Annotated in this window: 102 protein-coding genes, 2 tRNA genes and 2 pseudogenes (2 of these 106 cut by a window edge); 20 read left to right on the top strand and 86 right to left on the bottom strand. The window is 49.2% G+C overall.

The annotated features are described in order from the left end of the window. Positions 1–1,325: the 5' portion of a potassium/proton antiporter gene (locus ACS5WU_RS03920; protein ID WP_046444007.1), read on the bottom strand. It extends 91 nt beyond the left edge of the window; 1,325 of the gene's 1,416 nt are visible here — the first part of the coding sequence; it begins with the start codon at positions 1,323–1,325; the stop codon falls past the left edge of the window. A 241-nt stretch (positions 1,326–1,566) separates the two neighbouring features. Here ACS5WU_RS03920 and ACS5WU_RS03915 point away from each other — a divergent pair, with 241 nt between their 5' ends. After that, positions 1,567–2,547, top strand: a complete 981-nt coding sequence (locus ACS5WU_RS03915) for a Gfo/Idh/MocA family protein (RefSeq protein ID WP_302760354.1) — start codon at positions 1,567–1,569, stop codon at positions 2,545–2,547. Positions 2,548–2,592: 45 nt separating this feature from the next. Further along, the gene (locus tag ACS5WU_RS03910) at positions 2,593–3,165 is read left to right on the top strand and encodes a GNAT family N-acetyltransferase (protein WP_302760355.1); all 573 of its coding nucleotides are present in this window, start codon (positions 2,593–2,595) and stop codon (positions 3,163–3,165) included. A 129-nt stretch (positions 3,166–3,294) separates the two neighbouring features. Here the strand turns inward: ACS5WU_RS03910 and ACS5WU_RS03905 are convergent, their stop codons facing one another. From ACS5WU_RS03905 to ACS5WU_RS03860, 10 genes are all read right to left on the bottom strand, one after another. Further along, positions 3,295–4,116 (bottom strand): aldo/keto reductase, encoded by an 822-nt coding sequence (locus tag ACS5WU_RS03905; protein WP_046444005.1) that lies wholly within the window; start codon positions 4,114–4,116, stop codon positions 3,295–3,297. Between the two features lie 192 nt (positions 4,117–4,308). After that, positions 4,309–4,920: an SIS domain-containing protein gene (locus ACS5WU_RS03900; protein ID WP_046444004.1), complete on the bottom strand. Its 612-nt coding sequence runs from the start codon at positions 4,918–4,920 to the stop codon at positions 4,309–4,311. A gap of 102 nt (positions 4,921–5,022) precedes the next feature. Next, on the bottom strand, positions 5,023–5,631 hold the full coding sequence (locus tag ACS5WU_RS03895; protein WP_046444003.1) for a KpsF/GutQ family sugar-phosphate isomerase: 609 nt from the start codon (positions 5,629–5,631) through the stop codon (positions 5,023–5,025). Positions 5,632–5,654: 23 nt separating this feature from the next. Next, on the bottom strand, positions 5,655–6,347 hold the full coding sequence (gene araD / locus ACS5WU_RS03890) for an L-ribulose-5-phosphate 4-epimerase AraD (protein WP_046444002.1): 693 nt from the start codon (positions 6,345–6,347) through the stop codon (positions 5,655–5,657). Between the two features lie 12 nt (positions 6,348–6,359). Continuing rightward, a complete protein-coding gene (gene araB / locus ACS5WU_RS03885) occupies positions 6,360–8,042 on the bottom strand; it encodes a ribulokinase (RefSeq protein WP_046444001.1) in 1,683 nt (560 codons plus the stop codon). Between the two features lie 35 nt (positions 8,043–8,077). Further along, positions 8,078–8,923: a sugar phosphate isomerase/epimerase family protein gene (locus tag ACS5WU_RS03880; protein WP_059109427.1), complete on the bottom strand. Its 846-nt coding sequence runs from the start codon at positions 8,921–8,923 to the stop codon at positions 8,078–8,080. Between the two features lie 29 nt (positions 8,924–8,952). Continuing rightward, on the bottom strand, positions 8,953–9,954 hold the full coding sequence (locus ACS5WU_RS03875; RefSeq protein WP_302760357.1) for an ABC transporter permease: 1,002 nt from the start codon (positions 9,952–9,954) through the stop codon (positions 8,953–8,955). Between the two features lie 17 nt (positions 9,955–9,971). Then, positions 9,972–10,934: an ABC transporter permease gene (locus ACS5WU_RS03870; RefSeq protein ID WP_320606940.1), complete on the bottom strand. Its 963-nt coding sequence runs from the start codon at positions 10,932–10,934 to the stop codon at positions 9,972–9,974. A gap of 21 nt (positions 10,935–10,955) precedes the next feature. After that, complete coding sequence (locus ACS5WU_RS03865; protein WP_059109425.1) at positions 10,956–12,464, bottom strand: sugar ABC transporter ATP-binding protein; 1,509 nt, start codon at positions 12,462–12,464, stop codon at positions 10,956–10,958. Positions 12,465–12,564: 100 nt separating this feature from the next. Then, complete coding sequence (locus ACS5WU_RS03860) at positions 12,565–13,653, bottom strand: ABC transporter substrate-binding protein (protein ID WP_059109424.1); 1,089 nt, start codon at positions 13,651–13,653, stop codon at positions 12,565–12,567. A gap of 688 nt (positions 13,654–14,341) precedes the next feature. Between ACS5WU_RS03860 and ACS5WU_RS03855 the strand changes: the two genes are divergently transcribed. Both ACS5WU_RS03855 and ACS5WU_RS03850 read left to right on the top strand, forming a co-directional pair. Continuing rightward, a complete protein-coding gene (locus ACS5WU_RS03855) occupies positions 14,342–15,352 on the top strand; it encodes a LacI family DNA-binding transcriptional regulator (protein ID WP_059109423.1) in 1,011 nt (336 codons plus the stop codon). 197 nt (positions 15,353–15,549) lie between these two features. Then, positions 15,550–16,548: a LacI family DNA-binding transcriptional regulator gene (locus ACS5WU_RS03850; RefSeq protein WP_302762137.1), complete on the top strand. Its 999-nt coding sequence runs from the start codon at positions 15,550–15,552 to the stop codon at positions 16,546–16,548. A 108-nt stretch (positions 16,549–16,656) separates the two neighbouring features. Here the strand turns inward: ACS5WU_RS03850 and ACS5WU_RS03845 are convergent, their stop codons facing one another. The 6 genes from ACS5WU_RS03845 to ACS5WU_RS03820 all read right to left on the bottom strand — a co-directional run bounded on the left by ACS5WU_RS03845 (position 16,657) and on the right by ACS5WU_RS03820 (position 28,017). Beyond that, positions 16,657–21,348, bottom strand: a complete 4,692-nt coding sequence (locus tag ACS5WU_RS03845) for a PAS domain-containing protein (RefSeq protein ID WP_465088956.1) — start codon at positions 21,346–21,348, stop codon at positions 16,657–16,659. A gap of 725 nt (positions 21,349–22,073) precedes the next feature. Next, complete coding sequence (locus tag ACS5WU_RS03840; RefSeq protein ID WP_046443994.1) at positions 22,074–22,895, bottom strand: ABC transporter permease; 822 nt, start codon at positions 22,893–22,895, stop codon at positions 22,074–22,076. Beyond that, complete coding sequence (locus ACS5WU_RS03835) at positions 22,892–23,791, bottom strand: ABC transporter permease (RefSeq protein ID WP_052740523.1); 900 nt, start codon at positions 23,789–23,791, stop codon at positions 22,892–22,894. Before ACS5WU_RS03835 ends, ACS5WU_RS03840 begins: the two co-directional genes overlap by 4 nt. Beyond that, a complete protein-coding gene (locus tag ACS5WU_RS03830) occupies positions 23,769–24,914 on the bottom strand; it encodes an ABC transporter ATP-binding protein (protein WP_046443993.1) in 1,146 nt (381 codons plus the stop codon). The genes ACS5WU_RS03835 and ACS5WU_RS03830 overlap by 23 nt, the downstream gene beginning before the upstream one ends. 76 nt (positions 24,915–24,990) lie before the next feature. Continuing rightward, positions 24,991–26,109, bottom strand: coding sequence for an ABC transporter substrate-binding protein (locus ACS5WU_RS03825; RefSeq protein ID WP_307757004.1), 1,119 nt, complete (start codon positions 26,107–26,109; stop codon positions 24,991–24,993). Positions 26,110–26,223: 114 nt separating this feature from the next. Beyond that, positions 26,224–28,017, bottom strand: a complete 1,794-nt coding sequence (locus ACS5WU_RS03820; RefSeq protein ID WP_465088955.1) for a hypothetical protein — start codon at positions 28,015–28,017, stop codon at positions 26,224–26,226. A 448-nt stretch (positions 28,018–28,465) separates the two neighbouring features. On the opposite strand from ACS5WU_RS03820, the gene ACS5WU_RS03815 reads away from it, so the two are divergent. Further along, positions 28,466–29,488 (top strand): LacI family DNA-binding transcriptional regulator, encoded by a 1,023-nt coding sequence (locus tag ACS5WU_RS03815; protein ID WP_302761177.1) that lies wholly within the window; start codon positions 28,466–28,468, stop codon positions 29,486–29,488. Positions 29,489–29,615: 127 nt separating this feature from the next. Here ACS5WU_RS03815 and ACS5WU_RS03810 read toward each other — a convergent pair whose 3' ends face one another. The 25 genes and pseudogenes from ACS5WU_RS03810 to ACS5WU_RS03690 all read right to left on the bottom strand — a co-directional run bounded on the left by ACS5WU_RS03810 (position 29,616) and on the right by ACS5WU_RS03690 (position 58,235). Beyond that, on the bottom strand, positions 29,616–30,458 hold the full coding sequence (locus tag ACS5WU_RS03810; RefSeq protein ID WP_046443989.1) for a 3-hydroxyacyl-CoA dehydrogenase family protein: 843 nt from the start codon (positions 30,456–30,458) through the stop codon (positions 29,616–29,618). Positions 30,459–30,461: 3 nt separating this feature from the next. Then, a complete protein-coding gene (locus tag ACS5WU_RS03805) occupies positions 30,462–31,226 on the bottom strand; it encodes an enoyl-CoA hydratase/isomerase family protein (RefSeq protein ID WP_302761175.1) in 765 nt (254 codons plus the stop codon). A gap of 5 nt (positions 31,227–31,231) precedes the next feature. Then, positions 31,232–32,419, bottom strand: coding sequence for an acetyl-CoA C-acetyltransferase (locus ACS5WU_RS03800; RefSeq protein ID WP_302761173.1), 1,188 nt, complete (start codon positions 32,417–32,419; stop codon positions 31,232–31,234). A 157-nt stretch (positions 32,420–32,576) separates the two neighbouring features. Then, positions 32,577–33,584 (bottom strand): branched-chain amino acid ABC transporter permease, encoded by a 1,008-nt coding sequence (locus ACS5WU_RS03795; RefSeq protein WP_052740522.1) that lies wholly within the window; start codon positions 33,582–33,584, stop codon positions 32,577–32,579. 545 nt (positions 33,585–34,129) lie between these two features. After that, positions 34,130–35,509, bottom strand: coding sequence for an ABC transporter substrate-binding protein (locus tag ACS5WU_RS03790; protein ID WP_302761170.1), 1,380 nt, complete (start codon positions 35,507–35,509; stop codon positions 34,130–34,132). 97 nt (positions 35,510–35,606) lie between these two features. Next, a complete protein-coding gene (locus ACS5WU_RS03785) occupies positions 35,607–36,485 on the bottom strand; it encodes a branched-chain amino acid ABC transporter permease (protein WP_046443984.1) in 879 nt (292 codons plus the stop codon). Positions 36,486–36,533: 48 nt separating this feature from the next. After that, a complete protein-coding gene (locus ACS5WU_RS03780) occupies positions 36,534–37,238 on the bottom strand; it encodes an ABC transporter ATP-binding protein (protein ID WP_046443983.1) in 705 nt (234 codons plus the stop codon). Next, a complete protein-coding gene (locus ACS5WU_RS03775) occupies positions 37,231–37,998 on the bottom strand; it encodes an ABC transporter ATP-binding protein (RefSeq protein ID WP_046443982.1) in 768 nt (255 codons plus the stop codon). The genes ACS5WU_RS03780 and ACS5WU_RS03775 overlap by 8 nt, the downstream gene beginning before the upstream one ends. Before the next feature lie 62 nt (positions 37,999–38,060). Next, positions 38,061–39,500 (bottom strand): FAD-dependent oxidoreductase, encoded by a 1,440-nt coding sequence (locus ACS5WU_RS03770; RefSeq protein ID WP_302761166.1) that lies wholly within the window; start codon positions 39,498–39,500, stop codon positions 38,061–38,063. Between the two features lie 33 nt (positions 39,501–39,533). Further along, positions 39,534–40,973 carry an FAD-dependent oxidoreductase gene (locus tag ACS5WU_RS03765; protein WP_465088954.1) on the bottom strand — a complete coding sequence of 480 codons (1,440 nt, stop codon included), beginning with the start codon at positions 40,971–40,973 and terminating at the stop codon, positions 39,534–39,536. Positions 40,974–41,133: 160 nt separating this feature from the next. Next, positions 41,134–42,756, bottom strand: a pseudogene (gene dhaK / locus ACS5WU_RS03760) (dihydroxyacetone kinase subunit DhaK). Beyond that, positions 42,753–43,838 carry a glycerol dehydrogenase gene (locus tag ACS5WU_RS03755; protein ID WP_131924642.1) on the bottom strand — a complete coding sequence of 362 codons (1,086 nt, stop codon included), beginning with the start codon at positions 43,836–43,838 and terminating at the stop codon, positions 42,753–42,755. Before ACS5WU_RS03755 ends, dhaK begins: the two are co-directional and overlap by 4 nt. A 334-nt stretch (positions 43,839–44,172) precedes the next feature. Further along, a complete protein-coding gene (locus ACS5WU_RS03750) occupies positions 44,173–45,195 on the bottom strand; it encodes a PocR ligand-binding domain-containing protein (RefSeq protein ID WP_465088953.1) in 1,023 nt (340 codons plus the stop codon). A 588-nt stretch (positions 45,196–45,783) separates the two neighbouring features. After that, positions 45,784–45,924 carry a hypothetical protein gene (locus ACS5WU_RS03745; RefSeq protein ID WP_302760529.1) on the bottom strand — a complete coding sequence of 47 codons (141 nt, stop codon included), beginning with the start codon at positions 45,922–45,924 and terminating at the stop codon, positions 45,784–45,786. Between the two features lie 168 nt (positions 45,925–46,092). Then, positions 46,093–47,325, bottom strand: a complete 1,233-nt coding sequence (locus tag ACS5WU_RS03740; protein ID WP_302760528.1) for an anhydro-N-acetylmuramic acid kinase — start codon at positions 47,323–47,325, stop codon at positions 46,093–46,095. 44 nt (positions 47,326–47,369) lie between these two features. Next, the gene (locus ACS5WU_RS03735; protein WP_302760527.1) at positions 47,370–48,398 is read right to left on the bottom strand and encodes a zinc-dependent alcohol dehydrogenase family protein; all 1,029 of its coding nucleotides are present in this window, start codon (positions 48,396–48,398) and stop codon (positions 47,370–47,372) included. Between the two features lie 15 nt (positions 48,399–48,413). Next, positions 48,414–49,403: an ABC transporter permease gene (locus tag ACS5WU_RS03730; protein ID WP_302760526.1), complete on the bottom strand. Its 990-nt coding sequence runs from the start codon at positions 49,401–49,403 to the stop codon at positions 48,414–48,416. After that, entirely contained in the window at positions 49,387–50,880 is a 1,494-nt protein-coding gene (locus ACS5WU_RS03725) for a sugar ABC transporter ATP-binding protein (RefSeq protein WP_302760525.1), read from the bottom strand. The genes ACS5WU_RS03730 and ACS5WU_RS03725 overlap by 17 nt, the downstream gene beginning before the upstream one ends. 73 nt (positions 50,881–50,953) lie before the next feature. Continuing rightward, positions 50,954–52,162: a substrate-binding domain-containing protein gene (locus ACS5WU_RS03720; protein ID WP_302760524.1), complete on the bottom strand. Its 1,209-nt coding sequence runs from the start codon at positions 52,160–52,162 to the stop codon at positions 50,954–50,956. Positions 52,163–52,203: 41 nt separating this feature from the next. Beyond that, complete coding sequence (locus ACS5WU_RS03715; protein ID WP_302760523.1) at positions 52,204–53,373, bottom strand: Gfo/Idh/MocA family protein; 1,170 nt, start codon at positions 53,371–53,373, stop codon at positions 52,204–52,206. A 228-nt stretch (positions 53,374–53,601) separates the two neighbouring features. Beyond that, complete coding sequence (locus tag ACS5WU_RS03710; protein ID WP_302760533.1) at positions 53,602–54,663, bottom strand: LacI family DNA-binding transcriptional regulator; 1,062 nt, start codon at positions 54,661–54,663, stop codon at positions 53,602–53,604. A 257-nt stretch (positions 54,664–54,920) separates the two neighbouring features. Next, positions 54,921–56,501, bottom strand: coding sequence for a recombinase family protein (locus ACS5WU_RS03705; RefSeq protein WP_302760522.1), 1,581 nt, complete (start codon positions 56,499–56,501; stop codon positions 54,921–54,923). Continuing rightward, positions 56,498–57,325, bottom strand: a complete 828-nt coding sequence (locus tag ACS5WU_RS03700) for a KilA-N domain-containing protein (RefSeq protein ID WP_302760521.1) — start codon at positions 57,323–57,325, stop codon at positions 56,498–56,500. The genes ACS5WU_RS03705 and ACS5WU_RS03700 overlap by 4 nt, the downstream gene beginning before the upstream one ends. Continuing rightward, positions 57,322–57,690 carry a helix-turn-helix domain-containing protein gene (locus ACS5WU_RS03695; RefSeq protein WP_302760520.1) on the bottom strand — a complete coding sequence of 123 codons (369 nt, stop codon included), beginning with the start codon at positions 57,688–57,690 and terminating at the stop codon, positions 57,322–57,324. The genes ACS5WU_RS03700 and ACS5WU_RS03695 overlap by 4 nt, the downstream gene beginning before the upstream one ends. A gap of 83 nt (positions 57,691–57,773) precedes the next feature. After that, positions 57,774–58,235 (bottom strand): hypothetical protein, encoded by a 462-nt coding sequence (locus ACS5WU_RS03690; RefSeq protein WP_302760519.1) that lies wholly within the window; start codon positions 58,233–58,235, stop codon positions 57,774–57,776. 93 nt (positions 58,236–58,328) lie between these two features. On the opposite strand from ACS5WU_RS03690, the gene ACS5WU_RS03685 reads away from it, so the two are divergent. Continuing rightward, positions 58,329–58,550 (top strand): helix-turn-helix domain-containing protein, encoded by a 222-nt coding sequence (locus ACS5WU_RS03685; protein ID WP_302760532.1) that lies wholly within the window; start codon positions 58,329–58,331, stop codon positions 58,548–58,550. Here ACS5WU_RS03685 and ACS5WU_RS03680 read toward each other — a convergent pair whose 3' ends face one another. After that, positions 58,551–59,207 carry a helix-turn-helix domain-containing protein gene (locus tag ACS5WU_RS03680; RefSeq protein ID WP_465088952.1) on the bottom strand — a complete coding sequence of 219 codons (657 nt, stop codon included), beginning with the start codon at positions 59,205–59,207 and terminating at the stop codon, positions 58,551–58,553. It lies immediately after the preceding gene. A 451-nt stretch (positions 59,208–59,658) separates the two neighbouring features. Here ACS5WU_RS03680 and ACS5WU_RS03675 point away from each other — a divergent pair. The 3 genes and pseudogenes from ACS5WU_RS03675 to ACS5WU_RS03665 form a co-directional block, all read left to right on the top strand. After that, positions 59,659–59,940, top strand: a pseudogene (locus ACS5WU_RS03675) (plasmid mobilization protein); the annotation flags it as partial. Further along, positions 59,931–61,010 (top strand): relaxase/mobilization nuclease domain-containing protein, encoded by a 1,080-nt coding sequence (locus ACS5WU_RS03670; protein ID WP_302761872.1) that lies wholly within the window; start codon positions 59,931–59,933, stop codon positions 61,008–61,010. The pseudogene ACS5WU_RS03675 and the gene ACS5WU_RS03670, both read left to right, overlap by 10 nt. Before the next feature lie 25 nt (positions 61,011–61,035). After that, a complete protein-coding gene (locus ACS5WU_RS03665) occupies positions 61,036–61,230 on the top strand; it encodes a hypothetical protein (RefSeq protein WP_302761870.1) in 195 nt (64 codons plus the stop codon). Positions 61,231–61,778: 548 nt separating this feature from the next. Here ACS5WU_RS03665 and ACS5WU_RS03660 read toward each other — a convergent pair. The 4 genes from ACS5WU_RS03660 to ACS5WU_RS03645 form a co-directional block, all read right to left on the bottom strand. Continuing rightward, positions 61,779–61,976 carry a zinc ribbon-containing protein gene (locus ACS5WU_RS03660; protein WP_413815498.1) on the bottom strand — a complete coding sequence of 66 codons (198 nt, stop codon included), beginning with the start codon at positions 61,974–61,976 and terminating at the stop codon, positions 61,779–61,781. Then, positions 61,921–62,097: a YjzC family protein gene (locus ACS5WU_RS03655; RefSeq protein ID WP_302761868.1), complete on the bottom strand. Its 177-nt coding sequence runs from the start codon at positions 62,095–62,097 to the stop codon at positions 61,921–61,923. Before ACS5WU_RS03655 ends, ACS5WU_RS03660 begins: the two co-directional genes overlap by 56 nt. Before the next feature lie 219 nt (positions 62,098–62,316). Next, on the bottom strand, positions 62,317–62,673 hold the full coding sequence (locus ACS5WU_RS03650) for a hypothetical protein (protein WP_302761866.1): 357 nt from the start codon (positions 62,671–62,673) through the stop codon (positions 62,317–62,319). Between the two features lie 769 nt (positions 62,674–63,442). Continuing rightward, positions 63,443–63,519 (bottom strand) — tRNA-Arg (locus ACS5WU_RS03645). A gap of 231 nt (positions 63,520–63,750) precedes the next feature. On the opposite strand from ACS5WU_RS03645, the gene ACS5WU_RS03640 reads away from it, so the two are divergent. Next, positions 63,751–64,230: a phosphatase PAP2 family protein gene (locus ACS5WU_RS03640; RefSeq protein ID WP_465088951.1), complete on the top strand. Its 480-nt coding sequence runs from the start codon at positions 63,751–63,753 to the stop codon at positions 64,228–64,230. A 197-nt stretch (positions 64,231–64,427) separates the two neighbouring features. After that, on the top strand, positions 64,428–64,820 hold the full coding sequence (locus ACS5WU_RS03635; protein ID WP_302761862.1) for a Fur family transcriptional regulator: 393 nt from the start codon (positions 64,428–64,430) through the stop codon (positions 64,818–64,820). A gap of 138 nt (positions 64,821–64,958) precedes the next feature. Here the strand turns inward: ACS5WU_RS03635 and srtB are convergent, their stop codons facing one another. From srtB to ACS5WU_RS03600, 7 genes are all read right to left on the bottom strand, one after another. Beyond that, entirely contained in the window at positions 64,959–65,756 is a 798-nt protein-coding gene (gene srtB / locus ACS5WU_RS03630; RefSeq protein WP_059108332.1) for a class B sortase, read from the bottom strand. Positions 65,757–65,792: 36 nt separating this feature from the next. Next, positions 65,793–66,569, bottom strand: coding sequence for a hypothetical protein (locus ACS5WU_RS03625; protein ID WP_465088950.1), 777 nt, complete (start codon positions 66,567–66,569; stop codon positions 65,793–65,795). 12 nt (positions 66,570–66,581) lie between these two features. Continuing rightward, positions 66,582–67,841 (bottom strand): diaminopimelate decarboxylase, encoded by a 1,260-nt coding sequence (locus ACS5WU_RS03620; RefSeq protein WP_059108334.1) that lies wholly within the window; start codon positions 67,839–67,841, stop codon positions 66,582–66,584. A gap of 33 nt (positions 67,842–67,874) precedes the next feature. After that, on the bottom strand, positions 67,875–68,606 hold the full coding sequence (locus ACS5WU_RS03615; protein ID WP_465088949.1) for a metallophosphoesterase: 732 nt from the start codon (positions 68,604–68,606) through the stop codon (positions 67,875–67,877). A 162-nt stretch (positions 68,607–68,768) separates the two neighbouring features. After that, on the bottom strand, positions 68,769–69,947 hold the full coding sequence (locus ACS5WU_RS03610) for a hypothetical protein (protein ID WP_302761536.1): 1,179 nt from the start codon (positions 69,945–69,947) through the stop codon (positions 68,769–68,771). A 25-nt stretch (positions 69,948–69,972) separates the two neighbouring features. Beyond that, positions 69,973–70,773, bottom strand: coding sequence for a dihydropteroate synthase (locus tag ACS5WU_RS03605; RefSeq protein WP_046443971.1), 801 nt, complete (start codon positions 70,771–70,773; stop codon positions 69,973–69,975). Further along, positions 70,770–72,506: a bifunctional homocysteine S-methyltransferase/methylenetetrahydrofolate reductase gene (locus ACS5WU_RS03600; protein ID WP_302761538.1), complete on the bottom strand. Its 1,737-nt coding sequence runs from the start codon at positions 72,504–72,506 to the stop codon at positions 70,770–70,772. Before ACS5WU_RS03600 ends, ACS5WU_RS03605 begins: the two co-directional genes overlap by 4 nt. A 202-nt stretch (positions 72,507–72,708) precedes the next feature. Between ACS5WU_RS03600 and ACS5WU_RS03595 the strand changes: the two genes are divergently transcribed. The 7 genes from ACS5WU_RS03595 (at position 72,709) to ACS5WU_RS03565 (ending at position 79,884) form a co-directional block, all read left to right on the top strand. After that, positions 72,709–74,610 (top strand): fructose-bisphosphatase class III, encoded by a 1,902-nt coding sequence (locus tag ACS5WU_RS03595; RefSeq protein ID WP_046443970.1) that lies wholly within the window; start codon positions 72,709–72,711, stop codon positions 74,608–74,610. Positions 74,611–74,689: 79 nt separating this feature from the next. Further along, the gene (locus ACS5WU_RS03590) at positions 74,690–75,481 is read left to right on the top strand and encodes a YdcF family protein (protein ID WP_052740518.1); all 792 of its coding nucleotides are present in this window, start codon (positions 74,690–74,692) and stop codon (positions 75,479–75,481) included. A 237-nt stretch (positions 75,482–75,718) separates the two neighbouring features. Then, the gene (locus ACS5WU_RS03585) at positions 75,719–76,000 is read left to right on the top strand and encodes a FeoA family protein (protein ID WP_330379245.1); all 282 of its coding nucleotides are present in this window, start codon (positions 75,719–75,721) and stop codon (positions 75,998–76,000) included. After that, positions 75,997–77,991, top strand: coding sequence for a ferrous iron transport protein B (feoB, locus tag ACS5WU_RS03580; RefSeq protein WP_059108337.1), 1,995 nt, complete (start codon positions 75,997–75,999; stop codon positions 77,989–77,991). Before ACS5WU_RS03585 ends, feoB begins: the two co-directional genes overlap by 4 nt. A 25-nt stretch (positions 77,992–78,016) precedes the next feature. Next, the gene (locus ACS5WU_RS03575) at positions 78,017–78,181 is read left to right on the top strand and encodes a FeoB-associated Cys-rich membrane protein (RefSeq protein ID WP_082103508.1); all 165 of its coding nucleotides are present in this window, start codon (positions 78,017–78,019) and stop codon (positions 78,179–78,181) included. A gap of 23 nt (positions 78,182–78,204) precedes the next feature. After that, a complete protein-coding gene (locus tag ACS5WU_RS03570; protein ID WP_059108338.1) occupies positions 78,205–79,125 on the top strand; it encodes a DUF5996 family protein in 921 nt (306 codons plus the stop codon). A gap of 18 nt (positions 79,126–79,143) precedes the next feature. Further along, positions 79,144–79,884 carry an alpha/beta fold hydrolase gene (locus tag ACS5WU_RS03565; protein WP_465088948.1) on the top strand — a complete coding sequence of 247 codons (741 nt, stop codon included), beginning with the start codon at positions 79,144–79,146 and terminating at the stop codon, positions 79,882–79,884. A 150-nt stretch (positions 79,885–80,034) separates the two neighbouring features. On the opposite strand, the gene ACS5WU_RS03560 is transcribed toward ACS5WU_RS03565, so the two are convergent. From ACS5WU_RS03560 to ACS5WU_RS03545, 4 genes are all read right to left on the bottom strand, one after another. Then, entirely contained in the window at positions 80,035–80,487 is a 453-nt protein-coding gene (locus tag ACS5WU_RS03560) for a very short patch repair endonuclease (protein ID WP_302759904.1), read from the bottom strand. Between the two features lie 9 nt (positions 80,488–80,496). Continuing rightward, positions 80,497–81,720 carry a type II restriction endonuclease gene (locus tag ACS5WU_RS03555; RefSeq protein ID WP_302759905.1) on the bottom strand — a complete coding sequence of 408 codons (1,224 nt, stop codon included), beginning with the start codon at positions 81,718–81,720 and terminating at the stop codon, positions 80,497–80,499. A 2-nt stretch (positions 81,721–81,722) separates the two neighbouring features. After that, positions 81,723–82,781 carry a DNA (cytosine-5-)-methyltransferase gene (dcm, locus tag ACS5WU_RS03550; protein WP_465088947.1) on the bottom strand — a complete coding sequence of 353 codons (1,059 nt, stop codon included), beginning with the start codon at positions 82,779–82,781 and terminating at the stop codon, positions 81,723–81,725. Positions 82,782–82,966: 185 nt separating this feature from the next. After that, entirely contained in the window at positions 82,967–83,371 is a 405-nt protein-coding gene (locus tag ACS5WU_RS03545; protein WP_302759907.1) for a helix-turn-helix domain-containing protein, read from the bottom strand. 309 nt (positions 83,372–83,680) lie between these two features. Between ACS5WU_RS03545 and ACS5WU_RS03540 the strand changes: the two genes are divergently transcribed. Beyond that, a complete protein-coding gene (locus ACS5WU_RS03540; RefSeq protein WP_059108340.1) occupies positions 83,681–84,664 on the top strand; it encodes a hypothetical protein in 984 nt (327 codons plus the stop codon). Between the two features lie 99 nt (positions 84,665–84,763). Here ACS5WU_RS03540 and leuD read toward each other — a convergent pair whose 3' ends face one another. The 8 genes from leuD to ilvB all read right to left on the bottom strand — a co-directional run bounded on the left by leuD (position 84,764) and on the right by ilvB (position 95,237). Further along, positions 84,764–85,255 carry a 3-isopropylmalate dehydratase small subunit gene (gene leuD, locus ACS5WU_RS03535; RefSeq protein WP_302759908.1) on the bottom strand — a complete coding sequence of 164 codons (492 nt, stop codon included), beginning with the start codon at positions 85,253–85,255 and terminating at the stop codon, positions 84,764–84,766. Positions 85,256–85,273: 18 nt separating this feature from the next. Beyond that, positions 85,274–86,530, bottom strand: a complete 1,257-nt coding sequence (leuC, locus tag ACS5WU_RS03530; protein WP_046443962.1) for a 3-isopropylmalate dehydratase large subunit — start codon at positions 86,528–86,530, stop codon at positions 85,274–85,276. Positions 86,531–86,643: 113 nt separating this feature from the next. Beyond that, a complete protein-coding gene (gene cimA, locus ACS5WU_RS03525) occupies positions 86,644–88,218 on the bottom strand; it encodes a citramalate synthase (protein ID WP_059108341.1) in 1,575 nt (524 codons plus the stop codon). Between the two features lie 282 nt (positions 88,219–88,500). After that, the gene (locus ACS5WU_RS03520) at positions 88,501–90,033 is read right to left on the bottom strand and encodes a 2-isopropylmalate synthase (protein ID WP_268872434.1); all 1,533 of its coding nucleotides are present in this window, start codon (positions 90,031–90,033) and stop codon (positions 88,501–88,503) included. A gap of 155 nt (positions 90,034–90,188) precedes the next feature. Continuing rightward, on the bottom strand, positions 90,189–91,838 hold the full coding sequence (gene ilvD / locus ACS5WU_RS03515; protein WP_302759909.1) for a dihydroxy-acid dehydratase: 1,650 nt from the start codon (positions 91,836–91,838) through the stop codon (positions 90,189–90,191). A gap of 113 nt (positions 91,839–91,951) precedes the next feature. After that, positions 91,952–92,941, bottom strand: a complete 990-nt coding sequence (gene ilvC / locus ACS5WU_RS03510; RefSeq protein ID WP_059108434.1) for a ketol-acid reductoisomerase — start codon at positions 92,939–92,941, stop codon at positions 91,952–91,954. Positions 92,942–93,003: 62 nt separating this feature from the next. After that, positions 93,004–93,504 carry an acetolactate synthase small subunit gene (gene ilvN, locus ACS5WU_RS03505; protein ID WP_046444279.1) on the bottom strand — a complete coding sequence of 167 codons (501 nt, stop codon included), beginning with the start codon at positions 93,502–93,504 and terminating at the stop codon, positions 93,004–93,006. A 68-nt stretch (positions 93,505–93,572) separates the two neighbouring features. After that, positions 93,573–95,237 (bottom strand): biosynthetic-type acetolactate synthase large subunit, encoded by a 1,665-nt coding sequence (gene ilvB / locus ACS5WU_RS03500; RefSeq protein ID WP_302759910.1) that lies wholly within the window; start codon positions 95,235–95,237, stop codon positions 93,573–93,575. Between the two features lie 428 nt (positions 95,238–95,665). Here ilvB and ACS5WU_RS03495 point away from each other — a divergent pair. Beyond that, positions 95,666–95,742: transfer RNA gene (locus ACS5WU_RS03495), tRNA-Arg, on the top strand. A 354-nt stretch (positions 95,743–96,096) separates the two neighbouring features. Here ACS5WU_RS03495 and ACS5WU_RS03490 read toward each other — a convergent pair. From ACS5WU_RS03490 to ACS5WU_RS03395, 20 genes are all read right to left on the bottom strand, one after another. Next, complete coding sequence (locus tag ACS5WU_RS03490; protein WP_302759911.1) at positions 96,097–96,540, bottom strand: RrF2 family transcriptional regulator; 444 nt, start codon at positions 96,538–96,540, stop codon at positions 96,097–96,099. Positions 96,541–96,627: 87 nt separating this feature from the next. Continuing rightward, entirely contained in the window at positions 96,628–97,065 is a 438-nt protein-coding gene (locus tag ACS5WU_RS03485; RefSeq protein ID WP_302759912.1) for an RrF2 family transcriptional regulator, read from the bottom strand. Positions 97,066–97,096: 31 nt separating this feature from the next. Beyond that, positions 97,097–97,897: a C40 family peptidase gene (locus tag ACS5WU_RS03480; protein WP_302759913.1), complete on the bottom strand. Its 801-nt coding sequence runs from the start codon at positions 97,895–97,897 to the stop codon at positions 97,097–97,099. After that, complete coding sequence (locus tag ACS5WU_RS03475) at positions 97,894–101,829, bottom strand: Ig-like domain repeat protein (protein ID WP_302759914.1); 3,936 nt, start codon at positions 101,827–101,829, stop codon at positions 97,894–97,896. The genes ACS5WU_RS03480 and ACS5WU_RS03475 overlap by 4 nt, the downstream gene beginning before the upstream one ends. Position 101,830: 1 nt before the next feature. Next, the gene (locus ACS5WU_RS03470; RefSeq protein WP_302759915.1) at positions 101,831–102,124 is read right to left on the bottom strand and encodes an HU family DNA-binding protein; all 294 of its coding nucleotides are present in this window, start codon (positions 102,122–102,124) and stop codon (positions 101,831–101,833) included. Next, positions 102,072–102,728 (bottom strand): HD-GYP domain-containing protein, encoded by a 657-nt coding sequence (locus ACS5WU_RS03465; protein ID WP_302759916.1) that lies wholly within the window; start codon positions 102,726–102,728, stop codon positions 102,072–102,074. The genes ACS5WU_RS03470 and ACS5WU_RS03465 overlap by 53 nt, the downstream gene beginning before the upstream one ends. A gap of 49 nt (positions 102,729–102,777) precedes the next feature. Continuing rightward, positions 102,778–103,710 (bottom strand): hypothetical protein, encoded by a 933-nt coding sequence (locus tag ACS5WU_RS03460; protein ID WP_302759917.1) that lies wholly within the window; start codon positions 103,708–103,710, stop codon positions 102,778–102,780. Between the two features lie 18 nt (positions 103,711–103,728). Next, positions 103,729–104,127: a hypothetical protein gene (locus ACS5WU_RS03455; protein ID WP_302759918.1), complete on the bottom strand. Its 399-nt coding sequence runs from the start codon at positions 104,125–104,127 to the stop codon at positions 103,729–103,731. Further along, positions 104,128–104,718 carry a DivIVA domain-containing protein gene (locus tag ACS5WU_RS03450; protein WP_302759919.1) on the bottom strand — a complete coding sequence of 197 codons (591 nt, stop codon included), beginning with the start codon at positions 104,716–104,718 and terminating at the stop codon, positions 104,128–104,130. It lies immediately after the preceding gene. An 82-nt stretch (positions 104,719–104,800) separates the two neighbouring features. Beyond that, complete coding sequence (locus ACS5WU_RS03445) at positions 104,801–105,700, bottom strand: hypothetical protein (RefSeq protein WP_465088946.1); 900 nt, start codon at positions 105,698–105,700, stop codon at positions 104,801–104,803. Between the two features lie 6 nt (positions 105,701–105,706). Beyond that, positions 105,707–107,662: an MSCRAMM family protein gene (locus ACS5WU_RS03440; RefSeq protein ID WP_465088945.1), complete on the bottom strand. Its 1,956-nt coding sequence runs from the start codon at positions 107,660–107,662 to the stop codon at positions 105,707–105,709. A 12-nt stretch (positions 107,663–107,674) separates the two neighbouring features. Next, the gene (locus ACS5WU_RS03435; protein WP_302759923.1) at positions 107,675–108,316 is read right to left on the bottom strand and encodes a hypothetical protein; all 642 of its coding nucleotides are present in this window, start codon (positions 108,314–108,316) and stop codon (positions 107,675–107,677) included. A 39-nt stretch (positions 108,317–108,355) separates the two neighbouring features. Further along, a complete protein-coding gene (locus ACS5WU_RS03430) occupies positions 108,356–109,024 on the bottom strand; it encodes a hypothetical protein (protein WP_465088944.1) in 669 nt (222 codons plus the stop codon). Positions 109,025–109,140: 116 nt separating this feature from the next. Beyond that, positions 109,141–110,151 (bottom strand): hypothetical protein, encoded by a 1,011-nt coding sequence (locus tag ACS5WU_RS03425; RefSeq protein ID WP_302759925.1) that lies wholly within the window; start codon positions 110,149–110,151, stop codon positions 109,141–109,143. Positions 110,152–110,154: 3 nt separating this feature from the next. Beyond that, positions 110,155–110,703 (bottom strand): hypothetical protein, encoded by a 549-nt coding sequence (locus ACS5WU_RS03420; protein WP_302759926.1) that lies wholly within the window; start codon positions 110,701–110,703, stop codon positions 110,155–110,157. 118 nt (positions 110,704–110,821) lie between these two features. Then, a complete protein-coding gene (locus tag ACS5WU_RS03415; protein WP_465088943.1) occupies positions 110,822–111,505 on the bottom strand; it encodes a hypothetical protein in 684 nt (227 codons plus the stop codon). Between the two features lie 177 nt (positions 111,506–111,682). Further along, positions 111,683–112,204: a hypothetical protein gene (locus ACS5WU_RS03410; RefSeq protein ID WP_302759928.1), complete on the bottom strand. Its 522-nt coding sequence runs from the start codon at positions 112,202–112,204 to the stop codon at positions 111,683–111,685. A 26-nt stretch (positions 112,205–112,230) separates the two neighbouring features. Continuing rightward, positions 112,231–112,755 (bottom strand): hypothetical protein, encoded by a 525-nt coding sequence (locus ACS5WU_RS03405; RefSeq protein ID WP_465088942.1) that lies wholly within the window; start codon positions 112,753–112,755, stop codon positions 112,231–112,233. Between the two features lie 22 nt (positions 112,756–112,777). Beyond that, entirely contained in the window at positions 112,778–114,637 is a 1,860-nt protein-coding gene (locus ACS5WU_RS03400) for a hypothetical protein (protein ID WP_302759930.1), read from the bottom strand. Positions 114,638–114,649: 12 nt separating this feature from the next. Next, positions 114,650–115,343, bottom strand: the final stretch of a protein-coding gene (locus tag ACS5WU_RS03395; protein WP_465088998.1) for a DUF6273 domain-containing protein. 7,496 nt of this gene lie beyond the right edge of the window; the window shows 694 of its 8,190 coding nt (coding positions 7,497–8,190); the start codon falls outside the window, past its right edge; it ends in the stop codon at positions 114,650–114,652.

Genomic DNA, 115,343 nt, shown 5'->3' with positions numbered 1-115,343 from the left:
CTGCCGCGCTTCACCATCACCACAAGCACGCCCTCAGGAATATCGATTTCCGTAAGCGTACGGCCATTCCATGGATTTTTAAGGTCTATCGTCACTTCGATAAGGTGCATCTCCGCCTCATCCTGATAGTCCGTAAAGGTTTTGAATACGGAATTGTCCTTCTCCACCAGCCCCAGCTTTTTGGCAAACAGGGGCGTGAGCGTGCCCTGCACGGCAACTGAGAAAAGCGCCACAAAGAATACGATATGGAATACGTCATTTTTGAGCGCCGAGGCCTGCGTGATCGCCATGATCGCAAAAACGATTGCCGCTGCGCCGCGCAGCCCCACCCATGAAACAAACAGCTTTTCCTTAAACGGTATTTTGAAAAAGCTCAGGATGCCGAACACCGCCGCCGGACGGGCCACAAACATCATAAAAAGGGCAATGAGCACCGCAGGGCCGATGATTGCGGGAATATGCGACGGGTAGGCGAGAAGGCCCAGCACAAAGAAAAGCACCATTTGCATAATCCATGAGATTCCGTCAAAAAAGTGTACCAGCGTTCTTTTGTGCTTGAGCTTGGTGTTCCCCAATATAATACCGATCACGTAAACGCACAGGTAACCGTTGCCTCCCACAAGCTGGCTTAAAGCATAGCCCAGCACCACAATCGCAACGACATAAATCGTATACAGCCCCTCGATCTCAAAGTTGATCCGTTTTAAAATAGCCGTCGAAATAAGCGCAAGCGCAAAACCGATACCAAGGCCGAATACAATTTGCATGATAATCATTGCAGCGATGTTGACCTGTCCGCTTACCGACATCATCGAAAGAATCGTGATTGTAAGCATGTAGGCGATTGGATCGTTAGAGCCGCTTTCCACTTCCAGCATGGACGCAAGGCCGCCCTTCAGGTTCAGTTTCCTCGAGCGGAGGATGGAAAATACCGAAGCGGCGTCCGTAGAGGCAATCACCGCGCCCACCAGAAGCCCTTCAAGAAGCGTCGTTTTCAGGATAAAATAGCAAAACCAGCCGGTCAGCAGCGCTGTGATAATCACGCCCGCGGTTGCAAGCCAGATGGATGGAGCGAGCACCGGCTTTGCCGCTTTCCAGCTCGTTCCGAAGCCGCCGTAAAACATGATGAATATCAGTCCAAAGGAACCAATCTGCTCGGCAAGCTCAAAATTGTCAAAATAAATACCGCCAAAGCCGTCCGATCCAAACAGCATTCCCAGAATAAGGAAGATCAGCAGGGCCGGGATTCCAAAGCGGTACAACAGCTTGCTCGAAAACACGCACAAAAGAAGGACGACGGCAATAAATATCAATATTGGTATCACTGCGTTTACCCTCCTTGCTTTTGTTTTAAAAATCTTTTCTTATTTAATAATAACAAATTTTTGGAATGATGAAAAACAAAAAATGAAATTGCCGGATTGTTTTTCATCCACAAACAGCATAGCAAAGCCATTTTTGACATTTGAAAAAAATTCAGCTTGCATATGGGCATTGCCTGTTGTATGTTAAAAGCATATCGAAATCAAAGCCCGAAAGCGGGCGTATTATCAGGAGGAATTCGGCATGAAATATGCAACCGTCGGCACAGCATGGATTACGCAGGCATTTATCGACAGCGCAGACACGGTAGAAGGAATGGACCTTGCGGGCGTTTACTCCCGCAACATTACACACGCGAGGGAATTTGCCGCGCAAAACAACTGTGATTTTGCATTTGACGATTTGAATACAATGGCAAAAAGCGATATTGACGCTGTTTACATCGCAAGTCCCAATTCCCTGCATTATGAACAATGCAGGCTTTTCCTTGAAAACGGCAAACACGTGATCTGCGAAAAGCCCGCCGTGGTCTATCCGCAGCAGGCGCGTGAGCTTTACAGGCTTGCGGAAGAACGGGGACTCGTCTTTTTGGAGGCAATCATTATGTTGCACCAGCCGCCGCTCGCTGCCGTCAAATCGGCTTTCGCTAAAATCGGGCCTGTCCTCAGCGCCCGTCTTGACTATTCGCAGTATTCCGCCCGTTACCAAAAATACCTTGACGGGGAAAACCCCAATATTTTCAATCCAAAATTTGCGGCAGGCTGCATGATGGATCTGGGCGTATATGTGGTGTACGCAGCCCTTGGACTTTTCGGCAGGCCTCAGAAAATCGATACAAAGGCGCAGCTTCTGGAAAATGGTGCGGATATCAGCTTCAGCAGCATTTTCCGCTATCCGGATAAGCTCGTGACGCTCACCGGAAGCAAAGCGGGTGAAAGCTATCTCGGCTCGGAGGTCATGGGTACAAAAGGCACCATTACCTTTGGGCTCGTTTCCAATTTTACGGATATCACAGTCCATTTTAACAACGGCGCAACGCAGACCATTGCGGGCGATATCCCCCGCCTTACGCTCATGGCAAACGAAGCAAAGGATTTCAAACGCTATATCGAGCAGCCGGAGCAATCAAAGCAGGAATACGCATACGCGCGCGAGCTGTGCATCGCCGTATCGGAGGTCATGTCTGAAATGCGCGATCAGGCAGGAATCGTATTCCCGGATTGACTGGCGACGCCATAGGTTGATATGCTGTAAAGCGAGGTGAAAACCATGAACCGTTCCATCCGTTTAGCGACAGCAGCGGATTACAGGGAAATTCTGGATATTTACGCGCCTTATGTCAGGGATACCGCAGTTACCTTTGAAACGCAGGTTCCCACCCCGGATGAATTTTCCGCACGCATCGGATCGATCAGCAAACAATATCCATATCTTGTTTATGAAACGGACGGGAAAATCGTTGGCTATGCTTATGCCTCAAAGCATATGGAAAGGGCCGCCTACCGCTACGATGTGGACGTATCCATTTATGTATCGCCTGAATATCACGGAAGCGGCGCGGCACACAAACTGTATGCCTGCCTGTTTTCAATCTTAAAGGAACTGGGTTATTACAACGCGTATGCCGGATGTACCCTTCCCAATGAAAAGAGCATAGGTTTTCATAAAAAATTTGGGTTCAGCCTCATTGGCGTTTATCATAAAACCGGCTATAAGCTTGGGAGATGGCACGACGTCGCATGGTTTGAAAAAAACGTCATGCCGCACAGCCGCAGGCCTTTTGCAATCAAATCGGTTGGCGAACTAAGCAGGGATTTTCTGGAGTCTGTTTTCAGAGAATAAATTGCGATAGCGCATTGCAAACATAAGCGAACAGAAAAAGGGCTGTGCATTTCATATTGCACAGCCCTTTTCCTTATTGAAAAAATGCAAGATAACTAATTTAGGATACGCCTGTTCTGCGCTTTTAAATCAAACGTAGAAAAATTCGTCCGGGGATTCCCCTGTCCGTACAAACGTATTAAGGCCGCTGATCGCTTTTACCTCATCGTCCGTAAGAGTAAAGTCAAAAATATCCGCGTTCTCGATCATGCGTTCCTTGTGCGTCGTCTTGGGAATCGTACGGATTCCCTTCTGGTAATGCCAGCGCATTGTAACCTGTACGAGCGTCTTGTTGTACTTCTCAGCCGCTTTGATAATCGGCTCTTTATCGAGTTTACCCCGTACAATCGGCCTCCACGCTTCAACCTGTATGCCGTTTTCCTGGCAAAAATTGATCGCATTGTTCGGCTGGAACAGCGGATGAACCTCTACCTGATTGACCATCGGCTTGATCGCGCAATGGTCAATCAGATGTTGTAACAGAGGTTTGGTGAAATTAGAAACCCCAATCACACGAATCAGGCCGTCCTGGTAGAGCTTTTCAAATGCCTTCCATGTTGGTAAATAGCTCTCGTCAAAGCCCGGCCAGTGAATGAGGTATTCGTCAATATAAGTAAGGCCCAGCCGTTTCAGCGAGCCTGAAAAAGCCTCCAGCGTCTTCTCATAGCCATGATCGTCGTTCCACAGCTTGGTTGTGATATAAAGCTGCTCACGCGGGATGCCGCATTCCTTTATGCCCTTCCCGATGCTTTCCTCATTGTGGTAAAACATCGCGGTATCGATGCTCCGGTATCCGGCCTCCACCGCGTCTTTGATACAACGCGCTGTTTGCTCATCGTCTTTCATCAGCCACGTTCCCAACCCAATCGCAGGAACCTCAACGCCATTTTCCAGCTTAAAATTTGGTATCATACTGTTTTCCTCCTCGTTTTCTGTTCTTTGACCTCAAAAGCCACAGAGCTATGCTACTGAGGCTTTTGGGCCGGGCTTACGCCCCTCATATATAAGAATCTTTAGGTAGGAACTATGATGTCGCTCCGGCCCATTTACCATATTATCTTCATTATCTCTGAAATGAAGAGTTATGGCAACCGCCGGTTTGGATCATTTATCTTCAATTTTGCCCTTTAAAAACGCTCCGACCGAACCATGGTTATGATTCAGGTAAAACGCTTCGTCACTAAACTGCGGGCACTTTGTAAGCTCGTCCGCAATCGCATCAAAGATGGCGATAATCGCGATAATGCTTGCCGTAGGCAGCATATGCTTATGATCGGATTCTTCCACCTTGAGGTTCAGCACAACGTCCGCCGCCTGCGCGAGCCGGGACTGCGGATTTTGGGTGACCGTGATGAGTTTTAACTTCTTGCCCTTTATGGACTCGATCAGGTTCACAAGCTCCTCTGTGTTCCCGCCCTTGGAAAGCACGATTACTACGTCGCCCTCCTGCACCGCGCCAAAAGCGCCGTGCGCCGCATCGCCTGCGGATACAAAGAAGGATGGAACATTTGCCACGCACAGCATATGCGCGATCTTGCGCGCCGCCACAGAAGACGTTCCCATGCCAAGCGTAGCGATACGGCCCCTGCAATTCCTGATCAGGTCAAAAATCGCCGCGTATTCTTCCGGATTGATGTCGTTTATCAGCCGGCTTAAAGCGTCCGCGTCGTTTTTCCACACTGCGCACGCGTTTTCAAACAATTCTTTTTTATCCATAACTTTTGTCCTAACTTTCGCCTGTTGCGGCTTCCGGCACGCCTTCGCCTGCGCGAAGACGTATCAGAAGGCACTCTATTTACTCGTTCTTGTTCCCTTTTATCAGTCGTAAAGCTTTTTGTGAAGCAATTTTTCACCGACCGCGCCACCCGGATGGATCACGCCAAACTGCTCCTCCGTAAACCCCGTGCGCTCCATAACAGCCACCGCAATCGCATCAAACACCGCGATCACGCCAAGTGTGCTGGACGTTGCAAGCAGGCCAAACCGGTCCGCCTCACGCTCCACCATAATTTTGAGATACAGGTCGCTTTCGCGTGCAAGCTGGGATTCCTCTTTTTCGCACACGCCGATCACAAAAGCTCCCTTGGTTTTCGCCGGCCCTATGAGGTTGTTAATTTCCGCCGTCGTACCGCCCTTGGAAAACAGAATCAGCACGTCGCCCTTGCTAAGTACGCCCATGCCGCCGTGCACAGCGTCGGATGGAGTCAAAAACAGCGCCGGCCTGTTCACACAGTTTAAGGTATGCGCGATTTTTTTACCTGCCGCGCCCGACGTGCCGCAGCCAGAGGTCGCAACCTTTCCCTTGCAGGAGGCAATCACGTCCACCGCCTGCTCTACCGCCTGCGGATCGATCACCGAAAGCGCGTCCAAAATCGCTTTGCTCTCAATTTCAAGCGTATTTTTGATTGATTCATAAACTTCGCTCATGCCTTACCTCCATAGAATCCCGGTTATTTCTGTCCGTAATACGCGTCCTTGCCGAATTTCCTGTTATAATGCTTATTGAGCAGGTTCGGATTCAATTTCGCCGGATCGCCGCCCGCAAGCACCGCGTTATGCCATGCCATTTTAGCGACCTGCTCCAAAACCATCGCATTGGTGACTGCCGAATCCGCGTTGTCTCCCCATACGAAAGGCGCATGGCCCTTCACCAGCACTCCCCTGATCTCAAGCGGATTGATATCCTTGAACCGTTCCACGATTACATGGCCCGTATTTTCCTCATAAGCGGAATCAATCTCCTCTTTGGTCATCTCACGCGTGCAGGGCACGTCGCCCATAAAGTAATCCGCGTGTGTCGTCCCAAGGATCGGAATGTCCTTTCCGGCCTGCGCCCAAATGGTGGCATAGGTGGAATGCGTATGTACGATTGCTTTTACGCCCTTAAATTCGCGGTACAGGCATATATGCGTCGCGCAGTCCGTAGACGGGCGGTAATCCCCTTCCACGACATTGCCGTCAAGGTCCACGATCACCATATGTTCCGGCTTCATGGAGTCGTAGCTCACGCCGCTTGCCTTAATCGCCACAAGCCCTGTCTTTTCATCGTATTCCGATACATTTCCCCATGTGGAAATTACGAGATGATCCGATTTCAGCCTTTTGTTGGCTTCCATGACTCTCTGTTTCAATTCTTCTAACATCGCAAAACCCTCCTATTTGTTTTCGCGCGTCTCGCTGATCCTCGCCTTCAAATCCTTCAGGCGTTTCATCACGTCGTTTTCGCCGCGTCCAAAATAATCGTGCAGCAATTCATATTCGTGGAACAGCTCGTCGTATATCTTACTGTTTTCAAGGTTTGGATGGTACTGCACATCCTTTACCTTGCTCATTGCCGCGACCGCGTCGTCGAGTTTATCATATCCGCCCGCCGCGCTGCCCGCGACATACGCTCCGTAAATCGCAGCCGACAGCGCAGGCGTTTGCGGAGATCCGGCAATCTTGATGCTCTTTCTCGTGATGTCGGAATATACCTGCATCATAAACGGATTCTTTTCCGCGATGCCACCCGCCACAAAAAGCTCCGTTACAGGCACGCCGCTCTCCTCAAACGTTTTGATAATCATGCGCGTACCGTATGCCGTAGCCTCAATGAGCGCACGGTAAATTTCTTCCGGCCTGGTGTTCAGCGTCATGCCCACCATCATGCCTGAAAGCTTCCCGTCCACCAGCACGCTGCGGTTTCCGTTCCACCAGTCAAGCGCCACAAGGCCGCTCTCCCCAGGCAGGAGCTCCTGCGCTTTTTGCGTCAGGTACTGGTGGATGTTCATATTATTTTCTTTCGCCGCCTGCTCATATTCGCAGGGAACGCAGTTTTCCACAAACCACTGGAAGTGGTCTCCTACGCAGCTCTGTCCCGCCTCATAACCGACATAACCCGGAAGGATGCCATCCTGGACTGCGCCGCACATGCCCGGTACCATTTTTTCCTGGTCTCCAATCAGCATATGGCAGGTGGATGTTCCAACCACTGCAAGCATCTGCCCGGGCGACGTAATTCCCACGCCTACGCATGCAACGTGCGCGTCTAAATTTGCAACAGCCACTGCCGTTCCCTCCTTTAGCCCAGTCAGCTTTGCGGCCTCGGGCGTGATCTCGCCCGCCTTGCTGCCAATGGGCATCAGCGGATTGTACATCTTCTCTTCAATCAGGTTTTCCAACCGCGGATCGAGCGCCTTAAAGAAATCCTTTGAAGGATATCCGTCTTTTGCGTTCCAGATCGCCTTATACCCTGCCGAACAGGTGTTGCGTACCATATTTCCCGTAAGCAGGAAGATCACCCAGTCGCACGCCTCGATGTAGCAATCCGTTGCGTCGTAAACCTGCGGCGCTTCATCCAGTACCTGCCAGATTTTCGGCACTTCCCATTCGGATGAAATCTTCCCGCCATAACGCGCCAGCCATTTTTCACCGCGGCGGCGCGCAGTCTCGTTGAGTTTATCCGCTTCGTCCTGCGCGGCGTGGTGTTTCCACAGCTTCACATATGCGTGCGGCTCATTCTTGTATTCGTCAAGGAAACAAAGCGGCGTTCCGTCTTTTTTGATGGGGATCAATGTGCACGCCGTAAAGTCTATACCCACGCCGATAATCTGTTCCGCCGTCACATTTGCTTTTTTCATGACGTCCGGAACAGTTTCCTTCAGCACGTCAATATAGTCCTGCGGGTGCTGAAGCGCCCAGTCGGGCGGAAGCGGCGTTCCATCCGGGATCGATTCACTCATCACAGCATGCGGGTAATCAAGGACGGAGTATGCAACCTCTTCTCCCGTCTCAACGTCAACTATAACGCTCCTGCCGGACAGGGAACCGTAATCTATTCCAAGTGTATATTTTTTCATATTGTCTGCTCCTGTCTTTTTGCTTACGTTTACGTTCAGATCGCCTGCATAATCAGCTTCAGGTAATCGCACGAAGCCTTTAATTCCGCTGTCAGCTCATCGGGATCAAGAACTCCCGCAAATATCTCGTCGAGCGTCAGCTGGTGCGGGAGCGGCTCGAAGGAAAGCGCCTCGTCATAACCGATGTCGTCCAAAGCCGCGAGGATATCCCTCCAGTTCATAACGCCCCGGCCCGGGACTTCCCTTGTGTTGTCGCCAAGGTGCAGGTGCAAAAGCCAGTCCTTTCCTGCGTGCCTGATTGCCGACGGTATTCCCTGCTCTTCCGCAAGCTGCATGTGGAACGTATCGCCGATTACCTTTACGTTGTCCATACCGGTGTCTTTTGCCATATCGATGCCGTCCTGCAGCGTGCGCACAAGGCTCACTTCATATTTATTCACGCATTCCAGTATGATGGTGACGCCTTTTGTTTTTGCATATTCCGCAACCTGGCGAATCGAATCCACCGAGTGTTTCCAGTCCTGTTCGCGCGAAATATAATAGTCCTGCTTATTGACCTGGCTGGGAACGATAAGCACCTTGTCCGTACCCGCATCTACCGCCATATCAACGCATTTTTTACCATATTCCACGGCACTCGCACGCATCTGCGGATCCTTATGGCACATGATCCTGTTTTCCTCTGTAAAGTTACCGTTGATGTCAAATACCTTAAGGCCATACTTGTCAAGCGTCGCTTTGACTGCCTTTGCGTCTATCGTGTCCGGCTCGCCGCTTACGTCAATGCCGTCCACGCCAATTTCCTTTGCACGTCTGGCAATCTCCTCGATGGACAAATTGCCAAAAATCCAGGAATTGATCGAAAATTTCATTCTTTTCATAACCCACTTATTCTCCTAATCTATCACTATTATGAAGCCGATTTTTGCGTATCGGCTTTCGCCGTCTTGATTTTATGCACACGCATATGTGCAAGCGACTGTAGTACCACGACCACAAGCAGGATGATGCCGATAATTGCGTTCTGCCACACTGGATCGATGAATTTCTGCAGGCTGAAAATATTCGTAAAGCTACCCATAATAAGCGCGCCGAACAGCGTTCCGCTCATCTTGCCGATGCCGCCTTCAAGCGACGCGCCGCCAATAACGACCGCGGCAATCGCATACATTTCATAACCTGTTCCCGCAAGGGGCGTTGCAGAGCCTACGCGCGAGGCGAATACGATGCCGGCTACGCCTGCCATAAGGCCGCAGATCGTATGCGCCGCAAACATCGTGCCATGCACGCTTACACCCATCATCTTCGCCGCTTCTGCGTTGCCGCCTACAATATACATCGCGCGCCCGAGCGAACGCTTTTTCAGAATCCACGACGTAAGGATAATAAGCGCGATGAAGAGAATGAGCGGAAAGGAGATCGCGTTTAGAAAATCTCCGCTGCCAAGGGAGCCCCGCCCGATAAACTGGAGCGCTTCCGGCATATTCTGGCCTTTTACCGTTACTTCCTTGGTGAGCATCAGCACAAGGCCGCGCACAAACAGCATGGAAGCAAGGGTTCCGACAAACGCCGGAATGGACATTTTCGTTACGAGAAGACCATTTAAAAGGCCTACCGCCGCGCCCACGGCAATCGGTACGAGGATTGCGAGGACTGGCGAGACCGGCGCAAGCACGATAAAGAAATATCCTGAAAGCGCGAATACCGAGCTTACGGAAAGGTCAATGGAGCCGCACAGGATAACGAACGTCATACCAATCGATACGATACCCATGATACTTGCCGAGCGAAGGACGTTACCAATATTTTCCGCCGTATAAAACGTTGAGGAAAGTATGCACCCAATGATGAACACCGCGATAAACCCGAGCAGCGCAACATTATCCGATAAAAAACTACCAACTTTTTTCATTCTGTTACCTTCCTTTCTTATTTCTTGCGAAAACCATGGAAGAACAATGCAAATACGATAATCGCTGCCTTGATCATCAGGGTAATAGAGTACGCTACGTTGTTCATGTTGCACATCATGGTAATGAGCTGCAACGAAAATGCGCCGCATACCGTGCCAATGATGTTCGGATAACCGCCCGTGATCGGCGTGCCGCCGATTACTGTCGCCGCGATTACGTCGATTTCCATGTCCACGCCCAACTTGGACGGATCCGCGCTCGAAACCATGATCATGTCGATCATGCCGCTGCCCCACGAGAATATCGCAATCGCCACATAGCACAGGATTACGATCTTAACCGTGTTGATTCCGCATATCTTGGCCGCCGTTGGGTTGTTGCCGTATGCTTCCACCTGCGAACCAAACTTCATACGGTTTACAAGGAAATACATAAAGACCGCAGCCGCCACCAGAATGAAGAAATGCAGCGGGAAAATTCCGCCGACCGGCGTAATGAACGCCTGCGTCAGCTCCGGCGCGCTGTAGGAAACGGTTCCAACACCGGATACGCCCTGCGCCATACCGCGCATGATGTAGCGCAGCGCCAGCGTTGCGATCATCGGAATGATTGCAAATTTGGAAACGAGCGTGCCTGCCAGAAGTCCGAAGCCGGCAACGATTGCGATTGAAATAAGAACGCCCCAGTAATCTCCCTGCGCAAAGAAAATCGCAGAAATCGTCGCGCCCACTGCCATCGCCGAGCCGACCGAGATATCGATACCGCCCGTCGCGATGACAAGCGTCATGCCAAGGCCTATGAGCGCGATCTTGGAAGCCTGCATAAACAGGTTCGAGAACGTCACCCAGCTCATAAAGTTTTTGGTAAAAATGCAGTTGAATACAACCAGAACAATCAGAAGGATGATTGCTATATTCTTTTTCAGAAATGACAAGTCAAATCTTTTTTGGCCCATGAGGGCACCAGATGCACCGGACATAAATATAAACCCCCTTGCAATTTATGAGTGAATGGATTTTTTGTTTGCGATCATCCACATGATGTTGTCTTCCGAAATATCCTCGTCCGTCAGCTCGCCCACAATTTTTCCGTCGCGCAGGACGATGATGCGGTCGCAGTTCCTGACGAGCTCTGACATTTCAGAGGAAATGAAGAGCACGCTGATGCCTTTGTCCGCAAATTCGCCGATCAGCTTTTCGATCTCCGCCTTTGCGCCCACGTCGATTCCGCGGGTAGGCTCGTCAAGGATGATAAGCTTGGGATTCGTCGCCAGCCACCTTGCAAGGATCACCTTTTGCTGATTTCCGCCAGACAGGTTCTTGATCAGCTGCTCACACGAAGGCGTTTTGATCGCCAGCTTATCGATATAGTCCTCAGAAAGCTTTTTACGCTCCTTGAGCTGTATAAATCCGCCTTTTGAAAGTTGGGAAAGGGAACAGATCGCCGTATTTTTCTGTACGGATACATCCGGGAACAATCCTTCCTCGCGGCGGTTTTCCGTGCAGAATGCCATGCCCGCTTCCACAGCGTCCTTGGGGATGCGTATGTTGAGCTTTTTGCCGTCCATAATGACTTCTCCCGCTTCGGGCATATCGCAGCCAAAGAGTATCCTTGCGGTCTCTGTGCGCCCTGCGCCAAGGAGCCCCGCAAATCCGACGATTTCACCTTTTTTGACCTGAAAGCTTACGTCGTTTACGTAAGGCGTGCGTACAAGGTGCTTTGCCTCCAAAATGACAGGCGCATCCGAAAAATCGCGATGCTCCCTGCGCTTGTCCATCTGCAGGTCCTTGTTGCCGATCATTTTGTTTAAAAGTTCAAGCTGGGAAAGCTCGTTTACGCCGTATGTTCCAACATAAACGCCGTCCTTCAATACGGAAATTCTGTCGCATTTTGCATATACTTCATCCAAACGGTGCGAAATAAAGATTACGGCAATGTTGTCTGCCCTGAGTTTATCAATAATTCCGAATAATATTTCAACTTCGTTCGTATCAAGCGAAGATGTAGGCTCGTCCATTACAATCAGCTTACTGTCAAGGCTGATTGCACGTATGATCGATATAATCTGCTGCTTTGCGGTTCCGTATGTGTTCAGTAATTGTTTTACGTCAATATCGACGCCAAGGTCGTCCACCAGCTTTTGCGCCTTTTCATTCATTGTTTTCCAGTCGATCCCGCCGTTTTTCATCGGGTATCTTCCAAGGAAAATATTTTCACTCACCGTAAGGTATGGGATCATGTTCAGCTCCTGGTAAATCGTGCTGATCCCCGCGTGCTGCGCCGCAAGCGCATTGTGGAAATTCCGTGTTTCCCCATCAAAAATAATCTCGCCGGAATCCGCTTTATAAATTCCTGTCAGTATTTTGATGAGCGTAGACTTACCCGCGCCGTTTTCACCCATCAGCGCGTGTACTTCTCCCTCTTTTACGGATAAACTGACATTGTTGAGCGCCTTTACGCCTGCGAATGTTTTGGTAACGTTCTGGATGTTCAAAATATCCTTTTTCATCTATTTCTACCCCTTTGGTGTTAGAGACTAAGCGGGCTATGCAACATAACCCGCTTACCCCTCATACACTATCTAATCAATTATTGAGATATTTTTTGGTTTAGAAACCATATTCGTAATATTCGTCAACGTTTGTTTTGTCGATTACCTTATCCTCAACAGGGATAAATGTGTCGATCTCTTCGCCGTTCATTGCTTTTTCGATTGTGTCAAACAGGGTGGAAGCAAATCTCGGGTTGCAGGTAACCGTAGCGGAAAGCGTTCCGTTCTTGATCGCGTCAAGAGCTTCTTTCATGCCGTCAACGCCTACAAGGAATACATCCTCGCCAATCTTCTTGCCCGCTGCCTGCAGTGCAAGGGATGCTCCAAGCGCCATTTCATCGTTCTGGCAGTAGATCGCGTCGATGTCTCCGCCTGTGGACTGAAGAATGTTCTGTACAACTTCCTGAGCCTCAGGCCTTGAGAAGTTTGCGGACTGCTGTGCCACTACTTCGAAGTTGCCTGCTGTTTCAGCAGCGTTTGCAAAACCCTGTCCCCTGTCGCGAACGTCCGTGCCGCCGATGATACCCTGTATCTCAACAACCTTAACAGGATCGATGCCTTTTTCTTTGCAGGCATTTGCAATCCAGTTACCAGCCTGCTCGCCTTCCCAGACGAAGTCGGAAGCGATAAATGTCGCATAATCTTCTCCCGGGGTTCCGTTGGAGCCTCTGGACTTCATGATAACCGGAACGCCTTTTTCCTTGCAGGCGTCAAGCGCCGGCTGGATCGCGTCAGCATCGATTGCCGTAATAACCATTACGTTGCAGCCCTGTGCCAGAAGGGATTCTACGTCGGAAATCTGTCTTTCCGTGTCTCCCTCAGCATTTGTGATTGCAATTTTGTAGCCTCTTTCATCAGCTACAGCCTGCATGTCGTCGCTCTCAACCGTACGCCATGTGGATGCAAGGTCTGCCTGGGAATAGCCTACAAACAGGTCTTCCTTGCTCGGCCATGTTACGTTTGATGCAGTTGTACCCGCCTCTTTGGATGTCTCAGCCGAAGCAGATGCGGATGCTTCCTGCGTTGCCTCAGCAGACGCGGAAGGCGCCGTAGATTCGGTTGCCGCCGGAGTGCTGCAGCCAACAAACAGCGTTAACGCCATTACCACTACAAGCGCCAGGCAAGCGAGTGTTTTCATTTTCTTCATTACAATTTCCTCCTTCTTTTATTACAGGTAAAATCCTGTAATCCATATAGATGATATTCTCTGTGGGTTTCACAGATGATACTTCCCATTTTGGTGGAATGGGAAAATTTAAAATTCGACTTTATTTTTCTTCCTGCACAAAAGCATGCGCTGTGCGAACCACAAAAAACGTTATGTGCATCGCCCTTTTATTTGCAGACAAATGGACTGCCTTCATTTTGTTAGCCCTGTTCCATCCGGAACCTTCGTTTTTGTCGATTTATATTTGTATCTATTGAATAAAATTAAAAAAATTATAATCTATGTTCTATCGGTTATCAGTCTTGCTTATCGGCTCTGTGCCGGTCGGCCTTCCGCCTCATCCGTCCACGCTTTATTCAGCCGCATTTCCCTAACCGCGTTTCTATGATAAGTCAGACACGAAATCAAAATCAAATTCCGTGAAAGCCATTTATTTTAGATTATTCTCGTTTTTCGTCCATTTTCTTCATTTTAATGCCTCTGTTGTATAATTAAAATAACGTTAAGCTTAACGTTGAGCTAATCGGTTAGCTGTACGTTGAGCTATTCGTTAAGCTAATCGATTAGCTTTTCGTTTAGCTTAACGATTTCTTTTAATATTGTTTTTTAATTTCAAGTATGCTAGAATGTAAAAAAGACCTTTTTATTAAACATAAGGGACAAAAAAATGAAAGTATCTCTCAAAGATTTAGCACAAATATGCGGCTGCTCTGTCACATCGGTTTCGCGTGCTTTGAAGGACAGCGATACGATTTCCAAAGAGCTGCGCGAAAAAGTCAAAAGCAAGGCTCAGGAGCTCGGTTATGTTCCCAATCTGCTTGCAGGCAGTATGCGGACCGGCTACACCAATACGCTGGCCGTCATCCTGCCCGATCTTCGCAATCCTTACTTTTCGCTGCTCGCCAAATACGCAGAGGAATATGCGACTTCGAAGGGCTACAGTGTTTTTTTCATGACGACAAATGAAATTTCCGAGCACGAGCACGATGCCGTCATGAAAGCCATGCAAAAAAATGTGGACGGCATTTTGCTGCTTCCCAACCAGTTGGATACGCAAAGTATCGATATCATGAACAAAATGAATTTTCCTTATGTACTGTTCGGACGTATTTTTGACGATATCAAGGCCGATTCCGTTGTCGTGAACGACGAAATGGGCGGTTACCTCGCGACGAAGCATCTGATCGAAAAGGGGCACAGCAGAATTTTGTTCCTGAACTCGTTTATGCACATATTCAGTTCGCAGGCAAGGTTCCGCGGCTATAAAAAGGCTCTTCGCGAGGGCGGCATTCCCTTTAACGAGGAAGACGTTAAATATATTTCCACAAAAATCGGCGATTCCGAAAAAATTGTAGAAGAAATTTTCAGCAAAGAAAACGATTATACGGCAATTTTTTGTTACTGCGATGTCATTGCCTTCGAGGCAATTTTCCGCCTGAACAAAATGGGCTATGCCGTGCCACAGGATATCGCCATTGCCTCTACCGACGATATTCACTCAGAGATCGTGCTGCCCATCCAGCTCACCTCCGTCGGCTTTGACCGTGCCGAATATGTAAAATGTGCGATCGATACGCTCATAAATAACATTAAGCACGCCGCTTCTCCTTCCAAAAAGGAGAAAGAATATGTGCAAAAAATGATAGATGTCAAACTTACAATAGGCCAAACGACCTGACTGATTTCTGATGTAACGGCGGACAGGCCTGCGCCTGCCCGTTTTTTTGTGCCTGTCGTTCCCGCAAAATCGAAACGATACATCTTTACAAAAAATACTTCTTTACTTTTCTCAGTATAAATGGTATTTTTATGATATATTAAAAATCTAAACGTTTCGATTTTGATCGTTTGGCTCTTATCGGAAATTTGGAGGCTATGTCTTATACTATCAAAGACGTTGCAAAGCTGGCGCACGTTTCTACTGCCACCGCTTCACTCGTTATCAACGGGAAACCCGGTGTAAGGCCGGAAACAAAGGCGCGTATTTTAGCAGCGGTCAAACAATTAAATTATACGCCGAACGCCAGCGCCCGTAATTTGATCCGCCAGCGCTCGGATATGCTTGGGCTTGTCGTGACAGAGCTTTCTAATCCTTTCTTTGGAATGCTTGCAAGTGAGATCAGTAAATTTGCCGCACAAAAAGGTTACCATCTTTCCATCGGCATCTCAAATAATAAGATCTCACAGGAGGCCGCATGCGTCGCACGGTTTACGCAGGAGCGCGCGGAAGGTGTGATCGTCACTCCTTCCTATATGACCGATTATGACCTGCAGCATTTGTACCAGTTGAAAAGCGCCGGAATCCCGCTCGTCTTTACATCGACGCGGTATATGGGTATCAAAGCTGATTGCGTGATGTGCGATATCAAAAAAGGCGAGTACCTGCTTACAAAGCATTTGCTCTTGACCGGCCACAGGAGGATATACCTTATGGGCGGCCCAAAGACAGCAATGTTTGCTTATGAACGCTTTGCCGGATATCGTCAGGCTTATGAAGAAGCAGGGCTTTCCTATCATGAATCGTGGCTGATCGAAGCAGAGCCTGATTTCCAGGGCGGTTACGAAGCGACGCAGAAAATTCTTACAGACAGGCCGGATGCAATTACCGCGATCAACGACCTTACTGCAATGGGTATCTTAAAGTGCCTGAAAGACCATAACGTCAGGGTGCCGGACGATATTTCAGTTGCCGGTTACGACGACCTTGTGCATTCTTCCATGCTGGAAACCCCGCTCACCACCGTGCGCCAGCCGATTGCAGATATCGCGCAAAAAACGGTAGAGGTACTGTGCAGGCAGATAAACGGCCCGGGAACGGAAGAAAAAGATTACTATATCGATCCCCTGCTAAAGCTGCGGGACACAACAAAATAGCGCCCGCCCATAGGGCGCGCAAACGATTAACCGCAATACACAACATTCCCATACATAAAGAAAGAACGCCCTTGTTACTTCCGGCGTTCTTTCTTTTTATTTCGTTTCTTACCGCTGTTTCCCGTAAATTGCTTCCGCAAGCGTCTGGTAAAGCACTTCCGTATCGATCGGCTTTATAAGGTAATCGCTCATTCCGATTCTCCTGGCATGCTCAATCTCCTCCTGAAAGGCGTTCGCGGTCAGCGCAATAATCGGCACAGTACGCGCATCCGTTCTTTCCAGAGCGCGGATTTTCTGGGTTGCCTCTATTCCGTCCATCTCCGGCATCCTGATGTCCATCAAAATCGCCTGGTAATACCCGTCCGGCATACTTGAAAAACGTTCCACCGCTTCCAGGCCATTTCCGGCACTGTCCACAACGAGATCCTTCATCTCAAGCAGCGCAATCGCAATATCGCGGTTGATCTCGTTATCTTCAACGATCAAAACCCGTTCCCCATGGAACTCCATGCTCTGGTTTTCCGCTTTTCCCGGTTCGCAGTTATGAAATCCAGTAGAAAAAGTTTCGTTTGCTTCCTTTTGCTCTGTGCGGCCAAGCGGCAGATTCACCATAAATAAACTTCCCTTACCCCGTTCGCTCTGAACATAAATATGCCCGTTCATCAGGTGTACCAGATTTTCCGTAATCGACAGTCCAAGCCCCGTCCCTTCAAAAACACGCCCTCCGCTCTCGTCCTCCTGTTCAAATGGATGGTAGAGCCTTTCCAAAAACTCCTTTGACATTCCAATCCCATTGTCTTCCACCTCGAAACACAGCATCGAGGTTTCCTTATCCTCGGAAAGTACTTTTACACGCAATGCAATGCGGCCGCCGCGGTGCGTATATTTAAGGGCGTTGGAAAGCAGGTTCATCAGCACCTGATTCAGGCGCAGTTGATCGCCAATATATGTTTTTTCGACCTGTTCGTCCACCAATACCGTCAGCGTTTGGTTCCTCTGTATTGCCTGCGCTTCCATCACCGCGCAAATTCCATTGATCAAATCGCCAAACCTGAACCGTTTCCTGACGATTGCCATCTTGCCGCTTTCGATTTTCGACATGTCGAGGATATCGTTGATCAGGGATAACAAAAATTTTGCTGAAACGTCGATTTGCCCAAGGCATTCCTCTACCTTTGCCGTATCCGTCACATCCACTTTTGCAAGGTGCGTCATGCCAATAATCGCATTCATGGGCGTTCGGATATCGTGCGACATTCTGGAAAGGAAATCTGTTTTGGCATTGTTTGCCTCTTTTGCGATTGCAAGGGCGTCCATGAGCGCGTTGCGTTTGCTTTCCTCTTCTTTTTTAACGTCGTCAAGGTCTTTTAAATAAAGCATCACACGGAAGCCTCCGGCATCGCGCATCACAAACTGCGCCTGCATGGAATACCAGCGGTAACTCCCGTCCTCCATCCTGCGGGGCGCTTCCAGATAAACCTCGTGCTGCCCGTTTTCAAACGCGCGCACAAGCGCCGCCGCACGAAACGCTTTCCTGTAATCCGCACGATAATCCGGATGAATTGTTTCCCACTCCATTTTTTCAAAATACTGGTCCAGGGTGAAGCTTGCGGGCACCTTTTTGAGTATGTCCCCATCGTTTTGCCAGATATACATCTTTCCCGTGGCAAGGTCTCCCTCAAAAATCACGTCGTAAAGGCTGCTGACAGCTACCGAAAAACGCCTGTTTGCTGTTTTTTGTTCTTCCTGCGCGATTTTCAGTGCATGGATATCGCGGTAAATGAGGATCGCCTTACCATCTTCGTTAATCGTATTTTGTACCGGAACCGCAATCATTTCCATCCAACGGTAACCTTCGCCGGTAAGAAACCGGAACTCGCGCCGTACTTTCCCGATTCCCTCCTTTAGCTGGACGCGGATTGCGTCGAGCGAAAACACCTGCCGAAACGCTCCCCTGTCCTCCGGGTGCACCTTTCCCTCGCAATAATCTTCAAAATCGCTTTCATAAACGCCCTGCTCGCTGAAATCGTCCCACGAATCCTGCAGCCTTCGCAATATATAAGTGCCCTTCGTGGCATTGACCGTCACAGACTCTTCAAACAGGGTTGCTACGCCGGCGGCAAATTCTTCACGTTCCTGCTCCATCAGCTTTCGCTCGTCGATCGTCGAAATAAGCAGCATCGCCATGATGTTTCCGTCCTCGCTGTCCTCCATTCTAACGACGTTTACCGCTGTCCAATGATATTCCCCGTCTTTTGCAATCCGGCGCGATTCCACATATACGGAACTTTCCCCTTTCGCAAACATCTCCAAAAGCGCATCCCTGCTTGTCTTCTCGAAAAGCTCCTGCCTGTCCGCAGGGTGGACTTTGGGCAGCACATCCGTTTCAAATTCCATCTCTTCCGGATTCTTTAAGTAGTCGTACGTACCCCGGCTCCTGATAAATTCAATCCTTTTCTGGCTGAGGTTCAGGTACATTACCTTGTCATAAATACGTTCAAGCGCCACTTCGAGCGTCTGGTTCGCGATCCGTTCCTTTAATTTTGTATCCTGAATCGCCTGGATATCCCGCGCCGCCGCCAGCAGCGTAGATGTGTCGCTGCCAAAATAGGAAAACACCAGGCTCTTCCAGCGGACGCTGCCGTCATGCTCGATCACCCTGTAGTAAATACTATATTCCCGTTCTCCGGCGTCAAGATGCGCTAAAATATTCTCTAAGCGAAACGCTTCAAGCGCCATGGCCTTGTCTTCTTCATATACGCTGTTGCCGACGAACAAATCGCTCTCGTCCTGAAAATACCCGTCCCTTGGCGCGCGCGAATAAGGGCCGCCCTCCGGCAGAAAGGCGCAATGATAATGCCCGCTTTGAAGATCAATCGTCGCCAGAAGCTGGTAATCCTTGTTGCATACAAAATTACATATTTCCTGCAAATAAGCGCGCCGGTCGTCGTTTTCTTTGCTCTGGCTGATGTCCCTGAGCGTTCCAATCACACGGACTATCCTGCCTTTTTCGCGGAGCGCGTCGCCCTGGAAAAAGAACCAGGCAAATTTATGGTCGTCTGACCTGCGCAACCTGATTTCCATACGGTGCGCGCCGCCGTGCATAATCCGGCGCACATTTTTCAAATCGTCCGGATAGATGATGTCCAGCTTATCGAGGTCCCTCAAATAATGCTCTATTACTCTCTTTTCAGTCCTCACGCTGCCATCCGGGTATTCGTTGCTTTCATATGAGTAAAACGTATCTGTTTCCGCAACATATTCAAAGAGCACGTCCGCCGAGGTTTCGATGGCAACGCGGTATTTAAGCTGCTCTTTTTCCAGTTCGAGCTGTGCGCGTTTTTGTTCGGTAATATTGATTACAACCGTAAGGTAAACCGGATACCTGCCTTTCCGGCCAATTCGTCTTCCTTCTACGTGAACCCATAAAATTTCGCCCGTTGCGTCTGGAATCCGGTATTCGACAAAAATTGATTTTTTCTTTTCCACCTGCTCGCGCACGGTGGCTTCCAGTTCTGCCCTGTCCTCCTCGTACACGTGGCATAAGTATCCGTCCTTAAAATCCTGTTCGCTCATGCCCAGCATTCTGTAAAATGTATTGTTTGCCTCTTCCAGCGTAAACTGGTCGTCAATTACAATTTTTGCGATTCCACCGGGCAGGCTGTTATACGTTGCTTCACGCTCAAGCTCCAGCTGCTTGCGCGCCGAAATATCCATAATCGTTCCAAAATATACAGGCCAGCCGTCCTGCTCTCCCACACATGACGCCTGCATCTGCAACCAAACGTCCCCGCCGTTTTTTTTGTACGGGAACTCAAAAAACACAGTTTCCCTTTTCTTTGCCGCATCGGAAAATCGGTGTAAATACCTTTTCGCCCATTTAGGAACCGCTTTTAAGATACCGCCAGCATAGCCGGCAGATTTTTTACCAAAATAATCTACGTATTTCCGGCTCATCTCCAGCGTATATATCTCATGATCCGTCACAAGATATTTTCCGGTAATTCCTCCCGCACTTTCACACGCAAAATCAAGCGCATTCTGAAGTTGTTCCTCGATACGCTTTTGCGCGTCTATATTCTTATGCAGCGTAAGTTCCAGAATATCGTCATCGTATGGGTTTTCTGTTTTAAGCACATGGGTGCACGTCCAATGGTAAACCCCGTCTGCTCCAAGCTGCTTATGCTCCATATAAATTTCGGTTTTGCCGGCATGGAAGGCTTCGATAATAGCTTTCCTGCGAAACCTTCTCCTGAACTCTTCCCTGAAATCAACATGAATGGTACGGATTGCATTTTCAACCAGCGCGTCAACGTCCTTAAGGTTTTCCCTGTTTGTTGCCGTGCCGTCCCTGTATTCTATGATATTATAAGTATTTTTTGTCAGGTTGATAGAAAGCACAACCGGATACATCTGTGCCGTTACGCCGACAAGCTGTTTACACGCAAGCTCCAGTTCCTGCTCTTTTTTCGTTTTCACCTGTGGAGTGACCGATATCACGTATGCGGGAATATCCTCCTCCCACATCATTTCTGTCGCCGTGATACTGACAACTTCTCCAAAAGGATCGTCAAAGCTGAGGGTGGTATTGCTCTGCTTTCCATCCATTGTCTTCAGCGGGCAATTCTCACAAGAGCCTTCCCAAACATCATGGCAAACCTGCCCCAGCGCGATATCCGGCGTGACGGTTTTCACACGGTCATTGAAATATAAAATACCGTGGCTGTCCTGCCGGATGACATAGACGGCTGTATCCAATAAATGATTTAATATCGTTTTCAATGAATCCTGCTTGTCCATTCCTTAGCCTCCCCCATAGGCCTTGCTCAGACGTTTTGATATGATTCAGGATATGTCAATATGTCTTTAGAAAAATTGTTTTCGTGATCATTCCCCAATTCACATACACCAATCTTCGTTACTTCGTATTAATATAATCACAATTCAGGTAAAAATATCCTTAATTTTTGAATTCCACACATTTTAGCGGTTTTTTTGATTTTTCTTAACGCTTTCCAAACCAGTCTCCTGTTAAAATTACATCATAAGCACTGCGCTTTTGCCCTCCAAAGGCAAATTTTTTTAGGAGGGCAGCAGACAAACAACACCGTTTTTACGTTACGATAATTTTTTTCATTTTTCTTCCGTAATAGGGCCTTCTGCAGAAGGCTCTTTCTCTTTCAGAAATGTTACCTGTTTTTTCCTTACAGGATTTTTTTTATTTTAATGTTAGGAATTCTTTTTTCGCGGTTATGATATTAGCACTCATATCCCCGCTGAATCATCCGCTATGCGGAGTGGAGAATCTATATGCACGTGTTTATGTGAAGATTCGGCCAGCCGGGATTATGCGTTTGAAAAGGCGGCATAGCCGCCTTTTTTGTGTCAGGATTTTAAAAAAACCGCTTAGCGTTTCCCATCGACGCCATCTTATTCCATCCAAAAAAGCAGCTTCCTGTTTTAGGAAAACTGCTTTTTGGATGCTTTTATGGGGCTTAACCCACATCACAAGAGGCCAATCCCGTTCAGACGACCAGCTGGTCGTCCTCCGTTCCGGTATATTTCGCCATAAATATGATGAGCACAATAGAGATGAGCAATACCACCGTGGATATCGCATAAATTTCCGGCGAAATGCCAAAGCGGATCGAGCTGTAAATAAACACCGGCAATGTCGATTCCGTACTTGTCAGGAAATACGTAATGATGATCTCGTCAAACGACATTGTAAACGCAAGCAGCGCTCCCCCTATGATCGCGCGCTTGATCATAGGCAGCGTTACATAAAAGAACGCCTTCATGGGCGTTGCCCCAAGATCGGTGGCCGCCTTTTCCAGGTTTGGCGAAAGCCTTTGCAGACGCGCGTACACCTGCATCAGCACCTGCGCCGTCGTAAAGGTCATGTGGCCGAAAAGAACAGTCCACAGGCTTAGCTTCATCCCCACGCTTGAAAACATCAGTAAAATCGAAATACCGACAATGATTCCCGGCAGGATAATCGGCAGGTTTGCCACGGTGCGAAACGCATTCTGCCCGCGGAACCTTACCCTGTTCAGGAATACCGCGCCCGCAGTACCCACCACTACGGCAAAAGCGACAGCCACGCAGGATACGAACAACGAGTTTTGCAACGCGCTCAGTATCTTTTCATTCTGGAATACCTGGGTATACCAATCCAGCGTCATTTTGCTGAAATCGACGCTCGCCGTAGAGCTGCTGAAGGAAAACAGCACCACCACCACGAGCGGCAGGTACAGGAACGCAAAAATCACAATGCTATAGATGGCGAGTCCAACCGGTTTTTTCTTTTTTTGTGCCGGAGCGGCAATGGCAAGTTCGTTTTTCATTCCAGATTCCCCTCCGATTTCGTCAGTTTTGTAGACAACGCCAGAATCACGATCGCCACCGTAAACAGGATAAACCCAAGCGCGCTGCCAAGCGGCCAGTTATACGCATTGCCAAACTGGTCCGCGATGAGGCTTCCCATCATGGTCATAGACGTACCTCCCAGCTGCTTTGGAATAATATAATCGCCAAGCGCGATGACAAACGCCATGGTGAAACCGTTGAGCACCCCGGGCAGCGACAGCGGGAAAATGACGTTTGTAAACGTCCGCCTGCTGTTTGCTCCAAGGTCAGACGCAGCGGAAAGCAGGTTTTTGGGAATTTTTTCCAGAGAATTGAAGATTGGAATAAACACAAACGGCAGCGTCAGGTGCACAAGCGTAATCACCACGGCGAACGGGCTGTAAATCAGCCACGAAACAGGCTCCTGAACAATTCCGAGCCCCATCAAAACCGAGTTGATAAGCCCCACCTTGCCAAGGATCGTGCGCCATGCAATAATCCGCACAAGATAGCTTACCCAGAGCGGCACAAGCACCATAAGGTACGCCTGGTTTCGGAAACGCTTCATTTTACGCGATACAAAATAGGCAAGCGGGTATCCGAGTCCAAGGGCGATTCCCGCCACAAGCAGGGAGTACAGCAATGTTTTGATAAAAATCGGAATGTAGATCGGATTGGTAAAAAATTCAATATAATTGTCAGCGGAGAATGCGGACTGGTCGATCTGCCCGCCCACCTTGAGATAGAAGCTGTACCGCAGCGCTATAAAAAGCGGCAACAGCACAAAAAGAATCATCCATGCGGAAATCGGCACGCCCATTAAAAACCGCTTGAACCGGCCCGGATTGCCATTGTTTTCGAGAACCATCCTCTCAGGCTGTTTCGAGCTTTTCATGGCCTTCTCCTTTCTCTTCGCCGCTTGGGAAAATCACCGCGTCCTGCGGATAAAAGTAAAGCCTTATGCCTTCGCCTTCGGTTCTTGGCTTATAGTTGATGGTGCTCTCCGTATACCGTATCGTGTTTTCGCCGATTTTGACCGCGAGGTCAAAATCATTTCCGCGGAACACAATCCGTGAGATAACGCCGGAAAGAACGTTGGCATTGGCGCTGCGCTCCTCCCCGATAAAAAGGCGCTCCGGCCTGAACCCTACGCATACGCGGTCTCCCACGCAAAAACCTTGCCCTGCCGGCACGTATACCGAGGCCGCGCCTGTTGCAACCCGCGCCTGGCCTCCCGCCAGTTCTTCGACCGTTCCGTCCAGGAAATTCATTTCCCCAATAAAATTTGCGACAAATTTGGTAGCCGGATGATTGTATATTTCCGTCGGCGTATCGATTTGATGAATCAGTCCGTTCTTCATAACGCAAATGCGGTCCGACATTGTAATTGCCTCTGTCTGGTCGTGCGTGACATAAACGAACGTGATATCAACATTTTTCTGGATATCCTTGAGCACCGTCTGCATCGCAAGTCTCAGCTTAAAGTCCAGCGCGCCGAGCGGTTCATCCAAAAGCAGGGCGCGCGGACGGTTTACAAGCGACCGGGCAAGCGCTATACGCTGGCGCTGCCCTCCGGAAAGCTGTTGGGGCAACCGCTCCGCAAAATCCTGCATCTCCACAAGCTCCAATATCTCGCGTATCATCGGATCTGCATCCGTTTGACGGATATTTCGCATCTTCAGTGGAAAATACACATTTTTGTAAATATTCATGTGCGGGAACAGCGCATAGTCCTGAAATACCGTATTCACATTACGCAGGTGGGACGGCACATTCGTAACATCCGCACCCGCAAGATATATTTTGCCCCTTGTGGGGTTCTCCAGCCCCGATATCATCCGAAGAGTTGTGGTTTTTCCACAGCCGGAAGGCCCAAGCAGCGAAAAAAATTCGCCATGCCTGATTCCAAACGAGCTGTCCTTCACCGCCGTAAAGTTTCCATAGGTTTTGTTGATATGGTCGAGCCTGATTTCATATTCGCCGTCCATTACAGCCTGGTTTGATTTTTGTTTTATCATTTTGCCTCTCCTGCCCCCTGTCCAAATTTTGGAGGGAGCCGCAAAAGGCTTTGCGCTCCCCCCTTATGCTATTGGTTTATTGGATTTCCGCCTTGATCTCGTTCCAAAGCTCCGTACGTTTTTCAAAGTCCTCCGGCGTCTTCAGGATAAATACCGGAACCTTTATGTTGTCAATATTATCGTACGAGCACATGGATACCACATCCGGATCGAGCGCGTCTTTGGCCGACGGCGTCACCGCCCCATAGCTGACCGCGCCCGCAAGCGCCTGCTGGTTTTCATCGGACAGCATCCAGTCCATCCATTTTTCTGCAAGGTCCGGGTGCGCCGCGTCCTTAAGCATTGCCCAGCCGTCGATCCATACGTAAATTCCTTCCTTGGGCATCATTCTTCCCACGTCCATCTGCGCTTCGTCGCGCAGCTTCAGGATCAGTCCGGAGTCATAGCTTGAAATAGAAGCGTTTGTTTCTCCTGTGGACAGGAGCTGGAATTCATTGTCGATACCGTTTGTAAAGGTTCTGCAATTTTTTGCAATCTCCGTCAGCTTTTCCTTTACCTGAGCAAATTGTTCGTCCGTCAGGTTGAACGGATCCTCAAACCCAAGCGCCATCGATACGACTACAATATTGTTGTTGCCTTCATCCGTAATCGAAACCTGGCCTTTATACTGCGGATCCCAAAGTACGCTCCAGCTTTGGGGGAGCTCCGGCATTTCCGCTTTGTTGTATACGATGTTGTTCGAGCCCCAGCACATCGGTATGTGGTACATTTTTCCATCGATCATTTTGTAATCAGCGTCCTTGAAAAATTGGCTCAGCTTATCATAATTTGCGATCTTGTTCTGGTCGATCTCCTGAATAAGCCCCTGGTCGTAATACCGTTGCAGGCTGCCGCAGTCAATCGAGATCAGGTCGTATTCCGCTCCGCCCGCCATTGCTTTGGTGAACATTTCTTCCACTGTGCCGGCATAGGTGGCGTTTACCTTGCAGCCGTATTTCTCTTCAAACGGCTTTAGCCAGCCATCTTCGGCATATCCCTGGAAGCAAAGAATATTAAGCTCGTCCTCCCCGCCCGCAGCGGTTGTTTTATCGCCCGGCGCATCTGCGCCGGTGGCTGTCCCCGCAGGAGCCCCGCACGAAACCAGCAGCAGTCCTGCAATCACCAGAGTTACAATAAACATCATACTTTTTTTCATCTTTTTCATCCCCTTACATTTTTGGTATATCATTGCCCTTTTATTTTTCTGCCCGGAATTTCACCGGGCAGCCGTAATCCTGTTTTTCGTCATTCTCCAGTGTACAGCGGCGCGTTATCCCTTTTTCCAGCGAACCAGGGTGATTGTATTGCGGCCCTCGCCCGTCTCTGATTCCACCGCATATTCCCCAAAATCCGCGGGGATCACCGCCGCCTGGAAGAGATTGATCGTGGTGCAGCGCTCCGGATTTTTCCTGGAATAAATTTTTGCATTTTTCCCTACCGTAAGCGTAACGATATGGCAGAATTTCCCCTGCGTGTCATATTCGCCTTTTTTGCTGTAGTGGATGCGCTCGATTTCAAACGGCATCTCCGGCACGGAGGAATAGCGTTCAATAAAATAGTCCTTTGTCCATTTCATCACCGACGGCCTGGCGCGCAGCTTCTCATCCACGTAATCCTCCCTGCGGAATTTGGATACGTTAAACGAATGGTCCATGTGCATTTTGAGCGGTTTGCCTGTCATGGTTTTGGTATTGTCGTCCCACGAATTACGCGCAAAATCGTAAGAAAAGAAGGAGTATTCCGTGCCCGCAATCGACGGGCATGTATCCAGCTCGAGTACCATCTGGTTTCCGCCGTGGCCGTGGTCGGTTCCCGGCGGTATCAGGTACAGGTCTCCCTCGCGCGATTCCCAGTTGCACACATAGTCCTTCCAGTCCCCGATCTCCTTCAGGTTGTTTGATTCGCGGCACTTCTTCTCCCACTGTTCAAGGTCCGCATCGTTATAAAATCCCATCCATGTGTTTGCGCCCTCATATGCTTCCGCAATATAGTAGGTCTCATACCGGCCAAGCGGTTCGTTAAAATGTGTTTTCACATAATCCGTACCCGGATGGGTGTGAATCGGCATGGAAATGCGTTCTGCCGGCGTTTTCTCCGGAAAATACCCGTCGTCCAGCCACGCGTCCAGCGGGAACAGGTGCGGATATTTTTCATGTACATAGCTTCCCACAAGGCGCTGCGGATACTGCATCAGGTTGACAAACGGAAGGTTGATCATCTGCTCCGCTCCAATATCGATCAAAATGCTGAGCTCCGGCCCCGCTACCTCGTTCCATGCGTTGCATTCCAAGCCTTCGATTTCCCAAAAATCCTTGTAACGGTATGCGCCCCACGGGCCCGGCTGGTAGATTTCAACTTCCTTGACAGGATAGTCGAGCATTGTTTTGATGATTTCGTCGTACGCGTTGCGTGGTATGACCTTCAAATCTTCAGTCTTAACCGCTTCCACATAATAATCCATTTTGTCGATCAGGAAATGCTTCTGGAAATGCAGCAAATAGTAATCGCAGTAATAGTATTCCTTCCAGTCATACTCTTTCCTCGGCGCATCGCAGGCAAAGGGCACAAGCTTTCCGTCCCACATCTGCCACAAAAGCGGCTGGCGCGTTTTATCCAGATAATAAGTGATGTCGTAATCCGAAAAAAGCTCCGGAACCGCCGCGCCGTAGCCATATACCACAACGCCGCTTTTCAGCCGTTTCCTTAGCGCCTCGAGCTTTTGTGCGTCCATCAGGTCCGATATCCTTCCGTCAAGGTTACAATATCCAAAACCCGGATCGTCCGTAATAAACTCCTGCTTGTAGTCCATGATCTCGTCCATAGGCAGGAAAACATCGTTAATATTTACAAACTCCGCGCCCGCCCCCGCCTTTTTGATTCCTTCCACCACGGCGTCAAAATCCACGCCGTACCAGCCGTCAAGCGCAACCGCGCCGCTTGCCGTGCCAATGGCCTGCGCCATCTGCGCGAAAACTCCCTCCGGCCCGAATACGATTGCATTTTTCGTATCCTCCGACACTTTGATATGATTTTCTACATTCTGCCTTCCTTCGTATAATGGCATTTCACAAATCCTCCCTTGCCCTTTGATTGCGTTACGCTATCCCGCTCGATGCGCATAGACAGCGAATGCTATGTATGACAAGCCCATTGCAGCCAAATGGATACAATGCGCCCGTTCATATTTTTTATTTTTGTAATTTGCAGTTTCGAAAAAGCCTTGTCGTTTTAGTTTATAAACCGTTTTAGTTTTGTTGAGAATCCAATGAAGTTTTGCGCGATTTGTTCTGGATGCGCCCGTCCTGTGCTATTCTTTGTTTTTCATGATTTTATGTAAAATTTATCTTTGATTATCTGTATGGTAGCAAAAAAATCCGTATGCGTCAATACTTTTTTTTCAAAAATACTAATACGGTTTAGTTTTTTCTTTTCTTTGATGCGATTTTAGTTGTATCCTGCACGGCATATGATATAATGGATATAATAAATTCAGACTGCATAGGAGCCCTGGTATGAAAGCAAAGATGACCGTCAAGGAGATTGCAAAAATGGCAGGCGTATCGCCTACCGCAGTATCCTTTGTCCTCAATAACAAGGAAGGCGTCAGCGAAAAGACGCGTCAGCGGGTGGAGAACATCATAAAGGCCACCAATTACACTCCTGATAAAAACGCGAGGAGGCTTTATTTTAAGAAGAGCTTTAATATCTGCCTTGCAATCACCAAAAAATCGTCGCCGTTTGCCGACCTTTTTTACCTTGACGTACTAAAAGGCGTGCTGCAGCGCGGTATGGAGCATGGGTATAATGTTATGATTTCTGAATTTCCGGAGCAATTTCCGGAGGGCCGGAACTTTTCCTCCAGTATCGCGGGCGGCGATACGGACGGCGTGATCTTCTTCCAGGATACGCCTGAGCAGCTATTGCGCTATTTCGACGAGCAGGAAATCCCCTATGTGCTTGTGGATACGCATTCCCAGGCCGGCAGGCATATCACTGTCGATACGGACTGCGAGCTGAGCACCTTTGTCGCAACGGAAAAGCTGATTGAAAACGGCCACCGGAAAATAGCGCTGCTCTGCTCCAGCTTTTTGCCGGAATTTTACCTGCAGGTCTCTTCCGGCTTTATGCGCGCCGTGGCGGGCCACGGTCTGTCCGTCTCGCCATCCTACCTGATACGCGACGCCTATAACGAAAAATCCGCTTACGAGCTTATGAAAAAATTTTTGGAGGAAAACAGGGACGACCTTCCCACGGCATTTTTCTGCGCGGGCGACATCTATGCAATCGCCGCCATGAACGCCGCCATGGAAATGGGTTACCGTGTTCCGGACGATTTTTCCTTCATTGCGATGGACGATATCATCATTTCCCAGTACGTCCGGCCACAGCTTACAACCGTAACCTATGATAAATGCGCGATGGGCGCGCAGGCAATCGACCTGCTCGTAGACCTGATCAATCACAAGCCCGCGCATAGCGTGGTCATCAAGTCCGACCGCATTATCGAGCGCGAGTCCATTAGGCGGCTCGTATAAATTCGCATACCAAAACCAGATAAAAAAACGGGCCTGCAATGGGAAATTTTCCCGCAGGCCCGTTTTTCTCCCGGGCGGGTAAACCAGCCGCTTACCTCTTCGTGGCAATCCAGACAGCCTACATGCCTTAATAGGTGTAAAATCCCGCGCCGGATTTTTTACCAAGCAGGCCGCCGCGCACCATTTTTTTGAGCAGCGGATGCGGCCTGTATTTGTCTTCCCCCGTTTCCTCCTGCAATACCTGCATGATGGCCAGCACCACGTCAAGGCCAATCATGTCTCCCAGCGCAAGTGGTCCAAGCGGGTGGTTTGCCCCAAGCTTCATCGCCGTATCAATATCCTGCGCCTGTGCAACGCCTTCCGCATAAACGCCTATCGCTTCATTAATCATGGGAATCAGTATGCGGTTCACCACAAATCCGGCGCTTTCCTTTACATATACGGGCGTTTTCCCGATCTCTTCGGCAATCTGTATGATGCAGCTGACCACCTCCATATCCGTATGCGCGCCGCCCACAACCTCGACCAGCTTCATCCTGTGCGCCGGATTAAAAAAGTGCATTCCCGCAAACCGTTCCCTGTGCTTTAATACGCTGCCAATTTGCGTAACGGAAATAGACGACGTATTTGTCGCAAGGATCGCGTCCTTGTCGACGATTTGTTCCAACTGTTTGAAAATCTCCTGCTTGGCGAGGACGTCCTCGTAAACCGCTTCCACCACAAGTCCGCTTTGGGCGCATTCGCAAAGCCTGTCCGTAATCTCGATCCTGTTCAATATCGCGTCCCTTTGCTCCTGCGTTATTTTTTCTTTGTTCGCCAAATACTGCAAAGACGAGGAAATCATATTTTTTCCTTTTCGCACCTGCTCAAGACCTGTGTCCGCCAATACGACACGGTATCCTGCCGTCGCAAATACCTGCGCAATCGATGCTCCCATCGTTCCCGCGCCAATCACCGATATTTTTTCCATTGCTTATTCTCCCCAAAAATGCTTTGTCTTTTGCTTTTTCACAAAATTTTCCATGCCGGTTTTCTGATCCTTTGTCAAAAACAACCGGGCAAAATATAGTGTTTCCAGTTCGTCCCCTTTTGTTTTTTTCATCGCTTTTTTTGCATTCCTGACGCCATATGGCGCATTCGCGCACACCTCCTGCGCAAGCTGCACCGTATTTTTCCAAAATGTTTCCGTTTCCCAGACCGCGTTGAGCAATCCAAGCTCGCGTGCTTTACATGCTTCAACCTGCTTGCCTGTAAAAATAAGCTCCGCTGCGTTTGCGTAGCCAATCAGCTCCTTAAGCCTTCCCGCGCCTCCAAAGCCGGGCATAATGCCAAGCGTCGTCTCCGGCAACCCCAGCATAGCTGTCGTACAGGCCACGCGCAGGTCACAGGCAAGCGCAAGCTCCAGCCCTCCGCCGAGCGCATACCCGTTTATGGCCGCTATCACCGGCTGTTCCAGCTCTTCCAGCATCCGGAACGTTTCACATCCAAACCGCGCGAAATCCTCTGCCTCCCGGAAGGTCATTTGCTGCATCTCAGAAATATCGGCGCCTGCGGCAAACGCCTTTCCCTCACTGCTGCCGGTAACAATAGCGCACCTCATGTCTTTCTTTTCCCGCAGCATAGAAACCGCCTCCCGAAGCTCCACGAGCATCCGTCGGTTGAGTGCGTTGCGCTGCCCCGGGCGGTTGAGCTTTATCACCACAATATCCTCTTTTTGCTCTATCCGAATCGTTTCCATCTTCTTCACCTGCAAAAACCGTCCCGTTCAAAAATCGTCGCTTCTCCCATGCCTCCGCCGATGCAAAGAGTTGCGAGTCCGTACCTGCCGTCCCTCTTTTGCAGCTCGTGAAGGAGCGTCACGGCGATGCGTGCCCCGGACGCGCCGATCGGGTGTCCAAGAGCGATTGCGCCCCCGTTTACATTGACGCGCTCCTCTTTTGCCCCGATCCCCTGCATAACGGCGATCGCCTGTGACGCAAACGCCTCGTTCGCTTCCACAAGGTCCATCTCCTCAATCGTCAGCCCTGCATCTCCAAGCGCCTTTTTCACCGACGGAATCGGCCCTGTTCCCATAACTGCCGGATCCACGCCGCACGATGCGGCGCCCAGCCATTTTGCCTGCGCTCTGAATCCATGCTTTTTCAAAAAGCGCCCGGACGCCACCAGCATGGCTGCCGCGCCGTCGTTAATGCCAGAAGAATTTCCCGCCGTTACGGTTCCCCCGTCAAGGAAGGCAGGCCGCAGCCCCATAAGCGCCTGCATCGACGTGTCGCGAATGTGCTCGTCCTCGGCAAAGTGCAATACGCCGCCTTTTTTCTGCGGCACCTCTACGATAGCAATTTCATCCCGAAACCGTCCCTCTTTCCTTGCGCGCAGTGCTTTTCCCTGTGATTGCAAAGCAAAAGCATCCTGCATTTCCCGCGTGACTCCATACTGCGCCGCAACATTTTCCGCCGTAATTCCCATGTGGTAATCGTAAAACGCATCCCACAATCCCTCGTGTATCATGGAATCCGCCGCCTGTACGTTTCCCATTTTCTGTCCCCACCGCAGCTCCAGCGTGTGGGGCGCCCGCGACATGTTTTCCATCCCGCCCGCCGCTACACATTCCACCTGCCCGGACCGGATCAATGCCGCCGCGAGGTTCACCGCGTTAAGCCCCGATCCGCATACCTTATTGATCGTCATTGCGGGAGTCTCCTTTGGGATTCCCGCAATGAGAGCCGCCTGGCGCGCCGGGTTCTGCCCAAGCCCTGCTTGCAGGACATTGCCCATCAATACATAATCCACGAGCCTCGCGTCCACGCCCGCCCGTTTACACGCCTCACCCAATACAACTGAGCCAAGCGTCACCGCGCCGACGTCTTTCAGCGTCCCTCCAAATGTTCCTACAGCAGTACGTACGCAGCCTAAAATATAAACATCCTGCATTTGTTTGTTTCCTTTCTTTCCACGTCAATATCAATAAAAACCCGCTCATCGGTATGCGGTAAGCGGGTTTTGAGGTATATGCCCGTCCCTTTACAGACGGATGCACCAATACCCTGGAGGCTTTTTCATTTCCAAAATATTGATATCGCCTTGCATCTCATTCCATCTGGCTTTCGGCCTTCCGGTTATGTTTTCCCGTCATTTTACTGAACAGCTTCTTGAATCCTTTTACAATCGGCTGCATCACGCCGTTTGGAAGTACGAATACGATCAGCAATACGAGGATGCCAAACACCAGCTGCCTGTAGAGCTCCGCCGTACGAAGCAGCTCCGGCAAAAACGTTACCACAACAGAACCGACAATCGGCCCGATCACCGTTCCGCAGCCTCCGATCATCACTGCTAAAATCGCATTCATTCCAATTCCCGCTGCAAAGGTGGTCGGATTCACAAAATTCATATAGTGTGCGTAAAGCACCCCACCCACGCAGCCCAGCACAGCGCTCAGCTCAAACGCCAGAAGCTTTGTGCCCGTCGCATTGATGCCCACAGCTTTTGCGAGGTCTTCATTTTCACGCAGCGTAACAATCGCGCGGCCCGTTTTTGATTTAAACAACCGGTACACAAAAAGCAAAGTCAGCACCGCCGCTATCAGAACAATGTAGAAATACCCTTCCCTTGAGGAAAGCGGCAGTCCAAAAAAATCACCTTTGAGCGGAGGGATAGAAAATCCCTGTATTCCCCCGGTTACCTCGTGCCAGCCTTTCATGATCGTAAATACCAGCATTGTAAATGCCAGTGTAACGATTGAAAAATAATGCCCCTTCGTCCGCAGGGACGGAATCCCGATCACCGCTCCCACAACGAGTCCGATTGCAACAGCCATCAAAAGGCCCACGGGCATAGACAGCCCCAGCTTGGACATCAGCAGTCCGGATACATACGCGCCGATTCCATAGAAAGCCACCTGGCACATGGATACATACCCCGCATACCCCTGGATGATATTAAGGCCGGACGTCATAACAATCCAGATCAGCGTTACGATGATCAGATGAAGATAATAGGATGTTGTGACAATCTGCGGCAAAAAGATCATGACCAGCAATACGGCGGCTGCAACAGCGCCCATGATCATCGATCTTTTTTTCGATTTTTTCAACATAGAAACTTCTCCTTCCTTATGATACATTGCGGCGCAGCGTTCAAAGGCCGCACGATTTCCTTGCTCAATAAAGCCGTATGGGATTATAAATACCCATGCCGCCGCTTTTGCAGAAAAGCAGCTATGCCAAAGCGCCGGTTATTCGCTGATTCGAAAGCCGTCGCCCCATTCTTTTGCACGGCGCGCATATTCTGCAGCCGCCTCCGGCGCGGCCTGCCATCCCCTGCCGCCAAAAGATTGTCAAATCACAGAAAACAATACGCCGGTATGGAATATCGTATGGCGGTACGTTGAATTTAAAATGGTGGGGGCCATCCGGAAACGGCGTCCAGATAGAATCCTCGAACGTCCTCGTTCCATATATATCGTCCTCCCGCAGCGTATACTTGCCTACGGTACGGTGGCCGTCGCACAGCAATGGCGTTTTTTTCCGCTTCCCGAATTATGTTCACGGCTTCACCGCCCCCGTATTGGTCTAAAGCAATTTTTATCCAGCCTGCTTTTTGCGGGGGCCCGTAAGCCCCCGCAGGCAAGCGCCATTTTACTTATTTTCCCGGAAACTCGATCCCTTCCTGCTCGCAATACTCTTTGAGGTAATTATGCAGGAAATCCGGTCCGATATCCTTGCCGATGGTGTCTTCATAAGCCCAGTTCTGTTCATCCATGCTCCACTTGGAAACCGTGTACGGATGATACGCCTGTCCAAGGTCGTCAAACAGCAATCCGCCGTCAAGTGGCGTATATTCGATGATCACCCGCGGATCAAGATCCTCCACCTTCAGTTCCTTCATTGCGTTGTTTACAGACTCCCACTCCGTTGTGCCCGCTTTTTGCAGCGCTGCCATCAGAATCCAGAAATTGTCGTAACCGTTCGTCGCCGTCTGGCTTGGGTTTTCGCCAAACATTTCCTCATATTTTTTGATAAACGCATCAGACTGCTCGCCGTTTTCACCGCCTTCTTCCGCAACCTGCGGGCGGATCGCGTAGCTGCCGTCCATCTGGTCGTTCGTGCAGGTCTCAAGCCACTGCGGGCCTGTGCCGCTGGAATAGGTAATCATTGGGATTGTGGAACCGAGCTCGCGCAGCTGGCGCAACGCCATTGCGGATTCCTCGATATTGCCCGCCATATAAAGGCCGTCCGCTCCAGAATTTGCAATGTTCGTCATCTGGCTCAAAAGGTCAAGGTCCCCGGCGTTCATCGTTTCCTGCGCCACAACCTCTACGCCGATCTTTTCGAACGCGTCGATTACATTATTTGCATGTACGCTGTAGCCTGTGTCGTTAAAGAACGCCAGAACAGCCACCTTACTCACTCCCAGATTGTCTTTGATATACTGGCAGTCGGATATCGGATCATAACAGTTCGCTGTCGCGCTGCGGAAGGTATTCCCGGGCGAATACAGCAGTATCTGCGGGGAACGTGCATTGCCGACCAGCATCGTGATCTCTTTGCCGGGTATCTGCTGTGCTGCGGAAATCGTTGAAGTGCTGGAGCTCCAGCCAAGTACGTAATTTACGTTATCCACATCCATCAGCTTCTGGATCGTCGAAACGCCTTCCGTCGCGTCGCTCTTGTTGTCGTACGTTATCACTTCAATGTCATATGTTTCGTCGCCGATCTTGATGCCGCCCTCAGCGTTCACCTCAGATGCTCCCAGCTTTACGGCGTTTGCCGCAGGCAGGCCATATGGCGCGCCCGTACCCGTGAGCGAATCGTCCACTCCGATTTTGAGCACTTTATTCCCGCTTGCACCTGCTTTTGTGCCGCCCTCCGAAGCTGCAGCGCCGCTTCCGTCGCCTGCCGCCGCTCCTCCTGACGTTGCCGCGCCGCCGTCAGCCGCAGGCGCACCGCAACCGAAAGCCGCAACCGCAAAGAGCGCAATCACTATCACCAGGCATAGTACTTTTAAATTCTTGCTTTTCATTTTTTCATTCCTCCTTTTAACCTCTTTTATTCTTTTCTTTTCAGAAACCTGTCTTTTCCGGCGGAACCGTCTTTGCCGTTCCGTAAGATTTCCCAATTTATTTGGTTGCCCTGCTTCTTTTGCCAAACAGGCCGTTCGGCTTGAAGATAAGCACCAGGATGATGATGATAAAACCAAACGCATCTTTGTACGCAGCCGATACAAAGCTTGCCCCGAGGCTTTCCACGATACCCATAATAAGGCCGCCGATAATCACGCCCGGTATGCTTCCAAGGCCACCAAGTATCATAACCGCAAAGCCTTTCATAACGATGTCCCCGCCGTAGGAGGGAAACATCTGCAGCAGGCTTGTCACAAAAATACCGCACAGCCCTGCAAGCGCGCTTCCGATTGCAAATACCGCGCCGCTGGTCTTATTGACGTTGACGCCCACCATTGTCGCCGCCTCGCGGTTTTGCGCCATTGCACGGATAGAGCGTCCAAGCTTGGTTTGCTTCATCATAAATGCAAGTACGCCCATAAGCGCCAAATTGATAATAATTACGTATAAGCGGAACGATGTAATCGCAATCGGCCCGATATGCAGCGTCGTATTTCCTACCGCCTGGATCGAAACCGGATCAGCGCCCCAAATCATCTGGCAAAGGTTTTCAAAGATAAACAGCAGCCCCAATGCCATGATAAAAATATTGATGGGCGGCCCTTTTATGATTACCCTGTAACAGTACCGTTCCAGAAACATGCCAAGCAGCGCGCATCCCACGATTGCAATCAGCGCCGCGGCAATCCACGGTACGCCCAGCATTCTCGCAAACGTATAACCGATGTACCCTCCAACCATCACAACCGAGCCGTGTGCAAAGTGCGAAATCCCAAGGACTCCGTAGATCTGTGATAATCCCATGCCGATCAGGGCGTAAATACTTCCAGTGACGATACCGTTTACGATCTGCTGAAGAAGTATAGCATTATCCATAATTTCCCTCCTTAATAATGTTTTTTCTCTCCCCACAGGGAAATGGCGTCAAATTCCCAGGTAGGTTTCCTGAATCTGTTTATCTCTGGATAATTCCTCCGCCGTGCCCTCGATCACAATATTTCCCGTCTCAAGCACATAAACATAATCAGCCAGATCAAGCGCCATCTGTGTGTTTTGCTCTACGAGCAATACCGTCTTTCCGCGGCTGTTTATATTTTTAATGATTTCTCCAACCTCTTCCACGAGGATGGGCGCCAGTCCCCACGACGGCTCGTCGAGCATCAAAAGCTCCGGCCTTGCCATCAGAGCGCGCGCGATTGCAAGCATTTCCTGCTCTCCTCCCGAAAGCGTTCCCGCCTGCTGCGCCGTCCTGTCTTTCAGGCGTGGAAACCATCCAAACACTTCCTCGATCGAATCCGCGATCTCTTTTTTGTCCGTGCGTGTATATGCGCCCATAATCAGGTTTTCATATACCGTCATCTCAGGGAAAAGCTGCCGTCCCTCCGGGCACAGCGATACGCCGCTCTTTGTGACGTCGTGCGATTTCATTTTGTTGATCTGGGTTCCGTTCCATTCGATGCTTCCGCTTTTCGCGCGCATCATGCCCATAATCGTTTTCATGGTCGTTGTTTTCCCCGCGCCGTTTGTACCGATCAAAACCGTTATTTTGCCGGTATCCGCATGGAAGTTCAAACCATGCAGCACCTCAATACTGCCATAGCAGGTCACGAGATTTTCCACTTTAAGCATGATTTCCACTCCTTCCCAGATACGCCTCGATCACGGCTTCATTTTTCTGTATTTCCTCCGGCCTTCCTTCCGCGATTTTCTGCCCAAGGTTGAGCACGACTACATGGTGGCATACCTCCATAATCATCTTCATATGATGCTCCACCAAAAGAACCGGCACGCCTCCGTCGCATACCTTGCGTATCAGCTGCACAAGGTCTGCGCGTTCGTCCTCTATCATACCCGCGCACGGTTCGTCCAGCATCAACAGCTTTGGTTCCGTAGCCATTGCAATCGCAATCATCAGTCTGCGCTGATCCGCGCTTGTAAGCGAACCCGCCCTGGTGTCCATCTTTTCTTCCAGCCCGACAAATCCAAGCAGCTCCCGGCTGTGCTCCAGCACGCGTTTTTCTTCTTTGAGCGTGCCGCAGATGCCAAACAGCCCAGTGACAAAATTTGATTTCATCCGGCAATGATGCGCTGTCACGACGTTTTCAACGGCAGACAAATCCGGGAAAACGCTGCTGATCTGGAATGTCCGCGCGACTCCCATCCTCGCGATTTTATGCGAGGGCAGCCCGCTGATTTCCTTGTCTTCAAACAGGATACTTCCGCTGGTCGGCTTGTGCACGCCTGTAATCAGGTTAAAGCAGGTCGTTTTTCCTGAACCGTTCGGCCCGATGAGTCCCAGTATCTGGTTTGACTCCAGGTTAAAAGAGACATCCTTCACCGCAGCCAATCCGCCGAAATATTTTGTTACATTCTCAAAACGGAGAATCATCAATACATTCCTCCAAATCTATTAGTTTCCGTTCCCTTCATGGCGGGAATTTCCAGCGTATGTTACAGCTTCAGCCCCCTGTTCCACGTTTTTGTCCTCAGCTTGTATTCTTCAACCACTTCAGGCGAAAGCTGCTTGTTGGTCGTTATCATGCCCTGCTCGTGAAGCGCGTCCTGCACCAGCTTCACGTCAATATCCTTCACGGTAGTCCCCAGCTTTTTCGCAAGCGCCGCTGCGGTTCCCGCCGCCTGTCCGGTGCAGATGCTCGGCGTGCAATACCGCAGGGCAGCCCACGTAACGAGATCCATAGACGCCGATCCGCCGGCGGCAAGGAGATTATCAAAATCCTTTGACACCATGGAGCGGTATGGGATATCATACGGCGTTATATTGTAAATGAACCGGTGGCTGGCGTTTGGAAAAAACGGATCCTGCGGCATATTACAGCAGGCGATCGCATCGTCAAATGTCTTAGCGCTCTTCATATCCTCGTCCGTAATCGTGTACTCGCCTACGATCCTGTGTCCATCACGCAGCAGCAGCCGGATAGGCGTTTGTTCGATCTTGGAGTGCTCAAAGCCCGGGACATTATTCCGGAAAGCTTCCCAGATAGACCACGCCTGTTTCCTCATATCAACCTCCGCATCGCTCAGGTCTTTTTCCATCCACGGATGGCTGCCTTTTTCAATGGGTTGGTACGCGCCGATAAACCAGCATCTTCCGTTCGCGTATTCGATCATCAGGGTGCTGTTCCGCGGCGTATACAGCCTTCCCGCTTCTTTTTCCTGCAGGAACAGTTTTCTTCCCTTAACCCAGTAGTCCCACTCGTCGACATTCTGTTCCGCGAACTCTCTGAACTTTTTATAATCGACGCCGCACATCCAAAAGCCGTAGCCAAATCCCATGTGCATTCCCTTGAATGGCCCAAACCGGTCGTCGGGATATCCTTCTTCGCCCGTCACCGCGGCTCCGGACTGCCATGCGATATGCGCGATACCCGTGCAATCGATCACCGTTTCCGCAAGGATCGCCTGACGGCCCTCGTGCGTTTCAATGAAAATTCCCTTTAAGGAATTTCCTTCCGCAATCCCCTTTGCGGCGCTCGCGTGGTAAACGAGCGTTACGCCCGCTTCCTCCATCATTTCCTCGAGCATTAGTTTGTAATACTCCTCGTCGAAATAAATACAGCCCGTTCCAACGCTCCAGTTGTCGCGCAGGCATCCCACGCTTGAATTGAACGTCGCTTTATTTTGTTTCAGGCGGTCTATGATTTCCTGTACAATCCCGCCCTGGATGCGGTCGTCCACAAACGTATAATTATCGTTGTGTGTCAGCGTCTGGTTCCCGCCCAGGCATCCATACTTTTCTACCAAAACCGTTTTTGCCCCATTCCTGGCAGATGCCAGCGCAGCGCCGATTCCCGCCGGGCCGCCGCCGATCACAACTACATCGGTATCATATAAAACCGGTACTTCCCTGGAAGCTTCAAACACAGTTTTCATATCCTTACTCCTTTCATCATCGAAACAAATCCGTTACATCCCAAATCCGTTGCCCCATTCGCGCTCTCTTCTGGCGTATTCGTCGATTACGGAAGCGGGCAGGTCTTTGTTTGTCGTCACAAGCCCCTGGCTGTTTAGCTCCTTCTGCAATTCTTTTACATTAAGCTCGCTTGGCATAATGCCTTGTTTTGCAGACATTGCAGCCGCAGTGCCCGCGGCCTGGCCCGTACATACGCTGGGCGTGCAATACCGCAGCGCAGCCCAGGTAATGAGGTCCATAGAGCTTGCGCCGCCCGCTGCCATCAGGTTTCCAAAATCCTTGGAAACAAGGCTGCGGTATGGAATATCATATGGAGTCACATCAAATTTGAAGTGATGCCCTCCATCCGGGAAGAACGGATCCGGCGGCATATTGCAGCACGTGATCGCATCCTCAAAGGTCGTCCCTCCGCGCATATCATCCTCTGTAATCGTGTACCTTCCGACGATCCTGTGCCCGTCCCTGTGTAAAAGCTTTGCCGCAGTCTGCTCGATGGTCGCGTTTTCAAAACCCGGAACATGCTTTTTGAGTAAATTCAGGATGGAAAACGCCTGTTTCCTGATATCCACTGTCGCAAGCGATATTTGCTCCGCCTCCCACGGATGATTGCCCTTGGCAATCGGATATCCGGGGCTTAGCATCCATACCCTGCCGTCCTCATATTCCTGGAAGATACAGCTGTCGCGGAACGAATACAGCTCGCCATCTTTTTTCGCCTGCGTGAAAAGCTTCCTGCCCTTCACCCAGTCATCCCATTCCTCCGGGTTTTCTTCCGCAAATTTCCTGAATCTCATATAGTCTACCCCGCGGATAAAATATCCATAGCCGAATGCCATGTGCATTCCTTTATAGGGGCCGTATTTATTATCCTTATAGCCTTCTTCTCCGGTAACCGACGCGCCCGCCTTCCATGCAAGGTCTGCAATGCCCGTGCAATCGATCACCGTTTTGGCAAGGATTGCATGCCGCCCCTGCCAGCTTTCTATGACAACGCCTTTTATTTCATCCCCTTCATGGATGGCTTCCACCGCAAACGCGTGATACAACAGCTGCACCCCCGCTTCACCCATCATTTTTTCCAGCATCATCTTGTAATACTCCGGATCAAAATAAAAGCAGCCTTCATCCGCGCTCCAATGCGCCTTGTGCGATCCGACACTCGATTTGTATACCGCGCCGCCCGCATGCAGCTTGTCGATAATCTCCTGTATCAACCCGCCCTGAATCCTGTCGTCGATAAATGTAAACGAATCGTTGAATGTGAGCGTCTGGCATCCGCCAAGGCAGCCAAAACGTTCAATCAGTACCGTTTTTGCGCCGGTCCGTCCTGCGCCAAGCGCCGCGCCAATACCCGCAGCCCCGCCGCCGATGACGACGACGTCAGTCTCGCATAAGACCGGTATTTCCCTGCTTGCTTCCGTGATTGTTTTCATTTTTTCAATTCCTTTCCCGCATCATTTTCAGAACCATTTTCCGCAGAATGTGTAGCAAGAAGAATACTGTAGTTGTAAGCGAACCTTTTTTGCTACAATTTTGCGTTTTCCAGTTATGCAATAGTATGATTGTGCTTAGATATGATTGGTGGGAAGCGCTTTATGCAAAGCTCTTAAAAATTACGCTGATCGCCACCGCTCCCGCGTCCGGGTAATTGATGCTGCGTTCCCCAAGATAGGAGGCGCGCCCTTTGTTTGCTGTAATTTTTTTGGTATTTTCTGCGCCCTGCTCCGCGCTTTGCGCTGCGTCGGCAACCGCCTCGCGGAACGGTTTGCCTTCCCGAAGGGAGGTTTCCATCGTCTCCTGCGCAGGAATCAGCGCGTCAAGCAGCGTTTTATCTCCAAGCTTTGCGCCGCCGCGTTTCTGAATCCCTTCGATCGCCGCATGGAGCATCAGCGGCACATCCGTTTCGCGGATTGTTTCTTTCCCTTTCACGCTCAACGCCGCCGCACGAAATGCAGATCCCCAGATTGGCCCCGACGCACCGCCGCAGTATTCGGTTATAATCATCGCGCAGCCCTTTACAAATCGGCTGACGTCCCCTGTTTCAATCTCATCGAGCTGCTTTTTCACTTCCTTAAAACCCTTGGAAAGCGACATCCCAAAATCCCCGTCTCCCGCAGCCGAATCCAGCTCGCAAAAATAAACCTCGTTTTTGATTACAATATCGCATAGCTTTGCGATCACATTTTTTACATCCATAACAGTAATGTTCATGTTGCATTCCACCCCTTACAATTTCAAGGCCAATGTGTTTGCCGGGCTGTCCAGCAGTTTCTTCAATTCATCGTCCAGCTTGAGCAGCGACGCCGACGCGCCCGCCATATCCAGCGACGTCATATAATTTCCAACAAACGTTTCGTGGACTGTGATTCCCCTGCTTTCAAGCTCTTTATAAATATCCTTGTTCAGAATATACAGCTCCATCAGCGGCGTTCCTCCAAGCCCGTTTATAAGCAGCGCGCATTCGTCTGCGCTTTTCAGCGCCAGCTCGCTTACCAGCATATCGCACATCCGTTTGGCTGTTTTAGCCGATGGTTCCGCAGCGCAGCGCTCAATGCCCGGCTCGCCGTGTATCCCCACGCCGAACTCCATTTCCCCGTCTTCGATTGCAAAAGTTGGCGTTCCTTTTGCAGGAACCGTACAGGAGCTGAGCGCGAAACCAATCGTCTTAACGTTCGCGATCGTTTTTTCTGCGATACGCTTTACTTCATCCAGTTTTTTTCCTGCCTCTGCCGCCGCCCCTGCAATCTTGTGGACAAATATTGTTCCCGCAACGCCACGTCTGCCAATGGTATAAAGACTGTCCTGCACAGCAATGTCGTCGTTTACGTAAACACATTGCACATCGATTCCGTCCTCGCTTGCCATTTCAGCGGCAGCGTCAAAATTCATGCAATCGCCTGAATAATTTTTGATGATGAGCAGCGTTCCCGCATCGCTTTCCGTTTCCAGAATCGCATTGTAAACCTGTATGGTAGACGGTGACGCGAATACGTCTCCGCACACCGCCGCAGAAAGCATGCCCTCCCCTACAAATCCGGCATGTGCGGGCTCATGCCCGCTTCCCCCGCCGGAGATCAGGCATACCTTGTTTTTGTCCAGCTTCTTTCTTTTCACAATCCGGTATCTTTCGTTCAGTTCAAGGTCCGCATCCGCAAGGATGATGCCTTCACACATTTCATCCACAACGGATACGACCTCGTTCATTATTTTTTTCATTTCCAGGTCCTCCCAATCACATCCGCCGCCCGGATTGCCGCAGCGACGTCACCGGGGCATACTTTAAAAGGCATATTATCCATCGTCTCTAGCTCAGAGCAGGAATGCTCCGCCACCCTCATAAGGCGCTCATCCGTGAGTTCTTCCACACCGAGATCTGCCAGGCATACCGGCAGCGAAAGCGACCTGCAAAAATCAAGCACCTCCACCAGCGTCTCTTCATCCGCATTTTCCAAAACAAGCTGTACCAACGTGCCGAACGCCACCTTTTCCCCATGGTAATAATGGTGTGTTTCCTCGAGGACCGTCAGCCCGTCGTGAATCGCGTGGGCTGCAGCAAGGCCGCTGCTTTCAAATCCAAGCCCGCTTAAAAGGATATTTGTTTCAATGATATTCTCAAGCGCCGTCGTCACCACATTTGCGTCGCTTGCCGCTTTCGCCTTATGCGCATCTTCAAGCAGCGTCGCATAGCACGTTTCCGCAATCGCTGCCGCTGCTTTGGTGCTGTGGCCCCCCGACATATTCGGCTTATTTGCCTTGATACATGCCCGCGCTTCAAATACCGTCGCCAGCGCGTCGCCCATTCCTGAAATCAGGAACCTGGTAGGCGCCTTTGCCACAATCCCGGAATCCACCAACACAAGATCAGGATTTTTTGGCAGGTGCATATAGCGGTCAAATTCGCCCTCATCGGTATAAATAATTGCAAGCGCGCTGGTTGGAGCGTCTGTAGAAGCGATGGTGGGTACGATGATTACCGGCTTTTTGGTCAGCGTTGCCGTTGCTTTTGCTGTATCGAGCGCTTTCCCGCCTCCAAGGCCGATCACAACATCCGCCCCATTTTCTTCCACGATTTCCACAACCCTGCCAATCTCCCTGTCGCAGGATTCCCCGCCAAACGCGGCATGCACATAATCGGTATTTGCAAGGCCTTCGTCCAATATATCCTTTACCCTCGCATAATCGTCAGAATGCGCGACTAAAACCGCTTTTTTTCCAAATCCGGCTATATACTCCCCCAATTTTTTCAATTCTCCTTCCCCTAACACAAACCTGGATGGGGAAATAAAGCTTCTTGCCATAATCTGTCACTCCTTTTATTCATTATTTTATTCATGATTTCTATCACAATTTTATGCAAGGTTACAAAACATCACAGATGTAAGACAATCCCTGGAATTTTTACCTGGTTTATTATCTATATCTATTGGATATCGTTCTTTTTGATCCAGCCAGCCGCCTCATTGAAATTTTGGATTGCAGCTTAGGCTTATAGGTTTGTTTGTTGGTGTATTGTCATTATAATCCGCATGTCCGTAAAAGGCATTATACGCAAATGACCTCATTTTGTATTTCCTGACCGTAAAATTTTGACTTTTCTTCCGGTTACCGTAGTTTTTTGACCGTACTATCTTGTCATTTCATGTATTTGCGAAAAATAGCAGGGGTTACGCCTTCGTGTTTTTTAAAAATCTTAATAAAGTAACCGGAATCGCTGAACCCAAGGTCATTTGAAATATCCGTTACGGACAGATCCGTATTCTCGAGCAATTCCTTTGCGACCGTCATTTTGAAATCCGCAACATAGTCTGAGAATGTCTTTCCCATTTCCTTTTTAAAGAGGCGGCTTAAATAGCTTGGACTGGTGTGTGACAGCTGTGCCATTTGTGCAAGCATAATGTTTTCATGTTTGTTATTGTGGATATATTCAACCACAGGCCTTAAAATCTGATGCCGGGGAGTCCCCTCCGTTCTCTTTTCAGATGTTTTAAGCTGTTTTGTCATGATCGCTTTTGACACCTGTTCTTTGATATCCATCATGGTGTTGAGTGAATCGTCTGCAAAATCTCCCGGTGCGCCTTCCTTTGCAAGTATTTTTTCATAGGTTTCGCTCATCATATTTTTGCTGATCGCTTCCCCTACAATATAATTGCATAAGTGGAAGAGCATGCCGATGATCGCGCTGATGCGCCTTACAGGGAGTCTTGGAATCTCGCCGTACTTTTCACGCAAATTTCCATCCTGGCTGATAAAGCTGTTTTCGTATGTCGACATCAATATCTTTTCCAGGCTAATCGACGCGTCCGTTTCGTCTGCCATTACCTGCCCCGCCATTACGGCACCGATATATTTTTCGTCCACAACAATCGGAATCGCCGTGTCCAGAATATCGCAGTGGCAAAGGTACATAAACGGTTTGTTGAGCCGTGCGGCTTCGATGCCGCCGCGCGAATCGCATTTCTGGCAATATTTTGCCGTGTCCGGGTTTTTCCTTACAATCGCGCAAAAATCCGTGCACCCGCTGTGTCTTGTCACGGGAACGCCTTTGTAGTCCACGATCAAAATTGCCATCCCCGTTACTAAAGCCAGCTCATCCTGGATTTTTTGCCATTGCTCCAGGTCGAGTATACTTCGTATATTCAATAATTTACTGTTCACTCATTTTTACCTCCAAACGTTTTGCACAACAAAACAACCCGTGATGCGCTGCCTGTATTTGCCCGGAAAGAACATATGAAAGCAAAATATTGTTTGAAGACTGATTGGGATGATTCGGGTAGACCGGTACTGATAGAAGATCAATTTTATGTGCTTTTGTTCATTATAAACTATGCACAATTTTATGTGCTCGTATAGAAATGACAAAAAAAAGTAGTTCTAAATCGTATTTTCATGTCTTTTTTCGGAATGACAGTAATTTTTTTACCGTTTATCAATATAAAATGATGCAACACAAAACCAAACAACCACCCCATTACAAATGGGCAAAATTGCTTTTCACCGGAAATTATTTTATTGCACTTTTATAAAATTACAAAAATGAAGTGCCGACGCTCCCCGCATACCGCGCAACGCATCAGCACTTTTCATTATACGCTTTCAATTTGCATTATCCAATTAGAAATTTAACGAATTTTCTGATATGGGTTTGGTTTTCACAATTTTTACGCCTTCCGCATCGTTTCATGTAACGGGACCTCACGCCAATAAATAAGCCACATTGGCAAGACCATCTGGCAATCTTTACTACTGTTCACGTTTCGCAACATCGGCATTCTGAAACGGGCAGATTGATTCATAACGCACATAGAGTTCTATGATGTCATGTAATACCGGCGTTTCAATCACACGATATTTTTTGAGCAGAGAGAACATTTTCGTTTTCATATCTTCCGGCAGCGTCGTTGCTTTGCCGCCGGCTTTGTTTGACAGCCGTTTATTGACGCTTATTCCAACACAGCTATCGCTTTGTCATTTGAATTTTAGCTCAAATATTCAAAAAAGAACCCTTTCTATTAGATAAACGGTAACAGAAAGAGTTCTTTTTGACAGCTTTTACTTGCCGCTTATATTATCGATGTGCCTTGGAGCAAGCGCAATTTTCCCAAGAATCGCATACTGTGAAGCATGCCCTGCGGCTGGAATATTCCCCGGGATACAATTAATCGTTGAATAAGCGATCGTTGCGAATTTAATCGCTTCCTTATATTCCGGCGGAATACCAATCTCAGCAGATGTCGTTACTCTGATATGCTGCGGGATACGCGCCTGGATTTCCTTCATAATAGCAGGATTTTTAACCCCACCGCCGCTCGCATAAAGTTCTTTTGTCGAATCGATAATCTCAACCGGTATATTATCCAGCATGCTCTTTGCTACCGCCGCCCCCGTAAACGCACAGGCCGTAGCGATAAAATTTTCTTTGGGAAGTCCCGAAAACTTTTCAAGCACACTGTCAATATATTCGGCGCTATAATCTGCAATCCATCCGGAGCGTGGAACAGGCCGTTCGAAGAAAGGATGATTCATAAAGTGATCGAGTAGCTTTTCGTCGACTTTTCCGCTCTTTGCTATCTTTCCATCTTTATCATATTCCAGTCCATACAGTTTACGCATCATGTAATTAGAAATCACATTACCCGGTCCAACATCAAAACCATACATTTTTCGCCTATCGGCGCATCCTACGTGAAGGTTTGCGATACCACCAATATTAAGCGTCATGGATGGATGATCGTCCTTACGGAACAGGATAAAATCCAAATAAGGCATCAGCGGCGCCGCGCTGCCTCCAAACGTATGGTCTGCCGCACGAAAATGTGTGACTGTATCGATGTTGGTCAGGTTCGCAATAACCGAGCTGTCTCCCATTTGCATTCCCGCCGGATAGGCGCCGCTTAGCCATCTGCCCGGCCAATTTGCTTTTTGTTTTTCGCTCATCGCGCTGATTGCTGCATGGTCGGGTTGTTCCTGATAAACCGTCTGTGTGTCCAAGCCAAGCACCGTAATATCCATAGGATCAATTTTATTTTCCCTCATAAATTGTACTGCTTTTTCGGCAAAAACGGCGCCGCATTCATAATTAAGGCGGTTAAGCCCAACCATATCTACTTTGTTTTCAAAAGCTGCCTGGACAATCTTTGCCACCTCTTCCGGCCAACTGTACGAGCCTCCGCAGAGATACTTTGGTTTTTTCGGAAATCCATCCGCATCCATCTCCGTCTCGCATAACACAACGTCGATTCCATCAAACGACGAACCGCTGTTCATACCCATAATTAATGCCATTCTTCTTTTCCTCCTAAAGTTAATAATTTAGTAGAGTCGCTATCTCAATCCCACACGAATACAACTTTTTGTGTCGCCTGTTGATCAAACAAACGGAATGCTTCGTCCGCATCGTCTATTTTGTAGGTATGGCTTGATATTTTGTGAAGGGGAATTTTCTTTTCCATAATAAAATTTGAAATTTCTTTCCAGTCCCCCCGGTTGAAATACCAACATCCCAATACGCGGATCAACTTCCTTAATATTTGCAGACTGATATCAACGGTACATTTGCTGTTTTCACCGATAAATCCAACGCTTCCCTGCTTTTTCACGCTATTGAGCGCCGTATTTTCTGCTGCTTCATTTCCCGAGCAATCAATGGCGATATCCACGCCATCGCCGCCGGTGAGCTTTCTGATTTCTGCTTCGGCATCCTGCGTTTTGGAATTGATCGTATAGTCTGCTCCAAGCTCCTTGGCGAGTTCCAAGCGCTTATCGTCGATATCGATGGCAATTACCGTTGCCCCAAACGCTTTGGCCATAAGCACACCGCCCGATCCCATCGGTCCAAGGCCAAAGATTGCAACAGTCTTTTGACCGTTTACGCCAAGTCTTTTGCATGCCGTATACAGCGTACCGCCCACATCTGTGGAAAGCGCGCCTGTAATATAGTCCATTTCGTCAGGCATAGGAAGGCAGTTATACTCCGGGACTGCAATATAGTCTGCATGCGCGCCGTCCACCGCAAATCCGATACATCCAAATTTGTTGCACATATTGATGTCGCCATGCAAACAGTATTCGCACTCCCCGCACCCAAGTCCAAGGTAGATTGCAACACGGTCTCCGGGTTTTACATGCTTGACATTCTTTCCTACCTCTTCCACGATACCACAGGGCTCGTGCCCGGGCGTGATGATCTGCTCCGGATCTTCGTCTTCAAACATTTTTCCGCCATGATACCTCGCCAGATCGCTCCTGCAAAGGGCCGATGCCTTCATTTTGATTAGCACCTGGTCATCATCGGGTATCGGCTTAGGCACCTCGCGAACTTCAACCTTTCCTGTATCGATGATTTTTGCACATTTCATATTACATTTCCTTTCTTACGCTTTTGCTTTTTCTTTATTACCGATAGATGAGTTGAGTGCGACAGCAATAATGATCAGCGCCCCGCTGACAATCATCTGCTGTGCAACACTAAGGCCTCCTAAAATCAGGCCGTTATTGATAATTCCGAGCAGGAATGAGCCTACCACTGCACCAATTACAGAGCCGGTCCCGCCGCTCATGCTCGTGCCTCCGAGTACGGTTGCCGCAATAACGTCAAGTTCTACGCCGTCGCCAAATGTATATCGCGCCGTTTGCATTCTTCCCGAATACAGAATTGCAGCAAATGCCGCAGCCATCCCCGAGAACATCATCACCAGTATTACGACCTTTTTTACGTTGATCCCGGAATAGATTGCCGATTTCTCATTCCCACCGACAGCCAGTGCCTTACGGCCAAACGGCAGGTAATGCAGGGCGAAATATCCGATGAAGAGAACGACGATTGTCCAAATAAGAAGCACCGGTACCGCGCCGCCGATATCCATAAAACCGAATAGGTTGTTGAACGTTTCATTCATAATCGGCACGGCTTTGGTATCCGTAAGCAGCATCGCAACACCCTTACATGCGTTTAGCATCCCCAGCGTAACAAGGAAAGCCGGCATTTTAAACGCTGTAATCAGAACACCGTTCAACGCGCCGATTCCGGCTCCCAGCCCAAGCGTCAGGATGACCGCCAGAAAGATATTATCCGTTGCCTGCAGGACAAGCGCGCAGACAAGCGAACATACAGCAACAATGGAGCCGATTGAAAGGTCGATATGTCCCGCCCCGATAACAAACGTCATTGCCACTGCCATAATGGAAATCATGGCTGTTTGCCGTGTAATATTGAGCATATTACTTACTGAGAAAAAATTTTCTCCCAGCCAGACCGCAAACAATACCAGTACGATCGCAAGTATGATGTATACCATATATTTGCTGAAATCAATTTGCTTTTTCCTAATAGGGTTTACGCCCTCATTAATTTTGGATTGCATGCTGCAATACCTCCTCCGATTCAATTTCACTGTGCAGGAATTCGCCGGTAACTTTTCCGTCCCTTAAAACGATGATTCTGTCGCAAACCGACAGCATTTCCGGTATTTCCGACGAAATAAAGATTACGCTTTTGTGCTGTTCCGCAAAATTACGGACCATATTGATGATCTCGCCCTTTGATCCCACATCCACTCCGGCGGTTGGTTCATCCATCATCAAAAGCTGCGGATCGGTCTTCAGCCATTTGGCAATGACCACCTTTTGTTGGTTTCCGCCGGAAAGATTACTGATTTTTGTATTGAGGCCGTCTGTTTTTACATTAAGCTCCTCAATTCCTTCCTGGGAAAGCTGATTTACGCGGCGCGAGTTGACCACACCGTTTTTGGTCAGGCCGGGCAGGTTGGGCAATGCCATATTATCTTTTACGGAGTGCATAAGGATCAGCCCCTGAAGCCGCCTGTCTTCCGGCACCAGCACTACGCCGTGCTCGATTGCCTGCCGCACGTTCCGAAAGGATACCTTCTCGCCCTTCAGCCTGATTTCACCGCCATCGGGCTTGTGCAGGCCAAAAAGCGTCTCGACAATTTCCGTTCTTCCCGATCCCATCAACCCTGCGAGACCGAGGATTTCTCCCCTTCTCAGCTCAAATGTTATATCCTGCAGCGTGTCGCCGAGCGATATATGTTCCACTTCAAGCAGTACTTCGTCGCCGACCGGCGTCTTGCGTTCTTCCCATTCCATTGCTTTTTCAACGTTTTTCCCGATCATATAATCAATCAGCATTTTCATATCGAGATTTTTCGTCTTTTCCGTTATTACCATTTTTCCGTCGCGCAGTACCGAAATTTCATCCGCGACTTTAAAGATTTCATTCATCCTGTGTGAAATATAGACGATGGAAACACCCTTTTCCTTCAGCTTTTCAATGATCTGAAATAGTATTTCCGTTTCCTTTTCCGTAAGGGATGCCGTCGGTTCATCCATAACCAAAACGGACGAATCCACAGAAAGCGCCTTGGCAATTTCAACAAGTTGGCACAGCCCCACCCCAAGGTTTTTTATTTTTTCTTCCGGATTAATGTCGATTCCAAGGCCTTCCAGTAGTTCGCGCGCTTTTCTGTTCATTTCTTTGATATCCCGGACAACGCCCTTTTTAAGCTCACGATTCAGAAAAATATTTTCTGCGACCGTCAGATCCGGCACCAGGCTCAGTTCCTGGAAAATCAGGCTGATCCCTTTTTCTCTGGCCATATTGTAATTATCGATTACAGTTTCCTGGTCATTGATTTTTATCGTTCCGCCATCGTGCGAATAAACGCCGATTAATATTTTCATAAGCGTAGATTTTCCCGCGCCGTTTCCACCGACCAATGCGTGGACACTTCCTCGCCGCAGCCTGAAATCCACTTCGTTTAACACTGTGACTCCAAAAAATGCTTTTCTGATTTTTTCCAGAGTAATGATATATTCAGACATATTCCGCCTCCCGTAGGCTGATTGGTCCGGAGCTGCGTGGCGCGGCCCCGGACCGCCATTTCCATTATGCTGCTTATTTTGCGTTTAGAATGTTCACGATTTCCTTGGGCGCTTCCGTATGATACATGTTCTGGTAGGCATCCAGCAAATTTTCCACCATGACAAATTGTCCCGGAACGGCACAATAAGTGGACGGAAGCTCTTTGCCAAGCAGGGCATAGGCTGCCATATAGGCTTCTGTCTGGCCCGCTTCATAAGAACGCGGTGCAGCCGATCCAACAATCATATCGCCTTCGGCGATTCTTCTTGCAGTACTGTCATTCAAATCTGGCGTCGCACAGACAAGATCTGTGCGCCCCGCCGTTTTTGCCGCCGATATTACGCCTTCCAGAGGAATATCCCAGCTTGCATATACTCCATCTACATCTGGGTGGTTTGCAAAAATTGCATCGCCTTGGGCTGTCGTATCGTTTTGATCCGTAAACCCAACTTCGTCTACGATTTCGATATTAGGATAGTATTTTGCCATTGTATCCTTAAATCCTTCGTCTCTCTGGTTTGTTGCATAGAAATTCGCATCATAGTAGCACATAGCAACCGTACCCTCTTCACCAAGTCCCTGGGCCAGCATATGCGCACAGCCCGCGCCAATTCCGTAATAATCGTTTGCCACCGTTCCCACATAATCAGTCCCTTCAGTGAGGCCGTTTGCGTACATTTCCATAAATACAAGCTTTGATCCGGCCTCCGACACCTTCTTGCATGTGGAAGACAATGCGTCCGCGTCGATCGGCATTACGAATACCACGTCCGGCTTAAGCGCCAGTACACTCTCGATATCTGCAATCTGCTGCTCAACAACCATATTCGCCGTCGTTGTTGCCACAGTCTTGATTCCCCATTCTTCAAGTTGTGCCTGAGCCGAAGCAAGCTTTGTCATATTAGATTGGTCTTCCTGCAAATGATAACAGAACGCAGCGGTAAAATTTCCGTCCTTCAGCTTCTGTATTTCTTCATCCGTAAGGGAAAAGTCGCTGGGCGAGCACACTTTTTCTCCGTTTGGTCCTTCGGTACTGTAAACAGTCGTAGACTCAAGGTCAAATTCAACCGTAGCCGCAGATGCCTTTGCCAGTTCGGATCCTTCCGCCCCGGCAGAAGCCGTTGCTTCCATGCTTCCTTCTGCATCCGAAGAAATTGTTTCCGCCGGTGTTCCACAGCCTGCAAAAAGCACTGCCATCATGAGGACTGCAATTACGATTGCAAAAAGTTTTGTTTTTTTCATTTTTTCTCTCCTTTTTTATTATTGAAAACCGGAATATCTTTTTATATTTCTTTCAGTTCTACCCATTTGCATTCTGCTGCAGATTTTTTAATTGCATCGATTGCCTGGCAAACTTTATAACCGCCGTAAAAATCCACATTAACCCGTGAAGGATCTCCCTCTGCGACCGCTTCAAAGAAATGTTTGAAATCAATGCACTTTTGTTCCACATAGCCAATTCCCAAATCCGCCATCGGCCACATTTCACCATAAGGTTGGGCCGGGCCCATTTTGATTGTCCTGAAACCGGCAACCTCCTCCGAGTCGCTTCCGCTGTAAAACTCAAGCTGGTTTGGACGCTCGCGTGAGAATTTAGCCGCGCCCTTACTTCCATAGACCTCAATATCAAGCGTATCTTCCTGACCGATACAAAATCTGCTGGCCCACAGCGTCGCCGTAACGCCCGATTCAAATTCGATCAGCGCCTTTACATCGTCATCCACATCGACCGCCTGCTTTGCGGTTGGCTCCCCATTCCCTCCGGAATGCGTCAGAAGGGCATTTTTTACAACTGCGCGCTCCTTTACGATGGTCTTCATTTCTGCAGATACCCGCTTCAGGTCGCCAAGCAAATAGCGGGAAATGTCGATCGCATGCGATCCGATATCCCCAAGCGCGCCGCTACCCGCGCGCCCCGCGTCGAACCGCCATTGCATTGGCGTTTCAGGGCTAAGTCCCCATGATTGGATATATCTCATCTGAAAACTGTATATCTCCCCCAGGTCCCCCCTGTCAATCAACAGCTTCAGCAGACGTACCGCCGACATTGCCCGGTTGTTATGTCCCACCGCATGTACAACGCCTGCGGCTTTTGCCGCTTCATACATTTCCAACGCATCTTCGGCGCTTACGGATAGAGGCTTTTCGCAAAAAACGTGTTTTCCACGCTTCACAGCTTCCAGTACAATTTCCTTGTGCATATCATTTGGGGTGCAAATATCAATTACATTTGTCTCGGGATCGTCAAGAAGCTCGTGCCAGTCTGTCGCACATCTGGCATAGCCATATCTTTTCTTTCCCTCTTCAGCCAGAGCCGGATCTACGTCCACAAGGCAAATCCGTTCCACTTCAGCGGCCGGAGGATAAAAGTACTTTGGATAGCTTGAAATTGCCAGAGTGTGCAATTTGGCCATAAATCCGCCGCCAATGATACTAAAACCAATTTTTTTCATCTCGTCATTCTTTCCTTTCTTTTACCGTTATTTATTTTTTGGAATCACAATGAAAACCCGTAATTACGCAAATATACGAATAAGCACTTTTTTTGTGAATAATTGCAAATAGGAATAAAAGATGGTATCCTTAATGAAGATGGACTGGTGCTATTGTTTCGATACGGCTCCTAACCATTCAGAGTGCGGACATGTTGCAGATGTCCGCACTTTTTTTATTCCACTTTTTTATAGAATCGTATGTTTTCTCGGTTGTGCACATGATCCCCTTTCGATAAGCTGCATTCCCAGCGTAATCCTTTTTTCCCCAAAGGCGTCCGCCTGTTCTTCCCGCATTACCTCAAACAGCTTTTCCGCAGCGAGTTTCCCAATACGGTTCGTGTCCTGGGCAATCACCGTAAGCGGCGGATTCAAAATGTTTGCCAGAGCAAAATCGTCCCACCCAATCACACTGATATCATCAGGAATCCTCAGGCCCAATTCGTTGATTGCCAGCAGGGCTCCAATACACAGCAAGTTGTTCAAAGGAAAAATTGCGGTTAATTCTTTATTTTTTTCAAGCAAATCCTTTGTGCAGAGCCGCCCTTCCTCGATTGCTATTACATTACCAAATCGTACGTACTCCGGTTTAAATTCGATCCCATGGTTCTCCAACGCTTTCCGGTAACCGTCGACACGCTGTTCCATCGGGCTTGTCTGCAGCCCCGTAATAATACCTATTTTGGTATGTCCTTTTTCAAGCAGGTAATTAGTTCCCTTATTTGCTCCTCCGAAATGATCGGTTTTAACACAAAGCTCGTCAATACTGAAAATCTCCCTGTCAATGTAAACAACAGGGACGCTTCCCGTATACAGGGATATGATTTTATCATCCAATATCACATTGCTTCTTTGTGCGGTTGCAATGATAAGCCCATCGATTCGTTTGCTGTACAGCGTTTTGAGCGCATTGATTTCTCCCTCGATGCTTTCGCCCGTATTGCTGATAATAACATTGTAATGATTCTCTGTGCATACCGCATCGATGCTCTTTGCTATTTCTCCGAAAAATGAGTTTGCAACATTGCCTACAATAAGTCCGATGGTATTGGTATTTTTACTTTTCATGCTCTGCGCAATCGCGTTAGGAACATAATTTAGTTCTTTGATCGTTTTTTTAACTTTCTTACGGGTTTTTTCAGATACGCTTCCATAGCCGCCGATCACACGACCGACTGTCGCCTGTGAAACACCAGCTTTTTTGGCAACGTCTATGATTGTAATGTCTTTTTTTCCGCCCACACCATTCATCGTCTTCACATTTATATTCCAATTCTGATTGCTGTATTTATTTTTTTAACTGATAACGAATAACTGAAATTGTTCTATTTGTAGCTTTATTATAACTCTTCGGTTCGAAATGTCAAGCATTTTTTGATAATGTTATCACTTTTTATACCTCTTAATTTTCCTTTTATTATAATGATTTTTAGCTTATTCGCTTTGTTTTAAAAATTATTTTTCGCATATAAATTGATAACGTTATATTTTATGTTCCATTTTTTTACTCACTGCCTCTCCATACGGATAGCTCGCCCTTCGCGTTTCGCTCGTGCTTGCATGAACCCCCGTGGGTTCGAATTCCAGACATAATAAAAAGCCATTCCACGCATTTCATGCGTAAAATGACTTTTTGGTGTAGCGGCCGTTGTCAAATCCAAACTATTGATTTCATCGAGTGTTATCGTCTTTGTGCCATCCTTGTAATTGAACGTTAGTATGATTTTATCATCATAAACGAATATCGCATTTACAAAGATATCTATAATATCTCGCTGGTATTTTATATCGTCAATATCGCCGTCCTTAAAGCGGCTGATCCAAAACACAATATGCTCTTTGGTCATATACGGTTTTGCAAGGGTTTCCTGCGTGATGCTTATGCTCAAGTTTTCCTTTTGCTCTTCCAGTTCATCAAGCCGTTGTTTGGTGGAAGGTGTAAGCAAACCCTGTTGAATGGCATTGAGCATATTCTCAATCCCTTTTTCAAATTCCTTTAACTGCCGTTCAAGCTGCGGCAACAATACACTTTCACTCTCGTGTATCTCTATGATGGCGTCCGCAAGTTTGTCAATCATATCATCCTGCAAAACGGTACTCTTTGTGTATTCCACAACAAGCCGCTCTATCAGGTCTTTTTTGATTGCCTTTTTCGTGCATCCCTTACGCCGCTTTGCGTTTCCACACTTGTAATAATGGTAAATCCTGCCCGTTGCGCTTGTACCGCTTTCCCCCGCCATGATCATGCCGCACTTCCCGCAAAACAACTTTGTTGTGAGAAGGTACTCAGCAATGGCTTTGCTCCGCGCAGGAACGCGTTTGTTCTTCTCGATACATTCCTGCACGATATTGAATAGCTCTACATCAACGATTGCCGGAATAACATCAGAAACCAAAGTATCACGATACTTGTATTCGCCAATATATTTACGGTTTTTCAATATCCGCATGATGCTGTTTATGCCCATTTGTTTGTTATGGCGTGTGCGGATGCCTTTTGCATTGAGGTCAGTTACTATGCGCTGCAAACTTTCACCATCCGCATACCGCTTGAAACATTCCACCACTACAGGCGCAGTCAACGGATCAGGATGATAGTATTGCTCTTGATCTGTCGTATAACCGAACGGTACAAGGCCGCCGTTATGTTTCCCTTTTAATGCGTTTTCCGTCATACCGCGCACTACCTTTTCTGACAATTCAACTGAGAAATACTCCGCATATCCCTCCAGCATTGCTTCTAAAATAATCCCCTCCGGCCTATCAGAAATGCCCTCTTTTGCCGACATGACTTTAACACCGTTCTTTTTTAGGATATATTTGTTCATTGCCGAATCTTCACGGCTGCGCGCAAAGCGGTCTAATTTCCAAACGAGGACAACCTCAAACAGCTTTTTGCTGCTGTCCTTTATCATGCGCCGAAATTCCGGCCGATTATCCGTCTTTGCGGAATACGCACGATCAATATATGTGCCGACAATCGTCAGTCCTATCTGCTCAGCATATACCTGACATTCGCGTAGCTGTCCCTCAATGGATTCTTCACGCTGGTTGTCGCTGGAATAACGGGCATAGATAACTGTGTTCATTCCGAATCCACCTTCGTGTTTTTAGCTTCCAGCTTGACGACGCTGGGATCATCTGTTAAAATCTGCATCTGGTTGATTGCTACAGCATTGAGTTTGGATAACCGTTCCGATTGCGCCATACCATCATTGATAAAAACTGCGTTCAGGCTTTCCAGATTGGAGAGGCACACCAACTGTGAAACATCGGCATAGTCGCGAATATTTCCTTTTAAGTCAGGATTTTTATCGCGCCATTCTTTAGCTGTCATACCGAATAGCGCCATATTCAGAATATCCGCTTCACTGGCATAAATAACATTCTTTTGATTCGCAGTGAGCTGTGGAGGAATTAAATTCTCTTTGATCGCATCCGTGTGTACACGGTAATTGATTTTCGCCAGATTACGCTTAATATCCCACCCAAGTCGCCGTTGCTCTTCTTCCTTTAACCGCTCAAATTCTTTGATCAGGTATATTTTGAACTGCGGACTAATCCACATACCAAATTCAAATGCGATATCTTTATAGGCATAAGTACCGCCATAGCGTCCGGCAGTTGCGCGTAAACCTATGGCATTGGTTTTCTTCACCCATTCCTTTACGCTGATTTTGTAGTTATTCAGTCCTGCTTGACTCCTAATTATGGCAAATTCGCCATAATTAAAATCGGGATTGTGTATCTGTTCCCAAATGCCCAAAAATTCGGCGGTATTGCGATTGCGCAACCAGTCGGAAATAAAGAAATCGCCGTCTTTGGCCTTTATCATGTCTGTAAGGGAAATGTAGTCCTTATCTTGGACTTTTAGAATTGTAATTTCTGTGTTATCTACAATCACTTTTGTCATTCTTCATTTCCTCCTGCTATACCCATCATCATTTCTTTTAGCTTTGCGTTCATGGGAGAACGAGGATCAAAACACGCTTCTATAAACTCTTTCCAGTCTTCCTCTTTAGAAAGCCGCTCTTTCAAAGCCTGTGGTTCATAGTTATATAGTTTTCCCTGCGGCTGGTCTGTACGGCAAAAAATATAATCCATAGAGACATCAAAATAATCCGCATACCAAAGTAACACTTTGTATGGCGCATCTGAATGGTTATTTTCATAACGGTTGATTGCGGATTGTACAACGCCTATTGTTTCAGCGATTCGCTTTTGTGTAAAGCCGCTTCCTTCTCTTAAAGTTCTTATCCTACTACCAACTGTTTCCATTTATAATGCTCCTTATATGAGATATTTACATGTTATCTCAATATGAAAACGTTGTCAATCTATTTTTAAGATATTATTAAATCCTATTTTGAAATTAACCAATCAGGAGAAACAAATTCGCTTGCTTGTTGCTCTGTCTCAAATTCAACTTGGGCGATCCTCTTTCCATCATTTTCTTGCAATATGGCAACGCTCGCTTTTTGGGTAGCTCCCATTTTATCAGCATATATCCATTCTTCCAAAACCTCATAATATGAGGGGCAAACAATTTTCGCTGCTTTTAATCGGCTATGAAAATATTGCTCATAGATGCGCTGCTTTTTATCTGGGTCGTTTTTCTGCTCTAAAAAATGAAGATGTGTTTGAAGGCTGGTTTCGAGTTCTGGCATATAGTAAGAAATACCCGTTTTCAAAGATTCGTATATGGTTAATTTTGTCAGTATTTCCGCACCAATTATATATTGTTCTGTTTTCATGAGCAGCTTATGATTTTCTACCCTTGCGTATTTTTCTAAATCTATATGGAACTGTAATATGATACTCATAACCAACTCACCTCGAAATAATTTTAAGGGAATAACCCTTAAGAGTCAATAAGGGATATTCCCTTATTGCATAATTAGCGTGAGGTGAAAATGATGTATGAAAGAATACGGAATTTACGTGAAGATAAAGACCTGACACAAGCACAGATGGCAGAATATTTGAATATCCATCAAACTACCTATTCAGACTACGAAATAGGAAAGTTAAACATCCCTGTTGCCATGTTAGATAAAATTGCAAATCTATTTGGAACAAGTATAGATTATTTAGTAAATCGTACGGATGATCCAAAGCCCTATTCAAAAGGAAAGTAACTATTCTGCGTCCTTTTGTTTTGTTCTGTAATTTCTTAGCGTTGCAGGGATATTTTCATTTACAATTTTTTTCGATGCGTAAAGTGCGCGAACAATCCCCAGTAGGTAAGCGTCCTCTATATCGGGTGGCGTTAGAGTTTCGTGTCCGATAAAAATACTTGGCTGTGGTAATACGTTTGCATAGGTTTTTGCGTAAATCCCATCTTTGGACGACTCTGGTGTATCTTGTTCCTCCGGCGTGGTAATACCATCTGCCTCTGTGTCAATATAAAAGAAATCAACGATACGCTCCAATAAAAAATTTGACTGTACCAGTGTACTTAACGTATTCAAATACCGCCTACTTTCCGAATCATCATCATAATCTTTCGCATAACTTTTAATCTTTTCTAAAGCGCCATCTGAAAGCCGTGTGGCTTCTTTCACGTCTTGCAATTCACGCTCTGGCGTAAAGCTCTTTCCTAGCAAGTAATCGTAAGAACATTGCAATCTGTCTGCAATAATCTCCAACACCTCTATAGAGTAACTCACCTTACCAGACATATACTTTTTTAGGCTGGATAAGCCAATTCCTGTAATTTCCGCAAATTCTTCTTGCGTGAAATCACGATCTTTTATTGTCTGCTTTAAAATAGCTCCTATTTTACCCAAATCCATAGTCTTTGCTCCGTTTTATATAAATATTCGCTCTTTATAGAGCCTTTTATTTCAACGATAATACAAATAGAAGGAAGTGTCAATCCTCAAAATTTCATATGGACGCTGCCTGTGAGATGGGACTCGCACAGGGAACAACAAACAGCGAGAGCCGCCGCCCGTTCATGCAAGGCGAACGCGCAGTGACTTGTACGACTGCCGAAACCGTCACATTCCGGATGTATGACCGATGAGCCGCTCCATTGCGTAACAAGACGCGCGGCAGAGAGGACGTGATAGAAGTGGATGCGTAGCACAACATCCACATACACACCAGAGAATCACTCTGCTGTGTATGGCAAGCTCCCCATGTGTTATAACACATGGACGCTTGCAAGGGGGATTCCCCCTTTGAACCCCCTTTTGCTCATACCGGAACGGAGGTGATAATACGGCAAACAGAAAAAGAAATCATATGGTTGGCATCATGGTAACAGATAGGGAACTATCCGTTATCCAACGCAAGGTCGACCTGTCAGGATTAAGTCAGCGCGAATTTATTTTACGGTGCATTTTGGGAAAGGACATCCATGTCAAGCATGGTGGGCGCGAAGTAGTCATTGAGCTAAAGCGGATTGGTAATAATCTAAATCAACTAACTTACAACGTTAACGCCGGATTGATTGAGGATTGCAAACCGGAACTGCAAAGTATCTATAGCGAGATGCAGGAGGTGAGAAAAACATGGCAATAATCAAAGCGGTCAATTCCAGAGCAAGCATTGCCCATGCTATAAACTACATCATCAAGGATGAAAAAACAGAATTGCGTTTGATTGGCGGGTACAACTGCAATCCGCAAACCGCCCTTGATGAAATGAAAGACACAAAACAAGCATGGGGCAAAATAGGCGGCAGGCAGTATAAACACTTCATCCAAAGTTTTCCGTATGATGAGAATATCACGCTTGATGAAGCGAACAGGATAGCTGATGAGCTGATGCGCCGCTGCTCGTTGTTCCATGGATATGAGGTCTGTTATGCAACCCACAAAGACCGCCGGCACATCCACACGCACCTGATCGCAAACTCAGTCAGCTTTGAAACTGGTAAAAAATTCCGCTACTCCAAACGACAGTTACAGGAAATGAAAGACCTTTCCGATCTAATTCTACAGGAGCATGGAAAGACCATTTGTGAGAAGAACAAAGAAATCACTTCTTTCAGAATGGGCGCATACCGTTCCATTGAAAAGGCGGCGCAGGGCAATTATCAAAGTTGGATGCTGGACACAATGGTCGCTGTAGACAAAGCTATGAAAATTGCCGTTAGTCAGAAAGAATTTATCGCCGTAATGAGTGGTATGGGTTACACGGTGGATTGGTTAGACAATCGAAAGTACATCACGTTTACCAACATCGACGGAAAGAAAGTTCGTAATAAAACTCTCTCTCGAACATTCAAAAAAGCATTATCTAAGGAGGATTTAATCAATGAATTTGGAAAAAATATTGGCAATCACAGAATTAACGCTGGAGGAATTTCTGAAGATAGTGGACGAATGGGTCACCAAAGGAATCATTCTCAAAGAAAACAGCGCACTCAAAGAAGCGCTGGTGAACTTCGCAGAAGACTTAGCGACGTTTCAAACATTGGTGAACAGTACGATGTCGGAAAACAAGCGGCAAAGCTTAGAAGTGATCGAGAAGCATTGCGAAATGCTGAACGAAAAAATATCCGAACTACTCACGAGCAACCAGCAGTTAGAAAGCAGCATCGCGTCAAAGATACAAGGGTTCACAGAGAAAACGATCTCTCTCGTTGATAATCAAAAACAACGCTTTGAAAAAATGGCACAGGACATGGCGGCGGCAACCCGCAAGTATGCCGATAAAGTGAAAGCTGACCTAGACGAAGCACGTGCTGAACATACCCGTTATATGAGCAGCCTGCGCGGTCAGAATATCGCCAAAGGTGTCTATTTAGCCATTACACCCGCGCTTGTGCTTTTTGACTTGTTATCTCGCTTTTTGGGATGGTCCTAAGGAGGAGTAACGCCTATTGAAGAAAAAGCCGCACATTGAAAACAAAATATCGGACGGACAGTCCGACATTCCCAAACACGCTCTGCAAAGCCTTGCACGCCGTTTATATCCGGCTATACGCGAATACTTTGAAAGCGAAGAAGGCCAGAGAGAATTTGAAGAATGGAAAAACAGAAAAAACAGGATAAGAAATAATCGCTAGACAAATGCCCGCCCCCGCTTGCTATACCAGCAGTCGGGTGGTGGGCTTTTTTGTATTTTTGCTATTGTCATTCAAGATGATTATAATTCTATAGCTATACATTCGTCGTAATAACAATTTTTGATCGTTCTTATAACCGTGTAGGATTTTCATCCCCTTGAAGACCGCTCTGTTATGCGATTTTCGTCATCTTGTGGCAAAGGCCAGAAAACGGCTCAACCATGCGGTTTGTGAGCAATTTTCTAATTTTACCTGTTTTGCCGTCGAAATAGTACATATACCTCACTTTTAAAAATGTTGAAAGAGCCGTTTATAATACAAAACGGCTCTTTCTCTAACAAGCTATTTAACCTATCTTGATATATGTTGTGTTCTCACACTTAGGGCAAGGTGGCAGGGTGTCCGTGTTATCATCCAGTTTCACTAATTGTCCACACGATACACACTGATATGTTCCTATTCCGGGCTTTTCACCTGTTTTATACATTTTATTTATCTCCTTTGTGTTTTGTTTTGTCAGTAAGAGTGAACGTAGTTGCCCCATGATTTCTTGTTGGCGGAACTCGTTCCCCCTTAGATAGGGTGATTTCCGCTCTATTTTTTCCAGTACCATAAACATACTGACCAGATTTTGGAGCAACGCTACCTGTTCTAATTTTAGTCATTTTTTGTCCTTTCAATTTTTATTATTTATATCAAGGTACAAAATTTCGACAAATTTCATTCTCCCTTCCGTAGCTGGTATTGCAAACACAAAATTGACATGATATACTAAACGTGGTTGAAGTGCAATCATATACAATTATATGTTTGTGCTACTGTCGAAAGAATTTGAATGGCCCACATTCAAATTCTTTTTTCATACCACAATACAGCAGATTAACTTACTTCTTAATATTATTTCTTATCCTTACAATAAGCATTCCATCTCGAGTTTCTGGAACATACCTATATGGAATTTCAGGACTAAGTTTAAAAGTCATATTAATATAACGCAATACATCTTTATTATTAATTCGCAACCATCCTTGTTTTATTTTATGTTCCCCTATCTCAAATGATTCCACTCCTTGTTCACCAAAGTGAGCTTTAAATGCTATCTCCTCATCCTCTTTATTGATTCCAATAATTATTCTCTCCGCTCCTGAAAATGTTTCAAGCGCAGCTTTATCCAACGCAATGCCCGTTTTTGATATAGTTATATGTGGTACACTATTTTCTTTTATCCACTCGAATGGCATATCCGCTCTCACTCCCTCACATCAATGGTACACTCGCAATCCCGTAATTGTCAATCAATATTTTGTCAATAATCTTCAAACTATTCATCTCGATCCATCGATACAGCTTGTTTTCCAAGACGTTCACTTCATCTGCATGTTTTTTTCAATTTTCTTATATGTAACTTCTCCGTCACTTTTATGTATTATACCACCCTTATCTTACTTTTGCAATTCATTTTACGCTATCCCAACAACATTTTATAGTTTTCTCTGCAACTCTTGATTTAAAAAGTCTCTTCAGACGATTTGCAAAGCCCTCTGACCACTTTACTATATCAATCAAGAAAAACCTTTTCCCAATTATTATATTTAAATTAAAGGCCATTGCAACCGTCTTATAATTGATAAAAAACCTTTTGCATTTTCAACATGGAGAACTTCCAATTAATATATCTATTGTTCCTCCCGTTCCACATAAGAGTTCTAAATAACCTTAGCTCTTCTATAAAACATATTTGTCTTTAATCCCAAAAATCACTTCATAACTTTGGTTGTGGGGGATCTCTTTTACACGTAACCTCATACACTCAGCGTTAAAGAGTTCCCTTCCATCTTTAACAATTAAATAATGAAGTACTTTTCCTCCAAGGATATATTAAAAGAGAAATGAAAAAACTACCAAAGGACTTAATAAAGTTGGTTATAGGCATGAACATCAAAATTAGATAACATAAACAACAAATCCGAACACTTCGCCTAAGACGAAATAGTTCGGATTTGATTCGTTTGGTGTGCCAGAAGGGATTCGAACCCCCGACCTTTTGATTCGTAGTCAAACACTCTATCCAGCTGAGCTACTGGCACATTCTTAGATTTTTGAAGCCTTATTATTGTATAATAAAGCCGTATAAAAGTCAATGACTGCGCATAAAATTCTTTCCTTGTCTTCATAATTTGTTTAGAAAAAGTTTCGTGCATTTCTCTTTTAGATACGCTATAATGACAAAATATTACAACAAAAGGTCGTGACTTATGCTCTTTACATTCGATTTGCAGATGCTTTTTGGTACGGCTGCAGGATTATCCTGCGGTTTTTTGAACAGTTTACTTCCCGCCTTTACGCTTACCGACAGCAAAGGCCTTATCTGGCTGCTTTGCGGTTTTGTTCTCCTGCTTGATAAGCGTACCCGCCGTTCTGGATGGATGCTTCTTTTTTCAGTTGCACTCACCTATATTATTGGCGATCAGGTCATTAAGGATCTGGTCGCCCGTCCGCGCCCCTTTGCAGAATTCGGCGTGTCAAATCTCCTCATTCCCACTCCCGATGGATATTCCTTTCCCTCCGGTCACGCATCCTCTTCCTTTGCGGCACTCACCGTTATCTACGCAACCAATAAAAAAATGCGCATACCGGCTGCGGTTTACGCGCTTTTAATCGCTTTTTCACGCGTATACCTTTTTGTCCACTTTCCTTCGGACGTACTCGCCGGAGCTATTTTGGGAACGCTTTGCGCGTATCTCATAATGATGGTTTTCAACCGTTTCCAAATACCGCGCCCGCTTTACGAATCGTAACCGCATAAAAAATCGACACGCCCCCATAATCGGTATCATTTCTTCTTTTCATTGCCGCAGCTCTGCGCCTGTAATATCAACGCCCGTGTTTTTCTGTGGTTTATTAATCTTTTTTAAAAAAAGTGGTTGACTTTTTTGTGCAACGTATTATAATAATAATCAAGAATGATAATCATTCTTAGTTAGGTGCTTAAACGATGATATATTCGAAACAAAGGGAATTGATTTTAAAGACAGTTTTGGAAAACAGGATTCATCCAACAGCTGACCGTGTCTTTTCTCTTTTAAAGCCGGAGCATCCCGGGCTGAGTCTGGCAACCGTGTACCGCAACCTCAATCAGCTTGCGCAAAACGGATTGCTGCTGAAGATTCCCATTCCGGGTGGAGCGGACCATTTCGACGGCACGCTCGAAGAGCACTATCACATGATCTGTGAGAAATGCGGTGAAATGGTAGATATTCCTTTCGAATATGTTCCGGGGTTTGACAAACAGGTGGAAGAAAGCAGCGGATGCCGGATTCGCTCCCATACGATTGTTTTTTATGGCCTGTGTCCCAAATGCGTTTCCACCGCGCAGGCGTCTTCTTGAGTGTCCTGTGTGGTTAAAACCAACATATTTCTTCACGAAAACAAGCGTTTCTGCAATGATTGGGGGTCAGGAACGCTTGTTTTTATGGCGCAAAAAATCCCTTCGTAAAAACGAAGGGATTTATTTTCCGCTACTTTTTTATTTTTGCAGCACTGCCTGCACCACGTACCGGTCGGTATCCTGGCCTTTCACACAGGTGGAAAGCGTAATGATACGATCCTGCGGCGAAAGCTCTATGTCTGTTTCCACCCCGGAACGTTCCTTCATCTTTTCGAGGTAAGACGCATAATCGTCCTCACTTGCAAACCCAATGGTATAGGTTTCATCCACCTCGTTTACCACATAGGCTGAAAAAATCCTGTACTTCGAAACCGTTCCATCCGGCAGGTACAAATAGATGATGTCATTTTCCCTGAAAAACGCCTCATCCTGATACTTATGCAGGTCTGCAAACATAGCGCCGCTGTTCATGCGGTGCCCGTAAATAATGGTATTTTGATCTGAAAAATCAGGACTGTTCTGCTCGTCCAGAAAAATCGCGCCTGCGCGGTCCGATTCCTTATTCGCATTGTGCGAAATATAATAATCGTTATCCTCCCCAATGACCAGCGGATAATCGATACGTGTGTTCGGCATATAAATCCAGCCGATGATATCTTCATTGACCGCCCTGAGCGCGTCAAAATCAATCGTCCGGTCAAGCGGGCCCCCGGGCGCGTCCTGCTGCGCGTCGGCAGAAGGCATGGCAATTTCCTTCAGGCCATGATATGCCTGGTCTGTCGCAAACCAATCGCTGCCAATGCCAATGATATTTACAAGCGAAAATACAAGAACAACAGCCGCAATAACAATCACAACCCATGCAAGCCTGCCCTTTTTCTTTCCGCTTCCTTCTTTTTTATATTCCTCCGGCGCACCGCCGAGTTTTTTGCTCATTCAGGTTCCTTTCGCTCACAAACCAATCCATATATATTATAAACCGGAATGCACCGATACAAACGCATCCGGGCTTGGCGTAAACTGCGTTGAACTATCGTATGAGAGCCCTATCTCGTAGGTGTCGTCCCCCAGCAAATGCAGGTACACATAAACCGCGCTGTTTCCCGGGCGGCTCCATGCGTAGTAAAATTCCGCGACCTCGTTTTCATTTACCGCATCCGTAATTTCTTCTTCGTCAAACTCGCCCATCACAACGAAGTTGTCGCCCACGCCCAGCGGGTTAATCAGCCATGAGTGGATCGTCACCTTGCCATATCTTTCTCTTGCAAGCGTGTAAAGATAATCGTACTCTTTCACAATTTGCTGTGCATTGACCATTTTACGGCTGCCTGTATACCAATAGTCGATGTAATTGTTTTTGCCGTTCAGGTTAAAGCCAAGCTCCACATTGCTGTCTTTACCCATAAACGGCGTACTTTTTACATATCTGCCCGTATCTTCCCGATAGGTGTACAAGCCGTTTTGTTCGATGTCTGCAAGCGTAGGGACATTATTTCCCGCAAGGAGCCCTTCCGGATCCGCAAGCTGGGCAAATTCTTCCTCAAGCGGCGACGTTTCGTCCTCCGCCTCGATTTGCGGTTCAGGCTGCGATGGGAGCGCAGGCAGGCTGCCATGCTGCGGCAACCGCCCATCGGTTCCAGCCTCTTGCAATCTCTCCCGCGCGAGTTGTGCAATATCCCGCGCAAGGCCGCACGAACAACACATTACAAGCATTGCGGCTATTAAGATGGTTGCAATCAGCTTTTTCATATCTGCCGTCCTCTATTTATCAAACAGGTTCATAAAATCAAACGTCGCAAAGTAATCTTCCGGGGTTTCTGCACGGCGGATGAGCTGTGTGCTGCCGTCCTCTTTTAAAAGAACCTCCGCGCTGCGCAGCTTTCCGTTGTAATTGTACCCCATCGAAAATCCATGCGCCCCCGTATCGTGGATCACCAGCAAATCCCCCATATCGATTTTCGGCAGCATCCTGTCGATCGCAAACTTATCGTTGTTTTCGCACAGCCCGCCCGTCACATCGTACTTATGGTCTGCGGGCGCGTCTTCCTTGCCCATGACTGTGATATGGTGGTAAGAACCATACATCGCCGGACGCATCAGGTTCGCCGCGCACGCATCTACGCCAATATATTCCTTGTACGTATGCTTTTCGTGCATTGCCCGCGTCACAAGGCAGCCGTACGGCCCGAGCATAAAACGTCCCAGCTCTGTGAAAATCGCGACGCCGCCCATACCCACCGGCACAAGCACTTCGTGAAAAGCCTTTTCCACCCCCGCGCCAATGCGCAGGATGTCCGGCAGCTCGCCGCCCTGCTCGTATGGAATCCCCACGCCGCCCGACAGGTTGATAAACCTGATATCCGCGCCTGTTTCATCCCGCAGACGCACCGCAACTTCAAATAATATCCTGGCGAGAGCCGGATAATATTCTTCAGTCTGCGTGTTGCTTGCAAGAAATGCGTGGATTCCAAAATATTTTGCGCCAAGCGTTTGCAGCTTGAGGTAAGCCTCGCGCATTTGCTCATAGGTCATCCCATATTTGGCTTCGCCCGGGTTATCCATAATGCTGGTCGATATCTGGAAAGTTCCGCCCGGATTATACCTGCAGCAAATCGTCTCCGGAATCCCCGCGACCTTCTCCAAAAAATCCACGTGCGTCAGGTCGTCGAGGTTAATGATCGATCCAAGCTGCTTTGCCAGCTTAAAATCCTCAGCCGGCGTGTCGTTTGACGAAAACATGATCTCATGGCCTTTAAAACCGCACGCATCCGAAAGCATCAGCTCCGTATAGGAAGAGCAGTCCACCCCGCAGCCTTCCTCCCGCAGTATTTTCATAATCACTGGATTGGGCGTCGCCTTCACGGCAAAATATTCCTTAAAGCCCTTGTTCCACGAGAATGCCTGGTTCATACGCCGGGCGTTTTCACGGATTCCCCTTTCGTCATAGAGGTGGAAGGGCGTAGGATATTTCCGCGCGATCTCCTCGAGTTGTTCCTTCGTTACGAACGGTTTCTTTTCCATGTCGTGTTCCCCTTTTGCAAAATTTTAAAACTTTTATACCTGCTCCTTCGGATCCGGCTCGATATATACCGCAACCAGCTCCGGCGGATTATTGATTCGTATTTTGGGATAGCCGCTCGAGCCAAGCCCGCGGCTGATAATCATCGTGGTCGCCCCGTCCGTAAACTCGCCTTCCACATATTTGGGCATAAACCCCTGTCCGCTCATGGCAAACGCCCCGATCTTCGGGAACCTGATCTGCCCTGCGTGCGTATGCCCGGAAAGCACAAGGTCAATGTTTTTGTGCAGGTACAGCGGATAATATTCCGGCCTGTGCGCCAGGAAAATATTGAACCCCTGCTCCCGCCGCGTAAAAACATCCACAGATTTCAGCACGTCCACATTGTCAAATGTGATATCGTCCATTCCGGAGAGGTTCACCTCGCTCCTGCCCACCTCGACAGTCCTGATATCCCCGCTGCGCAGCACTGTGATGCCCTGGTCTTCCATAATATCTTCAACCCTGCCGTCAAAGTTGCGTTCGTGATTCCCCGTTACAAAGTACGCGGGCGCAATTCCTGCCACCTCCCGCGCAAACTGCCTCGTATACTGCGCGTCAATCTCCTTCTGGTGCCCGTGGGCAACCATATCGCCCGTGATTGCAATGATATCCGGCATGAGTCCTGAAACCTTGTCAAACAGCTGTCCGTTTTTTTCCCCGAACTCCTTTTCGTGCAGGTCTGAAAGGTGTGCTACCACAACCCCGCTTTTTACTTTATCGCTCAAAATCCCATAGGATGTGATTTGTACCGTATTATTATTGAACATTATTTTTTTGTTACCCTCGTTTTATACTTCATATAGACTTTTATTATAGTATAAAAAGGCCGCGGGTTCAATCGTGTAAAGGCTTTGCGGCGATGAATATTTTGTAAAGTTTTTGCTCTTTCACCACAGGAAAGTAGATTCCCGGAACCAGAGGAACAGGCATCCAAATTCCAACAGTACCGAAATGGCCACGATGGAGACTGTAATCCATTTTTTGTTCCATGATGCAATAAGGTCGGTAAAGCCCAGCATAAAGACAACATTTCCCACCAAATACCGTGGGATAGACTGTAAGCGAACCGAAACAGGGATCAGCAGCAGAGCAAACGCCATTGCCGCCTCCGCAAACCGTTTTTTCCACAGAAGGTAACTGCTGAGGATCAGTCCCCAAACAGCACACGCCGCAAAAAAGGCCTGCCGTCCTTCCCCGGATGTAAATCCGCTTATGATCGTAGCGAACGGATTGCCAATCCCGCCGCCCCATGCCGCCTGCGCGTGAATAAATGCGAGCGGATCGCCTGTACGCGTCCACAAAAAGCTCATAAAAATTACAAGCCCCATGACCGTAAAAACAGCCCCGAGCAATAATCTCCAGTCTGTAAACGCAAACCTGAAAAAACCTGCTATACTCTTTTTCCCATGTAACTTACAGTAATCCGCAATCACCTGAACCAGAAGGCCAAGCAGCAGCACGATTCCCGTGTTCCTTGTAAGCGTCAGGAAAAAGCCAAATACGCCCATCAGCAGGTAATTTCGTTGATACAGGAAATACAGGGAGCCGGTGAACAGCAGAAGGTAGAGCGATTCCGTATAATAACTCGCAAAATAAAACGAATAGCATCCCATAGACAGCAGCACACATGCCACGATTGCCTGTCCTGCTTTGCCGCCGCGCGTTTCGAGCACATATTTAAAAATCAAAAACAACGCTGCAGCCTGGAAAATGATATTCAATATAAAGCCAAGCAGCCAGATATCAGCCCCCGTTACAGCGTGTGCTCCGCGCACGATAACACTGAATAAGGGGAAAAAAGCCCAGTTCACCAGCCCGCCGGAATAATCGGCCCCATAAGTATAGCCCCCTGCTGTAATTCCGCGGTACCACTGGGCATCCCAAATGTTGAGCGCAGGCAAAAAACCGCGCACATCCCCCGTTTGCGCTGCGTATCCCTGATAAAAAACATAAATGATGAGCCTTGAGACAAGTACAAGAACAAACGAAAAAAGGCAAATATTCAAATTCGAATACTTGCCCTTTTCAAACAAATCCGCGCCCCGGTACCGTTTCCCAAGCTTCATACATACCCCTTGCCACAAATCGCGTTTATTCCTGCTCCTCCAGCTCCCGGTAAGACTGCAGGTAATCCATACAATATTCGTCCCTGCCCCAAAGCATCTCCGTTGCCTTCAGGTGCATTTTCATATTCGGATTCGTGATATCCATAATCGCCGCGTCAAGGCCCTGCGACATCCCGCACGCCAGAAACGCGCTGTTGATTATGCCGCGCTTTGGCAGCCCAAATGAAATATTGGATAACCCTGCCAAAAGATGTACGTCCGGAAATTCCCTGTGAAGCGTGCCTGTAGCCTCGAGCGCCTCTTTTGGAGAGTCCCACCCTGTCGCTGCGGCTTCTACAACGATATCCACATAGATATCCCCGTCCGAAACACCGTTTTCCCTCAGGATTTTGATCAGCCTCCCGGCGTTTTCCACCCTGCGCTCCGCCGTCTTGGGAATCCCATCCCCGTCAAGCGGCATCGCAACGATTCCAGTTTTATATGTTTGGATGAGCGGAAGCACGCCTGCAAGGCGGTCCTCCTCGAGCGTTACGGAATTGATAATCGCATCCTTCAGTTCCACCTGTCCAAATAAAAACGCAAGCGCATCCGGATTTGTGGAATCCGCCATAATCCCGCATTCCGGCGCCGCCGCGAGCGCAAGCTCCACAACCCATTTTAACATCTCCGGTTCATCATCGCACATTCCGGTGTTGATATCGAGGTACTGTGCTCCAGCCCTTGCCTGCCGCGCGGCAAGCCCTGTGACAAACGCTTCGTCTTTTTTCTGAAATCCTTCCAGCGTGGAAGGGATCGAGCTGTTCAGTTTTTCTCCAATAACAATCATTTCCTTAACTCCTTTATGATTTCGCACACGATGTCTGCCCGTTTGAGCGGCGTAATCAAATAATATCCATCCGCCACGCCACGCACAAGCTTCGCCGCGTCAAGCGCGGTTTGCACCGCAAGCCCTGCAGCCTGTTCCCTGTCCGCGTCGCGAAACCGTTCGCACACGCTTTGCGGGATCTCAATCCCCGCAAGCTCGTTGTTGATAAAACACGCGTTGCGGTAGCTCACAACGGGCATAATGCCCGCCCAGATATCCACTGAGAGTTCTCTTTTCGCGCGCGCAAGATTATCCGCGGCCCGCTGGTCGTACACCGGCTGCGTCAGCAAACAGGTCATCCCTGCTTTCTCCTTTTTCTTTGCCTTGGCAAGCTCCGCGTCAAAATTCTGCGCGTTTACATTGAGCGCCCCCATAATGGTAAAAGGCTTGTCCACAAATACAGTCTGGTTCAAATCCCTGATAAAATCCGCGTATAAAACAGAATTGAACTGGAATACGCTTTTGATTTCGTCCCTGCGGTTACTGGGAATGGGATCGCCCGTCACCACAAGCAGGTTCCTGACCTTCTGCATGGATAGCCCCAGCAAAAGCGCCTTGGAAGCATTGAGGTTCCTGTCGCGGCACGTAAGATGTGGAAGCGCTTCGATACCATACTGCATTTTCAGCATCGCCGCAAGCATGCTGCTGTCCGCGCGCGCACGGCCAATGGGGCAATCCGCAATCGTGATATAATCCGCACCCGCGGCATGGAGGTCCTTCGCCGCCTGCACAAAAAAGGAATGATCGGCGTCAAGTGGAGAATCGAGCTCTACTGCGATTGGTTTTTGCGTATAGCTCTTCCTTTCCGCATGAACGGTTTCCCCCTTTTTCTTCGGCTTATATGGATACGCTTGCCCTTCCATGCTTTTAAGCGCCTGCTTTACCGCGCGGATATGCTCGGGCGTGGTGCCGCAGCAGCCGCCGAGAATCTGCACGCCCTCCCGCCTGATCTTTTTCAGTTGCTCGGCAAAATAATCCGGCGTGCTTTTGAATACCGTGCGCCCGCCAACCACAGTCGGATATCCTGCGTTTGGCATGATCGAAATCGTCTTTCCGTAAAAATCCGTACTGCGCACTACGTTTACCATATGCAGGGGGCCGCATATACAGTTAAAGCCGTATGCGTCGATCTCCCCCACTTCATGCAAATCGGCGATGACCCCCTGTGCGGAAACACCCGACTGCGTATATAAATCCGGGGCAACCGAACACTCTGTAATCACATAAGAATCCGGAGCCACACTTTTTACATACCTTGCCGCGTCCGCCAGAACCGGCGCCTGGTCGAAGGTCTCGAACAAAAAACATTTGACGCCGTTCTCCACAAAACGGTCTATGATCGCGCGGCGTTCGCTGTCGCACCGCTGCTGGTCTGCATGCAGGATAGGCCCCATGCTTGCAAAAATATGCGTATGCGGCCCTGCGGCTTTCTTTGCACAGTCGCAGCCCGCGTCAATCACTTGCAGTACTGTTTCCATATCCGCAGCCATAGAAAAAGTATTAGCCGCAAACGTATTGGTTTTGATCGCATCTGCGCCTGCGTCCACATACTCTCTGTGCGCGTCGATCACGCGCTGTGGATTTCTGATGTTTTCTAGTTCGCAGCGCGCTACGCTGCCTTCGTATTTTGCCGCAAGATAGGTTCCCATCGCCCCGTCAAACAGCAAAATGCCGGATTTTCCAAATAAGTTCATCCTTCCTCCCATATCGCTGAAAATCTGTTTCCTACACATTATATCATAGAAAAATTCCCCAATCACAGAAAATCCATTCCTATTTTTCATAAAATGCGTTAAAATATGAGATGTGCGAACATTGCAAGTGTTTATTTCATTATGAATATCACATCGTCACATCCGCTGGCGCGACATCATTTTTTTCGAAAGGTTTTTGAAAATGTCTGAAACAAATACGAAGTATCTGGAACTATTGTCGCTGAAATACCCAACCGTCCAGGAGGCGTGTACGGAAATCATCAACCTGCAGGCCATCCTGAACCTTCCAAAGGGAACGGAGCATTTTGTAAGCGACATCCACGGCGAGGCCGACGCGTTTTGCCACATCCTCAACAACGCCTCCGGCGTGATTCGCGAAAAGGTTGACATGCTTTTTGAAAAAACGCTTTCCTCAAAGGAACGCACCGAGCTGTGCACGCTGATTTATTACCCCGAGCGCAAGCTGGAAAATATCAAAAAGAACGCCGACGACCTTGCGGAATGGTACCGCATCACGCTATACCGGATGATCGATATCTGCAGGCTGTGCGCCTCCAAATATACCCGTTCCAAGGTGCGTAAGGCGCTTCCAAAGGATTTTGAATATATCATCGACGAGCTGCTCCACACCAGCCACGGCGATAAAGACAAGCAGGGCTATTACGAACACATCATTTCAACCATTATTGAAATCGGCAGGTCAGACGCGTTTATCACCGCGCTTGCCGGAGTGATCAAGCGGTTGGTTGTAGACCGGCTGCACGTAGTCGGCGACGTATTCGACCGCGGGCCGCATGCAGATGTAATCCTCGATAAGCTTATGGCCCACCACGCTGTCGATATCCAGTGGGGAAACCACGACATTTTGTGGATGGGCGCTGCCGCGGGAAGCGCGGCGTGCATTGCGTGTGTGCTCAACATCAGCACAAAATATTCCAACATCGATTTTGTGGAAACCGCCTACGGCATCAACCTGAGGCCGCTCGCGCTGTTCGCTCAGGAAACCTACACCGACGATACCGACCTTCTGGACCATATGCACAAGGCAATCGCCATCATCCAGTTCAAGCTGGAAGGCCAAACCATTATGAGGCATCCGGAATACGACATGGACGACCGCCTGATCCTCGACAAAATCGATTTTGACAAAATGACCGTTCTCATCGACGGTAAAACCTACGGGCTGAACGACCACGACTTCCCCACGATCGATCCCAAGCATCCCTATAACCTGACGCAGGAAGAGGCCGAGGTGGTTTCACAGCTTATCTATTCCTTTATGCAAAGCGAAAAGCTGCAACGCCATGTCAAATTCCTCTTTTCGCAGGGCAGCATTTACCTCACCTTCAACGGCAATCTTTTATTCCACGGCTGTATCCCTATGACAAAGGAAGGGGAATTTTACCCCTTCGACTTTGGCGGCGTGTGCCGCAAGGGCAAAGAACTGATGGATTATGCCGACGCGCTCGCGCGGCAGGGGTATTACGCCAAGGAAGGAACGCAGGCAAGGCAAACCGGGCGCGACTTTCTCTGGTACCTGTGGTGCGGCAAACGCTCGCCCCTCTTTGGGCGCAGCAAAATCGCCACCTTTGAGCGTATGTTTATCGACGATAAGGATTCGTGGACAGAGGTAAAGGATCCCTACTACCACTGGGTAGAGCAGCAGGATACCTGCGAAAAAATATTGCATGAATTTGAACTCGACGGAAAATATTCCCATATCGTAAACGGGCATGTACCCGTGCGCTCCAAGGATGGCGAGCTTCCGGTGCGCGGGGGCGGCAAGCTCATCGTGATCGACGGCGGCTTCTGCCGGGCATACCATAAGCAGACGGGCATCGCGGGCTATACCATGTTTTATAATTCCTATGGCATACGCCTTGTGTCCCACGAGCCGTTCCCCGGCCTTTCGGATGCGGTTTTGAACAACAAGGACATCCTTTCCACCTACGTTGTGTTCGATACCGCGCAGGAGCGCATCACCGTGGGAGAGACGGACGTCGGACGCGCGCTGCAAAACGATATCGACGACCTCACCGCGCTGCTGGACGCTTACCGCGACGGTACGGTGAAAGAAAAATGAAGGATTCCTTAACTTAGGCCGTATTCGGTTGACATCAGCGCCCCGTCCCTGTATCATAACAAAAAAACAAGGCGGGCTTATGAAAAACAAAAAAGCATTAAAAATATTACGCGTCATATTATTTGCCCTCGGGCTGTTATTTGTGGTTTATTCAGGTATACTGCTCAGCATGAACAACTTTAATCTGGGCAACGTGCTGCCCGGGCTTCTTGGAATCCCGCTGCTGCTTTATGGAATTTTTGCGCCGCACCTCAACAAATGGTTTTCCCACGGCCCTGGCAGGGTGGTCAAGTGGATTTTTATCATCGGCTATCTTTTCCTGATCTGTGTTTTTACAGTATTTGGTATACGGATGGGTGTCGCCGCAAATACCGTTCCGCCGGAAAATGCGGACGCTGTTATCGTGCTTGGCGCGGCGCTCAAAGGCACGCAGCCGTCAGATACGCTCGCGCGCAGGCTGGATACGGCAATCGGCTACGCGCAGCAAAACCCGGGCAGCGTGATTGTGGTAAGCGGCGGCCAGGGCCCGCAGGAGGATATCCCGGAGGCCCACGCAATGCGCGATTACCTCATAAGCCACGGAATCGGCGAAAACCGCATCCTCGTGGAAGACCAGTCGCGCAGCACGCACCAGAACTTTGTCAATTCCAAAAAGATACTCGACGAACGTTTTGGCGAAGGCAGCTATACCACCGTATTCGTAACCAACGATTACCACATACTGCGCGGGCTGATCAACGCGCAGGCCGCGGGCATGACGGACGTGCACGGCCTCGCCTACCGCTCGCTGATCTACACCGCGCCACCCTCTTATATGCGCGAATCGCTTGCGCTGCTTGCAACCTACGCGTTCGGCGCGGATGTAACATAATACGAATCCTGCAAAAGCGGACGGAATCCCGTCCGCTTTTTGTTTGGCAGTTGTCCGGCAATGCTGTTGCCATAGCATGACAGCCCTGCAACCTCCTTTCAGGTTTTATCCATATTCCCCCGCCCCGCAGCGCCCGCCGTTCCTTTTGGGAAATACATTTCCTTTGATTGACAACCGGTATCTTTTCTATTACCATTAGTGTAGGTTAATAGCGGGAAAAAGCGGAGGTCGCGTCCTGTGGTTAGCCTTGGCTATGTGCCAACAAGGGAGTGTCAGGATCACGATATGCACACATTGAATCAATTAAAGCCCGGGGAATCGGGCATTATCAAAAACGTAGGGGGCTTTGGCGCGCTTCGCCGCAGGCTTCTTGAAATGGGGCTCACCCCCGGCACGCGCATCATGGTACAGAAGATGGCGCCGTCCGGGGATCCAATCGAAATCCATATCCGCGGTTACCAGCTCACGCTGCGTCGGGACGACGCCCGGCAAATCGAGCTTATGGAGGAAGGCGCATGAATACATTGATTGCGCTTGCCGGTAACCAGAACTGTGGAAAAACCACCCTGTTTAACCAACTGACCGGATCAAACCAGCACGTGGGGAACTTCCCCGGCGTAACCGTAGAGCATAAGGAAGGCCGGATCAAAGGCGAAAAGGACATGTCCGTCGTCGATCTTCCGGGTATTTATTCCCTTTCACCCTACACGCCGGAGGAAATCGTCTCACGTGATTTTATCATACGTCAAAATCCGGATGCGATTTTAAATATCGTAGACGCGACAAACCTGCAGCGTAATTTATACCTTACCCTGCAACTGATCGAGCTGAATAAGCCAATGGTTATCGCGCTTAATATGATGGACGAGGTGCGTGCAAACGGCATCACAATCGATATCAAAAAACTGAGCGAAGACATCGGCGTTCCCGTGGTACCGATTTCGGCAGCCAAAAACCAGGGCGTGGAAGAACTCGTGGAGGAGCTAAAGCGCGTCATCAAAAACCGCGAGCTTCCAAAGCGCACCGATTTCTGCGGCGGCGAAGTCCATAAGGCCCTGCACGCCGCGCGCCACCTGATCGAAGACCATGCGGCTGCCGCGGGCTATCCGTCGCGTTTTGCCGCGTCCAAGCTCATCGAGGGCGACGAACCCTTAGAGCAGGCGCTGGAGCTGGACGAATCCGATAAAGACATTTTGCAGCATATCATAGACCAGATGGAGGAGGGCGTTGGCACAGACCGCGAAGCCGCCCTCGTGGATATGCGCTACAAATACATTGAGCAGCTGTACGACGAATGCGTTTCCCAAAAAAGCAGCACGCGCGAAATGCAGCGTTCCGTCAAAATCGATAAGGTGCTTACACATAAAATATGGGCGATACCCATCTTCATCGGCATTATGGCGCTCATTTTTTACCTGACCTTCGATTCCATCGGCGGGCTTTTAAGCGGCCTCATGGAGGACGGCATCGCAGCGGTCACAGACCTTGCCGACGCGGGGCTTACCGCCGCAAACGTCTCCCCGTGGATGCACTCCTTTATCATTGACGGCGTGTTTACAGGCGTTGGCAGCGTGCTGTCCTTCCTGCCCGTCATTGTAATCCTCTTCTTTTTCCTGTCCATATTGGAAGACTCCGGCTATATGGCGCGCGTCGCGTTTGTCATGGATAGCTCCCTGCGTAAAATCGGCCTTTCAGGCCGCTCCTTCGTGCCGATGCTGATTGGCTTTGGCTGCAGCGTACCGGCAATTATGTCTGCGCGCACCCTGGCAAGCGACAGGGACAGGAAGCTTACGATTCTCATTACGCCGTTTATGTCGTGCGGGGCAAAGGTGCCGATTTACGCGCTGTTTACCGCCGCGTTTTTTGTAAAAAACCAGGCCCTTGTAATGACCTCCCTTTATGTGCTGGGCATTATTGTGGCAATCGTCACCGGCCTGATTCTCAAAAAGACGATTTTCAAAGGCAATCCCGTGCCGTTTGTGCTCGAGCTGCCCGCCTACCGCCTGCCCTCGCCAAAGAGCGTGCTGCTGCACATGTGGGATAAGGCAAAAGACTTTCTGGTACGCGCGTTCACCATCATTTTCATCGCGAGCATCATCATCTGGTTCCTGCAGTCCTTTGACTTCCAGTTCAATTTCGTAACCGATAATTCCACCAGCATCCTCGCGGGCATCGGCAAGGCCGTCGCGCCCATATTCGCGCCCCTTGGCTTTGGCAACTGGCAGTCCGCCACAGCGCTCATTACCGGTTTATCCGCCAAGGAAACGGTTATAAGTACATTGTCGGTACTTACCGGCGGCGAACAAATGCTGACCTCGCTTTTCACGCCGCTCTCCGCTTATGCGTTCCTGTCCTTCGTACTGCTGTATATGCCGTGCGTTGCGGCTCTTGCGACCACAAAGCGCGAGCTTGGCGGAAAGAATGCGGCCCTTACCATGCTCTATCAAACGTGCGTTGCCTGGGTGGTCGCGTTCCTTATTTTCCAGGTCGGTTCGCTGTTTCTCGGTTAAGTCCCTTCACCGGAGGCTTACAATTATGGTTGAGATTATTTTGGCGGTCGTCATCGTTGCCGCTGTCGCGGCGGCAGTCACCTATATCGTCAAAAAAAAGAAAAAGGGCGAGTGCGTCGGATGCAGCGAGTGTAACCGCGCAGCCGGATGCAGCGGTTGCCCCCACAATAAAACCAGGTCTCCGAAATAATAACTTTTGGAGGTTTCTTTTTTATGGTACAAACTTTAAATTATGACAAATGGGCCGATACGGCGTATACGCTGCACATGCTCGCGCAAATGATGGGCAAGGTAAAGCTTGTGCGGATGCCCGCGCAGCCGGAATGGGGCCACGTAGTGCTCGATTTCACGGCGCAGGGGCTAACCACAGGGCTGATTCCCAATGGAGAGCGCAGCTTTACGATTTCGCTTAACCTTGACACCTCCACCGTTTTCACACAGACGGTTTCCGGCGATACGGCTGGTTTTTCGCTCCGCAACAATACGTCGGTCAGCGAGTATTACAACGATTTCAAAAAGATGCTCGGCATCCTCGTGTGCGATACGGTGATCAACGAAGTCCCGCAGGAAATGAGTACCAAAACCCCATTTTACGACGATACGGATAAGCGCGACTACGACGCGTGCGCGGCAAAGGACTTTTTCAGCATGTACGTATACGCGCGCAACCGCCTGCTTGAATTTGTCTCGCCCTTCCGTGGCAAAAAGGTGATTCCTTCGTTTTTCTGGGGAACCTTTGACGTGTCCGCCATCCTGTTTTCCGGCAAGCCCAGCCCATTTTCCGGCGGCGGCGTGATCGAGCAAAACGGATTTGACGAGCAGTTTATGGAATTTGGCTTCTGGGCGGGCGACGAAACCCTCCCCGCGCCCTCGTTTTTCATCATGCCCTACCCGTTCATCAAGGACGATCTTGGGCAGGAAAGGCTGAAGCCGGATAAGGCAATATGGAGCACCCAGAAAATGGAATACTTCCTGACGCTGGACGACGCGCTTTCCACTCCCGATCCGGATCAGGCAATCAGGGATTTCTTCCAGAACGCGTTTGACGTGGTCACAAAGCACGAGCAGTGGGATTGTATCGATTGGTTCACAAAACCCCTCTTAATCCCTGAATACAGGCACAACGTAAAATAAGCAATCAAGGTTAGCCGTATGAGAAAACAAAAAATCCTGAAAATCGTCATACTTGTGGTTGTGGCCGCACTCCTGTGCGCGGTTTTCATTTACCTCAGCACAGGCAATTACGGGGCCTCCGGCGCTGCGAAAGACGCTCTGACGTCCGGCGGCTGCGTGACGGTGACGCAGACAGATCAAACCATTGCATTGATTCCTGATCAAAATGAGGGCAATAACGCTTTGATATTCTATCCCGGCGGCAAAGTGGACGCAGAGGCTTACGCCCTGCTCGCCCGCGACATCGCCGCACAGGGCGTTTCCTGCTTTATCGTGAAAATGCCTTTCGACCTTGCGGTTTTTGGCAGCGGCAGCGCAAAAGGCGTGATCGACCAGAACCCCGGAATTGAAAACTGGTATATCGGCGGGCACTCGCTCGGCGGGGTTATGGCTGCAAATTACGCCGCAAAAGACGGGCGGATCAAGGGAATCGTGTTTTTGGCCTCCTATCCAAATTCCGACCTCTCCGCAAGCGGATTGAAGGCAATCAGCCTCACCGCCTCAGAAGACCAGGTGCTGAATTGGGATAAATACAACGAAGCGCTCGTGAATTTCCCTGCAGATACGCTCTACCAGGAAATCGACGGCGGCAACCATTCCGGCTTTGGCAGCTACGGTCACCAGAAGGGCGACGGCGAAGCGCTCATTTCAAACAAAGTGCAGCAGCAAATAGCCGCTGATGCAATCGTGGATTGGATCGCGTCGCAAAGCAATGCCTGACAAAATAAAAGCGCGGGTTCCGCGCTTTTATTTACCCTCTTGCCGGGCATATGGAATCCACATAGAAAGACAGGCACAGGAATCTGTTTCTATGTTTTGTGCAGGAACAGCAGTAAATATGCATTAAAATCGGAAATAAAATTAAGTGTTTCATATTTCGAGAAACTTTAAGTCGGAATTGTTGATAAAAGTTTCTATTTGTTGTAGATGTCTTTCTTTTGCCAGATTATCCTTTATCATGTTTTTTACAGTACATTCCCAAATGATCAGCACACGAAAGCCATTGTTTTTTAAAATATGCACGACCATTTTATCACGCTCAATATTATTGGAAAATTTTTTCAACCAAAAATCCACATTGGATTTAGGAACATACGCAAATCTGCATCCTTCATGCCTATGCCAATAACAACCATGTACAAAAACAGCGACACGTTTTTTCGTAAAATAAATATCGGGATGGCCTTCTACAAGCTTTGAATTTACTCTGAATCGGTATCCACGTTTATGCAATTCCGAACGAATGAACAATTCTGGCTTTGTGTCTCTTGCACGAATCCTTGACATGTTGTGACTTCGTTCTTTTTTTGATTTTATATCCATATCAAATAATCAGTTGTGCCAGGTCATGGCTCTTTGCCGGAACATTACTACTTCAATAAACTCAGCAATACTCATTAACCATTTTTGCTGAGTTTCAGAATATGTATTATGTATCGCCCTTGGCACTACCAGTTGCAGATGGTGAGATTCCATCTCATTTGTCTGGTTTGTACTGATAGCAGCTTCAAAAGTAAGCAGGTGCTTGTCTCTGATACGGTCTGCTTCCGAGAGTACCTGCCGCCACCTGTCTTTACATGTGCTTTTTACTCCAAGCATTGTTAACAGCTCTGTATTGAATTTTGGATCGCGATAAGCATCAATACCAGGAAAAATGAAGTCGGGTTTGGCTTTGTTCTCTGTTACTTTTGTTCTGGCATATTGGATATTACGGCAAATAAAGAGTTGCTCGACATGGTTTTCCAAAGCCTGTCCAGCGCGACTCTTTCTCCGGTTTTGTGTTGACAGGGAAAACTGAAAAAAACCATCTACATCATTTTCAAAACCCTGAGAAAGCCGCTCAGAAATAAGATGCTTTTCAAAAGTGCGAAATAATATTTCCTCGCGTTCCATCCACTTCATCAACACAATGTCTGGATTATCACCCGGATGAATATCTGCCAAGGTAGATCTTGCATATGCCGAAAACTCTTTTGTGGATGGGAATTTATTTCCAAATTTTGCTATCAGCGACTCAAGAAAAGAATCTTCGCTTTCCTCAACTTTGATACCAAGTTGTTCAAGAATAAAACGCGAAGCAAATGCCAGTAGATCCTGTTCACTGTCGAGGTTGCCGCGAACAGAAAAATGCATCGATTCTCCAAGTCCAAATAACCAACGAAGCTGATTGCAAATTGTAGAGCCACCTTCTGCAACAATAACGAGGACTGTATCATCAGGTCTCAATCCTATGAACAATTCATCTCCCTCAGCAGCACAAACAGAAACCGCGGTTGTTGGAAAATACATTCGATATTCTGTACGGGTTGGGTGCGCTTCGCGTGCATCATACCAGGTTAAAAAACCTGTGTCAGTTATGGGTTCGTCATCATCATCACTATCATTCAGATAGATAAATTTTGCTGCAAAAGTACGCTTCTCTGTGCCGAAAATGTTTTTAAGAGGAGAAACACCATTATATTCGTGTTGATTGCTCGTGGCCGTATCCGCTTCAACTGCGCTGAGGACTTTTCCAGCAACACCTTTAAAATACTGTGATAAATAGCCTTGTTTCAATACTACACCGCCTTTGCATTCGTATGTTCCCGCACTTCTTTCACTGCCTGCTCTATGTGCGGCTCCATAACCTGCGCTACAGCTTTGATAACAGGCACTACAACAGAATTGCCAAACTGTTTGTAAGCCTGTGTATCAGACACAACAATTTTGAAGGAATCATCAAATCCCATTAATCTCGCACACTCACGGGGTGTCAACCGGCGCGGGTTTCTTTTCCTAGTTTTAGTATTTCTGGAAATGAGAATTTCAGAGCCATCCTTGTAGTAACGTGCAGATAATGTACGAGCCACATCATCCCCAGTCACAAGACCAAAGCCAAATCCATTTCCTTTGGCTTTGTGTTTTGCGGCGTAGTCCTGAAGATATTGCCATAGATGATCGGTAAGAATATATTTTGAATGAACCTTGGCTTTAGACCCGGTAGTAAATGGGTGCTCTGCAGATTCTGTGCCATCCTCCGGATGGAGTATTTCCTTTAGTGTATGATGAACATCCGGAATAACCAGATTATCCCAGGAAAAATCGGTTTTTTCTCTGAAACCAACAATAATAATGCGTTCCCGGTGCTGGGGAACCCAAGACTGTCCATCAATTACTTTCCAAAAAATCTGATATCCTAATTCCTGCTCAAGCGTATTGCATATTACTTCAAAAGTATGCCCTTTATTGTGCGAAACCAAGTTTTTAACATTTTCAAGCATAAAAGCCTTAGGTTGTTTCGCCGCAATTATTCTTGCTACATCAAAAAACAACGTACCCTGAGTTGTACATTCAAATCCATGAGGACGGCCCAGCGCATTTTTCTTTGACACTCCGGCAATAGAAAAAGGCTGACAGGGAAACCCCGCCAACAACACGTCGTGATCAGGAACTTTATCAGCAGGGAAAGTTACTATGTCTCCAATAAAATGATCTTCTTCACCAAAATTAGCCTGATAAGTTTTTTTTGAGTAGTCATTCCATTCGCTGGTAAAGACACATTGGCCACCAATAGATTCAAAACCCAAGCGTATACCGCCAATTCCTGCAAATAAGTCAATGAAGGTAAAATCTGCCATATATTGTTCACCTCCATACAGATTTTCTTATATACATTATAGCATATAGTATAGCACAATCAGGTTTCTTCCTCAAAAAAATTTGAAAATCAGAACTTACTGTTTATATAGATTCTCGAAAACTTTTATACCAGGCTTTTCGTCAGCCCGGTTATGGTTATCAGTAATCGCCCTTCCGCGCTTTTTTAGTTTGATTCATTTTTGGTTTCGGCTTCATTATAGGTTTCGAATGCCTTTAAGATTGTTCGTATGGAGTTTTTATCCAAATGGTCGATCAATTTATACAGTAAGGTACGGTCTTCGCCCTCTAATTTTTCATCCAGTAATTTCATCAAAGCGCCTGCCGATTTATCCTTACTATAATCCTCGTGAAAGAAATCGTCAAGCGTGATGCCAAAATATTCACAAAAATCATAAACAACCGATACGGTTGGATTAGTCTTATTGCTAGACAAATTCGCAACGCACTTTTCTCCATGTCCGATTAACTGGCTTAATGATTTTTTATTTTTAATATTGTTTTCAACAAGAAGCTGTCGTACTCTCGTACTTACAAATTCCCTGATGAACTTTTCACTTTCTTTGCTCATACTGTAAGTATAGATTATCCCAAAACCTTATCGAGCATTAATCATCCCTTTTTATGCTCAATATAAGAGACTATTATTGCTAAACATTATAAAAGAGAGTATACTGAATGTATCAACCCACAACCGCGCGCGCTTCGGTGCAGGCTGTCTATCCAAAACCCCAACATCATCCAGTCTACACCCTTCCGCGCCGCCCGTGGGTTAAATTACCGGGAAAGCAACAAATTTTAATGCGCATTTGTTGCAATACCGGCACAAATTGCAGGAGCGGGCGCCCTGTCCCCGCGCTGCCAAAAAGGAGTGCCTGTTATGGAACAGATGGAAGAGGGCGGCTGTATCTTTTACGACAACCGCAAAAAACGCAATCTGGCTGCCGACCATAAATTGTGCGACGCGCTCCGTTTGCAGGTTGCATATTTATTCAGGCGCCACCATGTGATCGATTTTTTGGTGCTGGACAGCTCGGACTCCGATATTGTTTTCAGCAGCATCGTGGACGAATACAGGAAAAGCATACGCCGCAGCACAAAAATATCCTGCACCATATATTTCAAGAACTTTTGCGGAAATCTGCACAATTACCATACCAATTTCAACTGCATGGCCCGCTACGACGATATTTTGAAAGCGGTGGATTGCGTCGTCCGGCAATCCACCCGCCTATTGCTGCTGGACGACGGCACCCTGCAAAAGCCTTATATTTACGAGCTTGCAGACAGCATGAAAATACCCATCTATATTGTCGATCCCACCCGCCAGACCTTCCGGGTAAAGCATCAGGCAGGTTACAGCGATTCTTTGAAGCAGGCGTTTCTCAACGTGCGGGCGTTACGCGCCATCGTCCCCCACAACCTCAAAAAGCGGCTTGCCGCTTTGAAAGGCGGCCTTACGGGAGTCAACGACCAAATACACCATTGGGAAATGGTGGAAATCCTGCAAGGGCGCGAGCCGGGCAGGGGCGTTTTATTTAAACGGCTTTTCCAGGCGACGGCGGTGAAGCTGAAACAGGAAATACGCGTTGTCAGCGCTCTTCTGGAATATGGGGACAAACGCCTGAACGCGCTGTATTGGAAGGCGAAGGAAGCGGACGAGGAAGCGCGCGAAATCTTTTATGTAGAAAGCTCGGAGGTGTTTACATACCCTTATTATGGCAACCCCGGGCTTTCCCCCGAAACAACCGGCATCATATTGGAAGCAGACAAAACCGTGCTCCGCTTCCGCAGGGCCTTCAACAAAAAGTCCGCCGCGCGGGGCGGCTTTACCATCAAAGGAACGCTTTTTATCATCCGCTGACAACGCCCATACGCAAAAAAGGATATTGCATATGCAATATCCTTTTTCTTTTCATACAGCTCTGCACATCGTCCATGCCTTGCGTGGCTTTGGAGGTTCTTACAGCTTATCCTGCTTCACCGCCTCTATCAGCCCGCCCGATGAAATGATATTCTGGATAAACTCCGGGAACGGCTGCGCCTGATAGCTTTTTCTGCTCGTCAGGTCGTGGATTGCTCCGGTGGAAAAATCAACCTCCACCTCGTCGCCGTTTTTGATCTCGTCCGCAGCCTGCTCGCATTCCAAAATCGGCAGCCCGATATTGATGGAGTTGCGGTAGAAGATGCGCGCAAAGCTCTTCGCGATCACGCAGCTGATGCCCGCTTCCTTGATCGCAATCGGCGCGTGCTCGCGCGAGGAGCCGCAGCCAAAATTCTTTTCGCCGACCATAATGTCGCCCTGCTTCACCTTCTTGATAAATTCTGTATCGATATCCTCCATGCAGTGGGAGGCAAGCTCCTTCGGATCGGAGGTGTTGAGGTAGCGTGCGGGTATGATTACGTCCGTATCGATATTATCCCCATATTTAAAAACTGTGCCTTTTGCTTTCATACTATCAAACTCCCTTTCTCAGATATCCGTTGGCGAAGCAATCCTGCCCGCAATCGCGCTTGCCGCGGCGACCTCCGGGCTAGCAAGGTATACTTCCGATTTCACATGCCCCATTCTTCCCACAAAATTCCTGTTTGTGGTCGCAACCGCACGCTCGCCCTCAGCGAGGATGCCGCAGTGCCCTCCCAGGCACGGCCCGCAGGTAGGCGTGGAAACCGCGCATCCCGCCTCTACAAATATCTTCAGCAGGCCCTCTTCCATTGCCTGCAAATAAATCTTCTGGGTTGCCGGGAAGATAATCGTGCGTACGTTCTTTGCTACCTTCCTTCCAACCATGATTTCCGCGGCGGCGCGCAGGTCGCTGATCCTGCCGTTTGTGCACGAGCCAATCACAACCTGATCGATTTTAATGTCGCCCACCTCGTCGATTGTCTTTGTGTTTTCCGGCAGGTGCGGGAACGAAACCGTAGATTTGATTTGCGACAAATCCAGGTCGATCACGCGGGCATAATCCGCGTCCGCGTCCGGCGTATAAACCTTGAACTCCCTGTCGGAATGCTCCCTGATGTATTCGATGGTCTGGTCGTCCACCTCAAAAATACCGTTTTTGCCGCCCGCCTCTATCGCCATGTTCGCAATGCACAGGCGGTCGTCCATCGTGAGGGAGGCAAGCCCTTCTCCGCCAAATTCCATGGACTGGTAAAGCGCCCCGTCCACGCCGATCATGCCAATGATATGCAAAATCACGTCCTTGCCGCTGACATATTTTTTCAGCTCGCCACGGAGGTTAAAGCGGATTGTCGGCGGAACCTTCAGCCACACCTTGCCCGTTGCCATTGCAGCCGCCATATCTGTAGAGCCAACGCCCGTGGAAAACGCGCCCAGCGCGCCGTAGGTGCAGGTGTGCGAGTCCGCGCCGATCACTGCGTCGCCCGCCACCACAAGGCCCTTTTCCGGCAATAGCGCGTGCTCGATGCCCATTTCCCCAACGTCGAAGAAATTGACGATGCCGTGCCTGCCTGCAAATTCACGTACCAGCTTGCACTGCTCGGCAGCCTTAATGTCCTTGTTTGGCGTAAAGTGGTCCATAACGAGCGCGATCTTGTTTTTATCAAACACTTCCTTGCCCGTCTTGTTAAATTCACGAATGGCGACGGGGGCTGTGATGTCGTTCCCAAGAACCATGTCCAGGTTCACGGAAATGAGCTGCCCCGTGGTGGTGCTGGGAAGGCCCGCGTGAGCCGCCAGTATTTTTTGCGTCATTGTCATGCCCATAAATTTTATACTCTCCTTTATTCTTGTATCATACAGCGATATCACTCCAGGCAGGTTATGCAAAACCTGCGATAAATTGCCGTAACCATTATACCATAACAGCTAAGCCTGTTTTATACCTTGTCAAGCGTCAGCTTGTACTCGATCGAATCGGTGAGCGCAAGGAAACTCGCCTCGATGATATCGGTGGAAACGCCCACCGTATTCCATGTGTGCTTCCCATCCGTGGATTCGATCAAAACGCGCACCTTTGCCGCCGTCGTCGCCGAGCTTTCCAGCACGCGCACCTTGTAGTCCGCAAGGCGCATGTCCTCGAGCGACGGATAGAAGCCCTTAAGCGCATTTCTCAGCGCAAGGTCAAGCGCATGCACCGGGCCGTCGCCCTCCGCGCCTGTAATGCGGGATTCCTCTCCCACCTTTACCTTAATGATCGCCGAGGACGGATACTCCTGGTTGGTAAGCGGCTGCTCGCCGATAATCTTGAAGTATTCCAGTGCAAAATACTGCTTGTATTTTCCAAGCAGCCTTCTGATCACAAGCTCAAAGCTCTGCTCCGCCGCCTCAAACTGGTATCCCTCAAATTCAAGCTGTTTCAGCCTGTCCACAAGCTCGCCCACCACGGGATCCTTGACCGTCACGGCAGGGTCTACTCTCTGTATCTTTTTGATCAGCGTCGCCTTGCCGGAAACCTCGCTCATCAGGAACCTGCGGTTATTGCCCACCTTCTGCGGGTCTACGTGCTCAAAGCTCTCGCGAATCTTTTTCACGCCGTCAATGTGCATTCCGCCCTTGTGCGCGAATGCGCTCGAGCCCACATAGGGGCTGGAAGACGGCAACCAGATATTCGAAATATCCGCGATCCTGCGCGCCGTTTCCGTCAGGTTTTTGAGGTTCTCTTCTCCAAGAACCTCATATCCCCGTTTCAATTCCAGATTGGGAATAACCGTGGAAAGGTTGGCGTTTCCGCAGCGCTCGCCAAAGCCGATAAACGTGCCCTGCACCTGCCGCGCGCCCGCCTCTACTGCAAACATGGTCTGCGCTACCGCCATGCCCGTATCGTTGTGGCAATGGATGCCAACCTGCACGCCCGGAAATTCACAAACGGCTTTTTGCGTCACGTCCCCAATATCCGTGGGAAACGTCCCGCCGTTCGTATCGCACAGGCAAAGCACGTCCGCGCCGCCTCGCACTGCCGCGGCAAGCGCGAGGAACGCGTATTCGGGGTTTGCCTTAAACCCGTCAAAAAAGTGCTCCGCGTCAAATACCACGTATTTGTCGTGCCGCTTCATATATGCAACCGTGCTCTCGATCATGGAAAGGTTCTCTTCCAAAGTGGTGTTAATCACCTTTTCCACGTGGAGATCCCAGCACTTCCCAAAAATGGAAACCGCGGGGGTATCCGCTTCCAGAAGGCTTTTGACGTTGGAATCCTCCTCCGGTAAAATGTTCTTGCGGCGGGTGCTCCCAAACGCGCAAAGCTGTGTGTGCTGCTGCTTTTCCCCTTTGAGCCTGCGGAAAAATTCCAGGTCTTTGGGGTTGGAGGCGGGGTTCCCCGCCTCGATGTAGTCGATTCCCAGCCCGTCGAGCGCGCGGACAATATTCAGCTTGTCCTCCACCGAGAAGGCGATGCCCTCCCCCTGCATCCCGTCGCGCAGTGTAGAGTCGAACGTATATACTTTCTTGCTCATTCAAATACTCCTTTTTTAAACGCGGCAGGCACGTACAGGTATGTGATATCGTTCGCGACGCACATGATTGCAATCAGCACTTGCCGGCGGACACACGGGATGCTGCAATGAGGAGCTTGAGGAGCCGTATCGCGTTGAATTACAGTTGCTCCAACAGGCGGATGCAGAGCGCCGTACATCGTTTCTCTTTCCTGAGTTGTACGGCGCGTCTCCGAAGAGCGGCATCTTGTGCGTCCGCCTTTGCGTCCGCGAATAATATTACGTGCACCATCGTGCGTGTGTTTACGCGCCTAACAGCTTGTTGATCGCGTTGACATATGCCAGCATGGAAGCTTCGATAATGTCCGTCGAGAGGCCGCGGCCCGTAACCGTCCTTCCCTCAGACGAAACCTTGACCACTACCTCGCCCAGCGCGTCCTCGCCGTGGGACACCGCGTTAATCTTGTAGTTATTGAGCTGCAGGGGCATCTTTACGATGTTCTCTATCGCCTGGTATGCCGCGTCGATCGGCCCGTCGCCCAGCGCTACCTGTTCCTGCTCCGCGCCGCTCATGTCCTCCAGTGTGATGTTTGCAGTCGCCTGTATCGTGTTTCCGCTGTTCACAACAAACTGTTTCAGGCGGAAGTGCTCCACAACCTTTGCGGCCTTCTGCGCGACCAAAGCTTCCACGTCGTATTCCGTGACCTCTTTTTTCTTGTCGCACAAATCCTTGAATTCTACGAACGCCGCGTCCAGCTCTTCCTTGCTGAGGTTATAGCCCAGCTCTTTCAGGAAGTCGTCAAACGCATGCCTTCCGGAATGCTTGCCCAGCACCATTTTGTTTGTAGTGAGTCCAACCGATTCCGGCGTCATGATTTCGTATGTCTCGCGTTTTGCCAGTACGCCGTGCTGGTGGATGCCGCTTTCGTGCGCGAACGCGTTCGCCCCTACGATTGCCTTGTTCGGCGGGATCGATACGCCGATAATCTTGGACAACAGGCGCGAAGAGCGGTAAATCTGCCTGGTGTTGATGTTTGTGTCCGCGTCGAACAAATTCCTGCGGGTGTGCAGCGCCATTACGATCTCTTCCAGCGATGCGTTGCCCGCCCGCTCTCCAATTCCGTTGATCGTGCATTCCACCTGCGTAGCGCCCGCGCCAACGGAGGCTACGGAGTTTGCAACGCCCATTCCCAGGTCGTCGTGGCAGTGCACGGAAATATCGATATCGTCAATGCCCTCCACGTTCTTTTTCAGGTAGGCAATCAGGTCGTACATCTCCTGCGGCAATGCGTAACCCACCGTGTCCGGGATGTTGACCGTCGTTGCACCTGCTTCAATCGCAGTCCGCACGGCGCGCGCCAGGAATTCCTTGTCGCTCCTCGAAGCGTCCTCCGCCGAAAATTCAATGTCAGACACAAGCTTTTTCGCATAGGATACCGATTCCCTGATATGCGTCAGTACCTGCTCCTCAGTCATTTTCAGCTTATATTCCATATGCAGCGGGGAGGTCGCCAAAAAGATGTGTATCCTTGGCGAAACCGCGCTTTTGAGCGCCTCATAGGATGCGTCGATGTCCTTTTGCACTGCGCGGGATAAAGAAGCGATCGTGCTGTTCTTGATCGTTTTTGCGACTGTCTCCACGCTTTTAAAGTCTCCCGGCGAGGAAACCGCAAAGCCCGCTTCAATCACGTCTACCTTCAGCAGCTCCAGCTGCCTTGCAATCTCGATCTTTTCCGACAGGTTCATGCTGCATCCCGGAGATTGCTCCCCGTCGCGCAGTGTGGTATCAAATATTTTAATGGTTTTCATAATCATATACTCCTTTTTAACTTGCAATTTCTATTTTACAGCCTATGCTTGCTTGTTCGCTTAGCGTGCATAGAGCGGATGCAATTCAAGGCAAACCGAGCGACCGAGGCAGGCGTATTATAACATACGCCGACGATGGAAGCCGAAGGTTTAACGCAGAAGTGCGCCGCGCTATGTGCGCGCTACTTAAGCACCGCGCCGGTGTCTGCGCCCTGTACCATCCTTGCGTACCTCGCGAGCCAGCCGTGCGATACCTTCGCCGGCATGAGCCGCGAGCCCGTAAGTCGTTTTGCAAGTTCATCTGAATCCACCTTCAGATTAATTGAGTATGCGTTAATATCGATTTCTATAATATCGCCCTCCTGCACATAAGCAATGAGTCCGCCTGCGGCGGCCTCCGGGGAAACATGGCCGATTGCCGCGCCGCGCGACGCTCCGGAAAACCTTCCGTCCGTAATCAGCGCAACCTCCTTATCCAGCCCCATTCCTGCCAGGTTAGAGGTGGGGGCCAGCATTTCCCGCATTCCCGGGCCGCCCTTTGGCCCTTCGTAACGGATCACCACCACGTCGCCTTTTTTGATCGTTCCCGCAAGGATCGCTTCGTTCGCTTCTTCCTCACTGTCAAACACGCGCGCCCTGCATGTGCTTTTCATCATTTCAGGCGCAACCGCCGCGCGCTTTACCACGCAGCCCTTGGGCGCCAGGTTTCCATACAGGATCGCAATGCCGCCGGTTTTAGAGTACGGATTATCTACAGGGCGGATTACATCTCCTGTGCGCCTTGCGTTTTTGATGCGTCCCATAGTAGTCCCGTCCACTGTTTTGGTATCCAGTATGAGGCCCTTTTTATGGATTTCCGCCATCACCGCGGGTATTCCGCCGCATTCGTTGAGCTCTTCGATATAGTGGTGCCCCGCCGGCGCCAGATGGCAGATGTTCGGCGTTTTTTCACTGATTTCGTTTACCTCGTGCAAATCGATTTCAATGCCGCACTCATGTGCGATTGCCGGCAGGTGCAGCATACTGTTCGTGCTGCAACCAAGCGCCATATCCACTGTAATCGCATTATGGAACGCGTCCTTTGTCATGATGTCCCTAGGTTTTACGTCCTGCTCCACCAGCTTCATCACCTGCATCCCCGCATGCTTTGCAAGCACCGTACGCGCAGACATCACCGCCGGTATCGTTCCATTGCCCGGCAACGCCATTCCCAAAACCTCGCACAGGCAGTTCATGGAGTTTGCCGTATACATCCCCGAGCAGCTGCCACAGCTTGGGCAGGCCTTCTGCTCGAACGCCTCCAGTTCCTCATCGCTGAGGGTGCCGTTTGCGTTCGCGCCCACCGCCTCAAACATACTCGACAGGCTCGTTTTCTGTTCCCGGAACCTTCCCGCCAGCATCGGCCCGCCCGAGCAAACGATTGCCGGAACGTTAACCCGCGCTGCTGCCATCAGCATACCCGGAACGATCTTATCACAGTTGGGCACCAGCACCGCTCCGTCAAACGCATGGGCAATGAGCAGCGTTTCCACACTGTCCGCTATAAGCTCGCGCGACGGCAGGGAATAGTGCATCCCCATGTGGTTCATGGCAATCCCGTCGCACACGCCGATTGCGGGCACCTGGATGGGCGTTCCTCCCGCCATGCGGATGCCGTCAGCCGCGGCACGTGCCACCGTATCAAGATGCAAATGGCCCGGAATCACCTCGCTCTGCGCGTTCACGACCGCGATAATCGGCCGTTCCAGTTCTTCCTTTGTGAGGCCCAGCGCATACAGCAGGGAGCGGTGCGGCGCACGCTGTGCGCCTGTTTTAATGTTGTCACTGTTCATATTGTTCTCCATCGTTCATAAGCTTTTGCCCGGGGATAAGCCCGTTGCGGTTCGCCTTGCCCGGCACCCCCGCAATTTCCGGCTTATCGCCCGGCCGAAATCACACGGTTTCCTTATTTCTTGTTGTGCCAGCTCATTTTTCCCCGCAGCTCCTCGCCCGTCTTCTCGAGCTGGGATTCCTTGCCGATGTTGCGCATCGCGATAAAGTGCGGGCGCTTTACCTGGTTTTCAAGCATCCAGTCGCGCGCGAACGTTCCGTCCTGGATTTCCGAAAGTACCTTTTTCATTTCTTTGCGCGTATCCTCAGTAATAATCCGCTTGCCCGTCACATAATCGCCGTATTCCGCCGTATCAGAGATCGAGTAACGCATTCTGGAAAGCCCGCCCTCAAAAATCAGGTCTACGATCAGCTTCATTTCGTGGCAGCATTCAAAGTATGCCATTTCCGGCGCGTAGCCCGCCGCTACAAGCGTGTCGAAGCCCGCTTTAATCAGCTCAGATACGCCGCCGCACAATACGGCCTGCTCGCCGAAGAGGTCTGTCTCCGTCTCTTCGCGGAAGGTTGTTTCAAAAATACCCGCACGGCCTCCGCCGATGCCGCTCGCATAGGCAAGCGCGAGGTCTTTCGCCTTACCCGTCGCATCCTGGTGGATCGCAATCAGACAGGGCACGCCCTTGCCTTCAAGGAACTGGCTTCTTACCGTGTGGCCGGGCCCTTTTGGAGCAACCATCCAAACGTCAACATCCTTTGGCGGAACGATCTGTCCAAAGTGGATGTTAAATCCATGTGCAAATACGAGGGATTTCCCTTCTGTCATATAGGGAGCGATTCCTTCGTAGATTTTTCCCTGCTTTTCATCCGGCACGAGGATCATAACGATATCCGCAGCCTTCGCGGCGTCCTCCGCTGTCATTACCTTAAGACCGGCTTCCTCTGCGGATTTCCACGAACGGCTTCCTTCATACAGCCCGACGACAACGTCCACGCCGCTCTCCTTCAAATTCTGCGCATGCGCGTGTCCCTGGCTGCCATAGCCGATAATCGCAACGGTTTTACCCTTGAGGAGTGAAAGGTTACAGTCCCTGTCGTAGTACATTTTCATTTCCATTTGTTTTGCCTCCAAAATTATTATTTAGAATATATTCTGATATCAAAAGCGATATCTTAGTTGTCCTCATGCAGCGAGCAGGTTCCGCGCTGCAGCGCCGTTATTCCCGTACGCGACATTTCTATAATCCCATATTCGTCGAGCAGCTTCAGCAGCGCTTCGTTTTTTTCCGGCGTTCCGGAAAGCTCGATGATCATAGAGTCGATACAGATATCAACGATCTTCGTGCGGAAAATATCGCACAGCTCTATAATGCTGGCCCTCTTTTCCGCGCTCGAATTTACTTTTACGAGCACAAGCTCTTTATAAACCGAGTTTTTGGAACGCAGGCCTGCGATCTTTACAACGTCGATCAGCTTTGCAAGCTGCTTTTTGATCTGTTCAAGCTCCGCTTCGTCCCCTACAAGCTCTATCGTAATGCGCGACACCTTTGGATCGTGCGTCTCGCCGACGGAAAGGGAACGTATGTTGTATCCCCTGCGTGAAAACAGGCCCGTTACCTTGGAAAGTACGCCCGATGTATTTTTGACCAGTACGGACAGCACATATCTTCTAATCATAAATCATTCTCCTTCGCGGTTTGCTTCTCTACATTATTATATAGCCAACCTCTGCCCCGACTCAATTATTTTTCCAGATCCAGGATAATATTATCGAGCGGTTGTCCTCCCGGAACCATTGGCAGTACATTTTCATCCTCATGGATGTCACATTTCACGATCACCGGCCCTTTGTGCGCAAAAGCCTTTTTAAACGCGCCTTTCAGGTCCTTTTCGTCCGAAATATCCACACCGTACGCGCCAAACGCTTCAGCCAGCTTCACATAATCCGTAGGATTGTTGAGCGTCGTCTGCGAGTAACGCTTGTCAAAGAACAGCTTCTGCCACTGGCGAACCATCCCCAGCACATTATTATTGAGTATCAGTATCATGATCGGCAGCTGATGCTTCACGGCAGTCACAATTTCCTGCAAATTCATATGGAAGCTTCCATCTCCCGCAATGTTTACCACCTGCTTGCCTGTGCCAACCGCAGCGCCCATCGCCGCTCCCATGCCAAAGCCCATCGTGCCGAGTCCGCCGGATGTAATCAACTGGCGCGGATGCTCTATCTTCAGAAACTGTGCAGACCACATCTGGTGCTGCCCCACCTCGGTCGTAAACACCGTATCCTCCGGCGCGGCCTCCTGCATTGCCTGTATGATCTTTTTGGGAAACCTCGCGTTCCTTGTGGCCCTGTCCAGCGGATAGCTCCGTTTCCAGTGCCTCACCTGCTCCATCCAGGTGTCGTCCGTTTTCTGCTCGAGCTGCGGCAGTAAAGCATCCAACACATCCTTTGCGTTTCCCGTCACCTCATAATTGGCAGAGATATTTTTGTTGATCTCCGCTGGATCCACGTCAATGTGCAGCACCTTTGCCTGCGTCGCAAATTTTGTCCTGTCCGACGTTACGCGCTCTGAGAACCGCGCGCCGATCGCAATCAGCAAATCACAATTCGAAACGCACATCGCGGAGGTTTTCGTACCGTGCATCCCCACCATTCCGGTATACTTCATATCGCTTGCGGGAAAAGCGCCCATGCCCATCAGCGTCATCGTAACCGGTGCGTTCAATTTTTCCGCCAGCTCTTGAACCTCTTGTTCCGCCTCCGCCGCAATCACGCCACCTCCAACAAAGATAAAAGGCTTTTTGCTTTCATTGATCGCTTCGGCAGCGGCCTTGATGTCATCCTCGCTGAACGCATTTTTATGCTCGATCGCCTTGGGCTTTTCCGGCGTGTATTCGCCCTCGCCAACCGTTACGTCTTTTGTAACATCCACCAGCACCGGGCCCGGCCTGCCGCTTTGCGCGATATAGAAGGCTTCGCGGATCGCAGGAGCCAGATCTTCGATCTCTTTTACGATCACATTGTGCTTGGTAATCGGGATCGTAACGCCTGTAATATCGATTTCCTGAAAACTGTCTTTCCCGAGATTTTTCTTCTCCACATTTCCAGTGATCGCCACCATGGGCACGGAATCCATATATGCCGTCGCGATTCCCGTTACCAGGTTCGTCGCGCCGGGGCCGCTTGTCGCAAATACAACGCCCGGTTTTCCTGTCGCCCGCGCGTAGCCGTCGGCGGCATGCGCCGCGTGCTGCTCGTGGCAGGTCAGGATATGGTTGATTTCAGGATAGTCATACAAGGCGTTATAGAGCGCGATGACCGTGCCGCCCGGGAATCCGAACACGGTATCTACATTTTGCTCCTTCAAACACTCCATGATGATTTGTGCGCCTGTTAATTTCACTGTACTTTCCCTCCAAATTCTTCTTTCGCATTTCCAACAAAAAAGGCCTGCGCTTATTTGCGCAGGCCTTTGAATTATCTCTTAATTCCTCAGTCCTTACTCATGCCGCCTTGGCACAACCGCAATAAGCCTTATTCGCCTCGCTAATAATGACGACGCTAATAAGGTTAATAAGGACGAGGATGAAATTGTAAGAAACTTGCTGATTCATTTTCTTACTTCCTTTTCATTTCTGGTACTTATGATAATGCTATTCTTATTCTATGTCAACATTTTTTTCGAAATTCAAACAAAATAATTGCAAAATGTGTGGCTTTATATTAGAATAATCTTTGTAACTTGTTTACAGGCGTTCTTGTCCCATGGCAGCTTACAGCCGCTTTTCCCAAGTTATGCAGGGCGGGGGAAAACTGAATCAGTATTTTAATGCACCTGTAGCTCAGCAGGATAGAGCGTTCGCCTCCTAAGCGAAAGGCCCCGCGTTCGAATCGCGGCAGGTGCGCCACAGAAAACCGTATAACAATGCGGGATTAAAGACAATGCCGGCTTGTCAATTCACATTACAGGCTGGTATTTTTTATCATAAAATCATGTTTTTACGCTGGAAATCCCCTGGAAAATATGAATTTTTACTAATAAAACCGCCCGCCTACCCGGTGATTGCTCTATCCAAAAACCATATTGCCTTTTACCTATATGATTGGATTGCCTTTACAGGATGCAGTGGAGTATAATATGCGCCCCTTAACTTCTGTTCGGCACTATCTTTTTCCAAGTGTTTTCACTCCAGATCAAGGGAAGGCTTTCACCTCCTTTGTTTTTACATGGCTCATCAAAACCCACTGCATTTCTTCATCTTCTATCTGGCGATTCGTTCCAGCCTCTGTTTTTTCGGCCTTATTTCTTTCGATTGTTGGTCAAATAAATCACATATGGTCGTCTTTCTCATAAAAAGCTCAACCATATCACCCACCATATCAAAATATCCTTTGATCGCAGCTTCATATTTATATTCCTCTATATTCACCTGTGGACTGTAAATATGAATATCTCCCTCAATAGCGGTATATACCTCAAATACCGTAGTATTTTTCGTAGTTTTTGTCATATGGTAGCCGCCGTTGCAACCCTGGACAGAATGAACAAGCCCGGCATTCTTCATGATTCCCAGCAGCTTCGCCATATATAGCCTTGATATATTAAGCTTATCGGCTATTTCTCCGGCCTTGACCATCCCGCCGCCCGCCTCGTGAATATATTGTAAAATTTTCAGGGCATAGCCTGTCGTTGTTTGTATTTTCATAAGCTACTCCTTTCACTGATCCTGCCCACACATAAAACTGCACTTGCCATTTTTCCATACTGCTTACCCCAACCTAAACGGATTACCCTATTTTATTGCTTTTCCGTTTCCATTGAAACGGATTACATCGTGTCTCAATACGTACATATCGGCAAAAGACGTCTTTTGCATAACCTGTCGAATATGATTGCTGATTTCTGTAAACATGGATTCCCACATGACATCGTACTTATTCTCGTCTTTCGCCTGTGGAATAAAGCTGATATCCTCATTCATAACCCTACAGATTTCGTATAGGGAAATATCACCTAATCCACGCGTTAACCGATATCCACCGTTTCTTCCCAGTTCTGAACGCATCAAGCCCCGCGCGCCCAGTTTTCCCAATATTTTCATCATATAATTATATGAAACACCGAGTTCTTTTGACAATTCAGTCGCTTTTATGATCGGATTCCTAACTGTACTTTCTTTCGCGGCAAAATAGCTGAGTATCCTCAATACATAGATCGTTCCCTGCTTCAATCTTCTAAATCCCCCTACCAATAGACTCTGGCTAGTTCAATCTGCCGAACGCATAAAAATGCTGCTGCCAATACGGCGTCTCAAAACTGCTGTAGCCGATGGGTTTGCCCGCATGCAGCATATATCCGTTGCCTACATAAATGGCAACGTGCGTTACCGTGTTCGGCGTCTCATATGTCCCCTGGAAAAAAACCAGATCGCCCGGCCTTGCTTCTTCCCTTGAAATCTCTGTGCAATGGTTATACAGACTCTGTGCGTCTGTCCGCTCAATCTCGTAGACTCCGGAATGGTTCAGGCTCCAGCATACAAAACCGCTGCAGTCAAAAGACGTTTCCGGGGTTGAGCCCCCAAACACATAGGGAAAACCAATATATTTCTTCGCCTCACCTATCAAAGCAAGGTAATCTTTGTCGTTATAGAGTTCTCCCGGATATCCGTTCGCACCGCCGTCTGTTACATGGATATCCGACGGATCGTCCTTTGCGTAGGTTGGCGCGGAAATAGAAACGGCGGAACTATGGATATATACCATCTGTCCATTTTCATCCATGACGGCATCCCATACGCCATTGACATTTACCGCGTAAATGTCAAGCGCTTCTCCGATACCCGCCCGCCCGGTTGTCTCCGCTGTTTCTGACGGCATTTTTCTGTAATTCGTATCGCAGAGCACAACGGCACGACGGATTCCCGGTTCTTCCGTACTCGCTGGCTCGCCTGCTGCAGGCAGTATAAACGGCAGATCGGCCGCAAGCGCTGATGCAGGCAGCAGCCAAATCAGTATAACTGCAATCACGGCAAGTATTCTTTTCTGTCCTTTTGTCACTTTCATTTCAATTCCTTATGTTCTTCCTTTTTCTTGTTTATCATTACAACTGACAGCACGATCACAGCAGCAGCTATTCCAATGAGCAGATATATCCAAACTGATACAGAGGTATCGCCGGTCTTTGGCTGTCCGCTTCCGCCATCTGTCCCCTGATTCGGTGTCTTAACCGGCTGCATGGCGTTTCCGGCACGATCCGAGGCATACAGATACCATGTGCTGCCGTCCGCCGGTACGGAGAACGTGTAATCTCCTGTCTGTACATCGTATGTCGCCACCTTCAGCGCGCCTGTCCCGTCGCTTGCCTGCCCATACTTCACTGCCGCACTGTCGATGCCGGACAATTCATCCGCGAGTTTTGCAGTCACAACACGTAACCCATCCTTGATATCCGTCCCAATCGCTTCAACATGCGGCGGCGTGTTATCGAATACCTGTCCCTCGCTGCTGAGATAGGTCGTATTGCCTGCCCGGTCTGTGATCCGTGCATAGATCACACGCCTGGCATTTGGATCGACCGGTATCGCTACATCCGAAAACGGCGTGTAGGAAGTCCATTGCCAGTCCTTTGAGGTCTCCTTGAACTGGTCAAGTGTTTCGGATAACGTATCTGCCTTGGGATCGGTTTCCCTGATGTAATATTCGATCGCCGCGATCCCGCTTGTCTTACCGGGATCATCCTCCTTCGTTTCCTGTGCCTCTATGGTAAACGTCGTCTCCTGCCTGTGGTATTGCCCGAAGGTGATCGTGTCGAGGAAACTCTGCCAAACGTTCTTTCCTTCCCTGATACTGCCTGTTGGCGCGCCGCGGTCGATATACGCCATCGCTTGTTTTTCTTCGCTTATGTTTCCGGCTTTGTCCACCGCACGGAAATAATAGGTATAGGCGCCATCTGCCGCAGGAAAAACCGTAGCGGTTGCCACTCCATCCGCAAGATTCATTCGCTCGCCGTCCGTAAAGCCCGTGATCGGGTGTTCTGCATATAGTACAGCCTCCACGCCGCTAGCCGCGTCTTGCACATCCGGGACACAGAGCGTTATTTCCGCTTTGTTTGTCCACCCGGCAGGCTGGGCATATGGCTGCCCAATGCTTGGCGAAGCCGTATCCTTATAAATCGTGGTACTCGCCGGCTCGCTGTAATTGCCAAACGCGTCCCTTGCCCAAATATAATATGTAGTCGCGCCATTTGGCGGTGTGACCGGGATGCTGCACGAATCTTCATTCTCAGTATATGCGCTGTAACGCGCCGCTTTTGACACATCATTTTGTGTGCCATACCACAGCTCTTCCACCGTCCCCGGAGCTCCGGTTTTCTTTTCGTCGGCAATGCCTGTCGCATGGAGCGTAAAGTCCGTTTCACTCAGGTAACCGTTTTCCGTGGTGGCAGGCGTATGCGTAACATCCATCACGACGGGCAGCTTTGTGTCGATCGTAGTGACAACAATGGGGACCTCCGCCCGGTTGCCGACCTTGTCGGTCATGATCAGGTAATACGTCCCGTTGTGATTCACCGTGGTGCTTATGGCATGTGCCCCGTCCGTATCTAAAAACAGTGCGCTGCTGACAGGGATATTACCCTGGTCATTTGGCCCGGCATTTTTATCCTCGCTCAAAAACACCTCATCAATCCCACTGCCGCCGGTTTCCCCATCTTCCGCAGGAACAGGATAGCTATAAAAGTTCCCGTCGTCGTCTATCGCCGCATCCCAATCCATTTCCATGGCAATATCACGTACATCGGCGGAAATCAGCTTTTCCCTGCTCCACACGTCCGCCGCGGGCGACTGCGACACATTTTCCGCCCTAGGCGCTTCGGAATCAATTTTATCGATCACGAACCCTTTATTTTGTTTTATATTAGGCCCTGTAAAGGAATCCGTAAAATCCGTATTGACCGCCAGGTCACGGGCCGATATGCTAAATTCCGTATTCACAGGCAGTATATCTGATGTAACATGGAAAACGCTGTCTGTATCCTTTACAATTTCCAATCCATAGGTCGAAATATTCGCTGCAATACTCGAAGACGGCGTTGTATTATGGATGAATATCTTTGTTTCATCAAGTCCAAATCCGGGCGTTCCGTCTTCCAGCCCCGGATCTTCCAGCCGGAAGCTTACCGTCCGGCTCTTCGCCCAACCGTCTGCCGTCTCGTTTTCCGCCGTATAGGTAACGTCTGAGACTTCCGGCCCCTCGTTATCCTGCGTATAACCGTTTGTCGATACATACGCCACATTGCCCGCTTTATCCATTACCCGCACATAAATGATCCAATGCCCGGAATTTCCATTGAACCCATAAGCCGAATCATACTGTTTTACTGATGGAAACCATGATACGGTTTTTAATTGCTCTTCGCTGAGCGGCGTCTTGCTGAGATAATAATCGAAATATGCCGACTGTACACCGTCAAAATCCTTTGTCTTAAGCCCGCTTTCCCCGTCGCTCATGAGGACGGAAAAACATGGCATGGCGCTGTCGGGTGAAATCACACCATAGTCTATTTCTTCCGGCTTTAACAGACTGGAATACCTGTAGACGATCCCGTCCTCCAGCAAAGTCCCACCGGTATCCGTATCCCAAAAGTATGAATATTGTTTATACCGCGGATCAAACACTTCCACATACCGCAAACCTGTGTGATGCAGGTGGGAAAGAATCAGCGTTACGTCAGGCGGGGTAGTATCCGCAGTATCAAGCGGTATCATTGCGTTAGCATTCAGCACCGTCGGAAAAATTTCATCTACCGGTGGCGCAACTGTTAATTGTGCCGGAAAAAATGAAGAAAGATCTATCGTTTCGTTTTTGGTGAACGGCTCCGCTTCGCCTGAATGAATGCTTACCGGAACCGTAAAACGAAGCTTCTGTTCCGAAGCGTTCATATAGATTGCCGTAATAGATTCCTTTTCGGCAACCCCGGTTGCCGTTACAATCGTCTTGGGCGTGTCTTCAGTCGACAGTGTAACAGCGCTGCTTTTGTTTTCCCACCGTAAAAACAAAATCCCGGGCGCAGATGCCGGCGCTTTGATCTCTTGCCGCCTGCCAGCCTGCAAGTCCACCTGTAACGGCTCTGTCATGATTGTGATCGGCCCCTCCTGCTGCGGACTTGTTTGTCCGAAAGGTGCCGGCGCGCCATAAAAGTCCGACCAAATGACCGCATGAAAAGCTTCGGCGGGTACGCGGCATATTCCCGCGACCGCTCCCTCTGCACCATCGAGTCCCGCTACGGTTGCCGCAACCTGTACTGACGAGATTTTGGTGGCATTTTCAATCATTCCTGCAATCCCCCCCGCTGCGCCATCCGATATCACGCTGCCCGACAGATAGACATTTTCGATGACTGCGTCATCTGTAATCCGTCCCGCCAGAACGCCCGCCTGCGTAGCGCCATGCACGTTCGCATCCGTTACCGAAAGGTTCTCAACCCTGCCCGCAAGTACGGAAAAAAGTCCTGCCGTATCACCCGCTATTGTAAGCCCGGAAATGCAATGCCCGTTCCCGCGCAGCTCCCCTGTAAACGGTTCCTGCGCACTGCCAATGGGCCGGAATGCCGCGCCGTTGCCCGCAATATTCCCAGAAAGCTCATATATTCCATCCAGCGGGTATGCTGAATCGTACCCGATCCTGCTCAGGTCTTCCGCAGAGGCAATAGCAATCGGCTGCACCGCTGTATCCGGCTGGTTATCCTGAACCGCTTCCGGTTCGTTTCCTGCCGCCGTGGATTGTGCCTCCATCTCCATTGTATTAACCGGTTCCGATGAAACAGACGCCTGTCTGCCATTTCCTACAGTCGGTGCAACGGATACCGCAGGCTCCGGTTTGTCTGCCGCCAACTGCTCCGGTCCCGCGAACGATACCATCCCGATCGACAGGATAATGCCCAATATAATCAGGCATATTATCACTTTGGCCGCTTTGCAATTCCTGATCTTTCTCATATTATTCATCCCGCTCCCTGTTCAACCTGGCTTTCATCTTAGTTCCCTGGCGAAATCTCACAACGGCTCTATCAGGTACCACGATCCATTCCTTTGTCCGGGGATTCACGCCCTTCCTCGCAGCCCTGGTCCTCACCTCAAAGACGCCGAACCCCTGGATATGTACTTCCTCCCCATTTAAAAGGGCGTCCATAATCTCACGGAATGTCCTGTCTATGGTTCGCTCCGTATCAACCAGGGTATTACCGGTCGATGCCGACACCCGCGCGCTCAGGCCCTTCTTGTTTATCTTCATTTTCGATATCACACCCATCGATAAATACCTTTACAATTTCCGGATCGAAATGTATGCCGCTCATGTCCTGAAGCCTTTTTCGCACAAGAAGCGCCGGAACAGCTTTCTTATATGACCGGTCGCTCAAAAGCGCGTCATACACGTCTGCCACCGCACATATCCTTGCCAGTAGTGGAATCTGTTTTCCCTCGAGCCCCCGGGGATAGCCGCTGCCGTCCCACCACTCGTGGTGATAGCCGGCAATATCCATAGCGGCTGAGTAATACCGTTCGTCAGCCTCACCAATAAGATACTTTTCATCTTCGAGTATTTGTCTGCCGTACTCCGTATGCTTCTGCATGATGCGGTTCTCTTCATTTGTCAGTTTTCCTGCCTTATGCAGGATCACCTCCGGTACATATGCTTTTCCAATATCATGGTACAGGAATATCTCCCTTAACCGGTCAAATTTCAATTCGCGCTCCATCGAATATTTCCTGGTTTTCAGCAAAGCCCTTAAAATCGTTTCCATGTATTTCGCAACGTTTATGCAATGGCCCTGCTCCTCCTTACATAACCTTCGAAAAACAGAATGCACCCCATATGCTTCCGTCCTTATTTCCATATCTTTTCCCAACCCTGCCAGTTGATTTATTTACCTGTTTTCCTGCCGGCTATTTAAACCTCGTTCCTTTTTTCCGCTTTTCCTGTTCCTTATTATTGGTTCCTTTATGCCGTTCTACTCTGGTTTCCGCGCCTGCTTTTTTATGACCGGCTTTCTTTTTTCGGAATATTATAACGACCACAACGATGATCAGGATAACGATGCAGGCCAGTATCAGGAGCAAGACGACAAGCGGAACTCCGGCAGCCGTATTTGCCGCCCAAATATCCCCAGCAACGGTATTTGCCGCTTCCGGTGCAGGCTGCAGCGTGTCCGGATCAACGGCCTGTGAGACCGGCTGGCTTACCATTGGTGTTTCTGCTGAAGGAGTTGGTTCAGTATCCGGCGGCGGTGCCGCAGCCTGAGCCATCTCTGGCGTTACTGCCGGCAGGGTACCAAATACGGTGGTCGCAAGTACGGCCTCCGCCTGCTGCAGGTACGCCGTATCATCATTTTTATAGATCACTGTTTCTACAATGACATTGCCCCCGTTTTCCAGGGCGATGATCCTGGTGCTGTATGACGAATCCCTGGTGCTCGATCCTTCGAGTAGCTTAGCCGCTTTCCCGCCGATCTCCATATCTGCTATATCGGAAAATGTGTATTCTTCCGCCTGTGTCTCCCGGATTGCAGTCAGTTCCGCAGTGGCCGGAGCATCTGTTTCGGCCGGAAGCGGTGTCACCTCGATTTTTAATGAGTATCCCAGCACATTCTCTTCGTTATATGAACCGATCAGCAGCTTGGTCATCTGCGAACCTGACTGCGCGCTCTGCAAAAGGGTTCCGGTCATATTGGTGTCCGTGGGCGTATAATAATATGTGTTTGCATCCTCCGGTATTTCAATGCTGAAGCCGCCTGCTTCATCAACATATGTTTTCGCATAGGCCGACAAAGGGATGGACAACAATATCACCAGCACCAGAATAAATACGTTTTTCTTCATACTTTTCCCCATTTCCAATCAATATCCGTTTCGTCCTGCCCTGTCATCCGTTTGATCATGACCGCTATCCTCTTTTTTACTGCTTTTCCCTTTTTCCAAACACATCATATGCCCCTCTTGATCCAAAAGCTGTGTTTTCCGGCTTTTTTGATATTTTCCGACCTCCCGGCATACCAGGGCCTTTCGCAGGAAAGTCCATATCAATACCAACAATACCGCCGCAATAACGACTGCGGCTGCCGTCCTCATTGCCAGACCGTATTGCAAGATATAATAATAGATCAAAACGGCGCAGGCACCGCCAAGCAGTACCGTAATCACAGCGCTTACGCACCGCGGTTTTGACCACCGGTATATGAATATGCTCAATACTGCAATTATTGCGGTTAAGATGACGATCAGCCAAACAGCATCCATTTATTGTTCTCCGCCCTCTTCATTCAAAAGCTCCGAAATATGCGGGACACGCTCCTCCTGCCGCAACGATTTCAAAAATTCGTCGCTGCTGCTCATGGCGCGTTCGTATTCCGAAACCGGCACCGGCTTTTGCACAGGAGCGGCCTTATATTCTTCTTTTTTCTCTGTAGAACGGTATGCTCCATCTATTTTCTCGTCGAACAGTACCATCTGCTCGCGCATAAACCCACGAAGTGCGTTCTTAAGTTCCCCAATCCGGTATTCGTAGTTCTTTGCCTCATCCCGTAACGCCTGTGCGCGCTCCTGCGCGCTCGCGATGATCATGGACGCGTTTTCATTGGTAGCGCTCATAATCTCCTGTGCGCGTTTTTCCGCCTGTTCGATAAGCTCCGTAGCTTTTCCATCCATGGCATATCCAAGCTGTGGCCTTGGCGTTGCCTTTTGTCCTTGCGGGACAGCATACCCTCCGTTTTGCTCCAGCGCCTCAAACGCTTTTAAGATTTCATCCAAAAACTCGTCGACCTCTACCGGATCATAGCCGTTGAACTTTTTACTGAACTGCTTTTCCAATATTTCCTGTTTTGTAATCATTTCTTTGCCTTCCTTTTCTGTTTATGATTTATTCCCGCCGTGGCGGGCGACGCTTTTATTATAGAATCCAATGCTACGGATTTTATTTTCCCGCTTCATCTTCCACTTGTTTTGTTCCGGTAACGATACGGAACGCATCCTCTTTCACACATATATACCAGGCGAATACGCACGCGAGCACCATCAGCACGTCCGCGCACAGGATGCCCGCAAGCTGCAAGTACTGGAACGTTACATACTGTGCCGTGGGATCGATCACATTCACGCCGTAATAGATCGTGACCGCTGCGGCGACAGCAGCCGCAATAATGGACAACCTGCCCGCCGCCTTCCGGCTTTCCGAAGCCCACTGCGCGTTCAGCGCCGTATACGCCGTGACAACACACAGCATGGGGATATACATCACAAGAAAATTGAAACCCGTAAGCGCGTCCACCTGTGGCAGCATATATAGCTGGGAAAACATAGGCGCCGCCATCACGAGCGTTCCAAGCATCACACCCCACGAAAACGTCCTAGCAAGGATCTCCTTATGTTTTCCACCAGCCAGCATCACAATACTCATGAGTAGCAGCACACCGGAGATCACTGCATTATACTGGTACAGATACATTACCACGTCGCTTGCGGCAAGAGCATATCCTTCCGCCTGTGCGCTCATCGCCATACTGGCAATCATCGCAGCGAAAAACGCAATTCCAAACACTGCCATCACGATCAAGATGGGTTTTGCCGCGCTTCTTTTACTCTTTTTATCCTTTTGCGGCGCATCCTGCAAAGTTTCCCCTTGCTCCGGATCTTTTTTTTCGTCCGCTGTATCCTCTGACTCGCGTGATTTTGTGCCGGGTTCCTCTCCGTCGGTCGTATCCTGCGTTCCGGCTGTTTTTATCCCGGGTTTCTCCTGTGGACTTATTTCTTCTTCCACTGTTTCTTCTTCCTGTCTCTTTTCGTCCTGCATTACTACTGTTTCCTTTCTGATCATTAAATATTAATGTTGGAGCTTTCCTGCAAAGCTTTCGTAGCGTTTTTCCTGCTCCCTTTTGTACATATACGCAGCGATCATGCAGCAACCAAGGATCGCGAGCAGCGCCAGCAGCATCCACAGCAGCCCCGTTTCGGCCAGAACCATCTGCGTCCCCGTTTCCGGCCCAGTGCTATCATCTTTGTTCAATACCGCATTTTCGGTATACGGTAGTGCGCCCCTGCTGCTATTAAGCTGATCGTCCTGCATCGATTCTCTGGTGAGGCCTGCAAGCCGCAGGGTATCGCCGTCGAGCTCTAAAAACAGGGTGACCGTTTCCATGTCCTCTGTGATCACGACACGCTCTCTTTCTCCTGAAACGAAAGCCAGCTCACTGCCGATCATCAGTTCAAAATCCAGTTTCGCTTTTGCTCCGTTCCTTTCTGCGTTGACCGTATGTTCCCCAACCGCCGCGTCATGAAATACCACGCGTCCGTTTTCATCTGTCGGGAGCCGCAGGTTTTCCGGCAGGAATTCCAGCTCAGCCCCCTGCACATAGCTTCCATCCGGCTCCATCACGCATGTTTCCACATCCAACGTATGCTTTATGCTACGCGTTGCGGAAATCTCCTGTAAATTTTGCGCGCCGGGATCGGGCGTATCCGTGGTTATATTTTCCACAAGTCCCGGCGTTATATTCTTTTTATTGCTTTGCATCTCAATCAGTATTTCCTGCCCATCATATTTTTCAATTACGAACGCATAGTTGCGCAAGGCGGCATATCCGGTTTTTGTCAGCGTAATCACATGCGTTCCCGGAGATATCTTCCCTCCTTCAAACGGAATCGTCCCGTCTGCGCGCGTTTTCAAAACGCTGCCGTTACTTGTTCTTACCATAACATCTGTGATTCCCGTTTTTGTTTCTTTATCCACAACCCTGACAGTTGCCTGATAGGTGTTGTCCTTCAGCTTTATTGTATGGGAGCCGCCCATCGTTCCGCACGTTATCTTTCCCGATGCGCCCAAAAAATCCGGGTGCGTTACTTCATATTTATGATCTGCGACGGGAAGCGTCAAAATGAGCTTACCGCCTGCATCCGTTTTGCCTTCTCCCGTCTGTGCTCCCGAAGCATAGTGATATAGCACGATAGACGCACCCTTCACCGGATTATCGTCCATATCGTTCACATAAAATGTGAACTCCTGCGCGGCGCGCTCTAGCTTGATATGCCTTTCGACCGTATGCCCGTCAAAGGAAACAGAAATATTTTCCTGCGGCAAATATTCTTCCTTTTCTACGCTGAATTTATATTCCTCCGGTTTCAACGCGCCGTCAGGGCTGTCCGTGTCAATGCCCGGACGCGGTAACTCAATGAACGCAATGCCGGCTGCATCCGTCATCGCCGCAAGAAGCGTACCGCTTGAGACTGTTACAATCTTCACGTTTGCGCCCGCTGTACCCATCTCCTGCTTTGTTTCCGTGTCGTACGCGGTAAACACCGCCACCGCCGGATATATACCCTTTGCGAGCGGAGTATCCAGTTTCGCGTTTTCCACAAAATATCCCGGGCTGATCAAGCCCGACTTGTATACCGTTTCTCCGTTATCCTCCCGTACGAGTTCCACCGTCATTGCATAGTGGTTTGCCGGGATGTTCTCGATCCGCAGGTTTCCCTCTGCTTCTCCGTTCTCAAACACCGGGTTTTTGTTGATGGAAATATTAAGCATGGATTTATCTATTTGTTCATTCAAACGCTTCTCAATATCCTCCGCCGAGGTATCGGGCAGAATACCCATTTCCGCCGCCTGCTCCTCAGCCAGCTCTTCACTCGTTTTTTCCGGCTCGGGCTGCTGTCCGGGCAGAATGAAATATACATACCCAAGTACCAACGCCGCCGCGATAAGGATGATGATAATGATCAGCGCGACAGGTTTTTTCTTCTTTTTTTCCTGCTGCTGCATATGTTCTGTTCTTGAAGCCATATGATCCCTCCGTTATTCCAGTACCGAGACGGTAATGTTCGCGCCCGCTGTACCGATCTCTTTTTCCGTTTCCTTATCATACGCCGTGAAGATGGCCGTACATTCGTAGTTTCCTGCGTCAAGGTCGCTTGAAAGCGCGGCCTTTTCGATGTAGTATCCAGGTTCGATCAGCCCCGATTCATATACCATTTCTCCCGTATCATTCCTCGTCAACGTGACCTGCATGAGGTAACGGTTCCCCGGTGCGTTTTCGATGCCGATCGTCCCTTCCGAAGTTCCATCCGCGAACACCGGATGCTGGTTGATGGAAATATTGAACATCCCCTCGTCCACCATGGTATTGAGCGCCGTCTCAATATCCTCTGCGCTTTTATACGGAAGCTGGCCCTCGAGCGCGCCGAGGTCTTTATGCAGCTTGTCCTTCCCGGATTGCCAGATCATGTAACCGCCGAATATCCCTGCTGCCGCAATAATAATAACGAGTATGATGATCAGTATTTTCTTCTTTTTTGGCTGTTCCTGCGTCTGTTGTTGCTCGATTCTTCCCATTTTTCCTCTCCCGTTTTGTTCGTTCCCGTAAAACCGGTTTTGCACAAAAGGCTCTTTTACAGCCTGCTGTGCAAGACCGGTTTCCCGGTCTTGCCTGCTTTTCATGAAAGGCCGGCAATTTGCATTGCCAGGTGCTTCCATTCGTTACGGGGCAACAGATTCCGCCGCTTCGATCATGAAACGAACCTTAAACAGGTTTGCAGCCGATGCTGCTGCATAATCGCTCTGCTTGCCGCCTGCTTCCGCGCTGATCGTAATGCCGGCCGCTTCGTCTTTTTCGATCCGGTTAAGGCCGGCCGAAGCATCGGGAACGATGGAAACGCTGCCCTGGCTTGTCGCTGCAAGGTCGCCGAATGCCGTGCCCGCCATCGTCAGCTTCATCTGGTTTGCCGTTGCCGGAGTTGCTGCCAGCGCCCATGTACGCGCACCGGTCTGGTCGATCATCGCACGGATGCCGGATACTGTGATCGCAAGGTCTGCTGCTGCTACTACGTCCGTACCATCCGCATTTTTTGCCGGAGATGTGGATGTGTTAGTGATTTTCACGTCCGTCGGAGCGTAAACCGTCGGAGCCGTATCGCTCGTACCGTCGGATTTCATGGCGAGAGGGATATAGATCGGTACCGTTGCCGAGAGATTTACCGGGTCTTTTTCCGATATCTCCAGCGTTACTGTGGAGTCTGAATAGCCCGGCTGTGCCGCTCCCTGCCCGATATCCGGGTTGTCAGGTGCTGCTGCCATCGCGATGCTCCCCACCGACAGTACCATCAATACTGCCAAACCTACAGCTACGATCATTTTTGTCTTTTTCATAATTTTCTCCTTTCGTTTTTGAAAATTTATTGAATTATGAAAATGGTTGCCCTTTCGGGCTGTTTTATACCCTTTCGGGCATTGTATATAAACGACGCACTACGCCGATCATATTCCTAAGGAGTTTCCTCCACCAGCTCGAGGATGTACCCCACCTTGAAAAGCTCCGTTTGCGTACCATTTTGCCCTTGGTAGCTGCTTCTTACGCCACCCGCAGCCGCCTCTATATTCAGGGGCAGTTTATAATCCTGCGGGATATTTTCCGCCAGCGTACCCGTAGGCGTAACGGTCTTTGTGCCCTTATCCCCCGCTGCGAGCGTGGGCAGCTGTGTCCCGCCGATCGTAAGCGCCATCCGGAAGGCGTTATCCGCCTTAGAAGGAAGTATGCTGCCTGCCGGGGCAAGCGCCCAGGTATTGTTATCTGCTGCGTGTTTTACGCGGATTTCCTTTACCCGTACCGTGACCGGGTATCTCTCTGCACGCGTCTCATCCGTGTAATTGAGGGAAGTATTCATAATGTAATACTGACCGTCCGTTGGCCAGTAAAGCTCGACCGGATCATCTGCGCCGCCTGTAAGCTTCATGGCGATAGGCAGTTGGAGCGGTACTGTGACGGACAGGTTCAGCGGCTTCTTATCCGCCACCTCTACCGTGACGATCGTGCTATGCCCGCTTTCTCCCGGATATTGAGGAATATATTCGTTCTCCTTCGGTTCATCTGCAAGCCCCACGCTCGTAACATCTACCCGTACGCCCGTTTTGTTCAGGTTTCCCTCTGTGTCCTTCGCATACACGTACCACACGCCCGCTTCCGTTAACGCGCCCGAAATATAGATCCCCGAGCCTGCCGGACTTTCCGTCATCGCCGTACCTGAACCTGCCCTGTCAGGATATTTGCTGTAAAACACCCCGGCGACACCTGATTCATCCGTAACCTTTGCAGAGAACGTTTTCTCCATTGCCCAGTCGTACGTACTTTGCTTTACCTCCATGACCGTTGGTGCGGAGGTGTCGCCTGTCAGGGCGTAGGCCGCAGCCGGGAGTATGAACGCCGTGCATAAAACGATGCACATAACCCCTCCGAGCTGTTTCCACCCCTTTTTGGACCATATCGCTATCCGTTTCATTCCCTACTCCTTCACCGTCAATGTGATCTCCATCCGGCTCGATCCTGCCTCTGTCGTCTCGTCTTCCGGATTGATTGCGTGGAACACTGCCAATGCAGCATAGCTGCCGGGCCTCAACATTCCGGTATCGACCGTTGTCTGTTCGATATAATATCCCGGGGCAATGAGCCCCGACTCGTATATCTTCCTGTCCCCGTTCTGCCCCTGCAGATATATCTCCACCTTCATCAGGAAATGGTTCTGCGCGATGTTTTCGATTCCCACGTCCGCCGTACCCCTGGTTACGATTACGTTTGAATCAATCGAAATATTGAACATTCCTTCCTCAACTACCCTGTTAAGGACATCCGCATAATCCTGTTGCGTTTTGCCCGGCATTTGCCCGAGCATCGCGTCCATATCCCGGTCGCTTTTGGTGCGCGTATCCGGCGCACAGTATTTCAGCATAAGCAGCGCCGCCAATACCGCCAATATGAGCAGGATCACCGGGGCAATCCACTTTTTGCTCTTTTTCTGTTTTTGACGCATCCGCGATGCGCGCTGCTCTGCCATACGTTCTCCTTTTATGTTTGTGCTTGCGGCAGCAGACTTTCCATAAATCCGCTGCCGCAAACCTGCCGTATGCGGGGCGCAGCCCCCGGCAGATTTGCGGTTATAGTTGATTTTTGTTTTACGGAGCAACGACCGGCGTACGTCCAAGCGTATATACAACCTTGAACGTATTCGCTTTTGCTACGTTTTCCGTATAGTCTGCGTTCGTGCCGCCTGCCTTAGCCGTTACGGGGATGGAAAGCTTCACATCCTGTGCAATGTCCTTCCAGATGGCTTCGCCTCCCGGCGTTTCCGGCCGTTCGACCTGCTTTGCGATCGTCACGTTGGGCCCTAAGGCGGGTAATTCTACGCCCCCGAGCGTAATGTTCATGGTGTTTTTCCCATCAGTCGCGGGAGTCGCCACATCAGCCGCAGGGACAAGCGTCCACGTTGTTTCCATCGGATCGTAATGCGAAACGGCAACCTTTGTCACACGGATGGATACGTCCACCGGATCTCCGGTATCCGCGTCCACATTTTCGCAGGTGTTGGTGACGCCGTACCACCCGTCCTGCGGATAATACGTCACAACACCATTCGCCTCGTTGCCCGCCGTAGTATCGTGTACCACGACAAACGGAAGCTCTACGGGAACCGTCGCCGAGATATTGACCGGCGGCGTTTCTGCGACTTCCACCGTGATGATGGTATCGCTGCCGTCTCCCGTGTTTGTCCCCGGATCGTACGTTTCCGCGAACGCCACGCTGCCAAGGCCCAAAGCCATAACGGTCGCGAGCGCAATGCAAATAATTGTCTTTTTCATACTTTTCTCCTTTCCTGCATTTGTGTATATTAGCGGTGTTTCCACCGTGAATATCTTTTTTAAGCCCCTTGTGGAGCGGAACATATTGCCGCATACAAGGCTTTCGCCCATGTGCCGCAGGACGGATGTTGCCTTCCGTCTTCAGCTCACCCCAGTCCGCAAGCACGAACGCTGCACTTAATTCATGACCTGCAATGTGATCTCCGCCTGCGCGCGCCCGACCTCTTTCAGACTATTTTGATCCACTGCCGTGAACACCGCCGTCGCGCCGTACGTTCCCTTTTGGAGCGGTACGGACAGCGGCGCTTTCTCAATAAACTGCCCGGGCTTTAATCCGCCCGACTCGTACACGGTTTCTCCTGTATCGTTAAGCACGAGCCGCACTTTCATGTAATACCGGTTTCCGGGGACATTTTCTATGTTCATGTTCCCCTCTGCATCACCATTTTGAAAGGTAACGGCTGAGTTGATGGAAATATTGAACATCCCCTCGTCTACCTGTTGGTTGACAAGACGCTGGATATCCTCCTGCGACCGCCCTTCAAGGAATCCGTTTTGCGCGAGGTCGTCGAAGGCAAAGCCCGTTTGCCCTGTCCCGCAGGCGCGCAGCGCCAGCAGTGCCACAATCACTACGGCAGCAACAGCTACAACCAATATGATCCATTTCTTCTTTTTTGATTTTTCCCTTGTTCCATTCATCTGTTTTTTGGCCCCTGCCCCTTCCGTTATTTTCCGATCTTTATTTCGAGCGCTGCCGCCGCTTTTCCGATCTCCGTTTTCGTATCCGGATCATGCGCGTAGATCGTCGCTGTCGCAGGATAGCTACCCTGTTCAAGCGGCGTATCCAGCGTGTCTCTTACGATCCCCTGCCCAGGGGAGATCATGCCGGATTCGTATACCGTCTTACCCGTATCGTCGAGTGTGATCACCACGCGCATATCATATCCATTGGCCACCGGGTTTTCGATGTACAGCGTTCCCTCCGACTGAGCGTTTTCAAACACCGGGTTGGAATTTATCTTGAAGGAAAAATTGCTTTTATCGGCCTGCTCCTGCAACCCTGCAAGAATATCCCTGCGATCCATGTTTTCATAACCGACATCCTGCGCCCTGTCGTCCGCCACGAAACGCGGCGCGGCGCGGCCGGCAAACATGCCGGAAAGCCACAGGCACAAAACCGCTGCTGCCGCTACGATCAATACCGCAAGTATAACGATCTTTTTCCTCTTCTTTTCTTGTTTTGTCCGCATACCCTTCATGTTATATTTTCCTTTACTGTGCCTTTGTAAAGCGGAACACATTGCTGCATACGAGGCTTTCGCCCATGTGTGTTTGCACCATATCCCGCGCGTAGTCTCCCTCAAACGTATAGAACATCCCGCTGCCGCCTTCGAGCACTCCGAATTCCAGCGGTGCTTCCTTGCTGATCTGCGTCACGTCGCGTTCTCCAAACGTCACCGCCTGCCCCGCTGTGGCAGGACGTATTTTAAGCGAGATATTGTCCTCTGTTTTCAGCTCTCCCCAGTCTGCAAGCGCGAACGCCGCGCTCGCGGACTCCGGCGTCACCGCTTCTATGCTCACACGTACCGGCGACTCTGCATTGTTGTTCACCACCGCGCTAACCGGCGCGTAAAACCGCTTTTCTCCCTTGAGGTCCGACCACGTCGCGTACATCATCACGTTCGATGGTACGGTAACGTTGATCATGTCGCTCTCCGGCGCGATCGCGTCCACCGTTCCGTCCTCGTCCATATCCACTCCCGCCTTGGGCATGCTCCCGATGTATCCGTATGTTGGGATGTCCGCTTCGCCGCTCTTGATCGCCTCGCCCGTCACGCTCTCGTTCGTGAATATTCCCGTGTCTGTCGTGTGCGGCAGCCACAGCCGCGGCACCTGTACCGGGATCATCGCGTTGCCTACGACATCCGACGCGAAGATGTAATAGTCCTTTCCGTCCCCCGGCAGGATGAACGAATATTCCCCTGTCAGGCTGTCATACTCCGCCTGCTGCATCATTTCTTCTTCCCGCGATGCACCAATCCCCACCGTTGCCTTATCTACCCCGGTGCCTGTTTCCTCCAGTGTGATGCTCACCCGGTAGCCTTTACCTGTATTCTTGCATTTGATCGACGCGATTGCCGGCGGCGTTGCGTCGACCTTATCCACCACTACCGTTTGCACCGTGCCGTAGTTGCCCACAGCATCCTTCGCGCGGATGTAATATGTGCCCATTTCATCCGCTGTGAACGCCTGCGATTCGTACGTTCCGGAAGCCGCGTTCCCACTTGTCCTTGTCATCGCCGTACCGCTCGTAGCGTTGTTCGATTTCGACCAGAACACCGACGACGTGCCGCTCTGGCTGTCTGTGACGTTTGCGACGATCTTCTTTGGGCCGTACCACTCGTCCGTTTCCTGCGCCGCGCTTACCGCAGGGCCTGTGCGGTCGATGTTATTGATTGTTACCGTTGTCTGCGAACGGTTGCCTGTGTTATCGTAGCTCACTATATAATACGTCCCCGTATCTGTCAGGTTTCCCGACCTCCACAAGCCGGACGCCGCGTTCCCGCTCACCCGGCTCATACCTGTTCCGCTTGTCGCTCCATTGCTTCTCGACCAGAACACACGGTTTACCTGGCTCTTGTCATCCGCCACTGTTGCGCTGATCGTCTTGCTCTGCGCCCAGTTCCCCGTATTTTGCCCCTGCCCCGAGAAGCCCGGGGCGGAGGAGTCTATCTTGGGATTAATGTTGTAAACGTCATGCCAGGTATGCTTAGCTGTATAATATTGAATCGCTATATATTTCCCGTTGTAGGCCTCGCCCAAAACGGTATTATGACTGTTATTATTTCCCACGCTGAACGAATCTATCTGGTTCCCATCTGCAAGTATCCTGATGCTGTATGACATCGCTGTCAGCCTGACATTCAGCGTTTTGCTCGTCGACCATGCCCACGAATCCGGCGTATAAGTCACAACGATGTCACTGCTCGGCAGCCCGGCCGAATAGCTTTCCGCCCGCGCCGCCACGGGAGCAAGGAACACCGCAAGGGAAAGTACGAGCGCGAACACAAGGCCATAGCTCACGCCCCGGCGCACCGCCCTCTTTTTGTTGTCCTGCCTGTTTTGTCTCATCGCCTTTCCCTCCTATTCGCTGAATCTTACATTTTCAAACTTCAGCGTTGTCGTAAATTCCGCCCTCAGCGTGGGTACGTCGACCGGGTTATAGGGATATACGTCCCCCGCATAGGTAAACATGCCCTTGCTTTCCGGATCGTCGCCATCCGCAGGCTTTACTGCCAGCGTGCCCATCTTCTTCACGTCGCCAAATTCCGTGCCGGGCATCAGATTAAATGTTTCCATCGCGCCAAACGCCGTCGCGTTTTCGCTTTCCTTGCCCTGCATATACAGCGTGAGCGAGCTTGGTGAAAGCACTGATCCCGGAACCACCAGCGAGAATTCGTTGCCCGCTTCTTCCTCAAACGCGGATACCGACAGCCTTGTCTTTACGATATTGCTGTTATTCGTTACCGTATAAACGGGAGCCGTAAACTCTGCGCCCAGTACGTTGGGGAACGATGCAAACATCAGCTTTACGGGCACGGACACGTTGATGACGTTCTTTTCGTCGTATACCTCGCGCACCGCTGCATTGCCGTTTTTGTCCGTCGCCTGCACATAGTGCGGTACATTATTCACATCTGCTTTCACTTCAAAGTAGTAGCCGTTTTCTATATCCGGATTCTTCACCGCTGTATTTGGGAACGCTTCCCTGTTTGCGTTCCACTTCACATCAACAGGCAGTATACCCACGCCCGTATCGACGACCGTAAATGCGATA

Source organism: Christensenella sp. KGMB01412 (assembly GCF_055522415.1).
The sequence above is the reverse complement of the archived record's forward strand: the minus strand, read 5'-3'. Positions and strand labels throughout refer to the sequence as shown.

Excerpts from the sequence above, each read along its gene's own strand:
- ACS5WU_RS03730 (WP_302760526.1), bottom strand. The coding sequence starts at position 49,403 with ATGCAATCCAAAATTAATGAGGGCGTAAACCCTATTAGGAAAAAGCAA.
- ACS5WU_RS03565 (WP_465088948.1), top strand. The coding sequence starts at position 79,144 with ATGAGAAAACAAAAAATCCTGAAAATCGTCATACTTGTGGTTGTGGCC.
- ACS5WU_RS03595 (WP_046443970.1), top strand. The coding sequence starts at position 72,709 with ATGTCTGAAACAAATACGAAGTATCTGGAACTATTGTCGCTGAAATAC.
- ACS5WU_RS03400 (WP_302759930.1), bottom strand. The coding sequence starts at position 114,637 with ATGAGACAAAACAGGCAGGACAACAAAAAGAGGGCGGTGCGCCGGGGC.
- ACS5WU_RS03900 (WP_046444004.1), bottom strand. The coding sequence starts at position 4,920 with ATGGATAAAAAAGAATTGTTTGAAAACGCGTGCGCAGTGTGGAAAAAC.
- ACS5WU_RS03880 (WP_059109427.1), bottom strand. The coding sequence starts at position 8,923 with ATGAAAAGAATGAAATTTTCGATCAATTCCTGGATTTTTGGCAATTTG.
- ACS5WU_RS03895 (WP_046444003.1), bottom strand. The coding sequence starts at position 5,631 with ATGAGCGAAGTTTATGAATCAATCAAAAATACGCTTGAAATTGAGAGC.
- ACS5WU_RS03425 (WP_302759925.1), bottom strand. The coding sequence starts at position 110,151 with ATGAAACGGATAGCGATATGGTCCAAAAAGGGGTGGAAACAGCTCGGA.
- ACS5WU_RS03600 (WP_302761538.1), bottom strand. The coding sequence starts at position 72,506 with ATGAACTTATTTGGAAAATCCGGCATTTTGCTGTTTGACGGGGCGATG.
- ACS5WU_RS03465 (WP_302759916.1), bottom strand. The coding sequence starts at position 102,728 with ATGGAAATAAGGACGGAAGCATATGGGGTGCATTCTGTTTTTCGAAGG.
- dcm (WP_465088947.1), bottom strand. The coding sequence starts at position 82,781 with ATGGCAGATTTTACCTTCATTGACTTATTTGCAGGAATTGGCGGTATA.
- ACS5WU_RS03855 (WP_059109423.1), top strand. The coding sequence starts at position 14,342 with ATGAAAGTATCTCTCAAAGATTTAGCACAAATATGCGGCTGCTCTGTC.
- ACS5WU_RS03665 (WP_302761870.1), top strand. The coding sequence starts at position 61,036 with ATGGCACAGGACATGGCGGCGGCAACCCGCAAGTATGCCGATAAAGTG.
- ACS5WU_RS03435 (WP_302759923.1), bottom strand. The coding sequence starts at position 108,316 with ATGAAAAGCAGGCAAGACCGGGAAACCGGTCTTGCACAGCAGGCTGTA.
- ACS5WU_RS03590 (WP_052740518.1), top strand. The coding sequence starts at position 74,690 with ATGAAAAACAAAAAAGCATTAAAAATATTACGCGTCATATTATTTGCC.
- ACS5WU_RS03570 (WP_059108338.1), top strand. The coding sequence starts at position 78,205 with ATGGTACAAACTTTAAATTATGACAAATGGGCCGATACGGCGTATACG.
- ilvD (WP_302759909.1), bottom strand. The coding sequence starts at position 91,838 with ATGAACAGTGACAACATTAAAACAGGCGCACAGCGTGCGCCGCACCGC.
- ACS5WU_RS03775 (WP_046443982.1), bottom strand. The coding sequence starts at position 37,998 with ATGATTCTCCGTTTTGAGAATGTAACAAAATATTTCGGCGGATTGGCT.
- ACS5WU_RS03790 (WP_302761170.1), bottom strand. The coding sequence starts at position 35,509 with ATGAAAAGCAAGAATTTAAAAGTACTATGCCTGGTGATAGTGATTGCG.
- ACS5WU_RS03430 (WP_465088944.1), bottom strand. The coding sequence starts at position 109,024 with ATGAAAAAGACAAAAATGATCGTAGCTGTAGGTTTGGCAGTATTGATG.
- ACS5WU_RS03835 (WP_052740523.1), bottom strand. The coding sequence starts at position 23,791 with ATGAAAAGCTCGAAACAGCCTGAGAGGATGGTTCTCGAAAACAATGGC.
- ACS5WU_RS03845 (WP_465088956.1), bottom strand. The coding sequence starts at position 21,348 with ATGGACAAGCAGGATTCATTGAAAACGATATTAAATCATTTATTGGAT.
- ACS5WU_RS03780 (WP_046443983.1), bottom strand. The coding sequence starts at position 37,238 with ATGCTTAAAGTGGAAAATCTCGTGACCTGCTATGGCAGTATTGAGGTG.
- ACS5WU_RS03545 (WP_302759907.1), bottom strand. The coding sequence starts at position 83,371 with ATGAGCAAAGAAAGTGAAAAGTTCATCAGGGAATTTGTAAGTACGAGA.
- ACS5WU_RS03725 (WP_302760525.1), bottom strand. The coding sequence starts at position 50,880 with ATGTCTGAATATATCATTACTCTGGAAAAAATCAGAAAAGCATTTTTT.
- ACS5WU_RS03820 (WP_465088955.1), bottom strand. The coding sequence starts at position 28,017 with ATGCCATTATACGAAGGAAGGCAGAATGTAGAAAATCATATCAAAGTG.
- ACS5WU_RS03825 (WP_307757004.1), bottom strand. The coding sequence starts at position 26,109 with ATGAAAAAAAGTATGATGTTTATTGTAACTCTGGTGATTGCAGGACTG.
- ACS5WU_RS03710 (WP_302760533.1), bottom strand. The coding sequence starts at position 54,663 with ATGAATGGTGTGGGCGGAAAAAAAGACATTACAATCATAGACGTTGCC.
- ACS5WU_RS03840 (WP_046443994.1), bottom strand. The coding sequence starts at position 22,895 with ATGAAAAACGAACTTGCCATTGCCGCTCCGGCACAAAAAAAGAAAAAA.
- araD (WP_046444002.1), bottom strand. The coding sequence starts at position 6,347 with ATGTTAGAAGAATTGAAACAGAGAGTCATGGAAGCCAACAAAAGGCTG.
- ACS5WU_RS03670 (WP_302761872.1), top strand. The coding sequence starts at position 59,931 with ATGGCAATAATCAAAGCGGTCAATTCCAGAGCAAGCATTGCCCATGCT.
- ACS5WU_RS03405 (WP_465088942.1), bottom strand. The coding sequence starts at position 112,755 with ATGCGGACAAAACAAGAAAAGAAGAGGAAAAAGATCGTTATACTTGCG.
- leuC (WP_046443962.1), bottom strand. The coding sequence starts at position 86,530 with ATGGGCATGACAATGACGCAAAAAATACTGGCGGCTCACGCGGGCCTT.
- ACS5WU_RS03850 (WP_302762137.1), top strand. The coding sequence starts at position 15,550 with ATGTCTTATACTATCAAAGACGTTGCAAAGCTGGCGCACGTTTCTACT.
- feoB (WP_059108337.1), top strand. The coding sequence starts at position 75,997 with ATGAATACATTGATTGCGCTTGCCGGTAACCAGAACTGTGGAAAAACC.
- ACS5WU_RS03745 (WP_302760529.1), bottom strand. The coding sequence starts at position 45,924 with ATGAAAACGAAAATGTTCTCTCTGCTCAAAAAATATCGTGTGATTGAA.
- ACS5WU_RS03685 (WP_302760532.1), top strand. The coding sequence starts at position 58,329 with ATGTATGAAAGAATACGGAATTTACGTGAAGATAAAGACCTGACACAA.
- ACS5WU_RS03865 (WP_059109425.1), bottom strand. The coding sequence starts at position 12,464 with ATGAAAAAGGATATTTTGAACATCCAGAACGTTACCAAAACATTCGCA.
- ACS5WU_RS03540 (WP_059108340.1), top strand. The coding sequence starts at position 83,681 with ATGGAACAGATGGAAGAGGGCGGCTGTATCTTTTACGACAACCGCAAA.
- ACS5WU_RS03455 (WP_302759918.1), bottom strand. The coding sequence starts at position 104,127 with ATGGATGCTGTTTGGCTGATCGTCATCTTAACCGCAATAATTGCAGTA.
- ACS5WU_RS03450 (WP_302759919.1), bottom strand. The coding sequence starts at position 104,718 with ATGATTACAAAACAGGAAATATTGGAAAAGCAGTTCAGTAAAAAGTTC.
- ACS5WU_RS03805 (WP_302761175.1), bottom strand. The coding sequence starts at position 31,226 with ATGGAAACGATTCGGATAGAGCAAAAAGAGGATATTGTGGTGATAAAG.
- ACS5WU_RS03740 (WP_302760528.1), bottom strand. The coding sequence starts at position 47,325 with ATGGCATTAATTATGGGTATGAACAGCGGTTCGTCGTTTGATGGAATC.
- ACS5WU_RS03625 (WP_465088950.1), bottom strand. The coding sequence starts at position 66,569 with ATGAAAAAGCTGATTGCAACCATCTTAATAGCCGCAATGCTTGTAATG.
- ACS5WU_RS03415 (WP_465088943.1), bottom strand. The coding sequence starts at position 111,505 with ATGAAAAAGACAATTATTTGCATTGCGCTCGCGACCGTTATGGCTTTG.
- ACS5WU_RS03560 (WP_302759904.1), bottom strand. The coding sequence starts at position 80,487 with ATGGATATAAAATCAAAAAAAGAACGAAGTCACAACATGTCAAGGATT.
- ACS5WU_RS03810 (WP_046443989.1), bottom strand. The coding sequence starts at position 30,458 with ATGGAAAAAATATCGGTGATTGGCGCGGGAACGATGGGAGCATCGATT.
- ACS5WU_RS03830 (WP_046443993.1), bottom strand. The coding sequence starts at position 24,914 with ATGATAAAACAAAAATCAAACCAGGCTGTAATGGACGGCGAATATGAA.
- ilvC (WP_059108434.1), bottom strand. The coding sequence starts at position 92,941 with ATGAAAATGTACTACGACAGGGACTGTAACCTTTCACTCCTCAAGGGT.
- ACS5WU_RS03440 (WP_465088945.1), bottom strand. The coding sequence starts at position 107,662 with ATGGCTTCAAGAACAGAACATATGCAGCAGCAGGAAAAAAAGAAGAAA.
- ACS5WU_RS03875 (WP_302760357.1), bottom strand. The coding sequence starts at position 9,954 with ATGAAAAAAGTTGGTAGTTTTTTATCGGATAATGTTGCGCTGCTCGGG.
- srtB (WP_059108332.1), bottom strand. The coding sequence starts at position 65,756 with ATGAGCAAAAAACTCGGCGGTGCGCCGGAGGAATATAAAAAAGAAGGA.
- ACS5WU_RS03905 (WP_046444005.1), bottom strand. The coding sequence starts at position 4,116 with ATGATACCAAATTTTAAGCTGGAAAATGGCGTTGAGGTTCCTGCGATT.
- ACS5WU_RS03690 (WP_302760519.1), bottom strand. The coding sequence starts at position 58,235 with ATGAGTATCATATTACAGTTCCATATAGATTTAGAAAAATACGCAAGG.
- ACS5WU_RS03770 (WP_302761166.1), bottom strand. The coding sequence starts at position 39,500 with ATGAAAACTGTGTTTGAAGCTTCCAGGGAAGTACCGGTTTTATATGAT.
- ACS5WU_RS03870 (WP_320606940.1), bottom strand. The coding sequence starts at position 10,934 with ATGTCCGGTGCATCTGGTGCCCTCATGGGCCAAAAAAGATTTGACTTG.
- ACS5WU_RS03635 (WP_302761862.1), top strand. The coding sequence starts at position 64,428 with ATGATATATTCGAAACAAAGGGAATTGATTTTAAAGACAGTTTTGGAA.
- ACS5WU_RS03460 (WP_302759917.1), bottom strand. The coding sequence starts at position 103,710 with ATGAAGAAAAACGTATTTATTCTGGTGCTGGTGATATTGTTGTCCATC.
- ACS5WU_RS03655 (WP_302761868.1), bottom strand. The coding sequence starts at position 62,097 with ATGACTAAAATTAGAACAGGTAGCGTTGCTCCAAAATCTGGTCAGTAT.
- ACS5WU_RS03660 (WP_413815498.1), bottom strand. The coding sequence starts at position 61,976 with ATGGGGCAACTACGTTCACTCTTACTGACAAAACAAAACACAAAGGAG.
- ACS5WU_RS03755 (WP_131924642.1), bottom strand. The coding sequence starts at position 43,838 with ATGGCAAGAAGCTTTATTTCCCCATCCAGGTTTGTGTTAGGGGAAGGA.
- ACS5WU_RS03445 (WP_465088946.1), bottom strand. The coding sequence starts at position 105,700 with ATGATCAGAAAGGAAACAGTAGTAATGCAGGACGAAAAGAGACAGGAA.
- ACS5WU_RS03915 (WP_302760354.1), top strand. The coding sequence starts at position 1,567 with ATGAAATATGCAACCGTCGGCACAGCATGGATTACGCAGGCATTTATC.
- ACS5WU_RS03470 (WP_302759915.1), bottom strand. The coding sequence starts at position 102,124 with ATGAAGATAAACAAGAAGGGCCTGAGCGCGCGGGTGTCGGCATCGACC.
- ACS5WU_RS03480 (WP_302759913.1), bottom strand. The coding sequence starts at position 97,897 with ATGAAAGTGACAAAAGGACAGAAAAGAATACTTGCCGTGATTGCAGTT.
- ACS5WU_RS03680 (WP_465088952.1), bottom strand. The coding sequence starts at position 59,207 with ATGGATTTGGGTAAAATAGGAGCTATTTTAAAGCAGACAATAAAAGAT.
- ACS5WU_RS03610 (WP_302761536.1), bottom strand. The coding sequence starts at position 69,947 with ATGAAGCTTGGGAAACGGTACCGGGGCGCGGATTTGTTTGAAAAGGGC.
- ACS5WU_RS03420 (WP_302759926.1), bottom strand. The coding sequence starts at position 110,703 with ATGGCAGAGCAGCGCGCATCGCGGATGCGTCAAAAACAGAAAAAGAGC.
- ACS5WU_RS03650 (WP_302761866.1), bottom strand. The coding sequence starts at position 62,673 with ATGCCATTCGAGTGGATAAAAGAAAATAGTGTACCACATATAACTATA.
- ACS5WU_RS03720 (WP_302760524.1), bottom strand. The coding sequence starts at position 52,162 with ATGAAAAAAACAAAACTTTTTGCAATCGTAATTGCAGTCCTCATGATG.
- ACS5WU_RS03785 (WP_046443984.1), bottom strand. The coding sequence starts at position 36,485 with ATGGATAATGCTATACTTCTTCAGCAGATCGTAAACGGTATCGTCACT.
- ACS5WU_RS03800 (WP_302761173.1), bottom strand. The coding sequence starts at position 32,419 with ATGCAGGATGTTTATATTTTAGGCTGCGTACGTACTGCTGTAGGAACA.
- ACS5WU_RS03910 (WP_302760355.1), top strand. The coding sequence starts at position 2,593 with ATGAACCGTTCCATCCGTTTAGCGACAGCAGCGGATTACAGGGAAATT.
- cimA (WP_059108341.1), bottom strand. The coding sequence starts at position 88,218 with ATGAGCAAGAAAGTATATACGTTCGACTCTACACTGCGCGACGGGATG.
- ACS5WU_RS03860 (WP_059109424.1), bottom strand. The coding sequence starts at position 13,653 with ATGAAGAAAATGAAAACACTCGCTTGCCTGGCGCTTGTAGTGGTAATG.
- ACS5WU_RS03765 (WP_465088954.1), bottom strand. The coding sequence starts at position 40,973 with ATGAAAACAATCACGGAAGCAAGCAGGGAAATACCGGTCTTATGCGAG.
- ACS5WU_RS03490 (WP_302759911.1), bottom strand. The coding sequence starts at position 96,540 with ATGAAAATACAAACAACGACAGGCTATGCCCTGAAAATTTTACAATAT.
- ACS5WU_RS03620 (WP_059108334.1), bottom strand. The coding sequence starts at position 67,841 with ATGGAAAAGAAACCGTTCGTAACGAAGGAACAACTCGAGGAGATCGCG.
- ACS5WU_RS03410 (WP_302759928.1), bottom strand. The coding sequence starts at position 112,204 with ATGAATGGAACAAGGGAAAAATCAAAAAAGAAGAAATGGATCATATTG.
- ACS5WU_RS03815 (WP_302761177.1), top strand. The coding sequence starts at position 28,466 with ATGAAAGCAAAGATGACCGTCAAGGAGATTGCAAAAATGGCAGGCGTA.
- araB (WP_046444001.1), bottom strand. The coding sequence starts at position 8,042 with ATGAAAAAATATACACTTGGAATAGATTACGGTTCCCTGTCCGGCAGG.
- ACS5WU_RS03575 (WP_082103508.1), top strand. The coding sequence starts at position 78,017 with ATGGTTGAGATTATTTTGGCGGTCGTCATCGTTGCCGCTGTCGCGGCG.
- ACS5WU_RS03700 (WP_302760521.1), bottom strand. The coding sequence starts at position 57,325 with ATGACAAAAGTGATTGTAGATAACACAGAAATTACAATTCTAAAAGTC.
- leuD (WP_302759908.1), bottom strand. The coding sequence starts at position 85,255 with ATGAAAGCAAAAGGCACAGTTTTTAAATATGGGGATAATATCGATACG.
- ACS5WU_RS03605 (WP_046443971.1), bottom strand. The coding sequence starts at position 70,773 with ATGATTGTTATTGGAGAAAAACTGAACAGCTCGATCCCTTCCACGCTG.
- ACS5WU_RS03795 (WP_052740522.1), bottom strand. The coding sequence starts at position 33,584 with ATGTTGAAAAAATCGAAAAAAAGATCGATGATCATGGGCGCTGTTGCA.
- ACS5WU_RS03735 (WP_302760527.1), bottom strand. The coding sequence starts at position 48,398 with ATGAAATGTGCAAAAATCATCGATACAGGAAAGGTTGAAGTTCGCGAG.
- ACS5WU_RS03475 (WP_302759914.1), bottom strand. The coding sequence starts at position 101,829 with ATGAGAAAGATCAGGAATTGCAAAGCGGCCAAAGTGATAATATGCCTG.
- ACS5WU_RS03695 (WP_302760520.1), bottom strand. The coding sequence starts at position 57,690 with ATGGAAACAGTTGGTAGTAGGATAAGAACTTTAAGAGAAGGAAGCGGC.
- ACS5WU_RS03715 (WP_302760523.1), bottom strand. The coding sequence starts at position 53,373 with ATGAAAAAAATTGGTTTTAGTATCATTGGCGGCGGATTTATGGCCAAA.
- ACS5WU_RS03705 (WP_302760522.1), bottom strand. The coding sequence starts at position 56,501 with ATGAACACAGTTATCTATGCCCGTTATTCCAGCGACAACCAGCGTGAA.